Annotated in this window: 67 protein-coding genes and 1 pseudogene (2 of these 68 only partly in view); 41 read left to right on the top strand and 27 right to left on the bottom strand. The window is 55.1% G+C overall.

Features of this window, described 5'->3' with window-relative positions; genetic code table 11:
• The 11 genes from fucP to RUDLU_RS0125305 all read left to right on the top strand — a co-directional run.
• Positions 1 to 252: the end of an L-fucose:H+ symporter permease gene (fucP, locus tag RUDLU_RS0125355; protein ID WP_044129701.1), read on the top strand. The gene continues 1,017 nt to the left of window position 1, outside the view; only the last 252 of its 1,269 coding nucleotides appear in the window; its start codon lies beyond the left edge, outside the window; its stop codon occupies positions 250 to 252.
• A gap of 3 nt (positions 253 to 255) precedes the next feature.
• Entirely contained in the window at positions 256 to 978 is a 723-nt protein-coding gene (locus RUDLU_RS0125350; RefSeq protein ID WP_019991259.1) for a (Fe-S)-binding protein, read from the top strand.
• A gap of 153 nt (positions 979 to 1,131) precedes the next feature.
• Entirely contained in the window at positions 1,132 to 2,535 is a 1,404-nt protein-coding gene (locus RUDLU_RS0125345; RefSeq protein ID WP_019991258.1) for a lactate utilization protein B, read from the top strand.
• On the top strand, positions 2,528 to 3,118 hold the full coding sequence (locus tag RUDLU_RS0125340; protein WP_027303376.1) for a LutC/YkgG family protein: 591 nt from the start codon (positions 2,528 to 2,530) through the stop codon (positions 3,116 to 3,118). The genes RUDLU_RS0125345 and RUDLU_RS0125340 overlap by 8 nt, the downstream gene beginning before the upstream one ends.
• Positions 3,115 to 4,797 (top strand): UxaA family hydrolase, encoded by a 1,683-nt coding sequence (locus tag RUDLU_RS0125335; RefSeq protein WP_019991256.1) that lies wholly within the window; start codon positions 3,115 to 3,117, stop codon positions 4,795 to 4,797. The genes RUDLU_RS0125340 and RUDLU_RS0125335 overlap by 4 nt, the downstream gene beginning before the upstream one ends.
• A 108-nt stretch (positions 4,798 to 4,905) precedes the next feature.
• Positions 4,906 to 6,264, top strand: coding sequence for an alpha-L-fucosidase (locus RUDLU_RS0125330; protein ID WP_019991255.1), 1,359 nt, complete (start codon positions 4,906 to 4,908; stop codon positions 6,262 to 6,264).
• 38 nt (positions 6,265 to 6,302) lie between these two features.
• The gene (locus RUDLU_RS0125325; RefSeq protein WP_019991254.1) at positions 6,303 to 7,067 is read left to right on the top strand and encodes an SDR family NAD(P)-dependent oxidoreductase; all 765 of its coding nucleotides are present in this window, start codon (positions 6,303 to 6,305) and stop codon (positions 7,065 to 7,067) included.
• Between the two features lie 5 nt (positions 7,068 to 7,072).
• Complete coding sequence (locus tag RUDLU_RS0125320; protein WP_019991253.1) at positions 7,073 to 7,945, top strand: fumarylacetoacetate hydrolase family protein; 873 nt, start codon at positions 7,073 to 7,075, stop codon at positions 7,943 to 7,945.
• A 68-nt stretch (positions 7,946 to 8,013) separates the two neighbouring features.
• Positions 8,014 to 9,015, top strand: coding sequence for a class 1 fructose-bisphosphatase (fbp, locus tag RUDLU_RS0125315; protein WP_019991252.1), 1,002 nt, complete (start codon positions 8,014 to 8,016; stop codon positions 9,013 to 9,015).
• Positions 9,016 to 9,085: 70 nt separating this feature from the next.
• Positions 9,086 to 9,865 carry an L-fucose dehydrogenase gene (locus RUDLU_RS0125310; protein ID WP_019991251.1) on the top strand — a complete coding sequence of 260 codons (780 nt, stop codon included), beginning with the start codon at positions 9,086 to 9,088 and terminating at the stop codon, positions 9,863 to 9,865.
• A 151-nt stretch (positions 9,866 to 10,016) separates the two neighbouring features.
• Positions 10,017 to 13,775, top strand: a complete 3,759-nt coding sequence (locus tag RUDLU_RS0125305; protein WP_044129700.1) for a COG1470 family protein — start codon at positions 10,017 to 10,019, stop codon at positions 13,773 to 13,775.
• 320 nt (positions 13,776 to 14,095) lie between these two features.
• Here RUDLU_RS0125305 and RUDLU_RS0125300 read toward each other — a convergent pair whose 3' ends face one another.
• The 4 genes from RUDLU_RS0125300 to RUDLU_RS0125285 all read right to left on the bottom strand — a co-directional run bounded on the left by RUDLU_RS0125300 (position 14,096) and on the right by RUDLU_RS0125285 (position 17,540).
• On the bottom strand, positions 14,096 to 14,878 hold the full coding sequence (locus tag RUDLU_RS0125300; protein ID WP_019991249.1) for a hypothetical protein: 783 nt from the start codon (positions 14,876 to 14,878) through the stop codon (positions 14,096 to 14,098).
• The gene (locus tag RUDLU_RS0125295) at positions 14,875 to 15,702 is read right to left on the bottom strand and encodes an SDR family NAD(P)-dependent oxidoreductase (protein ID WP_019991248.1); all 828 of its coding nucleotides are present in this window, start codon (positions 15,700 to 15,702) and stop codon (positions 14,875 to 14,877) included. The genes RUDLU_RS0125300 and RUDLU_RS0125295 overlap by 4 nt, the downstream gene beginning before the upstream one ends.
• 94 nt (positions 15,703 to 15,796) lie before the next feature.
• Positions 15,797 to 16,405, bottom strand: coding sequence for a TetR/AcrR family transcriptional regulator (locus tag RUDLU_RS0125290; protein ID WP_019991247.1), 609 nt, complete (start codon positions 16,403 to 16,405; stop codon positions 15,797 to 15,799).
• Between the two features lie 226 nt (positions 16,406 to 16,631).
• Complete coding sequence (locus tag RUDLU_RS0125285) at positions 16,632 to 17,540, bottom strand: ClpXP adapter SpxH family protein (RefSeq protein WP_211220228.1); 909 nt, start codon at positions 17,538 to 17,540, stop codon at positions 16,632 to 16,634.
• Positions 17,541 to 17,778: 238 nt separating this feature from the next.
• Here RUDLU_RS0125285 and RUDLU_RS0125280 point away from each other — a divergent pair, with 238 nt between their 5' ends.
• Positions 17,779 to 18,147, top strand: a complete 369-nt coding sequence (locus RUDLU_RS0125280) for a winged helix-turn-helix transcriptional regulator (RefSeq protein WP_019991245.1) — start codon at positions 17,779 to 17,781, stop codon at positions 18,145 to 18,147.
• 40 nt (positions 18,148 to 18,187) lie between these two features.
• Here the strand turns inward: RUDLU_RS0125280 and RUDLU_RS0125275 are convergent, their stop codons facing one another.
• Positions 18,188 to 22,312 carry a hybrid sensor histidine kinase/response regulator transcription factor gene (locus RUDLU_RS0125275; RefSeq protein ID WP_083940657.1) on the bottom strand — a complete coding sequence of 1,375 codons (4,125 nt, stop codon included), beginning with the start codon at positions 22,310 to 22,312 and terminating at the stop codon, positions 18,188 to 18,190.
• Positions 22,313 to 22,570: 258 nt separating this feature from the next.
• Between RUDLU_RS0125275 and RUDLU_RS0125270 the strand changes: the two genes are divergently transcribed.
• From RUDLU_RS0125270 to RUDLU_RS0125235, 8 genes are all read left to right on the top strand, one after another.
• Complete coding sequence (locus RUDLU_RS0125270; RefSeq protein WP_019991243.1) at positions 22,571 to 24,415, top strand: glycoside hydrolase family 88/105 protein; 1,845 nt, start codon at positions 22,571 to 22,573, stop codon at positions 24,413 to 24,415.
• A gap of 25 nt (positions 24,416 to 24,440) precedes the next feature.
• On the top strand, positions 24,441 to 27,833 hold the full coding sequence (locus RUDLU_RS28280; protein ID WP_169578079.1) for a SusC/RagA family TonB-linked outer membrane protein: 3,393 nt from the start codon (positions 24,441 to 24,443) through the stop codon (positions 27,831 to 27,833).
• 21 nt (positions 27,834 to 27,854) lie between these two features.
• On the top strand, positions 27,855 to 29,723 hold the full coding sequence (locus RUDLU_RS29025) for a RagB/SusD family nutrient uptake outer membrane protein (protein ID WP_019991241.1): 1,869 nt from the start codon (positions 27,855 to 27,857) through the stop codon (positions 29,721 to 29,723).
• A gap of 145 nt (positions 29,724 to 29,868) precedes the next feature.
• Positions 29,869 to 30,837 carry a DUF5017 domain-containing protein gene (locus tag RUDLU_RS0125255; protein WP_019991240.1) on the top strand — a complete coding sequence of 323 codons (969 nt, stop codon included), beginning with the start codon at positions 29,869 to 29,871 and terminating at the stop codon, positions 30,835 to 30,837.
• A gap of 38 nt (positions 30,838 to 30,875) precedes the next feature.
• A complete protein-coding gene (locus tag RUDLU_RS28270; RefSeq protein WP_019991239.1) occupies positions 30,876 to 32,186 on the top strand; it encodes a DUF4861 family protein in 1,311 nt (436 codons plus the stop codon).
• An 85-nt stretch (positions 32,187 to 32,271) separates the two neighbouring features.
• Positions 32,272 to 34,080 carry a hypothetical protein gene (locus RUDLU_RS0125245; RefSeq protein ID WP_019991238.1) on the top strand — a complete coding sequence of 603 codons (1,809 nt, stop codon included), beginning with the start codon at positions 32,272 to 32,274 and terminating at the stop codon, positions 34,078 to 34,080.
• Positions 34,081 to 34,091: 11 nt separating this feature from the next.
• Positions 34,092 to 35,324 carry an SGNH/GDSL hydrolase family protein gene (locus tag RUDLU_RS0125240; protein WP_019991237.1) on the top strand — a complete coding sequence of 411 codons (1,233 nt, stop codon included), beginning with the start codon at positions 34,092 to 34,094 and terminating at the stop codon, positions 35,322 to 35,324.
• Entirely contained in the window at positions 35,321 to 37,927 is a 2,607-nt protein-coding gene (locus tag RUDLU_RS0125235) for a PQQ-dependent sugar dehydrogenase (RefSeq protein ID WP_019991236.1), read from the top strand. The genes RUDLU_RS0125240 and RUDLU_RS0125235 overlap by 4 nt, the downstream gene beginning before the upstream one ends.
• 279 nt (positions 37,928 to 38,206) lie before the next feature.
• Here the strand turns inward: RUDLU_RS0125235 and RUDLU_RS0125230 are convergent, their stop codons facing one another.
• From RUDLU_RS0125230 to RUDLU_RS0125200, 7 genes are all read right to left on the bottom strand, one after another.
• Positions 38,207 to 39,502: an MFS transporter gene (locus RUDLU_RS0125230; protein ID WP_019991235.1), complete on the bottom strand. Its 1,296-nt coding sequence runs from the start codon at positions 39,500 to 39,502 to the stop codon at positions 38,207 to 38,209.
• A 10-nt stretch (positions 39,503 to 39,512) separates the two neighbouring features.
• Positions 39,513 to 41,504 carry a family 20 glycosylhydrolase gene (locus RUDLU_RS0125225; protein WP_019991234.1) on the bottom strand — a complete coding sequence of 664 codons (1,992 nt, stop codon included), beginning with the start codon at positions 41,502 to 41,504 and terminating at the stop codon, positions 39,513 to 39,515.
• Positions 41,501 to 43,033, bottom strand: a complete 1,533-nt coding sequence (locus RUDLU_RS0125220) for a sialate O-acetylesterase (RefSeq protein WP_019991233.1) — start codon at positions 43,031 to 43,033, stop codon at positions 41,501 to 41,503. Before RUDLU_RS0125220 ends, RUDLU_RS0125225 begins: the two co-directional genes overlap by 4 nt.
• An 8-nt stretch (positions 43,034 to 43,041) precedes the next feature.
• Positions 43,042 to 44,199 (bottom strand): Kelch repeat-containing protein, encoded by a 1,158-nt coding sequence (locus RUDLU_RS0125215; protein WP_019991232.1) that lies wholly within the window; start codon positions 44,197 to 44,199, stop codon positions 43,042 to 43,044.
• Positions 44,156 to 45,103: a dihydrodipicolinate synthase family protein gene (locus tag RUDLU_RS0125210; protein ID WP_019991231.1), complete on the bottom strand. Its 948-nt coding sequence runs from the start codon at positions 45,101 to 45,103 to the stop codon at positions 44,156 to 44,158. The genes RUDLU_RS0125215 and RUDLU_RS0125210 overlap by 44 nt, the downstream gene beginning before the upstream one ends.
• A 257-nt stretch (positions 45,104 to 45,360) precedes the next feature.
• Entirely contained in the window at positions 45,361 to 46,881 is a 1,521-nt protein-coding gene (locus RUDLU_RS0125205; RefSeq protein ID WP_044129698.1) for a RagB/SusD family nutrient uptake outer membrane protein, read from the bottom strand.
• A 166-nt stretch (positions 46,882 to 47,047) separates the two neighbouring features.
• Positions 47,048 to 50,317 (bottom strand): SusC/RagA family TonB-linked outer membrane protein, encoded by a 3,270-nt coding sequence (locus RUDLU_RS0125200; protein ID WP_019991229.1) that lies wholly within the window; start codon positions 50,315 to 50,317, stop codon positions 47,048 to 47,050.
• 212 nt (positions 50,318 to 50,529) lie between these two features.
• Here RUDLU_RS0125200 and RUDLU_RS0125195 point away from each other — a divergent pair, with 212 nt between their 5' ends.
• The 4 genes from RUDLU_RS0125195 (at position 50,530) to RUDLU_RS0125180 (ending at position 55,485) form a co-directional block, all read left to right on the top strand.
• Positions 50,530 to 51,234, top strand: coding sequence for a FadR/GntR family transcriptional regulator (locus tag RUDLU_RS0125195; protein WP_019991228.1), 705 nt, complete (start codon positions 50,530 to 50,532; stop codon positions 51,232 to 51,234).
• A gap of 8 nt (positions 51,235 to 51,242) precedes the next feature.
• Entirely contained in the window at positions 51,243 to 52,448 is a 1,206-nt protein-coding gene (locus tag RUDLU_RS28265) for a sialidase family protein (protein WP_019991227.1), read from the top strand.
• Positions 52,449 to 52,452: 4 nt separating this feature from the next.
• Positions 52,453 to 53,649, top strand: a complete 1,197-nt coding sequence (locus RUDLU_RS0125185) for a n-acyl-d-glucosamine 2-epimerase (protein ID WP_019991226.1) — start codon at positions 52,453 to 52,455, stop codon at positions 53,647 to 53,649.
• Between the two features lie 213 nt (positions 53,650 to 53,862).
• Positions 53,863 to 55,485: a hypothetical protein gene (locus tag RUDLU_RS0125180; RefSeq protein ID WP_019991225.1), complete on the top strand. Its 1,623-nt coding sequence runs from the start codon at positions 53,863 to 53,865 to the stop codon at positions 55,483 to 55,485.
• A 452-nt stretch (positions 55,486 to 55,937) separates the two neighbouring features.
• On the opposite strand, the gene RUDLU_RS0125175 is transcribed toward RUDLU_RS0125180, so the two are convergent.
• The 3 genes from RUDLU_RS0125175 to RUDLU_RS0125165 all read right to left on the bottom strand — a co-directional run bounded on the left by RUDLU_RS0125175 (position 55,938) and on the right by RUDLU_RS0125165 (position 60,467).
• Entirely contained in the window at positions 55,938 to 56,852 is a 915-nt protein-coding gene (locus RUDLU_RS0125175; protein WP_019991224.1) for a DUF4249 domain-containing protein, read from the bottom strand.
• Between the two features lie 17 nt (positions 56,853 to 56,869).
• Positions 56,870 to 59,230 (bottom strand): TonB-dependent receptor, encoded by a 2,361-nt coding sequence (locus tag RUDLU_RS0125170; RefSeq protein ID WP_281168791.1) that lies wholly within the window; start codon positions 59,228 to 59,230, stop codon positions 56,870 to 56,872.
• 202 nt (positions 59,231 to 59,432) lie between these two features.
• Positions 59,433 to 60,467 carry a LacI family DNA-binding transcriptional regulator gene (locus RUDLU_RS0125165; RefSeq protein ID WP_019991222.1) on the bottom strand — a complete coding sequence of 345 codons (1,035 nt, stop codon included), beginning with the start codon at positions 60,465 to 60,467 and terminating at the stop codon, positions 59,433 to 59,435.
• 342 nt (positions 60,468 to 60,809) lie between these two features.
• Between RUDLU_RS0125165 and RUDLU_RS28260 the strand changes: the two genes are divergently transcribed.
• The 7 genes from RUDLU_RS28260 to RUDLU_RS0125130 are packed head-to-tail and all read left to right on the top strand — an operon-like array spanning position 60,810 to position 72,824.
• On the top strand, positions 60,810 to 63,239 hold the full coding sequence (locus tag RUDLU_RS28260) for a chondroitinase-B domain-containing protein (RefSeq protein ID WP_019991221.1): 2,430 nt from the start codon (positions 60,810 to 60,812) through the stop codon (positions 63,237 to 63,239).
• Between the two features lie 45 nt (positions 63,240 to 63,284).
• Entirely contained in the window at positions 63,285 to 64,040 is a 756-nt protein-coding gene (locus tag RUDLU_RS0125155) for an SDR family NAD(P)-dependent oxidoreductase (RefSeq protein WP_027303369.1), read from the top strand.
• 41 nt (positions 64,041 to 64,081) lie between these two features.
• On the top strand, positions 64,082 to 66,268 hold the full coding sequence (locus RUDLU_RS0125150) for a heparinase II/III domain-containing protein (RefSeq protein WP_044130876.1): 2,187 nt from the start codon (positions 64,082 to 64,084) through the stop codon (positions 66,266 to 66,268).
• 36 nt (positions 66,269 to 66,304) lie between these two features.
• Positions 66,305 to 69,499, top strand: coding sequence for a SusC/RagA family TonB-linked outer membrane protein (locus RUDLU_RS0125145; RefSeq protein ID WP_019991218.1), 3,195 nt, complete (start codon positions 66,305 to 66,307; stop codon positions 69,497 to 69,499).
• 22 nt (positions 69,500 to 69,521) lie between these two features.
• The gene (locus RUDLU_RS0125140; RefSeq protein WP_019991217.1) at positions 69,522 to 71,066 is read left to right on the top strand and encodes a RagB/SusD family nutrient uptake outer membrane protein; all 1,545 of its coding nucleotides are present in this window, start codon (positions 69,522 to 69,524) and stop codon (positions 71,064 to 71,066) included.
• Between the two features lie 44 nt (positions 71,067 to 71,110).
• A complete protein-coding gene (locus tag RUDLU_RS0125135) occupies positions 71,111 to 71,500 on the top strand; it encodes a cupin domain-containing protein (protein WP_019991216.1) in 390 nt (129 codons plus the stop codon).
• Between the two features lie 10 nt (positions 71,501 to 71,510).
• Positions 71,511 to 72,824 (top strand): MFS transporter, encoded by a 1,314-nt coding sequence (locus RUDLU_RS0125130; protein ID WP_019991215.1) that lies wholly within the window; start codon positions 71,511 to 71,513, stop codon positions 72,822 to 72,824.
• Positions 72,825 to 73,026: 202 nt separating this feature from the next.
• Here RUDLU_RS0125130 and RUDLU_RS0125125 read toward each other — a convergent pair whose 3' ends face one another.
• Positions 73,027 to 79,734: a putative Ig domain-containing protein gene (locus RUDLU_RS0125125; RefSeq protein ID WP_425414145.1), complete on the bottom strand. Its 6,708-nt coding sequence runs from the start codon at positions 79,732 to 79,734 to the stop codon at positions 73,027 to 73,029.
• A 1,692-nt stretch (positions 79,735 to 81,426) separates the two neighbouring features.
• Positions 81,427 to 82,671 (bottom strand): hypothetical protein, encoded by a 1,245-nt coding sequence (locus tag RUDLU_RS0125120; RefSeq protein WP_019991213.1) that lies wholly within the window; start codon positions 82,669 to 82,671, stop codon positions 81,427 to 81,429.
• Between the two features lie 611 nt (positions 82,672 to 83,282).
• Here RUDLU_RS0125120 and RUDLU_RS29020 point away from each other — a divergent pair.
• From RUDLU_RS29020 to RUDLU_RS0125105, 3 genes are all read left to right on the top strand, one after another.
• The gene (locus RUDLU_RS29020; protein ID WP_157580465.1) at positions 83,283 to 83,642 is read left to right on the top strand and encodes a hypothetical protein; all 360 of its coding nucleotides are present in this window, start codon (positions 83,283 to 83,285) and stop codon (positions 83,640 to 83,642) included.
• A 753-nt stretch (positions 83,643 to 84,395) separates the two neighbouring features.
• Positions 84,396 to 85,901 carry a replication initiation protein gene (locus RUDLU_RS0125110; protein ID WP_019991211.1) on the top strand — a complete coding sequence of 502 codons (1,506 nt, stop codon included), beginning with the start codon at positions 84,396 to 84,398 and terminating at the stop codon, positions 85,899 to 85,901.
• A gap of 1,021 nt (positions 85,902 to 86,922) precedes the next feature.
• A complete protein-coding gene (locus RUDLU_RS0125105; protein WP_019991210.1) occupies positions 86,923 to 89,103 on the top strand; it encodes a hypothetical protein in 2,181 nt (726 codons plus the stop codon).
• Between the two features lie 313 nt (positions 89,104 to 89,416).
• On the opposite strand, the gene RUDLU_RS0125100 is transcribed toward RUDLU_RS0125105, so the two are convergent.
• The 9 genes and pseudogenes from RUDLU_RS0125100 to RUDLU_RS0125060 form a co-directional block, all read right to left on the bottom strand.
• Positions 89,417 to 90,187, bottom strand: a complete 771-nt coding sequence (locus RUDLU_RS0125100) for a LytR/AlgR family response regulator transcription factor (protein ID WP_083940653.1) — start codon at positions 90,185 to 90,187, stop codon at positions 89,417 to 89,419.
• Positions 90,159 to 91,208: a sensor histidine kinase gene (locus tag RUDLU_RS29015; RefSeq protein WP_019991208.1), complete on the bottom strand. Its 1,050-nt coding sequence runs from the start codon at positions 91,206 to 91,208 to the stop codon at positions 90,159 to 90,161. Before RUDLU_RS29015 ends, RUDLU_RS0125100 begins: the two co-directional genes overlap by 29 nt.
• 10 nt (positions 91,209 to 91,218) lie before the next feature.
• Positions 91,219 to 91,974 carry a hypothetical protein gene (locus RUDLU_RS0125090; protein ID WP_019991207.1) on the bottom strand — a complete coding sequence of 252 codons (756 nt, stop codon included), beginning with the start codon at positions 91,972 to 91,974 and terminating at the stop codon, positions 91,219 to 91,221.
• A gap of 144 nt (positions 91,975 to 92,118) precedes the next feature.
• Positions 92,119 to 92,367 (bottom strand): annotated as a pseudogene (locus RUDLU_RS29865) (DoxX family protein); the annotation flags it as partial.
• A 90-nt stretch (positions 92,368 to 92,457) separates the two neighbouring features.
• Entirely contained in the window at positions 92,458 to 93,513 is a 1,056-nt protein-coding gene (locus RUDLU_RS0125080; RefSeq protein ID WP_027303364.1) for a sialidase family protein, read from the bottom strand.
• Between the two features lie 287 nt (positions 93,514 to 93,800).
• A complete protein-coding gene (locus tag RUDLU_RS0125075) occupies positions 93,801 to 94,643 on the bottom strand; it encodes a ParB N-terminal domain-containing protein (protein ID WP_019991204.1) in 843 nt (280 codons plus the stop codon).
• A gap of 1 nt (position 94,644) precedes the next feature.
• Complete coding sequence (locus RUDLU_RS0125070) at positions 94,645 to 95,589, bottom strand: ParA family protein (protein ID WP_019991203.1); 945 nt, start codon at positions 95,587 to 95,589, stop codon at positions 94,645 to 94,647.
• A 181-nt stretch (positions 95,590 to 95,770) separates the two neighbouring features.
• Positions 95,771 to 96,529 carry a LytR/AlgR family response regulator transcription factor gene (locus tag RUDLU_RS0125065; protein WP_019991202.1) on the bottom strand — a complete coding sequence of 253 codons (759 nt, stop codon included), beginning with the start codon at positions 96,527 to 96,529 and terminating at the stop codon, positions 95,771 to 95,773.
• Positions 96,526 to 98,496, bottom strand: coding sequence for a sensor histidine kinase (locus RUDLU_RS0125060; RefSeq protein ID WP_245581721.1), 1,971 nt, complete (start codon positions 98,494 to 98,496; stop codon positions 96,526 to 96,528). The genes RUDLU_RS0125065 and RUDLU_RS0125060 overlap by 4 nt, the downstream gene beginning before the upstream one ends.
• Positions 98,497 to 98,802: 306 nt before the next feature.
• Between RUDLU_RS0125060 and RUDLU_RS0125055 the strand changes: the two genes are divergently transcribed.
• Genes RUDLU_RS0125055 through RUDLU_RS29010 form a run of 3 tightly spaced genes read left to right on the top strand, consistent with a single transcriptional unit; the run spans position 98,803 to position 103,624 of the window.
• Entirely contained in the window at positions 98,803 to 100,170 is a 1,368-nt protein-coding gene (locus tag RUDLU_RS0125055; RefSeq protein ID WP_027303362.1) for an OmpA family protein, read from the top strand.
• A 28-nt stretch (positions 100,171 to 100,198) separates the two neighbouring features.
• Positions 100,199 to 100,885: a TapB family protein gene (locus tag RUDLU_RS0125050; RefSeq protein ID WP_019991199.1), complete on the top strand. Its 687-nt coding sequence runs from the start codon at positions 100,199 to 100,201 to the stop codon at positions 100,883 to 100,885.
• Positions 100,886 to 100,888: 3 nt separating this feature from the next.
• Complete coding sequence (locus tag RUDLU_RS29010) at positions 100,889 to 103,624, top strand: M4 family metallopeptidase (protein WP_019991198.1); 2,736 nt, start codon at positions 100,889 to 100,891, stop codon at positions 103,622 to 103,624.
• 28 nt (positions 103,625 to 103,652) lie between these two features.
• Here RUDLU_RS29010 and RUDLU_RS28240 read toward each other — a convergent pair whose 3' ends face one another.
• The gene (locus RUDLU_RS28240; RefSeq protein ID WP_157580453.1) at positions 103,653 to 104,990 is read right to left on the bottom strand and encodes a hypothetical protein; all 1,338 of its coding nucleotides are present in this window, start codon (positions 104,988 to 104,990) and stop codon (positions 103,653 to 103,655) included.
• A gap of 210 nt (positions 104,991 to 105,200) precedes the next feature.
• On the opposite strand from RUDLU_RS28240, the gene RUDLU_RS0125030 reads away from it, so the two are divergent.
• The 4 genes from RUDLU_RS0125030 to RUDLU_RS29860 all read left to right on the top strand — a co-directional run.
• Positions 105,201 to 106,790: a sulfatase family protein gene (locus RUDLU_RS0125030; protein WP_245581720.1), complete on the top strand. Its 1,590-nt coding sequence runs from the start codon at positions 105,201 to 105,203 to the stop codon at positions 106,788 to 106,790.
• Between the two features lie 49 nt (positions 106,791 to 106,839).
• Positions 106,840 to 110,883 carry a hybrid sensor histidine kinase/response regulator transcription factor gene (locus RUDLU_RS0125025; protein ID WP_169578077.1) on the top strand — a complete coding sequence of 1,348 codons (4,044 nt, stop codon included), beginning with the start codon at positions 106,840 to 106,842 and terminating at the stop codon, positions 110,881 to 110,883.
• A gap of 182 nt (positions 110,884 to 111,065) precedes the next feature.
• Positions 111,066 to 114,209: a SusC/RagA family TonB-linked outer membrane protein gene (locus RUDLU_RS0125020; RefSeq protein ID WP_083940650.1), complete on the top strand. Its 3,144-nt coding sequence runs from the start codon at positions 111,066 to 111,068 to the stop codon at positions 114,207 to 114,209.
• A 5-nt stretch (positions 114,210 to 114,214) separates the two neighbouring features.
• On the top strand, positions 114,215 to 115,343 hold the 5' portion of the coding sequence (locus RUDLU_RS29860) for a RagB/SusD family nutrient uptake outer membrane protein (RefSeq protein WP_019991192.1). The gene runs 407 nt beyond the window's last position; the window shows 1,129 of its 1,536 coding nt (coding positions 1-1,129); it begins with the start codon at positions 114,215 to 114,217; the stop codon falls past the right edge of the window.

The raw sequence follows: 115,343 nt of genomic DNA, 5'->3' as shown, positions 1-115,343 counted from the left end.
CCGACCATCTTTGCCCTGAGCATTGCCGGGCTGGGCGAACAAACTAAGCTGGGGTCGTCGCTGCTGATTATGGCCATTGCGGGCGGGGCCCTGTTTCCGCTAATTATGGGGCAGGTTTCTGATCTGACTAATATCCGGCTGGCATATCTCATTCCGGCCGCCTGTTTTCTGGTGGTTTTGTATTTCGGGCTGACCACCTCGGCCAAACACACGGTCGGGGCGGGTGAGTCTCTCCAACCCGTAGCTCACTAAGCCATGCGTGTAGCTTTGTTTGTTCCGTGTTATGTCGATCAGTTTTACCCGCAGGTTGCCATCGCCATGCTTCGGTTGCTCCAACAACTTGGGTGCACAGTCGAGGTTCCGACCGGGCAAACCTGCTGCGGTCAGCCGATGGCCAACGCCGGTTTCAACGACCTGAGCAACCCCTGCTTCGGTCAGTTCAACCGGGCGTTTAGGGGTCAGAAAATCGTGGTCGTGCCGTCGGGCTCGTGTGTGCTGCACCTGAAAGAACACAACCCGGGCTTTGATGGAGAGATTTACGAGCTCTGCGAATTTCTGACCGATGTGCTGGGGGTAACGTCCCTGCCGGGTGGGTCTCCGTCGCAACGGGGTACCGTCCGGGTAGGGCTGCATCAGAGTTGCCACGGGCAACGGGGCCTGCGCCTAGCGGCCATGTCGGAACGTAACGAACCCTCCTTTTCCAAGCCCGAAACCCTGCTGCGCATGGTTGAGGGTGTCGAGCTGGTTCAGCTGAGCCGGGCTGACGAGTGCTGCGGATTCGGGGGTACATTCTGCGTAACCGAAGAGGCCGTGTCTGTAAAGATGGGGAAAGACCGGGTGGCCGACCATACTCGGGCCGGTGCCGACGTCATCACCGGAACCGATATGTCGTGCCTGATGCACCTGGAGGGGATTCTCCGGCGGCAGGGGGCGGCCATTCAGGTCAAACACATTGCCGAAGTGTTGTACGGGCGCTAACCGGCAACGAGTTGATTAACTGTCTATTCTTGAATTTGACACAGTAGGTGAATGAACCATGTAAAATGCATACCGAATAATTGCGTTACCTGCTGACAATCAGCTCTTTCATTTTACATTGTTCATTGTTCATTTAATTCAGTCTGACCCATTATGTCGAACGTTGTCGATCATGCAACCGGGGCCCGGCAGTTTGTGGCCGATGAAGCCCGCACCGACTGGCACGATCAGACCCTCTGGTTTGTCCGCCAGAAACGGGACCGTATTGCCCACAGCCTGCCCGAATGGGAAACCCTGCGGCAATGGGCCTCGCAAATTAAAGATCACGCCCTCTCGAACCTGAGCACCTACCTCGAACAACTCGAAGCCAACGCGCAGGCCAACGGAATTCAGGTGCACTGGGCCGCCAACGCCGACGAGCACAACCGAATTGTGGAGCAGATTGTGCGGCAATCGGCCAAGCCGGGCGGGGTGCGGGTGGTCAAAAGCAAGTCGATGCTTACGGAAGAGTGTCACCTCAACGACTACCTCATTCGGAATGGGATTCTGGTGGTCGATACAGACCTAGGCGAGCGGATAGTGCAGCTTCGGCAAGAGGCCCCGAGTCACATTGTGTTGCCCGCTATTCACCTGAAAAAGACGGATGTGAGTCAGACATTTGCCAGGCACCTCGGCACCGACCCGGCCAACTCCGACCCGCAATACCTGACCGAAGCCGCCCGCCAACACCTGCGCGAGGAGTTTCTGGAAGCGACCGTAGCCATTACCGGCGTCAACTTCGCCGTGGCCGAAACCGGTGCGCTGGTAGTGTGTACCAACGAAGGCAACGCCGATCTGGGCGTACACCTCGCCGACGTCCACATTGCGTGCATGGGTATCGAGAAGGTGATTCCGCGGCAAGATCACCTCGGCGTGTTTCTGCGGTTGCTGGCCCGGTCGGCAACGGGGCAACCCATTACCACCTATTCGAGCCATTTTGTACGGCCCCGGCGGCTACCCAATGGCAAACGGCAGGCTATGCATTTGATTCTGGTCGACAATGGGCGGAGCACCCAACTCGGCCGGCCCGATTTCCGAAACTCGCTCAAGTGTATTCGGTGCGGGGCCTGTTTCAACACCTGCCCCGTGTACCGGCGCAGTGGCGGGCATAGCTACCACAATGCGGTGGCCGGGCCAATCGGGTCGATTCTGGCCCCAAACCTCGACATGAAAAAGAACGCCGATCTGCCCTTTGCCTCCACGCTCTGCGGCAGTTGTGCCAACGTGTGCCCGGTCAAGATCGACATCGACAAGCAGCTTTGGCTATGGCGGCAGGAACTCACCCGGCAGGGCATGGCCCCGGTTTCCAAAACGCTCGCCATGCGCCTGATGAGCACCGTGCTCAGCTCACCCGCTTTATACAGGTGGTCGGGAAAAATTGGCCGCCGGTTAATGCGCTGGTTCCCGGCCCTTGTCAACAACCGGCTTAACCCGTGGTACCGGGGCCGGGAAATGCCGCAGCCACCCCAGCAAAGTTTTGGAGAATGGTATCATCAACAGTCGAAAACGCATGAATAGCCGAGAACGTATATTGTCTACCGTTAGGAAAAGTGAGCCAAATCCGGTTGCCCTACCGCTGGTAACGCCCCCCGACCCGGTGGGCCCACTTGTCGAGACCTTTTGCCAGAGTGTCGAACGGATTGGTGGGCAGGTGATTCGGGTAAATGACCCTACCCGGATTGCCGCTTATGTGCGCGAAACCTTCGTACCGGACGTGGATTGGGTGAGCGCCGTAGATGGGCTGCCGGGTACCCTGAAGCTTGACGAAACCCTCGAACGGGGCCACACCCTGGCCGGGGTGGAGCTGGCTATTTGCGAAGGGCATCTGGGCGTGGCTGAAAACGGGGCCATTTGGGTCACCGACGACTCACTGCCGCACCGCGCCCTGCCGTTTTTGTGCCAATACCTCGGTCTGTTCATTGCCGAGTCGGCGCTGGTGGCGACTATGCACGATGCCTACCGACTGCTCGACGGGCGTTCGTTTGATTACGGCGTGTTTATCGCTGGCCCCTCCAAAACCGCCGACATTGAGCAGTCGCTGGTAATTGGCGCGCATGGCCCCCGCAGCTTAACTGTTTTTCTTCTTGCCGATTTGCTATGACACACCTTGCCGCCGACGTGCGCACCTACCTGCACATTCACCCGACCGACACGGTTCTGGTGGCCCTTCAGGATCTCCCCGCCGGATACCGGATTATTCATCAGGGCGAGGTCCTGGTATTGCCTTACCCTGTTTCGGCCAAACATAAACTGACGACCGTACCCCTCTCCGTGGGCGACCCGGTGCAGATGTATGGCGTACGTGTTGGCCGTGCCACACAACCGGTGGCCCTCGGCGAACCCCTCACGACCTTCAATCTCAAACATGAGGCCGACCCGTACAGCCTGAACAGGCGGCAACACTACGAGTGGCAACCGCCCGAGGTTTCGGCATTTTCATCGCTCACGTTCGATGGATATCACCGGGCCGATGGGTCGGTAGGTACACGCAACTACTGGCTGGTGGTCCCGCTGGTGTTCTGCGAAAATCGTAACATCCGCATTATGCAGGAGGCTTTTGAGCAGGAACTGGGCTACGGACAACCCCAAACGTATCGGCAGCAGGTTCGCAAGCTGGTTGATCGGTACCGGCAAACGGGCCATTACGAATCGGTAACGGCCGGGTCGATTGACCAAACGGTCGAAACCCTCGGGACCGATACCGCCGGGCGGCTTTTTCCAAATCTGGACGGCATCCGGTTTCTGACCCACGACATGGGTTGCGGGGGCACTAACACCGACGCCGACCGCCTGTGCGCTTTGCTGGCCGGGTATCTGGTTCACCCCAACGTGGCCGGGGCAACGGTGCTGAGTCTGGGCTGCCAGAAATCGCAGATCGACACGCTCTGGAGCGAAATTCGAAAGCGGCAACCGGCCTACGACCGGCCTGTGCTATACTTCGATCAGCAAACCTACGGCACCGAAGCCGCCCTGCTCGCCGACGCCATCGACCAAACCTTTGCCGGGCTCGTCGAAACTAACCGAAACGAGCGTCGGCCGGCCCCGCTTCACAAGCTGAGCGTGGGTCTTAAATGCGGAGGCTCCGACGGCTTTTCGGGCATTTCGGCCAACCCGGCTCTCGGTCACGCGTCTGACCTCCTTGTGCAGTTGGGAGCCACGACCTTGCTGGCCGAGTTTCCCGAACTCTGCGGAGTCGAACAGGAGCTGATCGACCGGTGCGAGCGCGAAGCCGATGCCGCCCGGTTTGTCGAGCTGATGGAAAACTACGCCCGCCGGGCGGCTGCGGTGGGGGCACATTTCGACATGAACCCCTCGGTTGGAAATATCAAAGACGGCCTCATCACCGACGCTATCAAATCGGCCGGAGCCGCCCGCAAAGCTGGTCATGCGCCTGTGGCCGGGGTGCTCGACTACACCGAACAGCCCGCCCGGCCGGGCCTGCACCTGCTTTGCACGCCCGGCAACGATGTGCTGGCCACTACGGGCATGGCGGCATCGGGGGCCACGCTGATTGTGTTTACCACCGGGCTCGGTACACCTACCGGCAACCCCGTAGCCCCGACCGTCAAAGTCTCGACCAATACGCGACTCGCCCACCGGATGCCCGACATTATCGACTTCGACGCGGGGGCAGTGGTCAACGGTACCGAGACCATCGCCCAAAACGGGGAACAGATGCTCAAACACCTGATTGAGGTGGCCTCAGGGCGAGTGCTTACCAAAGCCGAACAGCTCGGCCAAACCGATTTTATCCCGTGGCAACAGGATGTGAACCTGTAGGGAGTTTACAGTTTTTGGTTTGTCGTTTTTTGCCGAAACAACCCTTACCCCAAACCACTGACTAACAACATTTTATACCAAAGAAAGCCATCCATTTTTCAGGTAGACATGAAAAAACTTTTTTTACTTCTGCTAATCGGCCTGAGCCTAACTTCGGCTCAGGCGCAACAAACAGCCAATAAACCCGAGCGTGAGCAGTGGTTTATGGACCTCGGTTTCGGCATGTTTATTCACTGGAGCCTCGATTCGCAGGTGGGGGCCGTGATTAGCCATTCGATGGCCGGGGCTTCCGAAGATTATCTGAATCGCTTCACAACAGAGCTTCCCGCGACATTCAACCCGAAAAAGTTTGACCCCGAAGAGTGGGCGACCCTCGCCCGGCTCGCGGGCATGAAATACGTGGTGTTCACGGCCAAACACCATGCAGGTTTCTGCATGTGGCCCACCAAAACGACGCCCTTTAGTGTGGGTAGTAGCTCGTCGGCGGACCGCCCCTTCAAGCGCGACATCGTTCGCGAAGTGCTCGACGCCTTCCGCAAACAGGGGATTGCCGTGGGCCTGTACTTCTCTCCCGAGGATTTTAATTATCTGTACGAACATAAAATTCCCATCGGGCGGTTGCAGCACCCGCAGCATTTTCCGGCCAACAACCCTGGTCTGATGGCCCTCGACAAAGCCCAGTTGAAAGAGCTGCTGACCAACTACGGCCCAATCGACATTCTGTTTTTCGACGGACCGGCCGAGGGCCTGAAAGAGTACGCCTGGCAGTTGCAACCCAACGTGGTCGTAACGCGGGGGCAAATGAACACGCCTGAGCAGAAAATACCCGACAAGCCGCTGCCCGGCCCCTGGGAGTCGTGCTACACCATGGGCACCGACTGGCAGTACAAACCCACCAACGACCCGCACAAAACCGGCACCGAGATTATCAATATGCTCATCGAAACCCGGGCCAAGGGCGGCAACCTGCTGCTAAACGTAGGCCCCAAGCCCAACGGCGAAATCCAGATTGAGCAGGAGGCCCTCTTGCGGGAAGTAGCCTTGTGGAACCTCGTCAACGGCGAGAGCATCCACGGCGTGCGGTCGTGGGACGTTACCCGCGAGGGGCCGATCTGGTTTGTGAAAAGCACCCGCGAAAATGCGGTCTACGCTTTCGTGCCGGGCGGTACAGAATGGAAGTACGGCGACCGGAAAGAGTTTGTGTTCAAAACCCTCGAAGGCTCTGCCCAAACCAAAGTGAGCGTGGTAGGATACGACAGTAAGCTGGTCGAGTACCGCGAAGGTTTTGATGCGTCGATCAACTGGCAGGCCACACCCCTGGGCTTGGTCATCAGCGCCGTAAACGGGCACCGACTGTACACCAACAACAAATGGCCGAACCCCGTGGTGCTTAAAATCACCAACGCCCGGTATAAACCCCTTGAACTGGCTGGCGAGAAACGAAGCAAGCTGGACGGAGCGCACTGAGGAGAATGACTGAATGAGTGATTGGACGCTGACAGAAGATGTTTAAACTAACCGATAAAAGTGCCGTGATTACGGGCGGAGGCAGCGGAATTGGGGCGGCTATTTCGCGCTTGTTTGCGCAACAGGGAGCCACCGTTCACCTGCTCGACTTTGACACCGACACGGCCAACCAAACCGCCGATGCGATCCGGGCCGAGGGCGGAAACGCCTTCGTACATGCCTGCGATGTGGCCAACGCCCGGCAGGTACACCATACGATCGGCAAAATTCGCCGGATCGACGTGCTGGTCAATAACGCCGGCATTGCCCACGTCGGGAAACTGCACCAAACGACCGAGGCCGACTTCGACCGGGTGGTGTCGGTCAACGTGAAAGGCGTGTACAACTGCCTGTCGGCGGTGGTGCAGCTCATGCAGGCGCAGGGGGGCGGGGTTATCCTCAACCTGTCGTCCATTGCCGCCCTGGTGGGAATTCCTGACCGGTTTGCCTACTCCATGAGCAAGGGGGCTGTGCAGGCCATGACCCTCTCGGTAGCCCGCGATTACCTGGCCGATCACATCCGCTGCAACTGCATCAGCCCGGCGCGGGTACACACACCTTTTGTCGATGGGTTCCTGGCCCGAAACTACCCCGGCCGCGAACCCGAAATGTTTGAGAAATTGGCCCAAAGTCAGCCGATTGGCCGCATGGGCAAACCCGACGAAGTAGCCGCCCTGGCCCTGTACCTGTGCTCCGACGAAGCCGCCTTTATCACCGGCTGCGATTACCCCATCGACGGCGGATTTGTCCGTCTAAACAACTAAGCATTATGAAACTGCTACGTTTTGGCCCCGCCGGGAACGAGAAACCCGGCCTGGAACTGGGCGGAAAATTTTACGACGCATCGGCCCTGGTGCGCGACTACGACGAGGCTTTCTTTGCCGAAGATGGCCTGGTCCGGTTGCGCAATCACATCAACAGCATTCCGCAACAGCTTGAAAATCTGCTGCCCCGCATCCCTGAGGGCGCACGGCTGGGGGCACCGGTGGCGCGACCCTCCAAAATTGTGTGCATCGGGCTGAACTACGAAGACCACGCCCGCGAAACCGGCGCGGCCATCCCAACCGAGCCGGTCATTTTTCTGAAAGCCAGCACGGCCCTCGTTGGCCCAAATGACGACATCGAGATCCCGCGCGGCTCCACCAAAACTGACTGGGAAGTCGAACTGGCGGTGGTGATCGGTCGGCGGGCGCGGTACGTGACTGAGGCCAACGCCATGCAGTATGTGGCGGGGTATTGCCTGCACAACGACGTGTCGGAGCGGGCGTTTCAGCTGGAGCGCGGGGGCACCTGGGACAAGGGTAAAGGCTGCGACACGTTTGCGCCGATGGGCCCTTACCTGGTCACGCCCGACGAAATTGACGACGTGAACAACCTCCGGCTGTGGCTCACCGTGAACGGCCAAACCCGGCAGGATGGCAACACCCGCACCCTCATTTTTGGCATCCCGCACCTGATTGCGTATGTGAGTCAGTTCATGACCCTCCTGCCCGGCGACATTATCTCGACCGGCACCCCGCCGGGTGTTGGCTTGGGCATGAATCCGCCCACCTACCTCCAACCCGGCGATGTGGTGGAGCTGGGCATTGATGGGCTGGGCAGGGCACGGCAGACCGTACGGGCCTTTACCGAAGAAGATTAGTTCAAAATAGGTTAGTTGGATAGCCTTCGTCGGCTTGAGCGGAGGCTATCTTTTTTCACGACACACGTATGCGCACAGACGAACATCCGCTTGCCCTACCCGTTGGCATTACGCTCGACCGGTTTATCATGCAAAATCAGGCCGCGTTTCCGCACGCGTCGGGCGAGCTTTCGCAACTTCTGCGCGACATTGCGCTGGCGGCCAAAGTGGTGAACCGCGAAATAAACCGGGCGGGTCTGATCGACATTACGGGGGCTTTCGGCACCGCCAACGTGCAGGGCGAGAGCCAGCAAAAACTCGATGTGGTGGCCGATATCCGGTTTATCCGCGCCCTGACCAACGGGGGCGAAGTTGCCGCCATTGTGTCGGAAGAGCGCGACGCCATCATTCAGACCGGTAACCGACAGGCGCATTACGTGGTCGCCATCGACCCGCTCGACGGTTCTTCGAACATCGACGTAAACGTGTCCATCGGCACTATTTTCTCTATTTACCGGCGGGTCTCGCCCACAGGCACCGAGCCCACCGAAGCCGACTTTTTGCAGGGTGGCCGACGGCAGGTAGCTGCCGGGTATGTGTTGTACGGCTCCTCGACCATGCTGGTGTATGCCACCGGGCATGGCGTCAACGGATTCACGTACGACCAATCGCTCGGCGAGTTTTTTCTGTCGCACGCCCTCATGCAGATTCCACAGCAGGGCCGCATTTACTCGTGCAACGAAGGCAACCGGCGGCTGTTTCCGGCCGGTGTGCAGCAATACCTCGACTATTGCCACGAGCAGCAGTACGCGGGTCGGTACATTGGCTCACTCGTGGGCGATTTCCATCGAAACCTGCTCAAGGGCGGCATTTACCTGTACCCACCCACTACTGTTTTACCCGTGGGCAAACTGCGGCTTTTGTACGAGTGCTACCCCCTCGCCTACCTCATGGAACAGGCCGGTGGGCAAGCCATCGACGGAGCCCTTGATATTCTGGATATTCCGCCACAATCCATTCATCAGCGCAGCCCGCTTTACCTCGGCTCCACGGCGATGATTGATGGGCTACTCTCATTTTTCGTTCAATAAAAAAGGTTGGAGCAACCGAAAGCCACATGCGATTGCGTGCTGGCTTTCTTTTTTTCTAACCAAATCAGACATGGATTTACAACTTACCGACAAGGTTATTCTCGTAACAGGCGGAGCCAAAGGCATTGGCGAAGGCATCTGCCGGGTGCTCGCGGCCGAAGGAGCCATTCCGGTTATCATCGGTCGTAACGAGGCCGACAACCGGGCCGCCGTCGCTACACTCGAAGCCGCCGGTGGCCGAGCTTTCGCCATTCAGGCCGAACTCACCCAACCCGACCACTGCGCCCGGGCTGTGCAGGAAGCCGTTGCCGCCTTTGGGCGAATTGACGGACTGGTGAACAATGCTGGCGTGAACGATGGCGTAGGTCTCGAACACGGGAGCTACACCGCCTTTATCGACTCGCTGCACAAAAACTTAGTACATTATTACCTGATGGCGCAACACGCCCTCCCCTACCTCAAGGCAAGCGGGGGGAGCATTGTGAACATTGGCTCCAAAACAGCCGAGACGGGTCAGGGCAATACCTCGGCTTATGCCGCGGCCAATGGCGGACGCAACGCGCTCACCCGCGAGTGGGCCGTGGAACTACTGCCGTACCGCATTCGGGTGAACGCCCTGATTGTGGCCGAATGTTTCACGCCCCTGTACGCCCATTGGATAGAGACGTTCCCCGATCCGGCGGCCAAACTCGCGGCCATCACCGCTAAAATTCCGCTCGAAAATCGGATGACTACCGCCGACGAAATTGGGCAGATGGTCGCGTTTCTGCTGTCGGCCAAATCGAGCCACACAACCGGGCAGCTGTTCCACGTCGACGGGGGGTACGTTCATCTCGACCGGGCCATCTGAAACCGGCGGCCCAAACGCGTTTTTTCACATAAAACCCCGCCAGAAGCCAACAATGAGACATAGAGAACAGGAATTGACCAACTGAGACAAGCCCAAAAGGAGCCGTACAACTTGCTTTGTACAGAATCTCACGTGCATCAATCTGTCTTCTATGCTCCCACGCTTACTCCTTTTCTTCTCATTGTTTTGGCTGGCGGGGTTACCCCTCCGGGCCCAAACCAATCTGGTTACTGACCCCGGTTTTGAGGGCATCACGGCTGGCACCAGCAGCTACACCACCAACCTGAGCGGCACTGTTTCGGGGACAGCGGTACAGGGACGGTGGCAGCTCACGTTCGTGACCGGAACGTGCAGTACCACTACCCTCTGTTCGGGTCCCACAACGGGTTGCTCAAGCGGTAGCTCGGTCATTACCACCACCGACCGCAACTCAGGCAACCAGTCGCTGTACATGCGCATCACGAAGCACACCAACCGTAACGACATCAAGCTGTATCAGGTATTGTCGCAACCGGTGGCGGCTGGCAGTTACGAGGTGAGCTTTTTCATGAAGTCGGACGGCGTATCGCTCGTGACGCTAAACGTGTTTAAATCAACGGCTGCGGCCACCGCCAACGGGGGCGAAACGTCGGGGACGGTCACCGGCACGGCCTCCTCGTTTTCGTCGACCACCGGCTGGCGGAAGTACCGGGCCGTAGTCGACCTGTCGGGCTGGACCGAGGCCGAGCGCACAGGTATGCGGATATCGGTGCGGCCCAATACCGGCACCGGCACTACCGGAGCCTCATTGCCGCAGGGTCCCTGCCCCAAGCAGTTCTGGTTCGATGATTTTTCCATGCGCCCGGCCTCAACGGTGGGAACCCTGGAGGATTTACGTCTGACAGCCATTCAGGTGGCCCGCGAACGGCAGGAGTTAGCCGCCAACGCGGGCTTCACCGACGAAGCCAACGCCCTGCAGGCCGACATCAATACCCTGACAGCCACCACCGTACCGTTGGTACCCGATAAAGGAATTGGTTTTTTCCCCGCGCCAATCCACACGTCAGCCGCCACGAACCCGTTTATTCAGGCCATGAACAGTTGGGCCGGTACGTACCTGGGGCAGGCGTTCCCGCCATCGCAATCCGGCTTACCCCCGCTCACAACCACCAAATCCACCTCTGCTTCGATGGTGTTTCCGGGTGGGCGCGGGCTCGCCCCTATCATTCGGGAGACCGGTGCCACCGCCGAAAGCCTGTACTGGCTGCTGGTATCTCCCCTGAGTGAGTACCGGTACAACCCCGATCTGTTTTACCGTTTCCTGCATATTCTGTATGCCTCAGCCGACGACTACAATACGCACGGCGCCAGCGGTGAAATCGACGAAGTGCCCGGAGCCACCACAAGCGGCCTGAACGACTGGTTTGCGTCGCCTACGTTTGCGTACAGCTGGCGCATGGCCGACTATTCCTTTGCCGACTATATCCCCACCACCTTTAAAAACCGTATGCGCAATGCCTCCGACATCATGGGCGGCATTTATTTCACCATTGCCCAAACGGGGCTGGCCGGTGGCACCTACGTGAACCGCGACGTGTCGTATGCCGAAGTGCTGGCCCAGACCGGTTTGCACCGAAACCGCACCGACTGGACCAACTTTGCCCGGACCATCGTGACTTCGCTCAACACCCAGTGCATCTACCCGGACGGAGCATACAGCTACATTCGCGAACAAAACGAAGTGGCCAATTACCACGGCGGCACCACCACCTCGCTGGCCAAGATCCATGCCGTGCTCGACGTACCCGAGGCCCTGACGGCTATCTCAAAAACGGCCAACTATGAGCTAATCAGCGTCGAACCAACTGAGGTGCCCGAGTTTTTTACGGCCCCATCGTGGAAAACACAATGGAACGGCCAATCGGGCTTTTCGGGGGAGCCGCTCGTTTTTGTGACGGGCAACCCCTACCTGAAAGGCCAACTCGACCAGTTCAGGGCATTGTTTGGTACGGGCTACAACTCGGTATTCCGCAAGCAGCTTCCGAGCCCTCTCAACGTATCCTTTTACCGGAACGACATCACCGCAAAACCCCTACCCGATAACTACGTCGTGTACGACCGTAATATTCAGGGACCACGCGCCCGCTACGGCCGTTTCTCGTACGCGATTTCGGGCCGCGATGTGGATGCGAGTGAAGTCGTCGGGACAACCTCGCCCGGTGGCTTACCCGGTATGCAAACGTTTGTGGGCGCGATGACGACCCAGGCAGGCCGCCAGACGGTCAACGGCGTAAACCGCGACGAACTGAATGCGGCTCTGATGGCGGTACATTCAAAGGTTCACGTTCGGACCTCAGCTAACCAGGAATGGCGCGACTGGGTGTACACATCCACCCGCATCAAGCCCAAGACAACCGTGACGAAAACAGCTACGGCTTTCTCGGCGTCGGGCGGGCTGCAACGGCAAAACGTGGGGCCCACCACCTTCGATAGCGACTGGGGTACGTTTCAGCAGTGGATTACCCTACCCGACCGGATAATCGGCGTGGTCGAAACGTTTCCGAAGAATGGCAACCCGGCCCAGGCCCTTGAGATTGACGGGCGGGTGCGGTTTACCTACGGGCGGGGCGAACTGCAAAATCCCAAAAGCATTACGGTGCTGGAAGCGAACAAACGGTATGCGTACGGCAACCTGCAAACCATTGTCCACGACCACGATTTCACCCAAATCAGCACCGGAACGGCCGGTATCCTGCGCGATGATTTCCCGACGGCCGAAGAGATCATTTTCCGATATAACCTCTCCGACGGCACGAACCTGTACACGTACGCCGGCGACACGCGCAAGTATTTCGTGATTGAAATTCGGCAGAACGGAGCCGTGGGCGATGCCACGGTCAGCCGGGTTTCGAATGGCGATCTGAAAGGACTGATAGTGCAGCTCAACGGGCAGTCGTACCGGGCATTCCGTAACCTCGGCAACGCCCAGATCACCCTCGATGTGAGCACCTCGCTTACGGCCGGCACCATCCACAAGCTGTACTACTCACGCACCGACAATGAGCCCCAAACCCCGCAGACATTCACGGCCGTACCGGGCGCACCGGCCAATCTGGTTCTGCCCGCCAACGAACAGGTTTTTCTGGTTTCGGGAGGGCGAGGTGAGCCCCTGAGTGACGGATTCGCCAATTTCAACACCCTGCTCAATGCTATGGATGCTCCGCCGGGCGCGCAGTTGCTGGCTTCCAACAACGGGGTACTACCCTGCAACAACCCCTTGCTGACGCTCGCGGTGAGTACCAGTGCCGCTACGGGTCCACTCACCTACAACTTTTCGGGACCGGGCATTGTGAGCACATCGGGCAGTTCGGCGACAGTCAACGCTGTCGGCGTGTACTCGGTGACCGTAACCAACACGAGCAACGGCCTCAGCAGCACGGCGAGCCTGAATATCAATCTGGCAGGTAATACGGCCTTTGAGAGCCCGCCCACCCCATCGTCGACCACAGCGCGGGCGGGTAGTGCGCTGAACGTAAGCTATGCTACCGACCCCACCGGGTGCCCGTTTGATCTCGTGACCCCTTTCACGGTCGAGCTAACGGGGGCGCAATCGGCCACGGTAGCCAGCCTGACAAGCAATACCACGGGTCTGCGGTTTGCGGTACCGGCCGGTTTGCCGCCCGGCACATATGCGGTGCGGGTTCGGTACGGGTCTGACGTTTTGAGCCAACCGTTTACCCTGACCGTAACGGCAGCGGAGGTGTTTCGAATTGTGGCAACCAAAACCCAGATCTGCGAAGGGCAAACCGTACGACTTACCGCCTTGGGGTGTACCGGCACTGTACGTTGGAGCACCGGTCAGGAAGGGCCATTTATCGACGTATCTCCAGCCAGTACAACGACTATCACCGCGGCTTGTCAGGAGAATTGACAGATCGTATTGGCGTAAGTGTTTAGGTTCTTAGGTTTAGGGTAGGTAATGCAAACAGGCTGTGAACGAGGTTTTCACAGCCTGTTTTGTTAACGTGAATTATGCATAATGGCTGACGCTTGGGCCTTCGACAGGCTCAGGCTGACTATAAACTTGAGAGCCGCCAGTCAGCCTGAGCCTGTCGAAGGCCCAAGCGTCAGCAATCATTTGTTAAACAGCTGGTTGTAATACAATTATCGATAATTCACGTTTGGTTAGAAAGAGGAGGGGGCCCTGACCCGTGCTCCGGGGCGACATGAGCCCCTTGAGTCCAGTCCCTATTAGCCCAGAGACGCCCACAGATGGGCCAGCGGTTTGCCCATCAACGCCTGAACCAAAACGCCCACCGTCACAAGTGCATACAGCAACGCTATAAGTATCACCTGCCACAGGTCTTTGAGCAGGTAGTGAGCCAGTAACGGGATTATCTGAAGAGCGTGCATCCCCAGAAAGTGGGCAATCCGCAAATCGCCATGATTTCGGCTCCAGTTTAGCACCGGAAGGCCCGCCCCGCCATCGGCCCCGCCCACCGAATGGGCCATGCGACTACCCATCATCAAACCCTGCAACGAAAACAGTACAAACCACACCAGCCCAAACCGGATGGCCCACAAATAACCCGGTGACAAGGGCGTAAGTCCTTCGCCAAAGAAGCGCGTCGTCAGATACGCTGTCCAGATTGAGACCCCAATGGCCGCAAGGGCCATTCCGACCCACATGTAGGCGTAAAACGGGGTTGACGTATTAAAATGCGAGGCCTGCCCCCGACTCGCCTGCACGGTGATGTACACCAGTTCCAGACTTAACAAAACGGTTACGCTCCACGAAAACCAGGTGAGCGAATGCGTCTGCGGCAGGTATGCGCTATACCAACCCACCGTCCAGGAAAAGATGGCCACCGACAGGTAAAACTTAACCGGTTTGTACCAGACGTTTGCCCCGTATACTTCCGTTCGGCTGAAGGCCGTCAGCACTAAGCAAACGACAGCCCCGGCGAGGCACAACCACCCAAACCCCCAAAGAAGCTCATTACGAACCCGCAATGTTTCCAGAAAATACCTCATAGCCCGACCGTTGCAACGCGTTGATGTTGGGTCATGCCTCCCATAACCTGCTCCATGATGCGCACTTTGATCGAACGCGGCACCAACTGCAGACTGTACACCAGCAATTTGGTCAGCCACCCCGGCAACACCGTCGTCTGCCGACCCAGGGCCTTCAGAATTGGTACGCCCACCTGTTCGGGCTCCAGAGCCATGTCCATCCGCATATTGGCACGGCTCCCAAACCCACTCCGAACCGGGCCCGGCGCTGCGGCCAACACATCGACCCCGGCCGGTTTCAGTTCGCGGCTGAGCCCTTCCGCCAGGGTTTGCACATACGCTTTGGTAGCCGCATAATGAGCCGCAAAGGGTACCCCCTGAAAAGCCACCATGGATGATAACAGAATGAGCCCACCCCTACCCTGTCCGGCAAACCGACGCCCAAACTCATGGGTCAACCGCAACAAGGCTTCGCAATTCACGCGCAACATGTCAACTTCGTCCTCCAGGTCGGCGTCGACCAGTTGCCCCGACGTACCGAAGCCCGCTGACGCCACCAGCAGCCCCACTCCGAGCGACTCCGTGGCTTTGACGAGCGCGGCTACACCAGCCGGCCCGGCCAGATCGGCCAGCACAAGCCGAACCTCGGTTTGATAGGTTTGCTGCAGTTCGCTGGCAACCTCAGCCAGCACTGCTTCGCGCCGGGCCACCAGCACCAGCCCAAAACCCGCACTCGCCAGCTGTTTGGCCAGCTCCCGACCGATACCCGACGAGGCTCCGGTTACCACTGCCCACGAACCGTACCGGTTTCGCAGACGCTTTTTTTCGTTTTCTGATAGTGTCATTTCTACGGTTTATTTCAGGAATATGACAAGATTACAGACTACTATTTGAACTGCGATTTAAATTTGAACATTGTTCATTAATTGGGCAAAAAATTTAGAGCTTGTCCAGTAGCCGTAAGAATTCGGCCAATCCTTCGCCAACGGGGTTGCTTAATTCGGTGACCGACGCCCGCTTCATGATGGACAGTGAGCAAATACCATGCACTGCACCCCAGATCAAATACGCCAGCGCGACGGGTTGATGTCCGCCGAAATGCCCGGCATCCACGCATGCCTGAACCATGTTCCGCAAAAAATTGAACGTGCTCTGCCCTTCATGCCATTTGCCATCAGGAGCACACTCGACGTGATCGATGGGGTCGGCAACGCTAAACATAAGCTGGTACATATGGGGATTCTCGACAGCAAACTGCACATACACATGCCCGGAGGCCTTCAGCCGCTCCATCGGATCCGCCACATACGTCAGAATCTGAAACCGGCTTCGTAGGTCCGAGAACCCCTGCGTATGTAGGGCATGCAGAATTGCACTCTTGTCTTTGAAATAGACATAGACTGTCCCTACACTGTACTCGGCCGCGTCGGCAATGTTACGGATGGTTACGTTATCCACTCCTTTTTCGGCAAACAGCCGCATGGCTGCAGCCAAAATGTGGTTGCGTAATTCTTCCTTTTCTTTTGCTTTGCGTTCGGCGACTCCCATGTTCTATCATTACGTTGCAAAGCTAAACTTAAATTTTGAACATTGTTCAAAATTTAAGAGAAAAGTTATCTGCATCTGAGTTGCCCGGTTTATCAATCCATAAAAAACCGGAAGGCTCAACGGACTAAATTACATCCGCTGAGCCTTCCGGCCCGGATACAACACACCTTCAACCCGTACACGAACAACTGAACCTTTACCAAAGCATCGGTCATGATAGGTCGGCTTACTTTTTGGTCCAGATCGAGCCGTTTTTGGTGGTCAGTTTTTCCAGATACCCCTGCGCGGTCAGTTCGTCCAGTTGTGCTTCGGCTGTAGCTCTCGGTGTACCCGATAGTTCGCCGTACTCTTTGGCCGTCAGTGAACGATAAACCGAAAAGAGCGATTGCGGGTCTTTACCGTATTCCTTTTTGGTGGCGTTTCCGTGCAGTTTCAACACGGCCACCTCATAAAACGAGTAAGGTTTGGTTCCATATACCACCTCGCCATTGCCCTGGTTATTGGCAAAAAACAGCGTCGGGAAGCCCCGAACCCCCATCGACCTGGCCAGTTTCAGGTCGTCTTCGAAGGCAGTTTTGGCCTTACCATCGACATCGGCTTTAAGCTGATCAACATTCAACCCCACCTTGCGGGCGGCAAGAGCCATGTTTTCCCATTTTGCGATGTTCTTTTTCTTCAGGAAAACCAGTTCCCGAAGCTCGCGCAAAAACAGCACCGCCTTTGCTTTGTCCTGCATCTGAGCCGCTTTGAACGCAATGGAAGGCGGATACGATGACGCGAGCGGGTCTTCAAGCCAAACATCACCATCAATAGGCATATCGTAGTGCACGCTCACTTCATCCCAGTGATGGGCCACGTCGGAGGGCTTGCTGATACCCCCGCTATTGTAGCTCCAGTCGGGCAGTAAGCCGCCCATCCGGTATTCGATTTCGACACTGTTGCCGTATTCGAGTTTCAACTTTCGCAGTTGTGGTTCAATGCCCCAGCACGATGAGCAGATGGGGTCGGTGAAGTAAAGTACCTTTATGGGTTTATCGGCGGTTTGTACCGAAACGGTGGTGCCGGTGGTGCTATCTGGGATGGCGCAGATGCCCTCGGCCGGGTCGCACAAGAGTGGATTTTTAAGTTCTTCCATTTTTCTCGTTGTCTGAGCTCCGCAGCCTACGCTGCCAAGCATGGTCAGGATGGTTAATACAAATTTGTAAATCATGGTCGGTTGCCGATCCAGTGCCGTTTGGCGGGTGAATGACAGAACAAAACTACCGAGCTAATGCTGTACATTTGCTATGCGTTTCCTTTTAGAAAGTAGTTTCCTCGAAGAAACTACATTTACCCATTTATCAGATAATCAACTGATTAACCAACAACAGACTATGAAAAAGAAGGCACAGGTAAACGACACGCCCGTATGTCAGGTTCGGATGCAGGCCATTGGCGATGCGATGAGCGTACTGTCGGGCAAATGGAAATTTCAGATCTTGGGTACGCTCATTGAGGGCAACAAGCTCGGTTTTATGGATTTGCTCCGGGAGGTTCGGGGGATCGGCACCAAAATGCTCTCAAAAGAGCTCCAGGACTTGGAAATGAATCAGTTAGTCAGCCGAACGGTAATGAACACCAAGCCCATCACGGTGGAATACAGCATCACCGAGCACGGCAAAACGCTGGCCCCGCTTATTCTGGAACTGGCCAGTTGGGGTATCGCCTACCGGAAATCGGTGTATAGTCAGCGCGAGGAATAAGCCGGCCTTTGCCCGAAGCCGTCACCTCGTTTAGGCAGGGTTAGGGTGACAGCTGCCCGGCAAGTTTATCGCTCAGATATTCGCTGGGAGCTTTGCCAAACTGGTTACGAAACGCCTTGCTGAAGGCCGACGCACTTTTGAAGCCAACTTCAAAGGCTATCTGGGAAATATTCAGCCGACGTTCGAGCAGGAGCTGCTCCGCGTGCTTGAGCCGGAGGTAGTAAATAAATTCGACCGGGGTTTGATCAGTGAGGGCTTTCAGTTTTCGAAATAGGTTGCTCCGGCTCATGTTTACCCCTTCGCCGAGTTGCTCCACGCTAAACTCGTCGTTGCTCAGGTTGGCCGTCACAATGTCCATCACCTTTTGCAGGAAAGCCTCATCGAGCGGGTTCCGGGCGATGTCTTTAGGGAGAACAGCCCCACCCGCCCGAAACTTTTCGAACAGCCGTTGCCGCGACTCCAGCAAACTCTGCACCCGCACCCGCAGCAGTTCGGGATGAAACGGCTTGGGTACGTAGTCGTCGGCCCCGGTACCGATGCCCTCGATCTGATGCGCAATGGCCGAGCGAGCCGTCAGCAAAATAAGCGGAATATGGCAGGTGTTCAGGTCAGTTTTGAGCGTGCGGCAAAGGGTGATCCCGTCCATTTCGGGCATCATTACGTCACTGATAATCAGATCAGGTTCTCCCTTCCCAATCGCCCGCAGAGCCTCAACCCCGTTGGCAGCCCTGACAATTCGGTAACTATGGGCAAAAAGCCCTTCGAGATAGTCAAGGATATCATCATGGTCGTCGGCAATGAGCAACACCGGCCGGTCGTCGCGCAGCGGCAAAACCGGGCGGGTGGGTAAAGCCGGGGTAAGCGGCTCAGGCGCAACCTCCCGCACTACCGGCGGAGCCGCGGTTGTAAGCGGGGCAAGTGGCGCGGGCAAGGTGATTGTAAAACAGGTCCGCCGACCGGGCTCACTCTCTACCCCGATCTGACCTCCATGCAGTTCTACCAGACTTTTGGTGAGCGAAAGCCCTACGCCAACACCATACTTGTTGGTTTCGGACTGAAAAAATCGCTCAAACAGGTGCTGCCGCTCATCGGGCGTGATGCCCTTGCCCGAGTCCTCCACCTCGATCACCACCTGCTGCAGGCCGGGATTAACCGTCAGCTTCAACTGCACGTACCCGCCCGATGGCGTAAACTTGATGGCGTTGTTCAGGAGGTTGTTTAGAATTTTTTCGAGCTTATCGGGATCGCCCGTAAACCGCAGGGAAGGCGTTGAGGCCGTAAATCGGTAATCAAGGCCATTTTTTACCGTCAGTGGTTCGAAACTGTCGAATACTTCGCGGGCGAAAGCCACTAGATCCAGCTCCTCCGGTTTAAGCTTGAGTTTACCCTGTTCGAGTTTCTGAAACGTCATCAGTTCGTCGAGCAGATGGAGCAGTTTCTGGCAGTTGCGCTGAATCAGCTGCACGGTCGCGCGGGTTTTCCGGTCGAGATTCGGGTTAGTCAGTAAATCTTCAACGGGGCTGGTAATGAGCGTGAGGGGGGTTCTGAATTCGTGCGAGATGTCGGTAAAAAACTCCAGCTTGAGTCCGTTGAGCTTCTGCATCTGCTCTTTCTCGCGCTGCTCAAACAGCAACTGTTGCCGCTGACGGGCCACCAGCAGCAGATACCGCCCAACCGCGTACAGCGCCCCCGCCAGCAACAGGACATACAACGTGTAGGCCCACCAGGTTTTCCAGGGGGGCGGCAACATCTCAACCGTCAGCACGGTGGGTGCGCTCACCCAATGCCCCACATTGTTGGCCGCCCGAACCTCAAACCGGTACGTACCGGGGTCGAGGTTGGTGTAGGTAGCCGACCGGTTGCCCGCATCGGTGAGCGTCCAGTTTCGGTCGAAGCCTACAAGCCGATAGCCGTAGCGATTCCGGGCGGGGTTCACAAAATGAAGCGCCGTAAAACCCACCGTAAACACATTGTTGCGGTAATTCAGTTGGAGGGTTGGCAAGTCAGAAAGGGTACGGGGCAGCAGAACATCGTCGTTGAGCGTTTGCCCGATGCTCACTTCGCGGTTAAACAGTTTGAGGTTGTCGATCACCACGCGTGGGGGCGAATCGTCGGTCGGAATCCGGGCGGGGTCGAACAGCACAAACCCATCGGCAGTGCCAAACACCAACCGCCCGTCGGGAAAGCGGTAGTGGCAGTTATGGCTGAAAATAAGGGTGGGCAGGTACACCCGCACCGACGCATTGGCCGGTTCGAAACGCACCAGTCCTTTGAGTGTGCTCATCCACAAATGCCCCTGCCGATCGGGTAAAATACCGTTGACTGAGGGATCGGGCAGGCCGTCTTTTTCGGTGTACTGCGCCACCATTATCGGCCCCGGCGTAGAGGTTCCCCTATTTCGGTGCGCTGGCCCAAGCGTCAGTTTGTTCAGCCCCGACTCGGTACCGACCCAAATCGTGCCTTTGGGTTGTTCGACAATGGCGTAGACCGTGGAGCCCAGCAACCCCTGCCCCGCCGACGTTGCCGACAGGTGGGTAACCTGCCCCGTATTGGGATCCAGATAAAACAGGCCCGCGTTTTCAAAACCGATCCAGATACCGCCCCGGTGATCTTCAAAAATAGCCCGCACCAGTTCGGCATTGGCCGCTCGGATGGGCACGTTGGTACGGCTACCATCGGGCCCGATGCGGAGCAGACCCTGCCGGGTGCCAATCCAGACCCGCCCGCGCGAATCGGTCAGCATGGCAAACACGGTAGTGCCGGGCAGCACGTCGATCACGGCCGAAGGTCGCGCGGCATCGAGCCGAAACACCCCATTGAGCGTGCCCACGTACAGGCGTTGCGCGCTGTCGATGGCCACCGAGCGGTGGTAATTCTGAAAACCGGCATCGGTACCCAGCCGATAATACGCCGACGAGCGGTCGGCGGGTTGGTAAGCATACAGGCCCGATTTACTCGTGCCGAGCCAGATGGTGCCCCGGCGGTCGGCGGTGATACTACGGATCTGATCTTTAGACTGTTGATTGGCAAAGGTGAAATACCGAAAAGGCATCTGACCCAGATCGAGCTTGTTCAGCCCCATCTCGGTGCCGCACCAAAGCACCTGCGTTCGGTCGAGCAGAAGCCGGTATACCCGGTCGTGGCTGAGGCTTTGCTCCACCACGGGGTTGTGTTGTACCAGTTGCAAACGGGCGTCGGGGTGCCCCAGCCGGTCAATATAGGCCACGCCCCGGTTGGTACCCAGCCACACGCCCCCCGCGGGCGTCGGGCAAATATCGTAAATCTCGGTGCGGTCGAGGGAGGCCGTGCTGCCTGCAAACCGGTTCACCGATTCAAAGCCCACGTAGCGGTTCTGTTTGGCATCGAACCGGAGCCGGAGCAAACCCTCAGCTCCCGTGCCTAAGTACAGTTGGCGGTTCAGTTCAATCACCGACCAGAACCGCTCCCCGTAGGGACCGGGTCGGGCTTCGACCGGAAAGTGCTGCCCGGTCTGCGTCCGCACATCGAACCGCACCGGCCCGGCATTGGTCGCCACCCAGAGGTAGGGGCCATCGGAGCGGATAATTCGGGCGATGTACTCGTTGAGCGGGTATTGCCGGTACTGCCGAAACGTCTGCCGGGCCGGGTCGTAGGCGCACAACCCACCCGCTGTGCCAATCCACAACACCCCCTGCCGATCAAAACAAAGCGAGGTAATCAGGTTGTTGACCAATGAATTTGCCTTGCCGGGCTGCTGCCGGAAGCTGGTAAACTGCTCGCGTTGCCGGTCGAAAAAACTCAGTCCTTCTTTGGTGCCAAACCACAGATTCCCGCTGCTGTCTTCGCAGATGGCATTGATCCAGTTACCCACCAGCCCGTTCGGTCCCGGCTGCCGGTAGAATTTCCGAAATGAGTACCCATCGTATCGGGCGAGCCCGTTCATTGTACCCACCCAGAGGTAACCCTGCCGATCCTGATGGAACGCCCGGATGCGGTCGTCGGGCAGACCCTGTCGGCTACGGAAATGCTCAAATAACAAGTCGGAGATAATGACCGGCCGGTTTTCGGTTTGCAGGACTGGCCCGGCATGGGACAGATATGCGCCCACAAGACCGGCGAGGAGGCAAGCCCATCGGGCCAGAAACGATAAGCAAGGTATAGTTCGGTTGGGATAGAAGTCCATCATGGAAATAGGAGACAGTCACGGTCTTGTCTGCATTGTAACCCCCGTTTGTCGTTCAATTTGACAGGGGCTTTTCCGATTTCTCAAACATTGCAACACTCGAAACAGCATTTGCAACATTCAGACAAGCCCCGCGAGCCGCCAGAAATAAACTTTGTGCAAAATAATACCGCCAAGGTTCTATTTCACCCATACCCCATTGTTTTAGGCTGTTTCTCCTCCTGTCTGCCCCAGACAGGCTCGACTTTCCAGATCATACGCATGAAAACGATTTCTTTGTTTCTCGTTGCCCTGCTCGGCTGGGGCGGCCACGTAGCGGCTCAGCCGGGCGCGACCGAAACCCCGCTGGCGGTGGTGAAGCGCATCGGCGACAAACTCATCCGCGACACCCCCTTCCGGTATCAGCTGGTGCCCCGGCCCGTGGGTCAGACTTTCAACGGCCTGCACGTAGTCGACTTCGGGCGTAGCCTGACTCTCGGTAAACCCGCCGTTGCCTACGCCTACACCCACCTCACCAGCCCTCAGGCTCAGACCCTGACCATGCAGGTAGAGCATAACGATGGCTGCAAGATCTGGCTCAACGGTCAGGTAGTTTACGAAAAAGAAGGCGACCACAGCATCAAACTGGAGCACGAAGAGCGGAGCATTGAACTCCCCAATCAGTTGCAGCTGACGCTGAAAGAAGGCGCCAACCAACTGCTCATTAAATCGGAAACGCGCGGCAACGAATGGCGGGTGTACCTGCAACCGCCGAGCCAGAAAGGGGCGATTCTGGCCCAGAAAATAACCTACCCGGCCATTGGGCTGGCCAACGTGCCCGACGTAGACCCCCGTGTGGCCAAAATGACCAATTGGCTTATCATGGGGCCGTTTGCCAACCCGACCACGGCCAACGCCCGCACGGGCCTGCGCACGGCGTACGGGCCCGAAAAAGAGATTCGGTTTGGGCGAATGTATGTTGGTCTCGACAGCCCCGTAACCTGGACTATTCCGAAAGTTGATGTGTTGGGCGACCTGATCGACTCGAAGGAATGGGGCACCAACTACCACTGGAACTACCATAACGGGGGTGTTGCCTGGGCCATGCAGCACTTAGCCGAACTATCGGGCCAGAAACAATACGACGAATACGCCAGCCGGTTTTGCGATTTCCAGCTCGAAAGTATCCCGTTTGTGAGTCATCAGGTAGGCGCTCTCAACGCCGTAACTTCGGCCAACTACCATCTGGTAAACACGCCCCTGCTCGATTTCACGCTCGCGCCCTCTATCCCGTTTGTGTACCGGCTACGGCAACAACCAACTTTTGCCCGACGCTCGGAGTACGTACAGTTTATCGACAAAATGCTCCACTACGCTCAGAACGAACAGCTTCGGTTGCCGGGCTCGGGCATTTACACCCGCACTACACCGGAGAAATACACCACCTGGGTCGACGATATGTTTATGGGCATCCCGTTTCTGGTGCAGGCCTCACGCTACGTGACCGACCCGGCGCAGAAAAAAGCCTTTCTGGACGATGCCGCGAGTCAGGTGATGGGCTTCAACGAACAGGTGTGGGACGCCGACGCCAACCTCTACATGCACGCCCGCTACTCAAACCGTCCGGCCAAACTCCCGCACTGGTCGCGGGCCAACGGCTGGGCCGTGTGGGCCATGAGTGAGGTACTCATGAACCTCCCCGCCGACCACCCCCGGTACAAACCCATACTGAATCATTTCCGCAAACACATGGAATCGCTGGCTCGCCTGCAGGACAAGAGCGGATTCTGGCTCAACGTGCTCGACCGGCCCGACTCACCCAGGGAGGTGTCTGGAACGGCCATTTTCGCGATGGGCATGGCACGCGGGATTCAGCACGGCTGGCTCGACGCCAAACGATTTAAACCGGCGGTCATGAACGCCTGGGATGCCCTCAAAACCCAGATCGACCCCGACGGCACGGTGCACAACATCTGTATGGGTACCATGTGCTCCGAAGATGTGAACTACTACCTCACGCGCCCCTTCTACGACAACGACACCCACGGCCTGTTTGCGGTGTTGTTTGCCGGTATCGAAATCGAAAAAATGCTCAATAACCAACCCCCGACCCAATCGGGCCGCTGATTCAACCCGCTTCACTCGTATGTTTATGACACCAACTTTACGCCCCCGAACTACTGGCCGGGCCGCTCAACGCACAGGCCCGCACCCATTGCTGCCGGGCCGATCGGTACTGATGGCTCTGCTACTGACCCTGCTGACCTTGCCATTTGCCACGGCCCAACAAACCCGGATTACCGTAACCGGCACGGTAGCCGACGCCAAAGGGGGTACCCTGCCGGGCGTGAACATTCTGGTGCAGGGCACCAACACCGGCACCACCACCGATGCCGACGGCCGGTTTTCGATCCAGGTGCCCTCTGAGCGCAGCATCTTCCTGTTCAGCTCGATTGGATTTCTGAAAAAGGCCGTGACCGTGGGCAACCAGAAAAAACTGACCGTTACCCTTGCCGAAGACAACAACAGCCTGGAAGAGGTGGTCGTGGTGGGGTACGGCGAAGTGCGGAAAAAAGACGTGACTGGCTCTGTGGGCAAGGCCAACGTGGAAGAGATGCAACGGGCTTCGGTTCCCTCGTACGATCAGGCACTGGCGGGTCGCATTGCCGGGGTCGTGGTTACTTCCGGCGACGGTCAGCCCGGCTCGGCCGCCAACATTGTGGTGCGGGGCAGCTCGGTCAGTCAGGACTCGTCGCCCCTGTTTGTGATCGACGGGTTTCCGATCGAGAACATGGACATCAACGCCATCAATCCCAACGACATTGAATCGCTCGAAGTGCTGAAAGATGCGTCGTCTATTGCCATTTACGGTGCCCGCGGGGCAAACGGCGTTATTCTGATCACCACGAAGCGGGGCAAACCCGGCCCGGTGCGGGTTACCTACAACGTGTCGGGCGGGGTTCAGCGCGACGTGCGCCGGGTTAAAATGATGAGCCCGTACGAGTTTGTACGGCTACAGCTCGAACTCGACAGCATCACGAGCACCCCGGCCGCGCCCTTCAACCGGTTCCGGGCCATTTACCTCGGCCAAAACGACCCCAACAACACCCTCGAATCGTACCGCAATGTGGCCGGCACCGACTGGCAGGATCAGGTGCTGCGGCAGGGGTCGCAGATGACCCACTCGCTCAACATCAGCGGGGGCAACGCCGACACCCGGTTTGCCGTGTCGGGTTCGCTTTTCGACCAGAAAGGGATTGTGATCAACACGGGTCTACGCCGGTACGACGGCCGTTTCAGCCTCGATCAGCACATCCGGAGCCGCCTGAAAGTCGGGCTCGCGGGTAGTTACGCCAACACCTCAACCTACGGCACGGTACCCTCAGGGGCCAACGGGGGCGGGGTGGTGCAGGGCATGTGGCAGTACCGCCCGGTATCGGGGCTGGGCAATCAGGACCTGGCTGCGGCTCTGATCGACAGCATCGCCTTTCAGGACTTTTCGAGCGGCAACAGCACGGCCTCGCTCGGCGACAACCTGATTAACCCGTTGGTACAGGCACAAAACGAGTACCGGAAAAACATTAACAACACGGCTACCATCAACGCGTATCTGGAGTACTCGTTTCTGGATCATTTCAAACTGCGTATTTCGGGCGGCCTGAACACCACCACCCTGCGGCAGGAGACGTTTTACAACTCACAAACCATTCAGGGTAACCTATTCCGCAATGCGGCCGGGGCCATTGCCAATCCCAACGGCATCAACGGCGGGTACACCAACGTGATCAACGGCAACTGGCTCAACGAGAACATCCTGAGCTACCGAAACCGGTTCGGCAAAGACCACAGCCTCGACGCCCTCGTGGGGTTCACGTACCAGTACGCCCGCACGGCCTCGCACGGGTTCCGGGTCATCAACATCCCGCCCGCCACCGAGTACCTCGGCATTATCAGCCTCAACACGGGTACGGCTACAGGACCGGCTACGTCGGGCTCGCACTGGCAGATGTTCTCGTTTCTGGCTCGCGCCAACTACACCTTCCGCGACCGCTACCTGTTTACGTTCTCGGCCCGGTCGGATGGGTCGTCGAAGTTCACGCCCGGTAAGCAGTGGGGCTATTTCCCGTCGGGGGCGTTTGCGTGGCGGTTTGGGGCAGAACCCTTCATGAAGAAATTCAGCTATATTCTGAGCGACGGCAAGTTGCGGCTCAGCTACGGGGCTGTGGGCAACAACAAAGTGGGCGATTTTAGTTACCTCTCGCAGTACGGAGCCCTGAACACGGGCCACGGCTACCCGTTTAACAATAATTACAGCCTTGGCGTAGTGCCCTTTTTCTACGGCAACGACAACCTGACCTGGGAAACCACCAATGAGTTTGACCTCGGTTTGAACCTGTCGTTCCTGAACAACCGCATCGAACTTGAAGCCGACTACTACAACCGCCGGACCCGCAACTTTTTGCTGGGTGTACCACTTCCGTTTCTGGCAGGTTACAGCAATGGAACGAACTCACAGTTTCAGAACACGGGGAACCTCCGCAACTCGGGCTTCGAGTTTACGTTGCAAACCACCAACGTGCAGCGCAAAAACTTTAGCTGGACGAGCAATTTCAACATCAGCTTCAACCGGAGCAAGATCCTGAACTTTTACGACGGCCTCGACGCCCGACTCACGGCCTGGGGGTTGCCCGGTGGCGCGTCGGCATGGATAGCCCGCGCCGGAGCCCCCATTTCGCAGTTCTACGGCTACAAGTGGGGCGGGGTGTATCAGTTTGACGATTTCGACCGGCTGGCCAACGGGGCTTACGTGTTGCGCAACGGCGTACCCACCTACTCGGCCAACGTGCAGCCCGGCGACCCAAAGTACGTAGACATCAACGGCGATGGCGTAGTGGATGCCAACGATCAGACTACCCTCGGCACTCCGCTACCCATCCACACCGGTGGTTTGTCGAACAACTTTACCTACAAAGGGCTCACCCTGAGCGTATTTACCCAGTGGAGCTACGGCAACAAGGTGCTCAATGCCAACCGAATCGCGTTTGAATCGACGGGCGGGTATTTCCTCAACGGTAATCAGTTTGCCACCTACGCCGACCGCTGGACCCCCTCGAACCCAACGAACGATATTCCACGGGCGCGCTACAACCTCAAGGGCGACGCCGGATCGCCCAACCCCCGGCCTTCATCGCGGGTGATCGAAGACGCATCGTTTTTGCGTATTAAAACCGTGCAGCTGAGCTACGGCCTGCCCGCTGTTTGGGCCAAAAAAATCAGCGCCAACAGCATCCGGGTGTTTGGGTCGGCGCAGAACCTGTTCACGTTTACCCGCTACTCGGGCATTGACCCCGAAGTATCGACGTACCGTTCACCGAACCCGGCCAACAGCCCGATTGGGGGTACGGGTGTCAACGCTACGGCAACCGGCACGGGCTACACGTTTATTCAACCCAGCTCAGGCTATTCGGTGCTGGCGGGTGGCTACGATTTCACGCCCTACCCCCGCGCCATCACAATCACAGCCGGTGCTACCGTCACGTTCTAACCGTCCATTCAGCGCAATTCCATGAAAAAATCATACATCACCCTTTTGTTAGGTTCGGTGCTGGCGCTGACCACCTCGTGTCAGGAAGACGTCAGTCTGGAACCCATCTTCTTTCGGCCCACCACCTTTACCTCCGAAGCCCAGCTTTCGGGGCAACTGGCGGGCGTGTACAACGTGCTTTCGCAGGATCAGCTTTATGGGCAGGGCCTTTGGGGGTATCTGGTGGCCGGAGCCGACGAGAGTTTTCGGAACGGGGTCACCAACGGCACCATCCTGACCGAGCTGTACAACATTGGCAGCAACGAGGCCAACATTGCCAATTTCTGGCGTAACCTGTACATCGGGGCCGAACGGGCCAGCGTACTGCTCGACGTGGTGGATATTCCAAAAATGGACGAAACGGCCCGGAACAACATCAAGGGGCAGGCTATGTTTCTGCGGGCGTTTTACTACTACCTGCTGGTGACTCACTTCGGCGATGTGCCGCTGAAAACCCAGCTGACCACGGACATGGGCACCAATTTCAACCTGCCCCGAACCCCGGCTAAAGACGTGTATCAGTTTATCATCGACGAGATGACGAAGGCCGAGCCACTGGTGCAGACCATTCAGCAGACCGGCACGCCTACCATCGTGACCCGGTCGGCGGTGCAGGCCATGCTGGTGCGGGTATGCATGAGCATGGCGGGCAACCCCGTCAACGATGGGGCCAAGTACCGCCTGGCTCTGGAGTGGGCGCAGAAACTGATTGCCAGCAACGCGCACAGCCTCAACGCAACACCGCTGCCGCAGGCCCCCAACACCCCGGCTTATGCCCGGCTGTTTATCAACAACATGCAGAACAACGCTAACGACCCCAACATAACAGAGGGAATCTGGGACGCGGCTTTTCTGTCGAAATCGAACCAGACGGGGGCCTTTGCCGCTACGGGCTTCCCCGTGACGCAGCAGCTGGGTGCGCTCATGGGCGTAACCAGCCCCAACGCCAGCGCCAACGCGCCCGTGGGCTTTTCGTCGGGTACGTACCGGGCGCACAACCGCCTGTTCCGGCTCTTCGCCCCCGGCGACCAACGGCGCGACTGGGCCATTGCCCCGTTTATTTACCGCGACAACACCACCAACCGGTTCGATATTCTGCGGGTGAACCTGACGGGCGGGGGTGGCACCGGCGCTACCGCGCTGGCGCTCACCTCGCCCACGGGGGCCATCAGCTCCATCGTGGTCGAAAATCCGGGGCAGGGCTATACATCGGCCCCCACGGTGAGTTTTTCGGCCACGGCCGGGACGGGTGCAGCCGCTACGGCCGTAGTAGAGGGTGGCCGGGTTACGGCTGTCAACGTAACGGCTGCTGGCAGTGCCTACCCTACCGCGTACGACCGGCCCGTGGGCAAATGGCGTCGGGAATACGAGTTAAACGTGCCGCAGGTCCGCTTACAGAACAACACCTCGTGCAACTTCCCAATCATCCGCTACGCCGACGTACTCCTGATGGCCGCTGAAGCCGATTTGCGCATTAATGGATCACCAAGTGCACAAGCCGTGGAGTACTACAATCAGGTGCGTCGGCGGGCTTTCGGACAAAACCCGCGTACCCCGTCTCCCACGGTCGATGTGGCCACGTTTTCAGTGCAGGACATCATGGACGAGCGGTCGCGGGAGTTGTGTTTTGAGGGTGTCCGCCGGGCCGACCTCCTGCGCTGGGGCATGTTGCAACAGGCCATGCAACGGATTCAGGCCGACGTAGCCGCCAACGCACCCTCAACGCTCCAGACGGCCGCTACGGTAGCCGCCAACAACCTGGTGCAGAATTTCCCACGCCACGCCCTGCTGCCGATTCCGGCCACCGAAATCGACCGGGCCCCGGCCATTACACAAAACCCCGGCTGGTAAAGGGGTTTCTGGTTTATCGTTTTTGGTTTTTGGTTCAGGCGAGTGCAGAACATAGCCTTTCATGGAACAGAAAGTTTATGTCCTCTAAACCGAACTGGGAAACACCAAAAACGATAAACCAAAAACCAAAAACTAAACATCCATCATGAAAGCAATTCGATATTCAATAGGCTTCGTGGCCCTGATGGCCAGTTGCCAACTCGTACAGGTTGAGGCTCCGGATGCCTTCTCCGTCTCGACCGAAAAAACAACGTTCCGCGTGGGCGAGCCCGTCCGGTTTAGCTTTACGGGTGGCAACATCGATCAGGTCGTTTTCTTTTCCGGCGAAATTGGCCGTCGGTACGAACAGCGCACCCGTACGAGCGGCACAGGCGAAAACCGGCTTGTGTTTCAAAGCTCCATGCAGCAGGGCGTGTTGCCCGGTCAGGATTCGCTGCGGTTGCTCGTTTCGACTAATCTGGCTGGGTATGATGCCGCAAGTGTAACGGCCGCCCGCTGGACCGACATCACGAGCCGCAACACCCGCTGGCCCACCACGCTGGCCACCACCTTTACCACCTCCGACTCGTTGAATCTGAACGACTTTGCCACGGCCGAAAAGGTGAACATTGCCTTCCGGTTTATTGGCAAACGGAATGCCGCAGCGGCTCAGCGTCGGTGGCAAATTCAGAACGCGGTGCTGATTAACCGGCTACCCGATGGCACGGTCACGAACCTCTTCAACACCTTTGCCAACACAGGTTGGGTGCAGGTGAGCCAGAAAAACAACGCCGTGGCCTGGAACGTCGGAACGGCCGGCATCTCGGCAGCCAACAGCCTGTCGAATACCAGCGGCATCCTGATCCGGACGGCTTATCCCATCTCGCTCGACCCCGGCACCGCTACCGGCGTTGAGGATAACGACGACTGGCTCATCACGTCGGCGGTGAATCTGAAAACGGTGCGCCCCGACGTGGGCCTGACGGTGAAAAACACGGGGGCCAACATGCCGCCTGCTTACCTGTACACCTTCACCCGGCCGGGCACCTACACGGTTACGTTCATCGGTATGAACCGCGACGTTGAAACCGCCAAAGAGGTAGTACGCCAATTGCAACTGACGATTACCCCGTAGAGACCGGTCCGCCGGAGCGGCAACATCCCATTACACGCATGTATCTTTCTCTCCTACTTTTCGCTCTGCTTCTCACCGGCGGGGTGGTTTCTGAACCAACTCCGCCGGGCAAAAAACTCGGTACGCTTCATGTCAGCAACGCGTCGGGGGTAGCGTTGACCCAGAAACCGGTGCGGGTGGGTCGCAAGGCACTTGGAATGAGTCCAAACGTCCGGCTGTATCCGGTGCTGATTGACGAAGCCGGGAAGACAATGCCAGCTCAGTTGGAGGATACCGATGCCGACGGCCAATGGGATGAACTGTTCTGGGTGATGGACGTACCGGCCAAAGCAAGCCGTTCGCTGGTGGTACATACCGTTGATACGTTACCTGTTTATCCGAACAGGGTACGGGTGCGGTTTGGCAAGCGTAGCAGTGCCTACACCCCTGTGCGACCGTTGACCGAAGATACCTTTTATGCCCATGAATTGCCCATTCGGCAGGGCTACCAACCGTACCAAACCGATGGTCCGACCTGGGAAAACGATAAGGTGGGGTTCCGGCACTATTTCGATGGGCGCAACGCCAAAGATTTGTTTGGCAAACGAACCCCGGCCCTATCGCCCGATAGCGTAGGGCTGACCCCCACCGGCGCCGTAATCGACAATTACCACGTGCTGCGCGATTGGGGCCGCGATGTACTGCCGGTTGGCAACGCCGAAGGGCTTTCGCTTGGCCTTGGGGGCGTAGGTTTGCAGATTGGCAACGGGCTGTACCGCATGGGCGTAATGGCCACCGATTCGGTGCATACCGTTGAAAGCAGTCGGCTTCGGGTGCTGGCGTCGGGACCAGTCAGGGCCGCGCTTGAACTCGACCATCGCCACTGTAAACCCCGCCCCGACCGCGACTACCGGCTGGTGGAGCAACCGACTATCTGGCCGGGTATGTACGCCTACCAAAACACGGTACAGCTACATAACCTGCAAGGCGACGAAACCCTACTGATTGGGCTACCCCGCGTGGCGACTCAGAAGCCCGTTGAGGTACTCAAAGCCGACGGTTGGGTGGCCCTGTTCACGCACGACAAACAATCGTACAACCGCGAATACTGGCTCGGGCTGGCGATTGTGGTTCCTGAGGCCCTGTTTGACGGTGTGGGCGAGGCCCCAACCAAAGGCCCCGTTGCCCTGAGTTACTACGCCAAAATGAACGGGCAGACCGGAAAGCCCCTCACCTACTACGCCCTGGGCGGCTGGGAATTGTCGGATCCCGGTTTCCGCGACCCGGCCTACTTTCGCGACTACCTGCGTCAATTTATTCAACAGCTTTCGCAACCGGTTGCTGTTAAAATGACTTCGATCACGAAATAAAAAACAGCTGCTTCAGTACTGTGTATTAGGTAAACAGCCGCAACGAATCACTTATCCAACCAGGCAGCCGAATTGCAATAAACGCATGAAACTCTTTTTCAATCGGGCTATATCCGGTCTACTACACCTTTTCTTACTCTCCTGTATCTGCACAGAGGTATCAGCGCAATCCACCCACGCCATTCAGCTGAACCCGATCCGGCTGAGTGCGCCCCAACAGCAAACTCTGCTCAAACTGCTCGACGGGATTCATAAACGATACGACGACAAGGCCCGGATGCTTTCGACAACCGTGGACGGCTACCAGTACCACCGCGACGCGACCTCCGGCACGCTGCACGAGATTCGGGGGTCGATGGTGTATGCGCTGGCCCTGCTCAACACAGGCGACGCCCAATTTCGCGACCGGGCGCACGGTATCATTGCCCAATGCGTGGGCTTGCAGGATACCCTGACCGGCTCACCGACGCGGGGCATCTGGGGGTATTATCTCGAAGAGCCTTTGCAAACCAAGAAATCGCCCCCGGATTTTAACATGGCCGATTTCAATGCCGTGACCCTGCTCGACGTCTGGATGAGCCACGGCCCAGCCCTCCCCCCTGCCCTGCAACAGGCCGTGCGCCGGTCGCTGGTGCTGGCGGCCGGAGCCATTCAGAAACGGAACATGGGGCCGCATTACACCAACATTGCCGTGATGGGGAGCTACGTGACCTACCTGGTTGGGCACCTGTTCGACCTGCCTACGCTGCAAACCTACGGGCGCGATAAGATCGAAACCCTGTACCAATACACCCTGCAAAAAGGGGGCTTCACGGAATACAACAGCCCCACCTATACGATTACGGCCCTCGAAGACCTGAACCGGATGCAACTGCACATTGTAGAGCCGGGCGCCCGCCAACGGATCGACTCACTGTACACGCTGGCCTGGTCGATGCTTGCCCGCCATTACCATGCCCCATCGGGCCAATGGAGCGGGCCACACAGCCGGGCGTACCGGTCGCTGGTATTGCCGGGTTTTTATAATCTGTTGCACGAGGCTTCGGAGGGCAAACTGTTTACTGAAAACCCCAAAGCCCTCGATTGGGGCAATTACGGCCGGTTGCGGCATCGGCTCCCCCCTCATCTGCTCGCGTATTTCACCAAACCCACCTACCCGCGCACCGAACGCGACGTGTTTGAGCCCGACGCGCCCCCGATTGTGGGAACGAGTTACCTCACCGACCGGTTTGCCCTATCCACAAGCAACCGCTCGTCGATGTGGAATCAGCGTCGGCCGCTGTTGGCCTATTGGGGAACGCCCGACAAGCCCCGGTATCTGCAACTGCGGTTTCTGCACGACGAGTATGATTTCAGCTCGGCCAGTTTTTACAGTGAACAGCGCGACGACAAGGTGCTGGCCGCCATCAACCTGAGCAAAGGAGCCGGCGACAAACACATTCATATCGATTTATTGAAAGACGGCACCTTTGAAGCCCGCGATCTGCGGTTACGGTTCGAACTGGGTAATGTTCAATTACCCGACTCGCTGCGTCTACCCAATGGCCCAAACCAACCCATTCGATTGACGCTTGAAGGGTTACCGCTAAATCTGAATCTGTTTGAGGCTACTCTGGATACGCGACCGGGCCGTTGGGAAAAAGGCGGTAACGGTACCACCGCCTGGCTCGATTACGTTATCTACAGCGGCCCAGCGACCCGTTTCGACCTGAATAATCTGCAAAAAGCCATTTGGGGACTGACCCTTTCCGTCGGGACACCCACGCCCGACCACAAAGCCATGCAACCGCAAATTCAGCCTGATGCAGCCGTTTTGAAAGCCAGCTGGCAGGGCATGAGCCTTTCCGTTCCCAAACAAATACTACCCCAGCCCAAGCACGTAGGCTGGTATTAATACACCCTTTTATGCTCCGACTCGCTTTTCTTTTCCTCCTATTCTCCATTCCGGCCACGGCTCAGGATAGTGTTCGTTCGGCCACCGAGGCCAATTATCGGGGGGGCCTACCCTACTTTTTCGCCAAAATCCAGAGCGGTCAACCAGTTCGGGTGGCGTATCTCGGCGGTAGCATCACCCGCGCCGATGGCGGCTGGCGCGACCAAACGTTTCGGTGGCTGGGGCAGCAGTACCCAACGGCCCGTTTCGAGCCAATTATGGCAGCCATTGGTGGTACCGGCTCCGATTTTGGAGCCTACCGAGTGGGGTCGCATGTGCTGGCGTACAAGCCCGATTTGGTGTTTGTGGAGTTTGCGGTGAACGATCAGGGCCGACCATCGACGACCGTAAAAGCATCCATGGAAGGCATTGTCCGGCAGATTCGGAGGGCGAATCCCGAAACCGACATATGTTTTGTGTACACGTTCTCCAAACCACAGCTGGACCACTACGGACGGGGGCAGTTTCCGGTATCGGCCTCGGCTATGGAAGCCGTTGCCGACTATTACAACCTGCCTTCGGTAGCCATGTGCCTGCCTGTCGTGCGGCATGTGCTCAACGGCCAGATGATTATGCAGGGCAAGCCGAAAGACTACCCCGACAAACCCGTTTTTTCGGAAGATGGCGTGCATCCGCTGAACGAAACCGGGCAGCGGGTTTATGCCGAGACAGTCCAGAAACACCTGCTCAGTCTGGCTTCGGTGGGTAAACCGGGCCGTCGGCGGCTACCCAAACCGCTCGTGGCTGACAATCTGGAGAAGGCTACACTTATACTGGCCGATGCCGTGGACCGAAAAGGGAACTGGCAGGCCGTGGACTCGGTAACGACGGGCAAGGCGTACGCGCAGTTTCTGCCCCGGGTGTATGCCACGACCGATACGGCCGCATCCATTCGGTTTCAGGCGAGCGGCACGAGCTTCGGCATTGTGGATGTGGTGGGGCCGGGCGCTGGGCAAATCATGGTAAAAATTGATAATGATCCGCCCCGGTATCTGGATCGGTTCGATGCCTATTGCACCTATTACCGGATGTTTTACAGCCTCATTTCAGGATTGAAACCGGGCCTGCATCAGGTCGAGATTCGTCTGTCACCGGCTCGGCTGGATAAAGTGGCCATCCTGAAAAAAAGAAACCAAACAATGAGCAACCCGAAAGTATATGAGCCCCACGCGTTTTATTTAGGGGGTATACTGGTTCAACAATGAGAACGTTTTTCCTGCTCTTGAGTTTGTTTGCCGCGCAGGCTTTTACCCTGCCCGTAGATACGCCCCGACCCGACGATTCCCGCTTTACCAAGGTCGTTCTCGACAACGACCTCAACGAGCCCATGGAACTCGCCATCGACAACCAGGGCATCCTGTACTACATCGAACGAATTGGCACCCTCAACCAATTGGACCCCCGCACCGGCCAGAAAAAACAGATTGCCAAACTGGCCGTTCGGGCTACCGGAGAGGATGGCCTGCTCGGGCTCGCCCTCGACCCCGGCTTTGCCACCAATCGATGGCTTTACCTGTACTACGGTGACCCCACGCCCCGCAACGGTGAATACGCCAACGTACTCGCCCGCTTCGAGCTGACCCCCACCGGCCTCGCCAACCGCATTGAGATGCTTCGCGTGCCCCTGCTGCACGAGGGCGTGAGTCACTCGGCCGGCTCGCTCGCGTTCGATAGAGACGGCAATCTTTTTCTTTCCACCGGCGACAATACCAACCCGTTTGAGTCCGACGGGTTTGGACCCTTCGACGACCGGCCCGGTCGGCTGCGCTTCGACGCCCTCAAATCGTCGGGCAATACCAACGACCTTCGCGGCAAGATTCTCCGCATCCGACCTCAGCCCGATGGTTCGTACACCATTCCGACCGGCAACCTGTTTGCGCCGGGCACCCCACAGACCCGCCCCGAAATCTACGTCATGGGCTGCCGTAACCCCTTCCGCATCTCGGTGGATGCCCACACGGGTTTCCTGTACTGGGGCGAAGTAGGCCCCGACGCGGGTAACGACAGCCTCCGGCGCGGCCCACGGGGTCACGATGAGATCAACCAGGCCCGGAAGCCCGGCAACTTCGGCTGGCCCCTGTTTGTAGGCAACAACAAGCCTTATCACGAGTACAACTTTGAGACCAAACAAGCGGGTGCCCCCTTCGACCCGGCCCGGCCCGTAAACCGTTCCCGTAACAACACCGGCCTCACCGAGCTGCCCCCCGCCCAATCGGCCTTTATCTGGTACCCGTATGCCGAGTCGGCCGAATTTCCGGCCTTGGGCACGGGTGGGCGCAACGCCATGGCCGGCCCTGTTTTCCATGCACAGGACTATCCGGCCTCAGCCCGGCGGTTTCCGGCTTACTTCGACGGTAAACTGTTTTTCTACGACTGGATGCGCGGCTGGATTTTTACGGCTGCCCTCCACCCCAACGGCGACCTGAACCGTATCGAGCGTTTTTTGCCTCAGATGCCCTTCAACCACCCGGTCGACATGGCTTTTAGCCCAACTGGTGAGCTTTACGTGCTTGAATACGGCAGCTACTGGCGGGCTAAAAATACCGACGCGGCTCTGGTACGCATCGAGTTCAATGAGGGGAATCGCACGCCCATTGCTCGCATTGGGGCCGACAAAACCGTAGGCGCTGCCCCCCTGCGTGTCCAGTTCTCGGCCCGCGAATCCTTCGATCACGATTCCGGCGACTCCCTTCGCTACGAATGGTTCTTCGGAGGTAAAACCGTGCAGAGCCGCCAGCCCAACCCGGCGTTTACATTCACTAAACCAGGCACCTACCTCTGCCGGGTGCGTGTCACCGACCGGCAGGGCTTACAGGCTGAGGCCCAACTGCCCGTGCGGGTAGGCAACGAACCGCCCGTTGTGCAGGTGCAGTGGAAAGGCAACCGCTCATTTTTTGCCCCGAACTCTCAGGTCGACTACGCTGTGAATATTGTAGACCGGGAAGACCGACCCACCGACCCCAAACGGGCAACGGTGGCGCTCTACCACCTGCCTGAAGGCGAAGATGTGGCCGGACTGATGGCTACCGGCCAACGCACCCCCAAAGGCAAAACCCTGATCGAGCAGAGCGATTGCCGGTCCTGTCACGCGCTCAATCAACAGTCGGTGGGCCCCAGCTGGCAGGCGATTGCCCGGCGCTACGAAGCCAACCCGACCGACACGAAGCTGGTAGCGTCGCTTTCAAACAAGATCATACAAGGGGGAGGGGGTGTCTGGACTAAAGACCACATGATGTCGGCGCACCCTCAGTTGCTGGGCGAGGATGCCGCCGAGATGGTTCGCTACATTCTATCCTTGAACGAGCCCAGCCCCAATTTACCGGCCAAAGGGCGCGTGAGCCTGACGCAGCCCGGCGGTAACTACGTGGTGCTGGCCCGATATGTGGACCGGGGTGGCCTGACCGGGCAGGATCTGCTGCGGCTCTACCCAACCCGTTTCAACGCGGCCGATGCCCAGCGGCTCGACCGGGTAGCCCGACGCAATGGCAACGGAGCCCCCTCGTCGATGAATTACAACGAGAAGGGGTCGTGGATCGCGTTCGACAAGATCGACCTGACGGGGCTCAAGTCGCTCAAGGCGGGCCTGAGTTCACCGGGGCTCACGGGGACCCTCGAAGTCCGTGCCGACCGGCCCGATGGTCCCTTGCTGGGGCAGCTGGCGGTGGTGCCGGGCAACAATCAACAGATCAGCACGGAGCTGACACCGATGTCGGGGCCACACGATCTGTATCTGGTGTACCGGGAGACAGCAGGCGGCATTAACATCTGGAAGCGCCTGGAGCTGCGCTGGCTGGAGGTGGGACTGTGAGGATGGAGGGGGTGAATACCTCCCCCTCTGCGAATCATACGTGTGAATTAGAACTTTGACTTCTAATTTAACGTGAATTATGGATAACGCAGGTTGTAACTTCTTGATTTAAAATTAGTTGATGACGCAAAGACCTTCGACAGGCTCAGGCTGACGGGCAACTCACAAATTTGAGGTCAGCCCGGGCCGCGTCCGGCTGAGCCTGTCTAAGGCCTTTGCGTCAGCCATTATCAATAACTCACGTTAATTCACAAGAAACCTCCCGGATCCACCTCCCTCCTACTCCACCGGTGCAGCATCTGAAACCGTCCCCTCCACCAATTCGGCTTGCGCTGGCCTTAAAAGGGTGATCTGGGCCAGCATGGCCACCAGAACCACCGCCGAGAGGGCCGCAAAGTCGCGGCCGAGGTGGCCCCCGTCGGTGGCACTACCAAGCCAGTTGGTTACGGCGGCACCGGCAAACACCCCCGTCATGTTCATGATGCCGTAGGCAGTGGCCCGGCGCTGAACCGGTACAAACTGGCACAGAATGGGCATATTGTTCGCGTCGAACAGGCCGAAACCGATGCCGAAACAAACTGCTGCGGCCAGCATATGCACGAGCGAGCTACCAAAGCCCAGCAACAGCAAGGCCGGAATGGTGAGCGACAAGCCCGTGGCGCTGACCCAGATACGGCCCCGCACGTGAGATTGCACCAGCCGGTCGGAGAGGGTGCCGCCGAGCAGAACCCCCACCAGCGACGAAGCCGCAATGGTAATGGTAGCCAGTGGCCCAGCCTGTGCCATGTCGATGTTCAGATTGGTAGCCAGCAGGGTCGGGAGCCAGTTTTTGGTAGCCCACCCCGGCAGACTCGGAATAGCGTACACGAGCAACAGCACCCAGAAAGCCCGGTTCGTGAAGAGTAGCCTCAGACTCTCCCCAACCGTCTGCGGTTTTTTTGGGGCAAGTACTTGTTGAGGTTCGGCCGGTTGACGGGCTTCTTTCAGAAAAAAAGCCAATACCCCAGCATACACGATACCCACGCCCCCGAAAGCCGCAAACGTAGTTGGCCACGAGTACGAACTTGCGAGCGTAGCCCCAAACCCACCAAGGGCCTGCCCCATGTAGAGGCCGGTCATGTGGATGCCCACCGCCAGCGATCGGGTGCGCGACGTATGAAAGTCAGCAATGAGCGAAAGGCCGGCTGGGATGTACAGGGCTTCGCTCACGCCCATCACCGCCCGTAGCACATACAACTGCCCGAACGTAGTAGCATTACCCATGAGCAAAGTCACACCCGACCAAACCGCCAAACTACCCACAATGAGCCACTTCCGGCTCAGTCGGTCGGCAACCAGCCCCGCTACCGGGCTCATCAGGCCGTAAATCCAGAGAAATATCGCCATCAGCCGGCCAAAGTTGGTGGCCGATTCCAGCTCAGCAATATCCCGCAACATCGCCGGGCGCATGGTGGCCAGCATCTGCCGGTCCAAATAGTTGAGCAGGGCCACCACCCAGAGCAACCCCACCACAACCCAGGGGTAATAACCGGCTTTGGGCTGAGTAGCGGTTTCGGGCGTATCAAGTGACTTCATAAATAGGCGGTTAAGGCGTTTTTAGCGATCGATCAGGGGAGAAAATCAGGTCGTCGGCAGTTTCCCAGTGCGCTCCCTCCCGACGCACAAACACGGCCGTAAACAGCCACTTCACCAACCGGTATTCGGGCGTACTAAACGACCCGACGGGTAGTTTCAGAAGCACCCGGTTCCAGCCGGGTTTGAGCGAAACGGTAATTGGCTCGCGGGCTTCGTAAGGCTCATTTTGGTAGGGCTGTTCCAGACTGCCGGGCCGCAAACCCGCCTGCTGCCAGATGGGCGGAGGTACTCGTTCGCCGTTGAGCCAAATAGCACTACCCTTGTGATCCCAGGCTCCGGCGGGTGGGGCCGCGTCTTTCTCCGAGCGGCCATAATTATGGAAATCGACCCACAGCCCAACGGTCTGCGCTTTGGGCGAATACACCTCGGTAAAGGCATAGGCCGTGTGGTTCGGTTTGGGGTCGGGCAGGTAAGACCGCACCACCGGCTGCCCCCAGGTGTGCCGCAGATAGACCGTGGCCCCGGTTGCCAACACGCCCGGAAAATGAAGGTTACCTTCTTCTGGCGGAAACGACGCATTGAGGTTGCCGCCGTTTGGGAAAGGCCCCAGAATCCGCCAATGAAGCCCACTCTGCCGAACATACGGAAACACCTTTTGGCCAAAATGCAACCGTTTGTGGGTCAATAGCCGGTCTTCAAATTCGGCAAAAGCGACCGGGTCGGTAAGCACCACGCCCGTTTCGGTTTCGGGCCTACCGCCCCCGCGCCAGATTCGCTCGGCGAAGGTGAGCAGGATCGGGTAAAGCCCGTTCAACCGTTCGAGTTGGGCCGTAGAGGCCGGTCGGCGGTCGTTCCAGATACAAGCAATAGCCCCCAAATGGCGGGGAGTAGCCTCGGGCACATCGCAGAAGTCGCGTTGAAACAGGCTAATCAGGTCGGCCTGAGTGGCGTAATGATTCAAGTACAGATCGCGGGAGTCGATGACGCGCATGCCCGGCAACGGTTTTCGGGCGCTCATCCAGAGTTGACGAATAGCCGTGCTGTCCATCGTGCCACCCGGATACCAGCCAATCACCGCTTTGCCGCATTCGCGCACCACGGCCATCATGGTCGGCACAAACATCGAATCGCGAAAGGCCACCTCGTCGGTACCGATATGCAGATAGGGCGAGTCAAACAAAGCGCACACCTCCCGGATAAGGCTTTTCGCCCACTTTTTACCCGGCTCCGACTGCATATCGACGCCCGTTGCCCGCCGAAAAGCCGCGCTATGTCCGGGCATGTCGAGTTCGGGAATAATCTGAATGTGCCGGTCGCGGGCAAACCGCAACAGTTCGCGCACCTCGGCTTTGGTGTAAAAACCGCCGGGGTCGCGTTGCATATTGACGGCCTCGGTGAGGGCGGGTAAACTGTCGCTTGCCAATCGCCAGGCAATATCCTCGGTCAGGTGCCAGTGGAAAGTGTTCAGCTTGTAGCGCGACATTTGCTGAAGATGCGCCCGTAGCGTATCGAGCGTGATAAAACTCCGGCCGGTATCGTGCATGAGCCCTCGCACCGGAAACGCCGGGTAGTCGATAATCTGACAACCCGCGAGCGAGGGGTTCGGGCCGGGCTGCACCAACTGTTGCAGGGTTCGGTAGGCCCAAAACAGGCCCCGCTCGGTGGCAGCCGTGAGCTGCGCGCCTTTTGCCGAAACGGTAATCGAATAGCCCTCCGGTTTATCCCGAAAGGCACCCGATGGCTCCAGTTTAAAAACGACCTGAGCACCGCCTTCTGAACGAGTAAACGTAGACGTTGCGCCGTGCTGCCGCAGAAACGCAACCACCGAATCGGCCACAACACGCGCCTGAGCGTCGGGGGCTTGCACGCGGATTAGGCGTTGCAACCGGAAGGTTTCGTTTGTCCAGATAACCTGACGCGGGGCCGGAATGAGAGCCGGTGGTTTGGCCCAGGCGGCTACCCCAACCAACAGCCAGAGTACCGGGATTAATTTTATGTTCAAGGTAGCGGAAGTTTGAAGGTGGAAAGTGGGAGCCGCTCGCTATTCACTATGTTGGCCGTGGTGTAGGGCTGCCATCCGTAGTACAGAAATTGCCCGTTGCCCCGGCCGGTCAGATGCACGGTTTTTCCCCGAAGTTGGGCGGACAGCTCGGTATGGGGGCCGGTGGCATCGCCGAGGGCAAACCCGCGCACCTCCTGACCGTCAGCGGTTTGGAGCCCCTCCCCCGCATTGGCAAGATGAAGCTCCCAGCCACCCGCCCGCCGACGAACCCGAACGGGCACCGGCGCGGCCAGCAACGGCTTTTTGTACGTCTGAATCAACATGGCGCGGGCCAATCGGTCGCCCACCGATTTTTTATCGGTCGGGTGAACATCCGTCGGGTGGCCCACATCGCTCGTAACGGCCATACCCACGTTAGGCATGGTTCCGGCAAGCCGTCGTTGCCCATCCCGAAACAGGGGCCAATAGTCTGACTTGTACCCTTTCTCGGTACTGATTGACGAAAGCTGACAAAAGTAAAACGGGAGTTCGGGCCGGTTCCACGCGCGTCGCCACTGGTTAATCAGCGCCGGAAAAAGGGCTTCGTGCTGCTGTGCCCGTTGCTCACTCAAGGCATTGCTTTCGCCCTGATACCACATAATCCCTTTGACCGGCAACCGACTCAGCGGCAGCACCCCAGCCTCGTACAGTAACCCCGGCTCATAGGGGTGATGGATACCGTACGGCCCGCGCGGCAACGGATACCCCGCCCGGAGCAGGGAGTCCAGATTTTCGTGGCCCCGTTGAATGCACCAGGGTTCAAGGGTTTTGTTTGCGAACCAGTCACCCGTAAACAGGCTCTGCAACAGGGCGTCTGCCACGGCCCCTTCGGCCCGCATCCAGGCTTCTGCGGGCGACCCTCCGACGGCCATGTGAATCAGCCCGACCGGAACGCCCACCGACTCCTGAACGGCCCGACCCGCGTAGTAACACACGGCCGAAAACCGCCGAACCGAAGCCGAATCGGCCACCTGCCATTGTCCCGGCCTGAAATACCGGGCCGGTTCGAGATACGGGGCTTCGTGCGCTTTGAACGGTTCATTGTACCGAAACGCACCGGGTATGCGGTCATAAAGCCGCAACAGGGGATTGGGAGCCTCGCGTAACGTTTGGGCTGCATGCCGCTCAGCCAAAACCGGAAACGCCATATTCGACTGACCCGCGCAGACCCACACATCGCCCACCAGCAGATCATCCAGTTCGAGCCGGGCCGAATCGGTTTGTACCAGCAGTTTGAGGGGAGCCGCAGAAGCCCGGCGGGCAGGTAACGTCACCGACCAGGTCGAATCGGGCAAAACGGTAGTCTGCACTTCGTTATCGGCCAACCGGACCCGCACCCTTTGAGCGGGTGTCCCACTCCCCCAGACGTGTACGGGCTGATCGCGCTGAATCACCATGCCCGATTGCCAGAACTCGGCCAACCGAATCTGAGCGTGCGTGGCAGGCATGAGCCCGCAAACGAGCAAAATGAGCGAAAACAGTTTCTTCATGCCATCTATCAGCCCTCTTTTCGGAAGGAAATAAACCGAGACGTCGGCGTTCGAACACCCGGCGATACTTCGCCACTTGGCAACACAAAACCGCCCGAAACTGCGACGGGCGTAGTGGTAACAGGCACCGCAAACGGCAGGTCTTGCCAACGTGTCCACCGTCGGGTTTTTGGGCCATATGCCCAAATCGTTTTCGAAAAACCGGGATGGTCGCGTTGCAGGACGTTTCGGCGGAGGGTCAAACTATCGCGGACAAGGCCAGGTGCCGATTGGGCTATCTGATTGTTCACCCGTTCGATTTGGCTCAGCCGCTCGCCCGTATCGCCCCCGATCACCAGCACCAACCCATCGGAACCAGCAACGGCCGAATGGGCCGACAGGGGTGTTGGCAGGTCGGGCAGTCGCTCCCAACGGTTTAGGCCCGGTGCGTAGGCGTAGGCATCGGCCAAAACCTGCGTTTGGCCGTTAACGGTATAGCGACCTCCGGCCACGAACAGTCGACCTTTGGCCGCCACCAGAACGGTGTAGGCCCGTGCCGGACCGGGCAAATCGGCCAGGGGTTTCCAGCCGGTTTCGGGCCGCAGCAGATTCAGGACATACAAAGCCCGTTCGGCCCCACGCTCCGACTCCCCGCCAAACACGTACAACTGATTGCCCAGACAAGCAGCCGATTCATTAGCCAATGGCCGGGGCAACGCGGGCAGGGTGTCGACCAGTAGTTTGCGGTTCTGGGCGTCCCAGCGGTAGGCTACTACCTCGGCATAGCGCCGTTCGGCATCGTTGCCTCCGAGCGTGATGAACCGGTCGCGCCAGGTTACCGAGGCTCCGTAGCCGAGCGCGTGGCCCAGTTCGCCCACGACCTGCCATTGTCCAGAATTGGCGTTCAACGGCAAAGCGTAAATGGTTCGGTGCCAAACCTTTTGCCCGCCTTCCCAGGGGTAACCATCCGGGAAATTGGCCCCGCCCCCCAGCAGCAACATGCCACCACTCAGGCCCGCAAACCCACCCGCCACCCCCGGATTGGGTTTACCCGAAACGGGAGGAAGATCGGGCAGGGTGGTCAAATTCAGGCGGGGTTGCGACAGCGCCAAAGCAGGTAGCAGCAGGGCCAAAAGGCCCGCCTTACCGGCTAACCGCGCCCTCCATAAGAGCCGAACGCGAAGCATAGCGGTTGAATTGAATACGTTCGAGATCCTCTAAAAACTCGGTGTAGCGCTCGGCCGACATGTTCTGCACCGGTTGCCGAAACGCCCCGCAGTCCAGACCCACGGCCCGCATGTACGCTTTGCCAGTGGCAATGCCGCCGTATTTGCCCAGCAGCCGGACAATCGCAATGGACTGATCCTGCATGGCCCGCGCCCGGTCCAGATCGCCCGCGTCGAACGCCCGGATCAGCTCGTGGTAAACCGGGGCAGCGTAGTTGAACGTGCTACCCACAGCCCCACGGGCGCCCATGGCCATAGCGGCCAGAAAAATTTCGTCCCAACCCCACAGCAGATCGTACTTCCGGTCGGCAAACAGCAGACACTGCCGGTACTCCATCAGGTCGTTGTGGGTGTATTTGATGCCCCGGAAATTGGGCAGTCGCCCGTCGATGGCTTCCAGAAACGCCAGCATCGACACCGAAACGCCCGTGAGCGCCGGAATATGGTAAAAATACACGCCAACCTCAGGTGCTGCCTCGCCCACGGCGACGCAGAAATCGGCCAGCACGGCCGCGCTTGTGGGTTTGAAATAAAACGGAGCCAACACGGCCACAGCGTCGTATTGGTACTCGGCGGCCAGTTTGGCGAGCTCGCAGCTTTCGGCCAGCGAGGTGCCGCCCACGAGCATGATTTTTTGCAGCGCCGGGGCGTCGACCTGCCCCCAGGCCCGCAGAAGCTCCGTTTTTTCGGCAAAGGAGAGCGAAACCCCCTCCCCTGTCGACCCGCCGATAAAGGCTCCTTTCACCCCGTTCTGCACCAGAAATTGGGCATAAGCCGGAATCAGGTTCAGATTAAGTGACCCGTCGGGGTGCATGGGGGTAAACGGAGCCGCGACGAGCCCTTCAATTTTATGGATTTGTGACATATCGAATGTGGTAAAGGGTGCCCCCGTTCAACTGCCGGGGACACTTCTAATCCCAACCTATGATTTTTTTAGGGAAATGGTGAATGGTTTGGTGAAAAGGTCCGGGTAATCTAAACCCCTGTCAGTGGTCGTAGACCCTGACAGGGGTTTAGATTACCCTCCCACTGTCAGGGTCTAAGGTGCCTGCGATTTGGTTAGCAACACCAGCACGATGGACCACTGTCAGGGTCTACGACCACTGACAGGGTCCGGGTTGCTTAATACCCCGGTGTTTGGGTCAGCTTGGGGTCGGCGTTGAGCATACCGACCGAGATGGGCAACACCAGTTTATGGGCCTGATTCTGCGGCAGATACTGCGGATTGACGGCCCGGAACACGTAGGCGTCGCCCGCCCGACGGAGAGCAAACCACCGCTTACCTTCACCAATAAATTCACGCAGGTTTTCGTCCAAAATAGCCTCCATGTTTGCTTGCTGACTTCCGTTGGTAAAGGCCGGGGCCGCAGCACCGTACGCCCGCGTCCGAACGGCCATAATGTCGGCCGAGGGGTCGTTGCCCAGCTTGGTATTGGCTTCAGCCAGCATCAGCAGCACGTCGGCGTAGCGGTAAATGGGGAAATCGTTATCGTACAATTGCACACCGGCATCTACCCGACCAATAAACTTGGTCAGCATCACTCCGGCCACCGGGTTTCCGGCAGTGGTCCGGTGCATGGTGCGGAACGTAGCCCGCGGCCGACGGTCGGCGGTATTGGCCGTGAGCCGGGTAATCATGGCTTGCGACAAACCCACCCGACTGGCCCCGGCCACGAGCGGAAACGCCGTACTCACCGGTACGGCCGGGCCCGGTTGCGGATCAAACACGAGCGTACCCGCCTGGGTGGTATTCACCAGAAAACTGCCGTAGGCCGACTGGGTAGCCTCGTTCTTCTCGAAGCTCAGGGCGAAAATGATTTCGCGGTTGTTCACCTCTTTGGTCGCGTCGAAAATGTCGGCATAGGTGGCCTGTAACCCCAGCGCCGGGATGGCTTTTACCTCTTCTAAAGCCGCTTTGGCCACAGCAAAATCGGCCGAGCCCCCGCCCATGAGCGTCCCCGACCACAGAAAAACGTCGCCTTTGAGCGTCAGCGTAGCGGCCCGGTTCCAGTACACCCGCTTGGTGGTAAAGGTGTTGCTGCCACCAAACAGGGTCAGCGATTGTTCGAGGTCGCTCTTGATGAGCTTCATCACGTCTTCGGCTTTGGCCCGCTCCCGATACAGGTCGGTGAGGTTATCGACTGATGAAACCGGTTCGGTTGTGATGGGCACCCCACCCCAGGTGCGGAGCAGCGTGAAGTACACGAACGCCCGGAGCCCGTGCATTTCGGCCAGGGCCGACTTGCGCTGAGCCTCGGTCAGTGGGGCCTGCGGAAACAGTTTGATGACCGTGTTGATCCGGTCGATGAGGTTGTAAAACCCGCCCCAGTTGGCCGCCGGTACGTTGGTCGCGCTGATGTTATGCGACCAGTACTGCTTCAGGCCCGTGTCTTCCGATTCGGTAAAGAGGCCGTCGGCCCACAGGTCTGAGCGCATCTCGCCGAGGTTGACGAGCGTGCCGTGGTAGTTTCGGAGCGAAGCATACACGCCCGTGTAAAGGGTCGTGGCTGCGTTGGGGTCCGACAGGGCCAATTGCTGGTTCAGCGACGTTTGCGGCACCACTTCTTCCAGCTGATTTTGGCAGGAGAACAAGCTCGAAGAAAAACATAACCCGGTAATTATAAATAGATTACGAAGTTTCATAATGTCTTGGTTTAGCTACCTCACCCCTGCCCCTCTCCTTCACAAGGAGAGGGGTGGAGTCAACGACCATCCGGTATTATAGGTACACCCTAATTGGTCAGGGAAGGGCTGGTAAGTTACCCCTCTCCTTGCGAAGGAGAGGGGCAGGGGTGAGGTAGATTAGTAGTTAAAGAGACAACGTAGCACCCATGGTCACGACGCGCGGCAGCGGGAACCGGCCGACATCGTTGCCGCCCGTTTCGGGGAATGTTCCGTTGTAGCGGGTGAAATACGCCAGATTCGAGCCGGTCAGGAACACACGCAAGCTCTTCACTCGATCACGGGTGAGCCGGGTCATCAGGGCAGGTGCCATATCGTAGCTGAGAGTCAGCTCGCGCATAGCCAGGTAGTTGCCTTTCTGCCAGAAGTTGGCCGGTGCCGTCGTGCCGCCCCCGGCGTCGAGGAAGTAGTTACGGCCGTAGTTGGCCCAGTAGTAGCGGGGCAAGGTACCGTTTGGCGTATCGGGCGACCAGGTTTGGGTAACATCCACCGGACCGTTTTGCGAGCCCTGCACCTGCGACATACCGCGCAGATACATCTGATTGACAATGACAAAACCGAGCGAGTAATCGAACTGCCCGAACAGGGTGAACCCTTTCCACTGCACCGTTGACGAGAACCCGCCCTGAATGGTCGGTGTGGTGCGGCCCACAAACACAAAGTCGCGGTAGTCGAGGGTATCGTTGCGGTCAATGTCGCGCCAGCGGGCATCGCCCAGCAACTTAATCCGTTTGTTGGTGTAGGGCAGATACGTGTTCACCAAGTTAGCGCGGGCGTCAATTTCAGCCTGCGTGGTATAGATACCGTCGTAAGCCGGTGCCCACACCTCGTCGAGTCCGATGCGCTTGCCCTCCTGCAAACCAGCGACCCAGGCCAGCTTGCCCGTTGCGGGATCGAACGCCTGAATAGCACTTTGGCGGTTCCGTTCCAGCCCGTTGTTCGGGAGTTTTACGGCGTAGTTTTTCACATGGAAGAGGTTGGCCCCTACCGTCCACGACAAGCCACCGGCCTGTTCGGGCTTCAGGATATTCGCCCGTACTTCCAGCTCGATACCCCGGTTCTGCAACTGCCCGTTGTTGGTCAGGTAGGCACTGTAGCCCGTCCACGACGGAATGGGCAGGGTGCTCAGCTTGTCGTACACATTTCGGATAAAATAGTCGGTCAGGATGGTCACCCGGTTGTTCAACAAGCCAAGGTCCAGACCAAAGTTGAGCGTGTTGGCCCGCTCCCAGCGCAGGTTGGTGTTGGCGATGCTGCCCGCGGCAAAGCCCGGCTGCCCGTTATAAATACCCACGCTGCCGTACTGCGGAATGGTGGCATAATCGCCCAGGGGGGTGATGCTGCCGTTTTCGCCCCAGCTGATGCGGGGTTTCACAGTCGATACGTACCGGTTCAGGCCCGACTTGGCGAAGAAATCTTCGAAGTGCAGGTTCCAGCCGAGCGACAGACCGGGGAAGAAACCGTACCGGTTGTTGGTCAGTTTGGAAGTACCGTCGTAGCGGGCGTTGAGGGTCAGCAGGTAGCGGTTGTCGTAGTTGTAATTGACCCGACCGATGCCCGACGCCAGCCGTTGCCAGCCCGAGAAGGCTGAAAACGGAATCCCGACGGCATTGGTTGAAGCCGACAGCCAGGGAATAAAATCGGTAGCGGCTAAGCTCGCCGATGCGCCATATTCGTACTGCCGGAATTCGTAGAATTCAGCCCCGCCCAGCACCGACACAGTGTGTTTATCCAGTGTTTTATCATACTGCAAAAACCCGTTGTACTGGTACTGACTCGTGCGCACATTGCTGAACGACGCATTGCGGCTGTTGATGAGTGCCCCGCCCGTACCGGAAATGTAGGCTTTCGTGAAGCTGTCGTTGCCGGTGTAGCGATAAAAGCCCGACGCCGACCCAAGCAGTTTCAGGCCCGGCAAAATCCGGTATTCCAGATTAAGGCCCCCGCTGTAGCGTTGCTCGGCGGTGTTGTTGATGAATTTGTCGCGCAGGTAAAGCGGGTTGCCCAAGGTGCTACCGTCCACGCCGGGCAGAATCGCGCCCGTGAGGTCGTGGGTGAAGCGGGCCGTTGGGGCAATGCCCGTAAAGCGTTGCACTACTCCGCCAGCCAGACCACCGCCCGCATCGGCCGTCAGATACGAGGGCGTCGATTGGGTGCTGTAACCCGCCAGGTTGAGCGATACCGTCAGGTTTTTACCGACGTTGAGCCCCCCGTTGAAGTTCATATTCAGGCGTTTGAAACCCGACCCGATGAGCATCCCCACGTCCGACAGGCTCCCGACACCCAGGGCAAAATTGCCCATGTCGTTACCGCCCGAAACGTTCAGGTAGTGTTCGTTCAGGTTGCTTTGCTGCAAAATCATGTCTTCCAGCTCCCGCTGACTCACCGAGCGGTAAATCAGACTATCCATCTGCGCCGGGTTGAACGGGTTTTTGTCCACCAGCAGCTTGTAGAGCGGATTGCTCAGCAGACCCCGGTTGGCGTTGGTCACCTGTTGGGTCGAGTAGCGCCCGTCGGGGGCCGTCCAGCCCGAGTTGGTACCCCAGCCCCAGGCCCCGGCCAATTGGTTGCGGGCGTTGTTCATCTCGGCCGTGTTGTTGTCGGCACGAGCGGCTTCGAAGCGAGCCCCCAAACCGCGCCGGTTCCAGCGGATGTAATCCTCCGCGCTCATGTATTCGAGCGGGTTGCGCCGGATGTAGTTCGTGGCACGTTTGTAGCTATACGTTACCTGCGTGCGGCCTTTCTTGCCTTTGCGGGTCGAAACCAGCACCACGCCGTTGGAAGCCCGCGCCCCATAGATGGCCGTTGAGGCAGCATCTTTGAGCAAATCCATCGACTCCACGTCTTCCATGTTGATACCAAACAACGACGGGACAATCACCCCATCGACCACAAACAAGGGCGAACCCGCCCCGTTGAAGTCGGTGCCCCCCCGAAACGAGATAGCGGGCGTTGAGCCGGGTTGCCCAGTCGTTTGCTGAACCCGCAAGCCCGGAACCGCACCCTGCAACGCCGTAGCCACGTTGGTACGGGGTACAGACTTAAACACGGCCGGGTCGACGGTAGCAACCGAGCCCGTGAGTGTCCGGCGGCTTTGCTGCCCGTACCCGACTACTACCACTTCGTCGAGGCTCTTGCTGCTTTCGGCCATCAGAACAGTGAGCGTGGTTTGATTGCCCACGGCCACCTCCTGCGTGGTCATGCCGATCATCGAAAACACCAGCACGTCGGTTGGACCGGCACTGATGGTAAAGCGGCCTTCGGCACCAGTTACGGTACCCCGCGCGGTGCCTTTTACCGTCACGTTGACACCCGGCAGCGGCTCCGACAGGCGGGCATCTTTCACGAGCCCCTCCACTTGCCGAACCTGAGCCCCTGCCAGGAAACTTCCCAACAAGGCTATAATAAGTATGACATAACGCCCCAAGTGCGCTCGTCTGGTAAAGATTGTGTCCATAAACATTCGTGCCAATTGATTATGTATTACCTGACAAAGGTATTATGTATGATTTAATACTTCCAAGTAGTTCTAAAAATTTTATTTTTGGATGTTGTTTTTGAATTTTACGCATTCAACCTACTTTTGCCACGAATCAAGTAATACATAATATGGATTACGCAACAATGAATGACGACCTGCGGCTGGGCGAACAGACCTCGCTGGTGGATAAAGCAGAGACCGACCTGCTCGACTTTTTTCAGGATAAGCAGTACAAAACCGGCGATGTGATTCCGAAAGAGGTTGAGTTAGCCACCCAGCTGGGCGTGAGCCGGACGGTCGTGCGGGAGGCCCTGCAACGGCTGCGGATGCGGGGCATGGTCGATACCAAAAAGAAGCGGGGTACCGTAATTACCAACCCCGACCTGCTGTCGTTACTCGAAAAAACGATGTACCCCGGTATTCTGGACGACGAAACCCTGCGCGATATTTTCGAGCTACGCATGGTACTCGAAATCGGCATGGGCGACCTGCTGTTTGAGCGCATCACCCAGCGCGACATCGACGAGCTGTATGCCATTGTGGCCAACGAGCCCACCAATACCGAAGAAACCCTGTTCAACGCCGAGCAGGAGATTCTGTTCCACGGCAAGCTGTACGAGATTACGGGTAACCGAACCCTCAAGCGGTTTCAGCAGATGCTCCTACCCGCCTTCGAGTACGTGCAAAAGAGCGGGCTCCTTAAAAAACAGGTGCAGCACAAAAAGTTTGTTTCGCACCGGGGGCTCGTGGATGTGCTGCAACACGGCACGGCCGAAACCTTCCGCAACGCCATGCGCAATCACTTCGAAAATCATTTCCAACGCCTGTTCTGATCTTTGCTATGCTGCGTCCCCTGCTGTTCTCCTCACTCCTACTAATTAACTGCCGCCCTCCGCAACCGGCTGCGGTGGGTCAAACAATCCTCCCGGTTTCAACGGTTTCGGCCCTTCCCGACGAAGTGGCTGTTTTTCGCAATGGCGACGAAGGCTACGGTTGTTACCGGATTCCGGCCGTTGTGAAAGCCCCCGATGGCGCTCTGCTGGCCTTTGCCGAAGGCCGTCGCAACGATTGTGGCGACTTTGGCGATGTGGACATTGTCTTGCGCATCAGCCGAGACAACGGCAAAACCTGGGGTCCGCAATCCCTCGTGGCCGACTTTGGCACCGCACAGGCCGGCAACCCCGCCCCCGTGTTCGACCTAACCGACCCGCGCTACCCGGCCGGTCGGCTGTTTCTGGTGTACAACACGGGCGTGGCGTCGGAGTCGGACGTGCGGAATGGGAAAGCGATTCGGGAGGTCTGGTACAAAACGAGCACCGACGGTGGTAAAACCTGGTCGGAGCCGGTAAACATCACCACACAGGTAAACCGCCCGAACAAACCGGCCGTAAACCCGGCTTATGCGTTTGCCGAAGACTGGCGTTCATATGCCAACACGCCCGGCCATGCGCTGCAACTGGCCAAAGGTCGCTATCGGGGCCGCCTGTTTGTGGCCGCCAACCACTCGGCCGGGGCACCACAAAGCGCCTTCCGAGATTACCGGGCTCATGCGTTTTACTCCGACGACCACGGCCAAACCTGGAAACTCTCGCCCGATGTCGACTACGCGGGTGGCAACGAGAGTACGGCCGCTGAAATATCGGACGGTGGCGTGCTGATGAATATTCGGAACCAATCGGGCGATGTGAAGAGTCGGCTCATGGCCTGGTCGCCCACGGCGGGCGCGGCCTGGAACCCGGTGGTGGTTTCGAATGACCTGCCCGACCCCGTTTGTCAGGGTTCGATGGTTAATTACCAAACCGCCGAGGGCCGTTCGGTACTGCTCTTTAGCAATGCCAACAGCCAAACCAAGCGCGAGAAACTAACCGTGCGCTACAGCACCGACGACGGCAAAAGCTGGTCGCGGGGCCGGGAGGTGTACAGTGGCTCGGCGGCTTACTCGGATTTAGTCGTACAGGCCGACGGGCAGATTGGGGTTTTATACGAACGCGATAACTACACCCTCATCACCTACGCCCATTTTCCCTATAACTGGCTGTCGCAGTAATTCCATGACAACCGATCTTTCTTCGTACGCCCCACTCTACCGCGATGTGCTGCTGAACGATGTGCTACCGTTCTGGCAAACCCACTCCATCGACCGGGCGCATGGCGGATTTTTTACCTGCCTCAACCGGGATGGCAGCGTGTTCGACACCGACAAGTTTATCTGGTTACAAGCCCGGCAGGTCTGGACCTTTGCCATGTTGTACAACCGGCTCCCCCACTTCCCGGCCGACCAACGCGAAAGCTGGCTGGCCACCGCACAGCACGGAGCCGATTTTCTCCAGCGATTTGGCCAGGCGAAAAGCAACGGGCCCATGGAGGCTCCCTGGTACTTTTCACTGACGCAGGATGGCCGCCCGCTCGTGCAACCGTACAATATTTTCTCAGATTGCTTCGCCACTATGGCGTTCGGTCAACTTTCGCTTGCTACCGGCAACGACCAACAGGCCCAGCTCGCCGAGCGCACCTTCCGGCAGATTCTGGCCCGGCGCGACAACCCCAAAGGCCAATGGAGCAAGGCCGTCGATGGCACGCGCCCGCTGAAGAACTTTGCCCTGCCCATGATTCTGTGCAATCTGGCCCTCGAAATTGAGCACCTGCTCGACCAATCGCTGGTGGAGCAAACCATTGACGAGTGCATCCACGAGGTGATGGACGTCTTCTACGACCCAACGCTGGGCCTGATTCGTGAAAACGTTTCGCCCGACGGGCAGGTGTCCGACTCGTTTGAGGGGCGGTTGCTCAACCCCGGCCACGCCATTGAGGCCATGTGGTTTATCATGGACCTGGCCCATCGGCGCAACGACCGGGGCCTGATGGAGCGGGCCGTCAAAATCACCCTCGACACCCTCCAATACGCCTGGGATACCGAATTCGGTGGGATTCTGTATTTCATGGACGCGAAGGGCTACCCTCCCCAGCAGCTCGAATGGGATCAGAAACTCTGGTGGGTGCACGTCGAAACACTTATCAGCCTCCTCAAAGGCTATCGGCTAACGGGCAATACCGACTGTCTGACGTGGTTTGAGCGGGTACACGATTACACCTGGGCCCACTTCCCCGACCCGGAGCACGGCGAATGGTTTGGTTACCTGAACCGGCGGGGCGAGGTGTTACTGCCCCTCAAAGGCGGCAAATGGAAAGGATGCTACCACATTCCCCGCGCGCTATTCCAGTGCTGGCAGCTGCTGGAGGAAAAGTAAGGGGGAGAGTAACTCATGTTAAAGTAGGCAAATAGATTATGAGGGAAAGGGCTTTGCCATTTGGTGGAGCCCTTTTTTGTTTGATTGCCCCACAAAAGCAATCCTGAAAAAGCAACTATCAGGATTATTTGGTCTCAACTCGACCTGGGTTGTTTGCGCATTTGTCCGGCTTTGCGACTAACCGGCAAATCACCTTTAAACCACCCTACGTCCATGTCGACACAAGCCTTTTTTACCGAAAATGCCCATCTGGTCGAAGCCATCAACCTGCGGGCCGACCTGCTCAAAGTTTCGCCCGAAAAACTGTATCCCTGGTGGCGCCGACCGTGTCGGGTAAAGCTTCTGTTGCTCACCGACGGCACCCTCGACTTCGGGTTGGGCGACTTTGGTCTCTCCACGTTTGTTTCCATTCTGGCCAATGACGGCCGTGCGTACGTCGATTTTCAGATTACGATTGCCCACCGGGGAAGCAATGTGGGCAACCCCAACGTAACCGTTCACCGGAGCATTCCTAACTTCCGCTTCACCGACGGAAACCATTTTACCGACACGATGTACGATCAGGTCTGGCTATTCGGCATTGATTCCTCGGTACAGGGGCTTTCCGACGCTGAATTGGTCATCCTGAGCGCGTTTATGAACAAAGGCGGAGGGGTGTTTGCCACCGGCGACCACGGTGAGCTGGGCCGGGCCTTATGCGGGTCGGTACCCCGGGTCCGAAAAATGCGGCTTTGGACCAACGCAGCCGGCAACGTGGGTATGCAGGACCCCAACCGAAACGATACCAACCGCATTGGCCACGATGCGGGGTCACAGTTCGACGATCAGTCGGACGATATTCCGCAGGAAATTCAGCCCCGGTTGTACTCCAGCGCATTGGGTGGTTTTCTGCGTGAAACTTACCCCCACCCTATCCTGTGCAGTCCGCTGGGGCGCATCCGGGTACTGCCCGACCACCCGCACGAAGGCCAATGCGTTGAGCCAACTGACCTGAGCGGCAATTACGAGAAAGACGGCACTCCAGAGTTTCCGATGGGCATAGGGCCCGAAATCATCGCCTACTCTACCGTCCTTGCCGGTAGTACGGCCAGCACCAAGCAGGCTACCCAAGCCCAAACGTTCGGAGCTATATGTGCTTACGATGGCCACCGGGCTAACATCGGCCGGGTGGTAACCGACTCAACCTGGCACCATTATGTAAACGTGAACCTCATTGGTGAAGCCTCCGAACCGGACACCAACGTCAAAGGGCGCGGCTTTCTGGCTTCGGCCACCGGGCAGCAACATTTAGCGCAAATCAAGCACTACTACATCAACACAGCCGTTTGGCTTTCACGCCCCGGCAATCACAGCTGCTTTCGGTCGCGGCTGATCTGGCAATTGTTGTTTGAGCACCGGGTGATGGAAGCAACCATGGACAACCCCGCTCTGCGGTTCGAGCGAATCAGCCCGTCGCTGCTGTACAGCATTGGTACACACGCAACCGATGTACTGGGGAATAAAGCGAGTCAGTGCCGCCGGTTGCAACTCTTGATTGATATTATTCAGCCCATTTTGCCCGACCTCATTCCGCATATTGACCCGTGGCAGAACACACGCAAGCAGGAAGCCAATCCCCCCATTCCGTTTTTCGACGTCAACCCGTTACTGGCCATGGCCATGGGCGGTGGGTTAGTGAGCCTTCGAGACAAATTTGTAAACGACAATCTGGGCGATCCGAACCGGATTGAAGCCAAAGAGATTTTGGCCCAGTTTGAGGAAGGCGCCAAACGAGGTCTCCAGCTGGGTCTCAAAGAGCTAAACACCGAGATTCGAAAGTTCAGCGCACTTCGTTAATGTGATAAATACCATTCCTGGCCGTTTGCTATGAGCCGGCAATCCTTGCGACAACGTTTTGTCGAGTCGTTATAGAGACGCTTAAAAGCGGAGTTGCTTGAAGTCGGAGTGTTTCTATGTGTAGAGGGACTTTATTCGTAAAGTGTGTCAGGTTACACTTTGCTAACTTGACACACTTTACGGCCTAATGCTCCCTGTCAAATTACCGGCATCATAAATGTTTCGTTTGAATCCGGTCTGGCTTGAGCCTAATCGGCTAACTCTTTTTATCATGCTATATTCATCCAAAAGTTCAACGCTGTGTTCATTATTCCCCATAAGTAGAGTTTTATACATGGGTTTTTCTGCTAGTTACTTTTAGTTCCTTTTTATATTTTGCTCTTTAGAATTAATTACTCGACTAGCTGCGGCTTTCGCTTTTATACCAAAAAGCATTACGTCTCTTTCGTACGCTACTCTATTCGAATCGTGACGGTATCGCTACTGTAAGACAAAATGATGCCGTATCCACCTTTCACATTGGAGTAGCGTACCTGGGGCGGCTGAAAAGCCTGAAGAAACCCTTCATTTGCATTGAATGTACGGTTATACTCAAAGTACCCCCGATTCGCGCGGATTAAGCTTACGCGTAACTGATCCAATTTGCCTCTCAATCCCCCCGGTTGCACGGGACCTTCTAATTCTACCCCTACCCGGACGGTTGTTGGCTGGCCGCTAAAGCAGACGTCCGATAGATTATATTCATTTAATTGACCTGCGCTGCGGAACCCGCAGCCATCCCCATATTCATCCGGCCGATCAAGACCAAACGAATTGATCGCCACAAAAAAGCCCCTACTGTAACCAGACAACCTAACGGCATAGTAGTCCGTCGTGGCTGGGCTATCGGTAAATCGACAATCCAGTTTGCGGGCAGTCACTCCCGCGTTTACTTGAGCCTCTATGGGTTCGGCAAACGCATACTGCCCAATCTTAATTCGCTCGGGCACCTGCTCGGGAAGACTGTAACTATCAGGCATACCGCTACTGGATACCGTGAAATAATACGAGCGGCCAGGTTGGGGGGTAAAGTTGGAAGGCGACACGTATCGGCCATTGGCCAGGTGGGACAGTTCTTCAACGAGTAAACTGTCCTCGTATAACTGCACCCTGGCGTTGGTGACCCACCGTCCGTAGTTGTAACGACCCGTCGGGGGGTAGGTTCGGCTCACCCGTAGCGACACTACGCTATCTGGCGACAACACCCCATACAGAACCAGTTTATCCCCATCATAGGGCAGATCGAACCCTAACTCCTTCGTACACCCGGAAAGGATGCCGAATACAATCGGAGCCAGCGCGCTTAGTACAAGGATCAGCGACTTCATCAGTTCAATTCGAGGGATTAACTTGCATAGGGAAGAACCGGGAAAACCGCTTTCCGGACCACTTTATAATCAAAACCCGTAGCTTTCCCATCAGCACCCCAAACGAGTTTTCTACTAAAATCGAGATAAAACGGGTTGGATCGGTTGTACGCATTGTATAAGCCAAAGGACCAGTGAGCGTTGCGCATTCGTCGACGCGTTTTATGCCCAATCGTTACCCCTACATCCAGACGATGGTACGCGGGCATGCGAAAGTTGTTGCGATCTCCGTAGACAAACAACGGATACGCCGTTGCCTCCTGACCCAGGTTTTCCTGCATCGCAATGGGCACTGTGGTGGGCTGCCCCGATTGATAAACCCAGGTTGCCGAAGCCCGAATACGGTCATTGAACTGGTATTGGCCCGTTGCCGAAAAAACGTGCCGCCGGTCATACGTAGCATCGTACCAGCGGTTTTGATCAATGGTTGCAAAACGACGCCGGTGGTGGGCCAGCGTGTAGCCCGTCCATCCCGTCAGTCGCCCCTGCGTTTTTAGAACCATCACTTCAATACCACGGCTATCTCCCTCTCCATTGCGCTCAACCGTATTTTCCCACCGGCGATTGAAGTTGCTTAAAAAATTAGATCCCGTTTGATAGTCAATCAGGCCGGTTGAGCGTTTGTGATAGGCCTCCAGGGTGACGCTAAGGGAACGGTTGGCGGGTAAGTACGTCAAGCCAACAGCCATCTGGTCAGAGGCCTGTGGTGGAGTTTCACCCGTAGCAGGCACCCATACGTCATTGGGCAGTCCAATACTGTTGCTCGAAAGCAAATGCACAAATTGGTGCATTTTGGAGTAAGCAAACTTAACCGATAACCGCTCACCCGCAGCCACATTTAACGTCAGACGTGGTTCCATATACGAGTACGTTTGACGATCAACCCGGTAGCTCACGGCCCGGACACCCACGTTCGCCCGGAGCCAGCGGGTCAACGATACATCATCTTCGAGGAAACCGGCTACCTCCGAAGCAGCTACGGCCTGGTTAATTCGGTTCAACGTATCAGGATTGATTTCATAGGTCGTCACTAACCGGGTCGGCTGAAAGCGGTGGCGGATCGCTTCAACGCCAGCCTGCACGTTGTGGCCAGGTAATGGGTTCCACTCCAGAACCGTTTTTGCCGTTACATCCCGAATGGATGAAGTAACCGCTATCTGCTGGGTGGTGATCCAATCCTTACCCGGTTTGCTACGGTCCCGGGTACTTAGGGTATACTGGTACCGGGAAAAGGTAAGCGTTGATCGTAGAAAAAGACGTTTTAACAGAGAGCGGGTGTAGCGAATGGAGGTGGTCGTGTTACCCCAGTTCAGGTTAAAAGCTGATCGGTTTGTTTTTGACCCTTCCTGGGCAACCCACGCATCATGGCCGTTATAAAGGCTAACGAAAAGTCGACTGCCGTCCCGAAATTGGTGATTGGCTTTGGCGTTCACATCATAAAGCCAGTAGTTTACGTACTGACCGTTCGGCGAGCTTCGAGCAGCAAGCAGGGTCGGGAGCAGGAAGAGGGTGAAATATGAACTACGGGCCGACACAAAGTAAGAAGAACGGCCCTTCAACGCGTTGGATAGCGGTCCCTCCAACAACAGACGGGAGCTGACCAACCCAATACTCGCATCCCCCCGGTGTCGTTGATTATTCCCCTCCTTCATACTCAGGTCAATGATTGACGACAAACGTCCACCGAAGTGAGCCGGAAAACCCGCCTTGTACAAATCGACTTTACGAATAGCGTCGGGATTAAAGGTGGAAACAAAGCCAAACAGATGGGACACATTATAGACCGTGGCATCGTCGAGGATTATTAAATTCTGATCCGGGCTACCTCCCCTGACCTGCAACCCCGTGGTGCCTTCGCTACCCACCGTCACACCCGGTGTCAATGCCAACGCCTTTATCAGGTCGGTTTCACCCAGCAAGGCTGGCACTGCTTTCAACTGGCTAATAGGTATTGCAACCAGGCCAATGGGGTGGTCGTTTGCCGTGTTTGCCCCCGTTGCGGACACGGAGACGGGCGCTATTTCGTGGGTAGCAGGCCATAATCGAATCTGCATTATGGTGTCTGAAGTTGCTGAAACATCAACCTCGAGCGGCTCGTATCCCACATAAGAGAATCGAAGACGAGTTGGTTGGGAGAGCGGCAGGGAGAAATACCCGTACGGGTTGGTCGTAACTCCTGTCTGTTTCTGGGTGTCGAACACGGTTGCGCTCATGAGCGCTTCGCCGGATGTTCGATCGGTTACGTAACCCCTTATGGTTACTCGCTGCGCCAGAGATACATGCGCTAGTAACGGCAACAAGATAACCCAAATACGATACGTCTTCAATAAAAAATACACATCGAGTAATGAGAATGGTTTGGTACTAAACGACTACTGAACCATTCTCATTATCATAAAAAGATGTATACTGATCAATACTATTGAGTGGCACATGTTTGCTCTATATCTTCATCACATTGGCCACTAGCCTTGATTGTTCGTAGAAATATTAAGGTGCCTAAGCATGCTCCCCTCCTTAAAATCATTTTTCCTGTCTGACTTACCCTTTGCGAACGGAAGACTCCCGAATAACCAACTCTGGCTTAACAACAATCGTCTGCGGGGGTAACGAAGTGTCACTGTTTATTTGCTGAATCAGCAACTTAGTAGCCATTCGACCCATCTCATAGGCAGGTTGGGCAACACTGGATACTGACGGTGTCAGTAGGCTAACCACCGGCTCATCGTTAAACCCAACCAATGCCACCTCCTCGGGCACCCGTACTCCGCGGGTGCGCAAAGCCAGTAATGCACCTACCACCAACCGGTCGCTTACGGCGAAAATGGCATCCGGGCGATAATCGTCGAGGAGTTGCAGCGTAGCTCGGTAAGCAAACTCTCGGTCAAATTCACTGTACACGATGAGGTTTTCGTCGACGGGCAGATTATATCGTTGTAGTGTAGTAACGTAGCCATCTCGACGTTGCTGTCCGATGGACAAATTGGCTGGTCCGGCCAGATACGCAATGCGTCGGCAACCCTGTTCGATCAAATGCGTAACTGCCTGAACCGCCCCGGCCTGATTATCCAATACGACTTTGTTCGCATGGAGGTCTCCCCCTACCCGATCAAAGAAAACGACCGGAACGTTTCGCTGAATAAGCCGACGAAAATGATCGACGTTGAGGGTATCGCTCGATAAGGAGACGATCAACCCATCAACGCGACCGTTCATTAACCGCTGCGTATTGATGATTTCACGACCGTATGACTCGTTCGACTGCGAGGTCATAACGGTATATCCAGCCTCCAGTGCCATCTCATCGATACCGCGAATGGCGGTAGCAAAAAAGTAATCCAGATTCGGTACAATGACGCCTATGCTGTGGGTTTGCCGGGTAACTAAACTGAGCGCTACCTGATTTGGGTGATACTCCAGTTTCTTCGCCAATTCAAGCACCGCTTTTCGTGTTTCTGGATTGACATCAGGCTTGTCGCGCAGCACCCGCGATACCGTTGTAATTGAAATATTCAACGCCCGGGCTATGTCCTTTATCGTTGCGGGCTTACCCAGTTCATTTTTTGAATGCTCCATAATCAATGAATTTAATTATGCCTGCAAATAGTACAATTTCACGTTGAGGCAGAGAATTCATCCCGGGCCCGAAAAACTGGGCGCCCTCGTCTGAACTCCGATATTGGCACCTGATAAACAATAGCACAAGGTTAAATATAAATTTTTTGATAAAGAAAAGGTATTACCGGCAACGCTACCGGTAACGTTGCCGGTAACGTTATTTCAGCAGACAAGGCCTATTTTTTTGGTAAAAAAGCAAAATTTTATTGTGCTATTAATAGCATTTCATTTCTAACTTAAGCTAATCTTACCGACGAATCGTCTGGAAAAGAATACTAAAAATTTGCACTTATTCTAGTTATGCGCCAGTTCCTAAACTACGTACTTTTACTCGTTGCTTCGCTCCTGCTAACGGATGGATACAGTCGTGAGTTACCCGTTCGCACCCCTACCGAATTTGGCGAAGCCGTAGAAAAACTGCAACCTGGCGATACACTGATTATGCGCAATGGCGTATGGGCTGATGCCTTGCTGGTGTTTAAAGGAACCGGCACGGCGAGCCGACCCATTGTGCTGCGGGCCGAAAAGGCGGGCGGTGTCACGCTCGAAGGGAAATCACGGCTACGCTTGGCCGGTCAATACCTCCTTGTGACAGGGTTGTATTTCCGCAACGGATACACCCCAGGCAGTGGAGTTATTGAGTTTCGGGAAGATAGCAAACACCTCGCTTTCAACTGCCGGGTAACTGAGTGCGTCATCGACGGATTTAACAATCCAGACCGCATGAAAGAAGACATCTGGGTTCAGCTGTATGGACAACATAACCGGTTTGATCATAACTACGTAGCAGGTAAGAAAAACGGGGGTGTAACCCTGGCTGTAAACCTCAACGATGCCCAAAACCAGAATAACGAACATCGAATCGACCACAACTACTTTGGCCCTCGCCCCCGACTGGGGTCCAACGGGGGCGAAACCATCCGGGTGGGTGTGTCGACCTTTTCGCTGACCTCTTCACGGACGCTGATCGAGGAAAATTACTTTTACCACTGCAACGGCGAAGTCGAGATTATTTCGATTAAGTCGTGCGACAACCACATCCGGCGCAATCTTTTTGTCGAATGCGAAGGAGGGCTGGTGCTACGTCACGGTAACCGCAACCTTATCGAAGGCAATGTATTTCTGGGAAACGGAAAGCCACATACCGGCGGGGTGCGGGTTATTAATGCGGGCCACAAAATCTGGAACAACTACTTTGCTGATCTCAATGGCGAAGACTTCCGGTCGGCACTCACGATCATGAACGCCGTGCCCAATTCGCCCATTAACCGGTATCATCAGGTTCGCGACGTGCTGATCGCACACAATACGTTTGTCAACTGCAAAAGCATTGAACTGGCCGCCGGTAAAGACCTTGAACGTACCGCCCGCCCTGAAAATGTACAGGTGATCGGTAATGTATTTTACAGCCCAAAAACGGATTCGCTCTTTCACGTCTACGACGATATCAGCGGCATTTCATTTCGCGACAACGTGGTTCAACTGGGCACGAAGCCCTACCTACCGGGCCTGACAGCCGCCACCATGAGCCTCATGAAAACGTCCGACGGGCTCCTCGTACCACTCCCAAAGGCTACCCTACCGCCCGATTTTCCGACTGTACCCGGCTCTATGGATATCACCGGCAGCCCGCGTAAAAATGGTAATCTGGCCGGGGCGGTGCTATCGGCGGCAGTACGTCAGTTTAAACGGCCGGTGGTTGAAGCCGAGGCAGGACCGGGCTGGTTCCGTCCGATGCCCACTGACAACCCCAAAACGGGTAACATCTGGCCGGTACGGTCCAATGAACCGGATGCTCTCTCCAGAATTTGTAAACAACTGAAGCCGCACGATGTGGTCGAGCTGGTGGATACTGGTACTTACCCAGTCTCGAAAGCCATACCCATAAACATGCCCCTCACGTTTCGGGCCAAAGCAGGGCTACCCACGCGCCCAACTGTGGCGTTTGCGGGTGAGGATGGCAACTTTGCGTTTTTCACCATCGAAAACGGTGGAGCCCTGCGGCTCGATGGCCTGGCCTTCGTGGGTACGTCGGCATCAAACGTAGCCGACTGTATCATTCGGACTAGCGCAAACCCCATGATTGAGCATTACAAACTGATTGTCAATAATTGCCTTTTCACCGACTTGACTGAGGGCCGAAGATCCGCTTTTCGGGCCACCAAAAGTACCTATGCCGACACGGTGCTGTTCAGCAATTGTGTGTTCAGCAATATTACAGGCGATGTGCTGAGCCTGGCCGCCGAAAAAGAAGACAAGGGCATTTACAACGCCGAGTACGTCATTTTGCAAAACTGTCTTTTTCGGAACATTCTAACAGGCGCCCTCGACCTCTACCGCGGGGGGAATGACGAAAGTACGCTGGGACCGTTTCTGACCGTTGACCGCTGTACATTCGACAACGTGGGTAATGTAGAGCTTGGCCATGTGTTGAGCATGAAAGGGGCGCAGTGGACCGACATCCGAAACTGTCTGTTTCACAACAGCGGGCGGGCGGGCCGCAGCCTTTTGTACGAAGACTACGGCTGGACTACCAACCGACTCACAAATTGTAATTTCTATCAGGCTGGGCGTATCGAATCCTTTTACCCGGTTCGGCAAACCGGCATCACTAAACTACCCACCGAGTTTATCAATCCGGCAGCCTTCGACTACCGACTCAAGCCTGCTACCCCTTTAGCAAGGCAGGCAACCAAAGGGCGGTTCCTGGGATTTTCGGCAACCCCCTAACCCGCCGTTCTCAACTTTTAGACACTTGTTAATTTTTCAGCAATCATGCACAACCTCTCCAACAAAGTAGCATTAGTAACCGGTGGTGGCCGCGACATTGGCCAACAAGTTTCAATGGCATTAGCTGCTGCTGGCGCGAACGTCTGTTTCAACTATTTCAACGCCGAAACTGAGAGCGAAGCTACCGAGCGCCTTATTCGGGAAGCGGGTGGTCAGGCTATCGGTGTTCAGGGCGATATGACCAAAGCCGCCGACGTTCAGCGCGTGGTACAAACCTGCGTGGATACCTACGGCGGTCAAATTGACATTTTGGTCAACGTAGTTGGTGGACTGGTGGGCCGCAAAACAATGGACGAAATGGACGAAGCGTTTTGGGATTTCGTCATCAATGTAAACCTTAAGTCGACTTTCCTGGTCACCAAACACGTGCTTCCGCACATGCCATCGGGCGGGGCAATTGTCAACTTCGCGTCGCAGGCCGGGCGCGATGGGGGCGGACCGGGCGCCATTGCCTATGCTACCGCCAAAGGAGCCATTTTGACCATGACGCGGGGCCTTGCCAAAGAACTCGGTCCAAGAGGTATTCGGGTCAACGCGGTGTCGCCGGGTATGATTGCGACAACATTTCATGACACCTTCACCAAACCGGAAGTCCGCGAGCGGGTGGCTGGTATGACACCCCTACGCCGGGAGGGACAGGCCGCCGAAGTGGCAGCCCTCGTGCAATATTTAGCCTCCGATTCAGCCTCGTTTATCACTGGCGCATCGGTGGAAATCAACGGCGGCACGTATTTCATCTAACGCAAGTTCAACGGGTTATGCGCGTTTTACTGGCTACTTCTATGGCTAATCGGATTGCTTTACTGCTGTTGTTTGCTGGCACGGCCTTCGCCAGACCTAAACATCCTACCCTATTGCTAAAACCCGCGGATATTCAGGTGGTTAAGGAAGCAATGGGCAAATACCCCCTACTCGACCGCTCGTACAAGGCTGTGCAAAAAACTGCCGACGACGCCATGGCTCGCCCTATTGAGGTGCCTATTCCGAAAGACCTTGCCGGGGGCTACAGTCACGAACAGCACAAGCAAAACTACACGGCCATGCAGGCGGCCGGACAGTGTTTCACTATCAGTCAGGACCTAAAGTACGCCCGGTTTGTGCGAGATATGCTTTTGCAGTACAGCACCTTGATCCCGACGTTGAAAAACCACCCCAAATCACGGGGTGCATCGCCCGGCCGACTGTTCCATCAGGCGCTGAACGACTGTAACTGGCTCGTGTACACTACGCAGGCCTACGACGCCGTGTACGAAACACTCACCCCCACGGAACGAGCTACTATTGAGACGGGCGTTTTCCGACCGCTCTGCCAATTCCTGACCGTGGACCTGAAACCCTGGTTTAATCTCCGGCATAATCATGGGCTTTGGGCGGTTACGGCTGTTGGCTTGTGTGGGTATGTGCTAAACGACCGCGAATTGGTGCAACAGGCTTTATTGGGTACCGAAAAAGACGGTAACGGCGGCTATCTGGCGCAGCTCAAAGCCTTATTCTCACCCGATGGCTACTACGTAGAAGGCCCCTACTATGCTCGGTATGCCACATTACCGTTGTTTCTGTTTGCACAGGCTATCGAAAACAACCAACCCGAACAACGTATATACCAATACGGTAGCCAACTTTTGAAGAAGGTTTTGTACACAACCCTTCAGCAAACCGATGCCAGTGGTCGTTTTTACCCATTCAATGATGCCCTGAAAGAGAAAGACTGGACCTCCTCTGAACTGGTTACGGCTCTGTCATTCACTTTTGGGCAATACGGCCCCGACCCTTCACTGGTTTCGGTGGCAAAAGAGCAAGGCCGGGTGCTGCTCAATCGGGGCGGGGTTCAGGTAGCTCAGTTGGCGGCCATGTATGCCGGTAAAGAGCCCCCGTTTGAACGCAAGAGCCTCGTGCTAACTGATGGGCCCGAAGGTAAATCAGGCGGCCTGACGCTGCTGCGCGGTGGGCCCGAAAAGGAACAAACCAGTGTCGTGTTTAAATACACGTCGCACGGTATGTCGCACGGGCATTTCGACAAGCTGAATCTGATGCTCTATACAGCAGAACGCGAAATTCTGACCGATTACGGGGCCGTGCGTTTTCTTAATGTTCCTCCAAAAGATGGGGGCCGCTATCTGCCCGAAAACGATAGCTTCGGCATACAGACCATTGCGCACAACACGGTGGTGATTGACCAACAATCGCACTTTGGCGGAAGTGAAAAGGTAGCCGAACAAAACCCAGGTGAAGCATACTTTTCTGATCTGACCAACCCGGCCATTCAGATTGTGAGCGCCAAATCCAAAACGGCCTACCCGGGCGTTACCCTACATCGGACCCTGGCTATGATCCCCGATGGCAACCGGGCCAATCCGCTGGTTTTCGATGTATTTCGGGTTGTATCAGATAGCTTACATCAGGTTGATTTGCCGTTTTATTACGCGGGTCAGCTCATGTCGACCAGCTTCAAATACGAACCCGCTTTGACCAGCCGTGTCCCGCTTGGTCGTCAGCATGGCTACCAGCATATCTGGACCGAAGCCAGAGCCAGTCCGGCAGCCGGTACGGCTACCTTTACCTGGCTCAATACCAACCGGTTCTATTCTGTCTCAACCGCAACCGATGCGAATACGACCATTCTGCTTACCCGTGTTGGCGCCAACGACCCCAACTTCAATTTACGCCCCGAAACGGCCATGATACTCCGTCAGAACTGGCGAACGGGTGTATTTGCATCGGTAATCGAGACCCACGGCCAATACGATGCCCGCGCCGAAACCACTTCGGGCGCAGAATCACAGGTGAAACAGATCACAGTATTGGCAAATACCCCAGAAGCCACCGTGGTCTCCATCGAACTTCGAAACAAAACCCGCTACCGGCTGGCTATTGCCAACGCCGACAGCCAACCCAACCAGCCGCATCAACTGACCGTAAACGGCCAATTGATTCAATGGCAGGGCTACTACCAGCTTGTAAGCCAGTAAACGTGTTCACAAACATCTACTTGATTCACCAATTCTATGAAACGTTTTCTACCCAAATACCTGTTGCCGGGCCTGTTGGTCTGGCTGATGGCCCTCAGTAGCCTGGCGCAAACAGGGCAAACCTTATCAGGGCAGATCACCGACGAAAAGGGAGTAGCACTGCCCGGTGTAAGTGTAGCCGTGAAAGGCAGCACACGAGGTACCACAACCGATGCCAACGGGACGTACAACCTGAGCGGCCTGAGCCCTAAATCGACGGTTGTATTCAGTTACATTGGTTACGAAACGCAGGAAATTGTGGTCGGCAACCGCAGTAGCTATAACCTGACGTTTCGGCAAGACAATAAATCGCTCGATGAAGTGGTCGTGGTGGGGTACGGTACCCAAAAGAAAAGCGACATCACAGGGGCGGTGGTTACCTATAAAAACGAGAATCTGGATGAGGCCCCCGTGGCCCGAGTCGATCAGGCTCTCCAGGGCAAAATAGCCGGGGTGCAAATCCAAAACACCTCGTCAGATGCGGGCGCTGACCCCAAGATCAGAATCCGGGGTATCAGCTCTGTCAATGCCGGAGCCAATCCCCTCGTGGTGGTCGATGGCCACCCTGTAGCCGATGGCCTATCGTTTGTCAATCCGGCCGATGTGGAGTCAATTGATGTGTTGAAGGATGCTGCATCGGCGGCTATCTACGGTTCGCGCGGAGCCAGTGGGGTTATTCTCATTACCACAAAGGCTGGCAAACCCGAAAAAACAAAGTACAATCTCAAATATATGCAGGGGGTAAAATCGGCCTACAGCCGATACGATATCCTGAGTACCACTGATTTTGTGAAACGATTGTTTGACGAAGCGGCTATCCGGGCCACCGACCCTGCCATTTCGCCGGCCAACAATACCATTATTGCCGCCGACCGAGCCGCCTATATCCTCGAAAACGAAATTATTGGTGAAGTAACCGACTGGCAAAGTCAGGCTCTCCGAACGGCCAATGTTCGGACCCTGCAACTTAATGTTTCGGGCGGTACCAGAGATACGCGCTACTACGTTTCGGGTGGCTACCAGAACGATCAGGGCATCATGTACCAGAGCGAATATGAGCGACTGAATCTACAAACAAAGCTGAATGTCAACCTGAGCAAGAAGATTAAGCTCAATCTGAACCTCAGCCCATCGTTTATTAAACGACAGCGGCCCGGCCTCGAATTCAATGACTTTGCCCGCTGGCGCACCTTTCACCCGGTGTATTTGAATGAAAAAACGGCCGAGTTTGTCCGGCAAAATCCACTCTTTGCCGATGTTCAGGCCGGTGACTATGCTCAGGCTCGCTATTTTGCGAACCGACCGTACTCCGGTCTGATGCCCGACGGGACCACCTGGACGAGTGGAACCACCGCCGTAGACCCATTTGCTACCAGCAACCAGCAACCCAAGTCTACGCTGGAAGCGCGAAACTTCAGCACCAACGAGTACCGGATTCTTACATCGGGCGATCTGACAATCAATCTGTTACCCGGTCTCGATTTCAAATCGCTCGCCAGTGCCTATGTCAACGTAGCCAATGGACTTGATTTCACAAAACGAAATGCCTCGCGGGCCGGCGACGTAAACCGGGGGGTGTATAACAACAACCTCTTTGTTGATCTTCTGAACGAAAACACCCTCAACTTTACCCGCCAAATCGGCGATCACACAGTTGGGGCACTTCTGGGCTTCACGGCTCAACGGACCACGATTTCGCAAGCCCGAACCACGGGGCTCGACTACCCAAGTGACGAGATCACAACGCTCAACACGGCCCTGTCGATTGACCGGGAAAATACCTTCACCACCCGTAACCAAATTGGCTTGCTGTCATATTTGGGCCGGGTCAATTACGGCTACAAAAGCAAATATTTGCTGGCTGCGAGTTTCCGCGCCGATGGTAGCTCTTACTTCGCGCCGGGCAACAAATGGGGTTACTTTCCGTCGGCCTCGGTGGGTTGGGTAGCCTCAGAGGAACGTTTCCTGAAAAACGTAGACTGGCTCACAAACCTCAAATTACGAGGCAGTTACGGGGTTACGGGCAATAACCGAATTGTTGATTTTGCGTTCGTCGATTTGCTGTTTAACGCCAACTACCCCCTCGGGGCCGGAACCGGTACCGTTACATCGGGGCAGGTGCCTTCCCGCGACATCCTTTCCAACCCAAACATCACCTGGGAGCGCACGTTTCAGTACAACGGTGGCCTGGACCTTGCGCTATTCCGAAATATTCTGTCGGTATCGGTTGATGTTTATCAGTCAAAAACCGATCAACTATTGCTGCGGCAGGCCGCCATGGCATTTACCGGCGTACCCCAGACGTGGAATAACATCGGGAGTTTGCGAAACCGGGGCATTGAGTTGGAGGTATCGACCAACAACATCCGTAACAAAACAATCGAGTGGAAAACATCGGCCAACGTTTCGCGTAATACAAACAAAATTCTGGAGCTGGGCTCTGAATCTCAGCTGCTAAATCAGGGAGAGCGCACCGAACTCTACCTCAACCGGGTCGGTGGCCCCTTGATTCAATTTCTGGGGTACAAAACCGACGGAGTCTGGATTTCACAAACCCAGATTGCCGAGTCGAAACTGACTAGTACCCTGTCAAACGTATTTGTGCCGGGTGGTCTCAAACTGGTTGATCTGAACAACGACGGTAAGCTCGACATCAACGACCGAACCGTAATCGGCGACCCTTATCCTGATTTCATCTGGGGCCTTACCAACTCGTTTAAAGTGAAGGGCTTTGATCTGAGCTTTGTGTGGCAGGGCTCGCAGGGCGGTCAGCTGATTAACGGCGACCCCAATTACAACGAGATCAAACGAACCAACGCCAATTTCAATACAACCAGTAAGTGGTTGAGCCCACTCAACCCGGGCGATGGTAAAACACCCTATTACACAGCTGGTTTCAACTGGATGCTGACCGATTACGTAGTCGAAGATGCCTCGTATCAATCCCTGCGGGAAGTAATTGTGGGTTACACCCTACCGAAGCCATTTCTGAAGAAAATCCGCCTGAACTCGGTTCGTCTCTACGCCAATGCCCAGAACCTCCTGTTTCTGACAGCCAAAGGATACCGGGGCCTGAATCCGGAAGCTGGGTTTACATCCGGGGTTTACAACACGCCCCTTATCGACGGGTATCAGCGCGGAAGTTACCCCATGAATAAGTCGTTTCGCTTCGGTATTGATGTGAGTTTCTAACCGCCAAAATCCGCCAATAACCATGAAATACATACAGTTTTTCGTCGTGCTTGTCTGCCTGGTGTTGTGCAGCTGCCAGGAAACAATCGATCTGTACCCACAATCTAACCTGAACACCGGAACGTATTACCGAACCGTTGATGAGGTACGTGTGGGGCTCACAGGCTGCTACAATGGTATGCAGGCCCCCCTCCAGACGGAGTGGCAACTCACCGAGCTTCGTTCGGACAATTCAAAACAGGGTGTACCCGCCAGTACCAGTTCCAACAACCGGGATCTGAGCGATCTGGATATGTTTTTACCCGCAACAATCCACTCCGCCATTTATAGCTACTGGCTAACTACGTACAACAACATTCGGAACGCCAATATCATTTTACAACGGCTGGGCGTGGTTTATGACCCATCAGCAGGGGCAATTTCGTTGCAAAATATTGACATCAAGATTTCGGATACCGATCGCAAACAGCTGGCGGGCGAAGCACTATTCATCCGAAGCTACCATTATTTCAATTTGGTCCGGCTATACGGAGGGGTCTTTCTGTTGCATACGCCTGTTTCGGCTGCGGAAGCGCGAGCCATTAATCGGTCGAGTGTAGCCGATGTATATAAACTAATCGAAGCCGATCTGAAAACAGCCACGACGTACCTGAACCCGGCCAAATTCGCGCAGATTACGGGCTCCAGTATCGGTAGAGCCAATCAGTGGGCCGCCAAAGCTCTACTGGGTAAGGTGTACCTGACTCTGAACCGAAAGGCCGAAGCCGCTATCCTATTGCAGGATGTAGTAACAAACAGTGGTTTCTCGTTGCTACCCGCTTACGCCAATGTATTCTCGGTTACCAACGAGATGAATGCCGAGATCCTTTTTACGGTGCGCTACAAAGCGGGTGGATTGGGGCTTGGCTCAGGTTTTGGTAATAGTTTTGCGGCCCTGAACAGTGGCTCGGCCATCATCAACGGTTCCGGACAGGGTCTCAACTACCCCACTACCGAGCTCAACACCCTTTTTACCACTCGCGACAATCGACGACCCGTCAACATTGCCACATTTGGAACCGGTACAGCAGCCAGACTGTACGTTCCCAAATACCTGAGTCCCGTTGTGCTGTCGAACGACGGCGAAAGCGACTGGCCCATTATTCGCTTCGCCGATGTTCAATTGATGCTGGCCGAGGCTCAGGGATTCAGACCCGAAAGTATAGGCCTTATCAATCAGGTCAGAGCCAGAGCCGGCCTACCTGCCCTGGCCGCAACCGTCAACTCTGTTGCTACCTTCGAGCAGGCGTTGGCCGAAGAACGGCGGCTTGAACTTGCCTTTGAAAACCATCGGTACTTTGATCTGATGCGGTACAACACAACGCTCACAACCATCAAGGCGGTTGATGTCTTAAGAAATCATTTTGCGGCCGAATATGCCTCACACTATGCGCAGTACCCGGTACCGATTCTGACGCTCCCCGAACTGCAGGCCAATGTTACCGAGCAGAAGTTATTGCTGCCTATACCACAGCGCGAAATTGACACCAACCCTTCGCTCAATATCACACAAAATGCCGGCTACTAATCACCGGGGCCAACAACTAGTCAGGATTCAAACCATTTTCACCGATGCAATACAATAGTGATGTTTTTGTTAAAGATACCGACCTGACCTGGGAGCAGGTTAGTTCGAGTGTCCGTCGAAAAATTATGGCCTACGATAACCAGATTATGCTGGTAAAAGCTGAGTTTGCGCAAGGCGGAGTTGGCCCGATTCATGACCACTTTCACAGTCAGGTTACCTATGTCGAGAGCGGGGTTTTCGAAGTCTCCATTGGCAGTGAGAAGAAAATTCTTACAACAGGCGACGCGTTTTATATTCCTCCTCACGTACCCCACGGTGCTGTGGCGTTGGAGGGCGGGGTGCTGGTGGATGTATTCAGCCCGATACGCGAAGATTTTATGACAACTGCACACTCGGCCACCGAACCTGCCAACGCGGACTCTTCCACTCAATAAACTCAACGCCATGAAAACCGCCCCCTCTACCCCACCCGATCTGCCGATGCAATCTGCCCACCCGTCTGGAACAGTATCGGGTTTACGCTGGTGGATTATTGGTTTGATTGCCATCGCCACCATCATCAACTACATCGACCGAAACGCGCTGGCAGTCATGTGGCCCGGCATTTCGTCTGACCTCGGACTCGACAAAGAGGCTTACGCGTTAGTAGTATCATTTTTTATGGTCGCTTACGGTATCAGTCAAACCATTTCGGGGCGCCTGTTCGACCGGGTCGGTACTCGCCTTGGCTTTGTCCTGTCCATCACACTCTGGTCAGTGGCCGCGGGCCTGCATGCATTAGCGCGGGGGCTGGGGTCGTTCATGCTGGTCAGAGCCTTATTGGGACTGGGCGAGGCCGGTAACTGGCCGGGGGCTGTCAAATCAAATGCCGAATGGTTTCCCGTACGGGAGCGGGCCTTTGCTCAGGGGTTATTCAACGCGGGGGCTTCGCTGGGGGCCGTCATTTCAGCACCACTCATCGCCTATTTCTATGAACAATTGGGGTGGCAGGGTACGTTTCTGCTCATCTGTATGCTGGGGCTGCTGTGGGTCATTCCATGGTGGTTTATCAATAAAGCAACACCCGACAAACACCCGTGGTTGAGCGAAGCCGAACGCCAGCACATTCTGGACGGGCAAACCGCCGTAGTTGAAACCACCGAGAAAGCCTTATCGGTACAGGACTTGTTGAGTTACCGGCAAGCGTGGGGGGTCATTCTGGCCCGACTATTTCTGGACCCAATCTGGTGGTTGTTTGTGAGTTGGCTTCCGATCTACTTGCACGATCAGTTTAAATTCGACATTAAGCAGATCGGTGCTTTTGCCTGGTTCCCCTACGTGGGTGCCGCTCTCGGTAGCCTGACGGGCGGGTGGCTGGCAGGCTATCTGATCCGCCGAGGGGTTGATGTTCTCAACGCCCGCAAAATATGTATCGGTTTGGGGGCGGCCCTCATGCTACCCGGACTGGTTGCCAGTGCGTTTACAACTACGCCAGAGGGTGCTATGCTGACCATTTTTGTAGCTCTGATGGGTTTTCAGGTGGCCATCGGCAATATTCAGACCCTTCCGGGCGACTTATTTTCGGGCAAATCAGTCGGCACACTGGCCGGCATAAGCGGCACGGGTGCGGTGCTGGGTGTGCTGGTGACCACCTGGCTCGTACCAACGTTGACGCAAACAAGCTACACCCCATTTTTCGTCCTGGCCGCCCTACTTGTTCCGCTTGGCTTTCTGTCGATTGTAGTCCTGATCCGCCCCAATCCCGGCAGTAACACCTGACTTTCACACCGCTATTTCAACACATGGTTTTGTCAGTTTTGACTTGAGCCTTCGAAATGGAAACAGTTTACAATAGAAAGGCTGCATAAAGAGCCAAGTTTAGTGTTTTAATCACAACTTGGCTCTTTATGCAGCCTTTCTCTCTTTTCAAATGCGCTGTAAAACGGGGAGCACCCTGGAACGCCGTTTACTCCCCACTAAATTACTGGCGCACCACCTTTACCGTTTTGGTGCGGGTGGGCGTTGCTACCTGCAACAGGTACGTGCCCGCATTGTCGCCCAACTGAACCCGCTGCCGCAGGGGTTGTGAAGTTGGAGCCACCGACACACTACTCACCGCCCGGCCTTGTGCCGAGATCACCCGTACTTGCAGAGCCTCGCCGGCAGAGTTGGCCACCTGCACCTCCACCCAACTTTCGGGAGTGGGGTTACCCAGCACTACCACCTCCAGTTCGGATGCCGTCTCCGTGGCCACCCGCGCGGGGCGGCTACAGAAAGCCCCGAAGTCGAACACAAACGGCGTGCCCTCTACCCCATTCTGCCGAACCCGGAGGGTGACCGGCTTGGGATCGGCCCGCAGACCAGCCTCAATCATGGCGTTTACGTTGGTAGTCCAGCCCGTGATGCCGATGGCGAAGTACTCCACCGCCGAGCCGTTGCCGCCCGTTGACCCGAACACAATCGCCCCGGTCTGGCAGTTGTAGCTCACCACGGTGGCCGCCAATGGCCCGCCCACGGGTGGGGTGCCACCTACCGGACTGACCGTCAACACAAAGCTCGTGCTGTTGCTCAAACCACCGGGGTCGGTGGCCGTCAGCGTCACCGTGCTCACCCCCGAGGTTGATGGCGTACCCGAAAGGGTGCTGCCGTTCAGGGCCAGTCCGGCGGGCAGGCCCGAGGCTGACAAGGTCAGGGCCGCGGGTGTTTGCGCATCGGTGAACACACTGCTCACGTTGAGGCTGTAGCCCACGCCCACCGTGGCCGATTGTGGCCCGACTGCGTTAGCGACGCTAGGGGCCGTGTTGGTGGGCGGTTGGGGGTTGCCCGCGCAGAAGGCCCCGAAGTCGAACACGAACGACTGCCCAGCTACGCCGGTTTGCCGTACCTGCACCGTCACCGGTTTGGGGTCGGCTCTGAGTCCGGCCTCGATCATCTGGTTGGAGTTGGTCGTCCAGCCGGTGATGCCGATAGCCAGATACTCGACTGCCGAGCCGTTGCCGCCCGTTGCCCCGAAGACAATCGCTCCGGTTTGGCAGTTGTAGCTCACCACCGTCGCGGCCAATGGCCCGCCCACGGGGGGTACTACCGTGGTGCTACCCGCCGAGCTGACGGTGAGCTGGAAGCTCGTGCTGTTGCTCAAACCACCGGGATCGGAGGCCGTCAGCGTCACCGTGCTCACCCCCGAGGTTGATGGCGTACCCGTGATCGTGCTGCCATTCAGGGCCAGCCCGGCGGGCAGGCCCGGAGCGGACAAGGTCAGAGCCGCGGGCGTTTGCGCATCGGTGAACACGTTGCCCACGTTGAGGCTGTAGCCCACGCCCACCGTGGCCGATTGTGGCCCAACGGCATTGACGACCGATGGTGGGGTGTTGGTGGGCGGTGGCGTGCCGGCACAAACAGCCAGCGCATTCCAGCGGTACATCACCGTGATGTTACCCTGCGTGGCCAGCAAGGTGAAGGGTTCCACATTGGGTTTGCCATCGCGGATGTCCTGGGCCACCTGGGCATCGACCATAGCCGAGCAGGAGGTGGTGGGGCCGGTGATGCCGATGGCCGCGTAGGTAATGGGTGTGCCGTTACCCCCGCTCGTGCGGAACTGAATCTGGCCCGTAGCGCAATTGTAAATCGGCTCCAAAAGGGTGAGCGGTCCGCCGATGGTGCCGGGTTGTGAACCACAGACGCCAGCGGGTGGCGGTGTAACACTGGCCGACACCACAAGCGTGATTTGGGCGGTGGCCGAACAGCCGTTGGGCGCGGTACCGGTAACCGAATAAACGGTGGAACCGGTGGCTGATGTGGGCGGATTGATGCTTGCCCCAGTTGCGCCCGTACTCCAGCGGAAGCTCGTGGCTCCGGTGGCGGTGAGGGTGACGGCTTGACCCTGCACGACGGCTGTGCCGGGGTTAGCGGTGATGCTCAGGTTAGGCAGTTCCTGACTCGCCTGGACAGTGACGGTAGCCAATGCCGAACATCCTCCAGCGGCTGTGACAATCACCGAATAAGTGCCCGCTGCCGACACGGTGGCGGTGTTACTCGCCCCGGTCTGGTTGAGGCCCGGTCCGCTGAAGGCGTAGCTGGCTCCCGCTGGTGACGCGGTGAGGGTCACGGTGGGGTTGTTGCAGGTAATGGTGCTCGAAGCCACGAGGGTGGCATTGACCGCATTGGTGGCACTCTCGACGGTTGTCGTGGCTGAAGCTGTGCACCCATTCGCACTCGTGAGGGTCACCGAGTAGAGTCCCCCGGCCGAAACGGTGGCCGTGTTGGCGGGTCCGGTCTGGTTGAGGCCGGGTCCGCCAAATCGATAAGTGCCTTGTCCGGCGGGTGATGCCGTCAGGGTGACGGTCGGGTTGGCGCAGCTCACCGTGCCCGAAGCAGCTAGTGAGACGGTGGGTGGAGTGGTGTCGCCGGTGATGTTCACACCCGTCGTGGCGGTACAGCCGTTGGCCCCCGTTACGGTCACGGAGTAGGTGCCGGCTGCATTGACCGTGCGGGTTGCACTCGTGGAATTGTCCTCCCAGCGGTAGGTACCTCCACCGGTCGCGGTGAGTGTCGCGGTGGGGTTGGTGCAGGTGAGCGTTGTTGTGCTCGGGCTAATGCCAGCCGTGGGGGGCGTGGTGTTCCCCGATACAGTGACAGTGGCCAGTGCCGAGCAACCACCTGCCGCAGTAATCACCACCGAATAGGTGCCCGCTGCCGACACGGTGGCCGTATTGACCGCCCCGGTCTGACTTAGACCCGGTCCACTGAATTGGTAATTGGCCCCTGCGGGTGCTGCCGTGAGTGTGACAGTCGGATTGCTACAGGTGAGGGTGCCCGAAGCCACGAGGGTGGCATTGACCGCATTGGTGGCGCTCTCAACGATGGTGGTGGCCGAAGCTGTGCAACCGTTGGCATCGGTCACCAGTACAGAATAGGTGCCTGCTGCCGAAACGGTAGCCATGTTCCCGCTACCAGACTGGTTCAGACCCTGCCCACTGAACGCGTAGTTGCTTCCCCCCGTTGCGGTAAGCACAACCGAGGTTTGGGCGCAGGTAAGCGTGCCACTGCTACTGAGTGTCACAACCGGCAGCGCATTCACCGTTACTGATGTGGTGGCATTGTGTCTGCCATTGCCCTCAACCGTCAGGGTAAAGGCTTGCACACCGGAGCCCGATGTCAGCCAGGATTGGCTAAACGTCAGGTTTGATGAGCTACCCGAAGTCGTGCTGCTACCGTTGGTTAGTGTGTAGGAGTAATTACCCGTTATATTCCCAATGGTAGCGGTGAAGGTAGTCAGCGCATTGGTACAAACTATAGCTGGACTGGCGCTAAACCCAACAATGGTTGGCAGAGGCAAGTAGTCGATTGTAAACCGGTTCGAGGCCACGTTGCCGTTATTAGCCGCATCCTGCGCCACGCTGGCCGCTACACTGACCGATACGAGGCCGGGCGACGCGGGCACCAGCGTGGCCGTGTAGCGGCTGCCCGAACCACTGAACCCAATCAGCCCCCCGTTTCCAACCGTTACGTCCCCCACGTCAAACCCGTTGACCGACTCCGAAAAGGTGAAGGTCACAGAGAGGGCGCTCGAATTGGTTGGGCTGGTCGATGAGCTTGTTATAGTGACGGTTGGTGCAGCCGTATCAACCGTAAAGGTATTCGTGTTGCTGTCTACGCTTTCGTTTCCGGCTAAATCTGTCGCACGGACCCTTACGGTATGGGAACCGGGTGCGAGCGGGGTCGTGGGCGTGAAGGTCCAGGTACCGCTGGCATCGGCCGTGGTGGTGCCGATAGGTGAACCATCGACCCGAACCGTAACGGTGCTCTGGGCTTCGGCCGTACCCGTGTAGGTGGGTGTCGTGTCGCTCAGGATGGCGCCGTTAGCAGGTGTTGTTACGACCGGTGCCGGGGGCGGGGTCGTGTCGACGGTAAACGAATTGGTGTTACTATTGGCACTCAGGATCCCATCACGAAAAACACTGGCGTAGACGGTATGAGGTCCATCGGCTAAGGGCGACGAGGACGCGATTGACCAGTTGCCGCTTGCATTGGCGGTAGCTTGCCCGATAATAATGTCATCCACCCGGACAGTGACAACATCGCCCGGCGAGGCTGTACCGGTGTAGGTGGGCCGGTTCTGATTGGTTACGCTACCATTGGCGGGTGTCAGCACAACGGGAGCCTGTGGGGCGGCCGAGGTGGTAAAGGTTTGGAGATTCCCGTAGCTCGTGCCGGCAATGTTTATGGCATAGGCACGGACAGAATAGGTGGTGGCGGGTGTCAGGCCGGTGACCAGCTGAGCATAAGAGCCCACCCCGGCCGCCATCATCACTTTGGTGTTACTCGTGGTCGGTACGCCGGTTCCGACCACGTAAACGACCCCCGACTCGGTGATGGTAGCCCCCCCATCGGCAGAAACGGTGCCGCCCAGTGATGCGCTCGTGCCGGTAATGATTGCCGGAGCCGCCGTGGTAACGGTTGCCGTGGTGCTGACCTGAAACGTGTATGCGGGACCAGTGCCGACACAGCCGTTGGCATCCTGGGCCCGGGCGGTAATCGAGAACGAACCGGCCTGGGTGGGTGTTCCGGTCAAATTTCCCGAAGTGGTCAGGGCGAGGCCGTTGGGCAGGGTGCCACTTGCCAGACTGAAACTGTAGCCGCCCTGTCCGCCTGCCGCGATAAAGTTCTGGCTGAACGGCACGTTGATGAGGGCTGTCGTCGTAACCGGATTCGTAAGGGTGAGCGTGGCGGTGGTACTGGTGATGGTGGCGTTTGCGGTTGCCGTGCAGCCGTTAGCGCCGGTGACGGTCACCGAGAACGTCCCGGCCATATTGACGGTGCGAGTTGCACTGGTCGTGTTGTTGTCCCAGCGGTAGGTGCCTCCACCGGTTACGGTTAAAATGATGCTTGGTACTGTGCAGGTGATTTCAGTCGCGGGCGCTGAGATATTAGCGGTGGGCGGTGTGGTGTTTTGGGTAATCACCTGGGTATCCACGGCTGTACAGCCGTTGGCCGAGGTGACGGTGACCGAATAAGTGCTGGCTGCGTTGACGGTGCGGGTCGCGCTGGTGGTGTTATTGTCCCAGCGGTAGGTGCCTCCGCCTGAGGCAGTAAGGGTGATCGTGGGCACGGTACAGCTAATCTCGGTAGCCGAGGCTGAGATGTTAGCCGTGGGTGGTGTGGTATTGCTGGTGATTACCTGGGTATCCACCGCTGTACAACCATTGGCACTCGTAACCGTGACCGAATANGTGCTGGCTGCGTTGACGGTGCGGGTCGCGCTGGTGGTGTTATTGTCCCAGCGGTAGGTGCCTCCGCCCGAGGCAGTGAGGGTGATGGTGGGCACGGTACAGCTAATCTCGGTAGCCGAGGCTGAGATATTAGCCGTAGGTGGTGTAGTATTGCTGGTGATGACTTGCGTATCCACCGCCGTACACCCGTTGGCCGAGGTGACCGTCACCGAGAATGTCCCGGCAGCGTTGACGGTGCGAGTTGCGCTGGTGGTGTTATTGTCCCAGCGGTAGGTGCCTCCGCCTGAGGCAGTAAGGGTGATCGTGGGCACGGTACAGCTAATCTCGGTAGCCGAGGCTGAGATGTTAGCCGTGGGTGGTGTGGTATTGCTGGTGATTACCTGGGTATCCACCGCTGTACAACCATTGGCACTCGTAACCGTGACCGAATAGGTGCTGGCTGCGTTGACGGTGCGGGTCGCGCTGGTGGTGTTATTGTCCCAGCGGTAGGTGCCTCCGCCCGAGGCAGTGAGGGTGATGGTGGGCACGGTACAGCTAATCTCGGTAGCCGAGGCTGAGATATTAGCCGTAGGTGGTGTAGTATTGCTGGTGATGACTTGCGTATCCACCGCCGTACACCCGTTGGCCGAGGTGACCGTCACCGAGAATGTCCCGGCAGCGTTGACGGTGCGAGTTGCGCTGGTGGTGTTATTGTCCCAGCGGTAGGTGCCCCCGCCTGAGGCAGTGAGGGTGATGGTGGGGGTGGTGCAGGTCAGGGTAGTGCTGGCCGGTACCTGAATCGAGGCTAAAGGCAGGGGATTAACGGTCAGGGTAGTAGTAGCGACCGTCGTACCGTTCCCGCTCACAATGAGCGAGAACGTTTGTGTACCGCTCCCCCCTGCCGTCCAGGATTGGCTGAAGGCAGTGGTGTTGGCGTTGCCGGTGACGGTAGCCGCGCCGTTGGTGAGCGTGAATGCATAAGGCGGGCTCACGTTGCCCACCGTGGCGGTAAAGGTAGTGATTTGCTCCGCGCAGACAGGGGTTGTCACAGGTGAAAATCCCGCGATTGTTGGCGACAAGTTGGGGGTATCCTGCTCATATCGGTCAATGGTGCCATCTGCTCGGCCTACGAGCAAATCAAGCAGTCCATCACCATCAATATCGGTTACGCAGGGTTTGGCATTGCTACCTGCGCTAATACTATTGAAATTGTTGGTAATCTGGTTAACATTGGTTGAATTAACTGCGCTTTGTTCGAACCGGTAGATTGTACCGTTCCCTACCCCTATTAATACATCAATTCGCCCATTGCCATCCAGATCAACGCAAAAAGGGGCGGTGTTATTGGTTAGGACAAGGTAGTCTGAGTTTACGCGAGAAAAATCGGGACTGTTGACGGCATCCTGGTTAAAGTAGCCCACAATCCCATCGCCTTTACCCGTCAGGAACTCCAGTCTGCCTTCACCACTGAAATCTGTCATACCAACCACGGCATAACTGGTGGTTCCCACTCCCCCAAAGGACGTTGTTACCAACGTAAGCTGTGATGCGTTTACGGCAGTCTGCTCATATTCATGAACCAGGCCATCAGACCGTCCCAGGAGCACACTAAACCTCCCATCGCCATCTGCATCTACAACGCTCACAGTCACGCGAACGCCCATATCGATAGTGCCATTGCCGTCACTCAAACTACCCAGATTCGTGAAGGTAGTTGCATTAACCGCAGTCTGTTCATACCGACTCACAGTACCATCACCACGCCCGATCAGTAAATCCAGAAGACCATCCCGGTCGAAATCAACTACAGTTGGGGCAGCATCAGTACCTACATTAATATTGGCGAAGTTGTTGGTAATCAAATCATACGACAGGGTGGAACTGGCTCGTGTCACCGTAAAAGACGAGGGCGTCAGGACGTTACCACTTGCGTTTGTTACGTTAATGAGCTGCGTAGAGGCCACTCGGGGTACTGTCACAGTCAACTGTGTGTTCGAGTTTATCGTGAATGGGGCCGAAATCTCGCCAAACCGTACGCTCGTCGTACCGTTGAAATTATTTCCATTAATCGTAAGTGTAGAATTGATTGGGCCACTCGTTGGCAAAAACGAACTGATGGTTGGCACCTGGGCTAATCCCGCATACGACGTCAATAGCAAGATAAGTAGATTAAATCCCCCCCCTAAAACCATCTGGCAAAATGGGCAACCATACCGGTCAGGTGCGTCATCTACATTAAGCGTTGTTACTTTAAGAAACGGTGTACGCAGACTTAGCCGCTGATACAACAGCCCAAGCCATCGGAGCACAGAAATGAAATAAAGAGGCTTACTACCTAATAAGTAGATACCCGGCAGAGAAAAGTAGAAAAGCTCCATAAACAAGATTAAAGAGGTTGGACAATGAACTAAGAATTTGTCATGAACTTTTCAGCGTATTGATTCGCATCGTATTGAACCATACTCGCCGAGTTCACTGGTAAAAAAATGTCGCTGATGAAAAATTGCCCACGCCAGACTACAGGCCACAATTTACCGGCGTTTCCAGGTGTTGAATGATAAGATTCATAGTCATGTGGTTTAGAATTTGAGGTAGCCAAAGTCCGTACAGTCCCTGTCCGATCCCAAACAAGTAGTAACCGTTTGACAGCTGTTGAGAGTAGGCTGGTTGGCACCCGCAAGTACGATTCTGAACCACCAGAATGCTAACACTCTCGTTACATTGATTAACACGTATGTTACATTTTCAAGAAAAAAGCCTTAAAGAGCTGCAAGCAGGCTTGTTTTGAATAAAAATGTGGCCTGGAGGTGTCCGGGCTACATGCACTGATTTTAGTGTCGAGCCCGTGTTGAAACGCGAACCAATCGGTATAAACGTTACCAGGGCTACAGGTGATTGTATGCGATCAGGATTCAGAAAACCCCACCGTGTTATTCATCGCATCAGTATTACAGTTGACACCGCACCCCGCAAATTGGCGTACCAATTCACTTACATTTGCCCATCTTCCCAGTCCTGAAATATCCCTCTAAAACCGCAACAGGCATCTCCCCTGGTTATCGATGCCAAAGCCTGTGAGGCTTTCGAATTCATCGACACCCAGAGAAGATGCCTGTCTATTCTGTGCTATACAGTAACCCCGGGCCTGAACCCAGGGCAAATTGCCCACGCCCCTATTTGAACCCAAACAGTACCGGAAATAAAAACACAACCACGGCACTCCAAATGCTGTAAACTGGCAGGAACAGAGCGATTGACCGGCTTACTAGCGAGAGGTCAGCCCTACGGGTGAGCGCACCAAACAAACGGAAAGCCACAATAATCAGATGGGTAAGCATCAGCAGGTTGGCACCCAACACGGCTGCCCGGTTTGGTGTAATCCCCCACTCGGAGATCCGAAACAGCACGGCCGATAGAACCACTCCATTCACCAAAATGGTAACGGCAGAGAGCAGGAAAAGAATAAGAACTTGTGTGGCATTTTTAGTACCGGTATGGCTACCTGTCACCGAAAAGAAAATGAGCGCCATTACCCCTACCAGCAAAGCATTGAACAGCAACAGGAACTCGCGGTCGTGGTATGGATCCTTCCCCGAAAACAGTGTAGCGACCAGATAAACCACCAGCATGACCAACACAACCGGGCTAAACAGATTCGCAATCAGGGGCGATACCTTATTGACAATGGTGGGCTGCGTTTGGGTAAAAAAGGTAGCCACCAGAGGCAGTGCCGATGCACCAAATACCACTACGTAACCGAAGTACACGTCTTCAATGTTTATACCAATTAGCCTGAACAGATTAATCGTGATGGCTGTCACCAATACGCCCGATATCACCAGCAGGGCTGTCATAACAGCCAGATTTCCGTTGTAGTGTAAAAATCCGAGTCGGCTCTTCCAATCCTTTAGCCGCCCCCCTCCAAACGTAAACCCAAGTACTGACCACAGCCAGAACGGCAGGTGAATACAGGCCAAAATAAGCGTATCACTAGACTTATTTTGGGGCAGGTAGTTGATGTACATCAGGGAGAGCAGGAAAACACCCGCCACAATGGCTATCGCCTTCGCAGAGACTTTATTTTTCCAGGCGAAATAGGCTGTTAGGGCCGGAAACACAATGAACCCAATGTTACGACTGTAAAAGAACTCCTCGTCAATCGAAAACAATTGCGGAAACTTGGCAATCAGACCGGCTAGTAAAGAAGCTACAATCACAAATAGGCGCTCGTTGGGTGTGCCCCATACCGCATTCGGCCCTTCAAAGTTCAGGCGTTGGTACCAACCTTCGGCCAACGGATTGCTGGCAAGCTGCGGATACAGTTCGTTAAACGCGGCTTTAAACGAGGGTCGATTGTCGCGGTATAGTTTTTCTAATTGCCGCGGGTTGTTCTGATTCAAAATGATTTCGTCGCGCATGGCAGAATGGGTAAAAGTTTTGTACTACAGTTAGTTCAGGTTTATGGGGCACTTACTTTCTTTCTTGACAGATTCAGATCTCCGATCATACAGCTGCTGATTCACAGGAGATAGTGATAAAGCGCAAATAAAAGTACTTTGTGCTGCAAAGTTAAAAATCGTTTTGACAATTCCATGACCAGATAAAAAAAATCAAGTGGCTTACCGTAGCTACCGAGGTTTGGCGTTACCCGATAAAGTGGGTAACGTGATATACCTCCCTCCTACCCGATCGCATGAATCACGGGGGTAAGTCGGTTGTTTTTGGCCTACCCCCTTCCGATAGGACAGCCTGTCCTATCGGAAGTTATGAACCCTGTAAATACGCCTACACTACTTGCATTTAAATTTGACATGGAAGAAACGGGCTAGTTTTAACAGGTGTATTTAGCTTAACTACACTTTTCCTTATATCGTGTTTGGGCCAATCCAAAGGGGTATAATACTGGCTAAACTTTCATTACAAGCCCATTTTTACTTATTTTACAGATACAGCATACTTTGGATACCGGCATCGGAACCGCAACTAACTCGGCCGATTACAATTCTAAAAGTTACTTCATATACCTGCTATGCGAACTCAATTCAGTACAAAACCTGGTTTTCCTGCACCGCCTTTGTATCAGGATATCCTCGAATTTATCGACGCTATGGGTATTAAACAGGTGAAAGCGATGGAGGCCTTCGGAGTGAGTCGCTCGCATTGGTTTAAACTGAAGCGGGAGCACATGTACGGCCTCACTATCGAGAACATCAATAGATTCGCAACAACGTACAATCTCCCGCCCGAAAAAGTCTTTGCACTTTGTCAGATGACCTACATGCGCCGACTTTCCGATACCACAGCTCCTTCTGTTGCCGACACGGGTTTAGGTACAACGCCCTCAGCTACTCCCATTATTATCGATGCTGATTTCCCGCCTATCATTTGAAGACCGCTTTGGGTAACCCATCCTATTCCATGTTTCATCCCCAAAGTGATGCTAATGGAAAAGGAGAAAAACCATTGGGGGGGCCGCGCAACGGGGGGAAAGGAAAAGAGGAAAAGCTTTTCCTCTTTTTTTTAAACATCAATCACACACACACGATCCATTTTTAGTGTGTGTTTTTTATTAAGTTTTTTAGAAACGTTTGTAGATAAGCTTTTTAATAAAGCTTTTTAGCCCCCTGGCAACTTACTGATAATCAGATTTTTACAAGCGTATTATGTAAGTCTATTGGTACGAGAATGTAAGTCTATTGGTACGAGAATGTAAGTCCATTGGGACGTAATGTAAGTCTATTGGTACGAGAATGTAAGTCCATTGGTACGAGAATGTAAGTCCATTGGGACACAATGTAAGTCCATTGGTAAATGGGGAATAAGGTCTGAATAATAGTATAAAGGGAAGGAGGTAGTAGACATGATCGGATTTAAGATGTAAAACTGACTTAATAAAGTATAGATCTGCTAATTATTAGTATGAAATAAATAACTTAATGGTGTTTTATAGATACTATAAGTGGCAATGTAAGTCCACTGGTACAACTGTCATTTTTGATCTAGTTACACTCAATTACTTTAAATAAGAATTTTTAGGAGCTTTTTTGCACTTTACCTAACAAAACAGAACATAATGTAAGAAATTTCACTATTCTTACATTAATATTTGCGTCGCACCTGTGTGTCCATAGCTGTTTTAGATATGAGCGAGACCCCCGACAACCGTAAAGAGATAGAGGCTCTTCAGCAAAACCCGGATTATATCATTATGAATAATCCGTTGGCGAGCCCCAAATTCGTTCGGAACATCTCAAAGTCAGAGCAAAAGACAATCACTGAAATTTATACGCCTAAAGTGTTTTATGAGATTGTATCGCAGCTCAAGCCGGAACATTTGCTCGGGGTAGCCAATAATCAAAACATTACGATTGACATTGTCATCAAGGATTTTCTTAAGGAAATAGGGGCGGAGAAAACGCGCAATTATCAGCATCTGATCACGTCCATTGAGACCCTGCAAACAACTATTCTGAAATGGCGTGATGAAAAGGGAGAACATCGAAGCCCTATTGTTGCCTTCTCGACGCATGACCGTAATAGCAGCACGATTCAGGTGCAGGTGCATGAGAAATTGGTAAAGGTTATTCTGGACGTTAAAGAGAAAGGGAACTTTGGTTTCTTTAAGCGTAATGTGCATAAGTTGCAGAATGCGCAGGCACTTAAACTGTACCCATTTTTCAAAGCCTGGTCCAATTACGGTCGGTACGAAACAACCCTAATCCGTTTCAAAGAAAACTTTGGCTATAATACTTCGGGGTATCAGCGATTTGCGGCTCTTGAAAAGTACGTGCTCATGCCGGCACTCGACGAGATCAACAATAAGACTGATATTCAACTTTCCTATCAGAAAACCGGGCAAAATCTGGATGGGGCTAAGCCACGAGTTACCGGGTTGATCTTCTTTATCAAGTCGAAGGTAAAAGGGAAAGGTAAGGCGCCTGCGTTGCCGGGTGCACCGCTTATTCAGGAACTGGAGATTGATACCGAATACGAAGTAGTTGAGGATAAATCAGCCAAGTCTGACCGTACCGGGATTGAGTTGACGTCAGCCGAGTTTACGCAGCTTTTTGAGTTGTTCAAGAAAATAACCATAGACGACCGGCCCGATGCTATTGCCAGTAAGTTGCTGATTGACGGGTACGTGGCTGCTTATGGGAAACAAGCGGTGATTGATACGTTTCATGGGGTGATCGACACGAAAGCTCGTGTGCGGAGTGTGGCATTTTTTACGCCCGAAGTATTTGGGCGCTATGCCGGTTACGAAAGCCGTAAGGAAGAGAAACGGCAGCGTGAACTGGAGCAACTAAATAGTAAAAAGCAGCAGCAGCAGGATAAAGAACGGATGCAGGAAATTCTGACTTACTTCGAGAGTCGGGAGTACCAGTACTTTTTGCAGGTTTACGAACAAATCTCTGACGAACAACGGAATCCGCTATTAAAGCAACTTTGGGAAACGCACGAAGGCAACGAGGTATTCTTTAGTACGGATGGTGAGCCTACCGAAGTTGCGAAGTATGAAATCGGTAGTTATTGGGTCAACAATTTCACGGCTTACAACCGACGTATGACTTTGCAACGTATTGCCGAGCGGGATTACAATACCCGAATTGAATTTGATGATAAGAACAATCCGTACTTTGTGAAATAAAGTCTAGTGGTCTGTGTGCCCACGAGAGAGTGAATGCTCAATGAATCACTGTCCTGAATAGAGAGCCCCTTCACGCGTTTTTGAGCCGGAATTTAGCGAATGCCTGCGCAAAACAACAGACTCTAATTGTAAGTCGATTGGGATGGTCAATCGAGGAGATATGCCATAAAGTACTCGTATTAACCCCAAAAGGTATTTATTAAATACTTTTTGGGGTTTTTAATCAAGAGCAATTATTCTGAAACTACACCTGATATACATGATAGTATTGTGGCTTTTCTGGAGTAAGCTTTGGTAGAGTAACCCTATACAAAGCTTGAAATGTGGCGCATAAAAAGCCACATGATGAGATAACTTTAAGGGAATTGAAAAGTCGTCTGTATGCAATCGGTTCTCGATAGGACAGCTTGTCCTATCGGATTTTTTAACGGATGGATTGCCTCACTATTTTTTGTTTTGGATCGATAGGACAGACTGTCCTATCGATCCAAAAACACCAAACCAATAAGTGAATTAGTATGAATACAGACTAGGGTTGCATACGTGCTCTTCTATCGTCTGTCTGAAGGTAATGGAAAAATATTCCTACATGACCTCTTTCAGTAACGTATTAAGCCAAGTCGCTTTTGAGTAAATGAGTGTGGAATCGCCGGAATAGCGACGGAAGTTGAAACAAAGATCAACTGGCTATTGATTGAGTCGATTGGATTGCAAAAACTTACTGTATATGAATGTATCTGGCTTGCAAATAGCGCTATTTATACTTTGGGCTGTGGGTTTGGCTAAGGCCCAACCTTTGACCGGGCGTCCTCAATTTAGCGGTATCTTCCCGCATCTGGCATACTATAATAATGAGGGCGAATGCGGAACTGGGGCGGTAGTACCATGGGCTAATCGGCTCTGGGTAATTACCTATGGCCCCCATTTACCCTTTGGTTCCTCAGATAAACTCTATGAAATCACCCCTGATCTAAACCTGACCATTCGGCCGGAAAGCACAGGGGGGACGCCCGCCAACAGGATGATTCATCGGGAGAGTAATCAGTTATTTATCGGACCCTACGCGATTGATGCCAATCGGCATGTTCGCGTCATTCCCTATAGCGAAGCGCCCGGTCGCTATACCGGGCTGGCGCGGGATTTGACCGATCCCGGGCACCATTTGTTGCTGGCGACTATGGAGGAGGGTTTCTATCGCGTGAATACCCAAAGCCTGAAAACAACGCTGCTTTACCCCGATGGGAATGTAAAGCAGCCCAAAGCCGACGATGTGGCCAACCACCACCGGGGGGCCTTACTGCCCGGAGCCCACGGCAAAGGGGTTTATTCGGGGCAGGGCGTGATGGTCTATTCTAATAACGGTGAACCGGGTCCATTGGCACTCAAACAGTTTGATATCGAAGCCGGAGTGCTGGCCGAATGGAACGGTAAAGACTGGACAGTAGTCCGCCGAAACCAGTTTGTGGAGGTGACAGGACCGGGCGGCATTTACGGAAATGCCAATCCCGAAACAGATCCAATCTGGGCTACTGGATGGGACCACAAATCGGTACTACTGGGGGTTCGGGGGAATGGTAAATGGTCGTTTTTCCGGCTTCCAAAAGGGAGCCATGCCTACGACGGAGCCCACGGCTGGAATACCGAATGGCCCCGCATCCGGGACATTAGTGAGGCCGGAAAGCCTGATTTCCTAATGACGATGCATGGGCTGTTCTGGCGGTTTCCGGGCGGCTTTTCGGTGTCAAATACGCGGGGGATTCGACCCCGATCGGCCTACCTTAAAGTCATAGGTGATTTCACCCGTTGGAACGACCAACTGGTTTTCGGATGCGATGATTCGGCCCAGAAGGAGTTTCTGAACAGGCGTAAAGAAAAGGGAGGTATTGAAGGGCCGGGGCAGTCGAACTCAAATCTGTGGTTTACGCCCCTGACTTTGCCGGATCAACTCGGGCCCAGCACGGCAGAAGGCGCTGTTTGGTTGAATGAGGCCGTTGCGGCCAACACACCCTCTGAACCGTTTCTGTTTGCAGGTTGGAAAAAACGTTCAGCCTGGGTGCAAAACCATAGTGAACAAGCCATAACCCTCACATTTGAGATTGATCCAAAGGGTACAGGCAATTGGACTCGTCTCCAAACCACTTCGCTGGCTGGAGGGCAGGTTAGTCGACTGGGGTTTGCGGCCAATGCACCGGGGGAGTGGATTCGGGTTCGGGCTGACAAAGCGGCCCGGCTGACAATACAGTTTACCTACGCCACCCAAGATAATCGGTCTCTGAATGCCCACCCCATGTTTTCAGGATTGAGCCCGGTAAGGGCGTCTGCAACAACCGGTGGACTTCTGTATGGATTGGGCAACAACCGGCGGGCCCTCGGCCTGCTGGCCCAGGAAAGTGCGGGTGGTCAGCTGAGAACAATCGGTTACTACGAGCTGGATGGTAGTATGAACCTGAAAAGAAAGCAGGACGATACGACACAGGCTTTCATCCAGTCTAAATTTGCAATCCCCAAAGAGGTCGTATCCGTTGAAGCTGCATCGGTTTTGATTGTCGACGAGAAAGGTCGGCGCTGGCGTTTTCCGTTGGGTGACGACCGATTCACATCCCTGACCCATGAAGGTCAACTACGCATTTGCCGGGAAGTAGCTACAGAGCGGGATCTGTTTAATTGTCATGGGACGTTCTATGAACTTCCGGCCGAAAATGCGGATGGTTACGCCAAGGTCAAGCCTGTTGCTTCGCACGGGCTACGAATTAATGACTATGCATCGTATCGAGGGCTGCTTGTGATGACGGGTATTGATTTGGTTTCGGCAGCGGGCAAGGAGCACATTATCCTCTCCGACGATGGAAAGGCCGCGGTTTGGGCGGGTGCCATCGACGATCTGTGGAAACTGGGTAAGCCTACAGGCCGGGGTGGACCCTGGTACAACACGCTTACAGAAGCTAATATGCCCTCAGACCCTTATCTGATCGGTTATTACGACAAACGAACGCTCAACATATCGCACAAAGCAACCACCCCGATCAGGTTCACTATCGAAGCTGACCCTGTAGGTACTGGACAGTGGATGGCCTATAAAACCATTACGGTCGAACCGGGAAAAAGGGTTACTCACCAGTTTCCGGCTGAGTTTGAAGCCCGTTGGATTCGTTTTAAAGCTGACAAAGCTTGCACGGCGACCACCCTGCTGGAGTATCGATGATTAACGTGTATCCTGTCTCAAAAGTGATGGGAGTCTGGGCATAGTTTTCAGGTGTGATAGAGTAGAGGTCTCAAGGATTTCATCTACACACCAAAAGAGGAATGTGCGCTTGGCGGGATGTATTTGAAACGTTTAGCTGATTTTATGATACTTATATAAAATTAGGTAAGTATTTATACTGCAAATGTTTTTGAAGGATATTTGTTAGTTTTTGTTGATTAGGCGAAATATTGTTTTGTGTTGGAGGGTTGGGTTAATGCTCGTGATCTCACAAATGTAATTGTACTGGTACGCTTCACCTAATGCGAGGATGCTACGTCAGTAGCCATTTTTTGAAATTGGCAGTTTGGCTTTGGCTGGTGATAAGGCAGTCGGGAGAGTGAGTGAAATACAACGCGAGGGTATTTTTGGTGTAGTAGTCAATCTTTCTGATGAATCGCTTCTGGACAATCTCGCTCCGGTTAATGCGGAAAAACTCGGCCGGGTCCAGCTTGGTTTGAAAGTTACTTAGCGAGTCGTCGGTGATCAGGTGCGTTCGGCCTGCTTCGTCAATGGCTTTGAGCACTGGACCATCGGCTTTAACATAGACAATTGTCGCAGTTTCGAGCAAATAAATGCCGTCGCTCCTTTTGACCGGGAATCGAGTCGCGTAGCTAACGGACGGACTCTTACCAAACCAGGTTTCCAGACGCTGTAATAGACTACGTTGCTTGTCCTCAAAATTCCGTCGAAGCGTCTCATACTGCCCGACGGCTTTTGCAAACTGTTCGTAGTCAAACGGTTTGAGGAGGTAGCCAATGCCACTGTGCCCAAATGCATCGAGCCAGAACTCTTGGTAAGCTGTAGTGAAGACAACCGGGCAGGGCGGGGCAATAACCCTGAAAGCTTCAAACACGTTGCCATCGAGCAGTTCAATATCTGAGAAAATCAGGTCGGGTGTGGGGCCTGTCTGGAGATAGGTGGTCACGTTGGCCACGGTGGTGAGTTCGGCCAACACCTCCATGGGAGTGGGGTACTGCTGGATGAACTGAAGCAATTTTTTACGGGCCGGTTTCTCATCTTCGATCAGCACTACGTTCATCATCGGCAACGGTTAAAAGCGGCAAGATAACTCGGAAATAGGTCTCTGTTTGCTCAATCTTGATTGTGCGGTTCGAAAGAATGGCGTATTGTTTTTGCAGGTTTTGCAGGCCAATACCCCCACTTTCAGACTTACGGGGCCTACGTTGATTTTCGACAGTTACGGAGTCCGGTGTGCAGCAAATCGTAATCAGCAGCGGTGTTTCGGGCGTGCCTACATTGTGTTTTACGGCATTTTCTACCAGATTCTGCACCGAGAAACAGGGAACATAGCGGTCGGTGAGACCGGGCACGGGAGGGAGTATTAGCTGGTAGCCGTTATCGAACCGTTCATTAATCAGAAACAGGTAGTGCTGGGCAATCGTCAACTCGTCGGCCAACCGCACCAGATCGCCGGTTTGGTGTTGCAGCGTGTACCGATACAGGTCCGATAATTTATGCAGAAAGCGGTCGGCCCGGTGGCTATCTTCACCAATCAGCTGCGAGAGAACGTTCAGATTGTTGAACAGGAAATGCGGATCGAGCTGTTTTTTGAGCGATTGGTACTGGTGCTGAATAGCTATTTTTTCCGCTGCCAACGCCCGTTGCTGCAGCGCATGGTTATCCTGCACATACCGCCATAGTAAATAAGCGTTTCCAACCAGGCTAAAAAGAAGCAGATCGTCGAGCGTGGAAAACAGCAGGGTGTATGTATTGAAGTTGCGAGCCATGTTGCCAAATGCCAGCGCAACTACCAGAGAAAGGCTTTTTTTTACGGACAGAAAAAGCAATAGGCTGCCCGCCCATAATCTGGCATAGTAGGTACCAATGCGGTTATAGGCGGGCTGGTAGGGGCCAACGAAGCCCCTTGCCCAGCGAATGCATTGAATAATAAGCAAGCCCTGCAGAAAGATCCACCACGGTGCATCAACCTTGAAGCTGAACGACTCCCACGAACCGCCCTGCACAGCATAGCTAAGCGCCATCACATAGCTGAAGATCATTAACAGCAGTAGACCTTTCCAGTTGGCTTGAACTTTGCGCATTGTCAACCGATTATTTTTGTTTTGGCCATGAATCAACGACGTTGCCTTTGTCATCGAAGAATTCGAGTTTAGCCTGATTTTGTTTGTCTACGTAAAGCATGGCGCGGGGCATTCCTGCTTTATCGAACAGATAGAGGCCGTTGTTAGCATCGCCGGTACGACCCAGATAGATACGGGGTACGCTAAACATGCCCTGCTGGCGCATACTGGCTTCCATCGCCTTGCGTTTGGCGGGGTCTTTCTCGGCCATAAGCTGATCAACATGGTAGCTGAAGCCCCGCTGAGTGAGCGTATCATTAGGGTAATCGTTGAAGGCCAGCCCGTGCTGGGTGTAGCGTTTACCTTTCACCATCTGATCGGTGCTGAGCATCTGCATGACCTGATCGCCATCGTAGCGGTCAAAGGTGAGCGACATGCCGCCCGCATGCCCGTCCGCGTTTTTCTTTCCGTCAAAGATAAAGCCGCCCGCTTCAATACCCTCGTCGTTAAAAAAGAGCATCCCCGGTCGTTTGGTCCGTGTTTTATTGGTGGGTCGGTTGTTGATCCGTTCGTCGCCGGTGGGGAACCGATCTTTGTTAGTCAGAATCATTTTCACCGTCCCGTCTTTCTCAACGATGTTGATACGCTCGGCTTCAATCACCTCAAAGCGCTGAACCTGTATGTGCCGGTAAGCGGAGAAGAGGGTAAGGGCGAAGAGAAGGCTCGATATCAGGACGTATCGTTTGAGCCAGCGGACTTCCTGTTTAAGTTGGGTTGTGTGCTGCATGTGCGTTTGTGTTTTTTGACAAAACTGTAGCGACACGCCCTGCCCATCAACCTAAAGGTGATAACCTAAGGAAAAAAAACGATGAATCAGGAAAAGCTATTATTTCCGCTGTCTTTGTAGGTACTCATAGCACAGTCAGAGACACTAACCTTTAGCGGAAGCCACCAGCAAAAAGCAAACAATAAGCAAGACATTGTATTCGATCCCTCCCTGTTGATGCCCTACTACAAGCCAACCATTGGGTAGGTGCACCAACAGGTTGCCCGTAATCAGGACGATAATGAATCCGGCACTAAGCCACTTACGGGCGTACCCGAGTACCAGCAGCAAGCCGCCGACCAGATCGTTGAGTGTAACGCCCCATGCGAGTACGGGCCCGATAAAAAAGCCTTTGGTGTTGAGAAAATCGCCAAATGCACCGACTTAGGTGTGGTACAGCCGGGCGGCCGCTTTAAGCTAATCAGTTTAGTTATGCATGTTTACCTATAAGCTTATTTTTCTGGCATTAATCTGCCCATTAGTTTCCCAGACACAAAAGGCCACATTTTTAGCAACGGCTATACTTGGTAACTGTCCCGTCCCGATTTTTACTGGAAGTTGATTATTCACTTTAACCCATATTGTGTTTTGCTCGTCCCACCCAATCACCTGGTGGGATAGGCCAGTAGCCATGATAACATTTCGCCCGGTTCCAACGGCTACCTCCTGCTCCTGTGGCTTACACAGGTAGAGTGTGTTCTCACGTCGCCACACGGTGACCGGCTGCCCGAAATTATCGAGCGCAACGGTTCCTCCATCCATGGGGCAGGCATTTAATTTCCATGTGCCCTGTCCAAGTTTTTGAGGTGGGCTGAAGGTCTTGCCGGCATCCGTCGACTGAGTTATATAGAGGTCGCGAGAGCCATCGAGCCAGTTACGGAACTGAATGTAAACCTGCTTCTGACGCGCAGCGATGGATACTTTGCAGCACTCACAGATAGTACCGCTTGGCGACTGGTAAATCAGCTTATTTTCTGACCAGGTAAGTCCACCATCGTGAGAAGTAGCCCCGACCAGTTTGTTACGCTTATCGGTACGAAGGTCTAGCCAGGTGGCATATACGGTGTTACCTGAAGTGCCTGCAATAGCGTGAAAACCCTCTTTGGCTACGTCGGCTACATCATTGATTTTAAACGCTGTCGACCAATTCTTCGTGTTTCGTTTGAGTGAGAAGGCAAATAGGTTTCCGGTACGGTTGACGGCAGTGATAACTATAGATTTATCCGTTGTGGTTATCTGGGGCCCACGTTTGGCTCCAGCAACCAGTTCAGGTAACACCCCCACCACGACGGGTTCACTTAACGATGAATGTTCGCTTTTTGCGGTGGCATAAAAGATGGTATCATGTCGGCCAAACACGGCATGAAATGTACCTCTGTCATCGGCCACGACCATAGGTATATGGCCAGCTGCTACTTGCTGAACCGGCGATTGGTTGAACGAGGCCCCTTGATGGGCTGTATAGAAAACCAACGAAAGTAAATAAAACGTTAATCGCATAACGGATAAGAAGTATCAGCTATCTAAAACGACTACAGTAGACTACCAGGACCCAAAAAAGATAAGAAGCCAACTAACGGTTTCCTTAGTTTAGTAAAACGTCTTTTAGCTTTCTTCATACTCGTGCGCAACGCTTAAATGGTTAATACACAAGATGGTAGGTATTTGTGCTTCCACCGCCAAACCGGAGAATAACTGTGTTCAACCGTCAATATCACCAGCGTCGAAAAAGAAAGCGCATGCTTCAGCCATAGGGCTAAAGCATGCGCTTTCTTTTTCGACGCTAGCTACTTCGTTCCCAGCAATCCTAACAACTCGTTGGCTTTCTGAATCAGTTTGATACAGCTTTGCGTATCCAGGCTTTTCTCGGTTAATTTTCTGATCTGCCCTTCAAGTGTCTCTATGCGCCTGGCCGATTTATCTGTAGTTGGCGCAGTTGAACGTGTATTAGCATCCGATGTTTGTTCAGCCTTGCCAGATTGAGTGGCCAGCTTTTGTGCCGCAGTTTTTGAAAGTTTGCCCGCCAGGACATCCCGTTTCAGGTCGGGGTCGAGCTGTTCGAGGGTCGAAGCAAACTCGCCATCGCGCCGGATGGTACGGCTGCTGACACCGTACTCCGATGCCAGCACTTCGGCAATGTTGACCGCCGGAGCATCGGCACGCAGGTTGCTCCCCCGGCGTGTCTTTTGCTGATTGTACCGCATGCCGCGCAGATACGAGGCTTGCTCGGCCGTAAGGTTACGCCGACCCAACTGATAGTCGATCATGTAATCTTTGACCTCGACCAGCGAATCAAAATGAACCAGATTGATGCGAAAGTCACGCCCATGCTTTCGCACGATCTGATGCCGATTGTGCCCGTCGACCAGTACAAAAGCAGGACTTTCACTCGTTCCTAAGCCGGCTTTAGCCTGGGTTGTTTCCCAGATGGTGAGCGGGTCTTTTACTCCATGTTTCAGAATATTCTGTTCCAGCTGCGCCAGTTCATCATCGGTCAGCGGGGGAATCAGATTGCGCAACTCGTCGAGAACAACCAGCTGGCTTTTGATATTTTCTTCGGCCGATAGGAGGGAGGGGCGTACATCCACCGTTTTCTCCTTCATCAGGCTCATAAAATCTTTCTTTGCCATCTTACAGGGTCATGATTTCGGTGGCCAGTTGATTATACTGCTGCCAGGACGTGGACTTGGGTGAGTACGTGAAAAGGTCCTCTTTTGCTACCTGCGATTGCTTGATAACTGTTGACACTTCAACCACGGTATCGTAAATATTGAAGTTACGGTACGAGTCCCGGATGTGTGTCATCATGCTTTTGTGTACACTCTGGTTTTTATACACCATCGTAAACACAATGCCCTTAACGGTCAGGTTGGGGTTGATGTACGTACGGACTTCGGCAATGCGGTTAAATAAACTCTCCACGCCATGATACGCCGAAGCCTCTGGCTGAATCGGCACCACGCAGTAATTGGAGGCCACCAGGGAGCACGTTGTGCAGATACCCAGGCTGGGCGGGCAGTCGATCAGGATGTAATCAAAATACGAGCGGGCCTCTTCCAGCTTTACGGTCAACCGCCGGTCGGCGCCAATAGCGTTGGCCAGTTCTGACTCTTTGTACGCCATGCGGATGTCCGAAGGCGCGAGGTATAAGTTCTCCGTAATTTCGACTAAGGGTAGGGGAGAGGGGCCCAGCAACGCATCAATAACCTGCTCGTCGGGCTCGTGTACCCCATAACACTGCGACAGGTTCCCCTGCGAATCCATATCAACCAATAAAACCCGGTTGCCAAGTAGACTAAGTGCTTTGCCTACATTTATAGTTGTGGTGGTTTTACCCACTCCCCCCTTGTGGTTGACAATTGAAATAACGGTGGCTTTGTCAAACAGACTGTCCGTATAGCCGTACTGTCGCAGTACTTCGTCGAGCGCCGAAAGGTGCTTGGCCGGAACATCTTTCTGATTGGTGAGAGCTTTATGGAGGGTTTTGGCGGGTATGCCGGCTTCTTTCTCAATCTGCGAGAGGTTGATAGCTGGTTTAGCCCGTAAGAAGCGAATCAGGTGTTCATGGGTCAGCATATTGGTCAGGATAAAAATTTATCTTTCGTAAAAGTATAAAGAACTTTTTTTATCCAAAACACAAAGAACAAAAAGTATACCTTTAAGCCAGAATAGAGGGATAGATGGGGGCGATTTAGCCACTGTACAGGGCCCTTTGCGCTCAAAATACTATGTCTGGTAACATATATTGGGTGGGTTATTACAGACGATCGATACTGGTAAGTTGTTCGAGCAGAAGGTCGCGTTTTTGTTTGGTCACAGGCACCTGGGCATCGTCGGACATAAGCAGGTAGCCGCCTTCCTGACGCACAATTTTTCGGACAAAGGCGGGATTAACCAGGTGGGAGTGGTGCACCCGGACGAACCCGCTGGGCTCGAGTGCCAAACTCACTTCCTTGAGTGTTCGGCAAATAAGCCAGGTAGCCCCGTTTTGCATATAAAAATGGGTGTAGCTCGCATCGGCCGCGCACCGAACAATGTCGGCTACCTCTACAATCTCATGCCCATCATGCGTGGGCAGTGCAATTCGTGTACGGGTCGTGGAAGAGTTGTTTTGTATATATTCTTGAAAAAGAGCGTATTGGCTCGGTTGTAACATTCTTAATTTCCGTTGTTGCCACTGGGTAATGGCTTCACGAAGCTCGGTTTCCTGAATGGGCTTGAGAAGATAGTTGAGGGCACTAAACCGAAATGCCCGAATTGCGTACTGATCGTATGCTGTGGTAAAAATGACATCGAAGTGAAATTGCCCAACCTGTTCAAGCAGATCGAAACCATTCATGCGAGGCATCTCAATGTCCAGAAAAAGAACATCGAAAGCAGTATGCCGAATATATTCAAGGGCAGCTTCGGGTTGATTGAACCGGGCAACCACCTGCACATCCATGTTCAATTTGCTGAGTTTCATTTCGAGCAGTTCTGTAGCCCGTTTCTCATCGTCAATTAAAATGGCTTTCATGGGGTATGTCGGTATAAAGTAGATGGATGCGATACGGTCGAGCGGGGTTGTAACGTGATACGGACAAGTGTGCCGGACTGCCCATCGGCCAGTAAATCGATCAGTTGAACGTTGAGCTGACTTGGATAATTACGATTGAACAGGTCAATGCGCTGTTGGGTGATGCTCATGCCAAGCGAGGTACGTCGGGTGGAGGAACGGCCCTGGAGCAGGCCCGCTTCGGCCCGCCCAATGCCGTTGTCTTCAATTTCAAATTGTATTCGCTCGTCCGCGTCGAGTAGTACCCGTACCCAAAGCCGCTTATCGGGCCGGTGGCTGTGTTGAAGGCCATGCCAGATGGCGTTTTCGACGAAGGGCTGTAGCAAAAGGGGCGGAATAACAACATCCTCGGGGTCGATTGCGGCATCCACCTCAAGGGTGTACCGGAAGTTTTCATCAAAGCGGCTACTTTCCAGCTCCAGGTATAAATTCAGGCCGGTGAGGTCTTCCGAAAGCCGGACGGTTTCTTCGTTGGAATGATTCAGAATAAGTCGCAATAGCCGCGAGAAACTTGACAGATACCGGGTGGCATTGATCTCGTCGCCTTTCAGCACAAAATACTCGATCGTGTTGAGGCTGTTGAACAAGAAATGGGGGTTCATCTGGCTCCGGAGCGCCAACATTTCTACTTCAGCCAATCGTTTTTCGTAAGCGGTTCGTTGCTCAATCTCCTCGACATATGCCTGCTGACTCGCCTGCCGCTCCCGGTCGACCAACCGAATGCGATGCGCCAGCGCGAGCGCAAACACAATGATTTCGAGCAGCACGCCCAGGGGTAGCATGAGCAGATTATCCACGAAGCCCGGCAATGAGGTATTTTTCAAGATCAGTTCACTCGCCCGGAGCGATGCCAGAATACCAATGCCCGTAAGTATTGCATTGCCCAGCACCACATAGCGGGTTAACACGGAGGGTACGTACCGCAATAGCCAGACCAGCACAACCACATGGATGGTTACGAATACGAACCGGCAAGCCCAATAGTTGAGTAAGTACAGACCGCCATCGTTGGTAAGCATCAGTACCGTCCCGGATAACAGGCTGTACCCTACGGCAAAGCGCCCCCAGTTGACTAGCCGCCGGGCGGTGCTGGGGTGGCTGATTCGTAAGTTCAATAGTTCGACCAGAAATAGGGTATAAGCTCCCCAGCCGGCCCACAGGATCAGTTCGAGAGCGTGAAACCGAAACAACGGAAAGTTGGCCAGCAACTGCCCCACGGGGGTATAGGTACGGGTTTTCAGCAACGAATACACACAGCCTGCCAACACATACAGCGCATAATACCCGTACAGCGCTTGCCGGTATTGGGCGTATATCAGCACCACAAACAAAAGAAAAAACAGTAGTCCTCCCTGCACCCACGATCGGTACTGGAGTTCGGGCAGGTTGCGCCCATATTGCTGCATCAGTCGTTGTGCATGAAACAGCTCGGTCTCGAACCGCAGCTTTACCGACGGCCGCGGACTGTCGGAGTGCGTAATAGCCGGTAACAAGCCGGGTCGGTTGGCAACCCGAATGAGCATAAGGACCGTCTGCCCCGCCTGCGTACGCACCGGGATGAACTGATCGTCGCTGAGGTACGCCCACCGAGCGCGAGGCACCATTGAACCGCACTGCAGAGAATCGATCAAATGACCGTCGGGTTGAAGCAGGTAGAGGGTAACCGTCTGATTAATGCCTGTGTAGATATAGGACGTGCGAGCGGTATCCGAATCGTTTCTGAGCCATTGCTGCAGCCAGTAAGCCTGTTGGGCTGAGGTTTGGATGTCAGTTCGTATCTGGGTGTACGTGGCTTGACGGTAGACGGATGCCCAGGTGGCCCGCCGATTGGTGATGCTTAAGCGGGCCTGGTGATGGAGGTACGTGTGTCCCTGTACCAGTTCACTCAGCAACAAGGTATCCGATTTGGGTAGAAGCGGATGGGCCACGGCTGATCTGGGTAGCAGTAAAAGAAGAAGGAGTAGCCAACGTAGCATAACCACAATATCGATGCCTTTATGCACAATACTACAAAAAATGGGTTCCCAGCCGACGGTTTACCCCATCGGCATTGGGTTTGGGTAAACCGTTGGGCTGTTTGAGTGTACAGCCGTTGCAAGGGACCTCCCGGCGTATCTGTTTACTCAAACTGACATAGTGCACACTCAAACCGCAATATGGTTAACTGGTGAGTCTACTTACTTTTTGGAGCATTCATATTTGTGCAGCCTCAGTAACGCATAAATCAGCGCATTATGAACCAGATCGGAATAGTCGGGCTCTCCCTTTTGTGTACGTTTAGCCTGTCGGTAGCGCGGGCGCAGGTCCGTGTCAACGACCCCAAACAAACCGTTGAACGTGGAGTAGAAGGGCGCGTCAACGGGCGCATTGATGGGGGTATAAACCGGGGGCTCGATAAAGTGGAGGAGGGCATTGGTAACATCTTCAAAAAGAAAGAGAAAAGGCCTGCAACACCCCCAAAGCCGGCCAATGATACTAACGACTCGGCGGGTGCCCCCAGCCAAGACCGCACGGGTTCGCAGCGCCCGGAGACCGCGCCAGTCTCAGGTCGGGGTTTGGGTACAGCTCAAACTCAGGCCGATGAACCCCGAAGTCTGAAAGCCTACAGTAAGTTCGACTTTGTGCCGGGCGAAAAGGTACTGTACTTTGATGATTTCGAGCGGGTATCGATTGGCGACTTTCCCGAAAACTTTAACAGTAACACCAGCGGTGAGGTGATGACCCTCGACGGGCAGACAGGCAAATGGCTGGGAATAACCAAAAATGGCACCATTATTCCGGAAAATATCAAGTCAATCCCGGATAATACCACCGTCGAGTTTGATGTGGCAGTGCTCGGCGAAACAGGGTGCAGTAACGACGGGTTTGGGCTGAAATTCTACACCGACAAAGCAACGGCAATGGACTATCATTTTGGGGCCGGCGCTTATGTGACCATTCATTCGGGAGGCTGCCCCAATGTGAAAATCATTGTGACAAAACCCGACGATTATAGTACAATGTTGCTTGAAAATACACTGGATATTCGCAATTGGGATTCAGAGAAGGTGGCTGTGGCACGGTTATCACTTTGGCGGCAAAAAGGAAGGCTCCGGGTATATGTCAACGAAGAAAAAGTGGCCGACATCCCCCGCTTCTTTGTCGACCAGAAACCGTATATGCTCGCGTTATTCCATAATTTCTACGGCGAAAATACCTTGCTCGTCCGAAATCTGAAGATAGCCGTAGGTGCCCCCGATACCCGGTCCAAACTCATCACCGAAGGGAAATTCAGCACAACGGGCATACTCTTCGATGTGAATTCAGACAAGATCCGGCCAGAGTCGTATGGGGTGCTGAAAGATATCGGCACGGTGCTGAAAGAAAACCCCGGTGTGCGGGTCAAAATCGTAGGTCATACCGACTCCGACGGTGATGATGCCGGTAATGTGGCGCTTTCAAAAAGGCGGGCCGCATCGGTGAAAGCCGCGCTAACGATTGAGTTTGGGATTGAGGCCGCCCGCCTGTATACCGATGGTAAAGGGGAAAGCCAACCGGTAGGCCCGAACACCACGCCCGAAGGCAAAGCCAACAACCGGCGGGTCGAGTTCCTTAAACTATAACCCTGTAGACTTTCGCACGATTCAGCCCATGAAAAAGATACATGCATTGCTCATTTTGTTGTTACTGACCACAGCCGTTCGAGCTCAGGAATGTACCGGGTATTTTGCCTTCCAGAAAGGGCTTAAACTCGAACTAACCAGTTTTGATAAAAAGGATAAGCCAGCGGCTATTCTGAAATACCAGATAGTTGACTATAAGCCAGTTAACGGAGGTGTGTCGCTTGTTTTTGCCAATGAAACCTACGATCCTTCGGGGAAATTACTCGCCAAAGGTGAGTCGTTTGGTAAGTGCGTTAGTGGTAACTATTTCACCGATGTCCGAAATATCAGCTCCGACATGATTCCGAAGGCAGCTAACCTACGCATGGATGTTACCGGCGATCAGTTGGCGTACCCTGCCAACCTGAATGTGGGCGATAAACTCAAAGACGCCAGCGTAACCGTAAAATCGAGCCTGGAAAGCGGTATGACTTTGATGACGCTCACGGCCAATATAGTGGATCGGCAGGTAGTAGGTATGGAAACCATCGATACACCAGCGGGTAAGTTTGACTGCGTCAAGATAACCTACACGCTCAACATGCGCCTGATGGGGAATCGAACCCTGAAAGGAACTGAATACCTGGCCAGAGGGATCGGTGTAGTGAAGTCGGAGCAGGTGAACGAGAAAGGGCAGAAACAGTCGTCGTTGGTATTGACAAAGTTGGAAAAATAGTTTTTGTACGCCGAAGCGATGATGTACACGCTCATTTTGCAGGCGCTGTTGTGTGTAGTGTGCCTTGGGGCCGTACAGGGACAGCAGCTAACCCCAGCGCAGAAAGCCGAAGTTGAAGAATCGACCCGACTGTTTCAGGCTGAGATCGGGAAAGCACTCGACCCGGATAACATTGCCCGGCTGTTCGACGAACAAATTGCCGAAGCCCGAAAAAATGGCGCTTCCCCCGCCCAAATTCGGGAACTACAACAGGCTAAAGCAGACGCCGTACGGCAACTTCGGGCCCAACTGCAACAACCGAAAAAAAAGGGTAATGCAAATGAGGAACTAACAGCAGACAATTCGGCTGACGATTCTGTACTGACCTCGTTGAGTATTAGGCCAATGCGCCCTGATTCGGGCAAGGTAGCCGTACTGTATGACCCTACGCCCGGCCGATATTCAGCCGTTCCGATAGCGTTTCGGGTATATGCGCAGCGCAAACTGACCCCGGATGAGTTTGTGGCCTTTATGCAGAAAAAATTCAGCGTGACGCTCCGCGAAACCGGACGATACGGCACGGGCAAAACCCAAACCCGACGCTACGAGCAACTGCACAATGGATACGTTGTCCGGCTGGGGCAGTACAGTGTTTCATTGGATACCAACGGTCATGTCATTCGTGCCAATGGCGACCTATTTGACCCGAAAACAGCCACTCCGAATCCTAAAGCGCCGGGCTCGCTGCTCATGGCACTCCGGCAGGTTACCCAACTGCCTGAGCTAACTCTCCGTACTCCGGCAACTTCTAACCTCAAATCGGCGCTGCCCTATGCAGAGCCGTTGCCCCTGATGTGGGTTCATCCTGATCTCGTACCGGGTCGTCAGTCTCCAATTCTGTGTCAGCCATTTACCGTCAAGACCTCGACCAGCAGCCGACGCTATTACCTGAATGCACAGACCGGGACATTGGTAGCACAGGAAAACCTCCGGCGAACTTGTCGGTATAGCAACGAACCTGTCTCATACAAGGCAACTGTGCAAACATTTCACCACAGCAAACGAGTGGTGGGCGTCACGCGGGGCAAAAATGGCCGTCATCCGGGTATTTTTCTGGTGGATAGCACCGAGTCGCCCACCGTTCTGATTACCAGTAGGGACGCCCAACCGGTTTTTTCGCACGACACCACTTTGCAGGAAGCGGCCCTGCGCAACCGGGGCGATTTTGATGCCCTGTTCGGCTTCCGGCAGGCTGCCCGATACTTCAAAGGCCTGGGAATGAACAGTTACGATAATCAGGGCACGCCCATTATGGCCGAGTCGTGTACAGAAGCCAATGCCTACTGGCAATCGGATGAAGGTAAGTTTTACTTTGGCATGGTGAAGGGCAAGCCCTTTGCCAATTTGCACACCGTGGGGCATGAGTTTACCCATGCTGTGACCGAGCACGCGGCCGGGCTTGTTTTCCAGGGAGAATCGGGCGCTCTCGATGAATCGCTGGCCGATATGTTTGGGGTCTGCATTGAACATCAGGCGATTGGTGGCAACTGGCTCGTGGATGAAGAGATTACGACGGGTGGGTTTCGGGATATGGCCAACCCACCCGCCAAGGGGCACCCCGATACCTATCTTGAACAGCCCTGGAAACCAACCAATGTGCCTCAGGACGACGGTAACGTGCATTCCAATTCAGGCGTCGGCAACAAATGGTTCTATTTGCTCATCAAAGGTGGGAAAGGGCAAAATGCCCTGAAACACTCATACGATGTATTTCCGACAATGGCTTACAATACGGTAGCGCGGGTTCTGATGGCGGCACTTCCCCGCCTTGGGCCCCGTTCGGGTTATGAAGACTTATGCCGCGAAACCATCGAGGCTGCGGGGCAACTTTACGGCGAGTGTAGCCCAACAACCGAAGCCGTAAAACGGGCATGGTATGCTGTTGGTGTGCTCGAAGACCCGCCGGCTGCCTGCAAGCCCGGCTGGACAATGGACATGGTGGTTGGTAAACAGGCTAACCGAACCGTGCTAAACCTGTATTTTAAGGGGGATAGCTCGGTGGCGGTGTACCGAGGCCCTGAAGCCTGGACGAAGCTGTTTACCCGCCGGAGTAGCCCCATCACAACCGCCGTAATTAAGGATGAAGATGGTATCCGAACCCAGACCTTCCCCAAAGACTGGTTGGGTTTTATGGGGCAACAACTCGAAGAAACTATACCTAGGCAGGAGGCCGCTATGCAGGAGGCACTTGTAAAAGCGCGTGCCGAACTGAACGACCCCAGTACCCCCGCCGACCGACGTGCTGAATTACGGAAAACCCTTCCCATGGTTGAAAAACAGTTGAAGGCGGGCCAACAGACGCGGGAAGAAATGCAACGGCAACAGGCCGAATTACGACAGGTGGGTCAACCACAATCGGAGATGGCGTTTTGGGGCAGTCGGCAGGCTCGGCGCGATTTCGACAAAAAACATATTAAGGCAACTGATATGTATCAGGGTAAATACCTCAGCCGTAAATATGTGCTGGATGGTGATGCCAGTGGTATGTACTGGTGGACTACGCCACAAATCCCGCTGCGCTTGTCCGATTTGTCGCTCATGATGCCAATGGCCCCCACACCACAGATGCGATCGGGCGTAGACCATTGGCTACGTGGTTTTCCGATTCAGGTTCACGAGATGTTTCAAATCCAGAATATTCGGGAGAGCGCTCCGGCCAACTTCGATGCCCTGTTTTCGGCCGCTCCGGTGTTTCGGTGAGCTGAAAGGGCAGCCGGTTCGCGTGAAGTTACTCTTTACCAGCAACCAACGTACCTCCCCGCTCCAGATGCTCCAGTCGCTTCCGTAGTTCTCGGTTCTCGCGTTCGAGTTCCTCAAGCCGCAGCAACACCTCATCTATTTTGGATATTCTGGCCAATACAGTTTCGCCGGTTGCGTCCACCGTCAGCACCTGATCAGTCAGGCCATTTTGGTACGATGGGTTAGTAAGATGACTAAACTTAAGCGTTCCATTGCCCCGAATATTGATGATCCCTCTGACATCAAGCGGAAACTGCGGATAGGTAGTCCCAATACCAACCTTCGTATTCTGGATCGTGTCGCCCAGTACAATGGCATTGCTGACCGATACTTTGGCGTTGGCACCGATGGCGGCTGCATTGGTTAGGTTGGCCAGCTGCACATCGGCTTGGTAGCCCAGCAAGGTATTAAGCTGACCAGACGTGTTCGCGTAGCCCGACCGATACCCCAGAAACAGGTTGCCCGTGGCGTTGGTGAAAAGGCCAGCCTGTGTGCCCAGCATCGTATTCTGCGAACCAGTCTGATTATAGACGCCAGCTTTGGAGCCGATTAGTACGTTGTCAGAAGAGTTACTCCTGTAACCGGCACTGTCGCCAATCATGATATTGAACGACCCTCCGCTGTTGGAAAAGCCCGCCGTATAGCCGCTTATGTAATTGTGGGACCCTGAAGTATTGGAGTAACCAGCCTGGTAGCCACTAAAATAGTTGTTATTCCCCGTCGTATTGCCAGCCCCAGCCTGGAATCCACTGGCGTGATTATTTTTCCCGGATGTATTGAGAAAACCCGCCAGATATCCAACAAAATGGTTATTGTTCCCCGTTGTATTATAAAAGCCCGCCTGATAGCCTTCAAAAAAATTACTGTTCCCCGTTGTATTGTAAAAGCCAGCCTGATAGCCAATAAAGTGATTGAACGTTGCTGAACTGTTATAACCAGCCATATAACCTAAAAATAGATTGCGCTGTCCGGAAACATTGCTCCGACCGGCTCCGCGACCAATCATGATGTTATAGCTCCCCGTTATAGTACTCGAACCGGCCTCATAGCCAATCATCGTGTTTTCTGAAGCTGTTGTCACGAACCGGCCCGCGTCTACACCCACAAACACATTCCATTTGCCCGTTGTAAGGGGATAACCGGCATAGTAACCAACAGCTGTATTCTTTTCGCCTGTGAGATAACCAGAGCCACCCGCACCCGGCCCTACCAGGGTATTATATGTACCTGGACCTAACGTAGTAGTTGAGTTGGCAACATAATTACCTTGACCATATACCGTGACACTCATCCCGAATGCCAGAAGAATTATAAAAAGTTTAATCATGCTAATCTGGGGTTTAGTGGTAATGTTAAGAATGGCCATTTAAGCTATATACCAATGTATTATGAAAATCATTTCTTTTAGTGAGTGGACCAGTGGTTTCATCAGATTTTGAACGTCCCATACCCCCTTTTGACCGAAAAGACCCCTGCAAACGACTCCGTGGCTGGTAACTTGCTTTTCGTAATACGTCTGATCCAAACCTGTTTATTCATGCCGCTTTATTACCCCAAATCACTGTCATTTCGCTGGGGGCTTGTTTCCCTTATAGCGTTGCTATCCGTCAATTCCTGCCTGATGCCCACCGGAAATATGCGGCAAACGGACGAGCAAAACACCGCACGAAACCCGAACATCGTCATCTTCTATGTCGACGATCTGGGCTATGGTGACGTTGGGTACAACGGGGCAATCGGGGTAAAAACGCCGGAGGTAGACCGGCTGGCAAAGGAGGGCATCGTGTTTACCGATGCCCATACGACCTCGGCCACCTGTACGCCCTCGCGCTATTCCGTACTGACCGGCCAACACGCCTTCCGCAACAACGCGGCTATTTTGCAGGGCGATGCACCGCTGCTCATTCAGCCGGGTAGCTACACCCTGCCGGGTATGTTGCAAAAGGCTGGTTACCGAACGGGCGTAGTCGGTAAATGGCATCTGGGTTTGGGCAATGGCTCCATCGACTGGAACGGGGATATAAAGCCCGGTCCGCGCGAAATCGGCTTCGATTACAGTTTTCTGCTGCCCGCCACCGGCGACCGGGTCCCGACGGTGTACGTCGAAAACCACCGGGTGGTCAATGCCGATAAGAATGACCCCATTGTGGTCAATTATGAGAAGAAACTCGACGGGTATGCCAACGGCCTCGACAGCCCCAACCTGCTCCGGCAGGGAGCCGACAAACAGCATAGCAATTCGATCATCAACGGCATCAGCCGCATTGGCTACATGAAAGGCGGCAAATCGGCCCTCTGGGTCGATGAGGAGTTTCCCGATGTGCTGACCGACAAGGCCAAACGGTTTATCCGGGCCGAAAAAGACAAGCCGTTCTTCCTGTTCTTTTCCTTCCACGACATTCACGTGCCGCGTTTGCCCAATCCACGTTTCAAGGGGAAAAGCAGCATGGGACCACGGGGTGATGCCATTGCGCAGATGGACTGGATGACGGGCGAGGTAATGGCCGAACTGAAAAAGTTGGGGTTAGCCGAGAATACCCTCGTTATTTTCACGAGCGACAATGGGCCGGTTATCAGCGATGGGTACGACGATCAGGCGATGGAACTGCTGGGTGCTCACAAACCGGGCGGGCCGATGCGGGGAGGTAAATACAGCGCTTACGAGGCCGGCACCCGCGTGCCCACCGTTCTCTGGTGGCCTGGAAAAGTGAAGCCCGGCACCAGCAAGGCCCTGATCAGTCAGGTAGATTTGTATGCTTCGTTTGCGGCTTTGGTCGGGCAACCGCTGGCCGACAATGAGGCTATCGACAGCCAAAACTTGCTCACGACCCTTCTGGACCACACCAAACCCGGCCGAACCTGGCTGCTGGAAGAATCGTACACGACCTCGCTGCGGAAAGGCGACTGGAAGTACATTGAGCCATTCCCCAAAGAAAAACGTCTGCCCGATTTTATGGCCAATAAAGGCGTTGAAGGCGGTTTTCAGCATACCCCGCAACTGTATAACCTCTCGACGGACATCGGGGAGAAGCGCAACCTGAGCGGGGAGAATGGGGCGATGGTGGCCAGTATGCAGGCCGAGATTGAAGCGATTCGGAAGAAGACGAAGCGGAGCCCTGTTCCGTAAGGGCCTGAACAAACTTGGTTATGTCTCGTTTTTTGTTCAAATTATCTCAATGAGGCTCGTAATCTACTTTTGCTTCCTGTGTGCCCTGGGCGTTTGCGTTTCAGCAACGGCATGGAGTCAGCATGTCGGTGCAGGTAGGTCTGACGAATTTGTAATCGATTACCTCGACGTGCGCAAAGGGCTGCTCAGCAACTTTGTGACCCGGACCATCAGCGACGATAATAACCTCAAATACTTTGCCACCGAGGGGGGCGTGTCGCGGTACGATGGCTACGGCTTCAAAAGCTACCGGCCCGGCGGGGAGTATCCGCAGTTGGTGAACGAGAACATTGAAACGCTCTTTAAAGACAAAGACAACAGCATCTGGATTGGCACCAAGAGCGGGGGGCTTTCGGTGCTGGACGTGAAAATCAATCGAATCCGGAATTATAACGACATTCTGAAAACCCGCGATCAGCGCTACCTGCGCGTCATTTCGCTCAATCAGGATGCCAAGGGGAATATTTGGGTAGGCACGTGGAACAAGGGCGTATTTGTGCTGGATGCCAACGCCCGGAAGCTGCTGGCTCATCACCCAGCAACCGAGCCGGTTTACAAAATCATCCGCGACGAGCACCATAATATCTGGTACATCAGCGGCCGAATGTTGCACAAGTACGACCCCTCGGAAAACCGCCTGTTCGACTTCCCCACCCAGTACATCATGTACGATCTGGTGCAGGACAACGTCCGCAACAAGCTGTGGATGGTGGGCAACACGGGGCCGAAAGTCCACCTGCAAAGCTTTCGGTTCGATACGCAGCGGGTGCAGGAGGAGCCCATTAATCTGGAAGCTACGTTCATGAAAAGCATTGCCGTCGATGGGAAAGGCCGGGTTTGGCTCGGCAGTTGGGGCGATGGCCTGTTTATCAGCGATGTGAAGGTGACCCGCTTCCAGAAAATCAACACCAATCCGCAGGGCAGCATGTTCAACAACGTCAATTACTCCATGATTCTGGATATTGACATTGACCCCAACGGCATTGCCTGGTTGAGCACCGCTCACGGGGGTGTTCTGATTCTGTACCCCAACAAAGGGTTCAACTTCATGGCCGACACCCGGCAGGGAGGCCAGATTGACCACAACACCATCGCTATTTTCAAAACCCGTCGGGGTGAATTACTCATCGGCAGCCTGACCGAGGGTCTGTACCGCAAACCTGCAGACGGCCCAATGGAGAAAATCAGCCCTATTGCCGACACCCGGATCAATACCATTTACGAAAAGGACAACACCCTGTTTGTGGGTACCAACCGGGGGCTGTATATCATCAAAGACGGCAATTTTGCCAATGCCTACCAGGCATTTGCCAACGATAAAATCACGGCTGTGCATTTGGATAGTCAGGGAATTCTCTGGATAGGCTCGCAGCAGCGGGGCCTGAAAATGACCCGCTTTGCCGACGACCCGAAACTGGAAAAGTGCCAGATCTACGCCGAAGAGCAGAAGGGGCGGTTTGCGCTCGAAAACAACCGGATCAATCAGATCAAAGAAGACAGTCAGGGGAATATCTGGCTGGCGACCTACTCGGGTCTGAACCTGCTCGACCGGACTACCGGTGCGTTTATCCCACATCATCAGTTGTTATCGGCCGCGTTGCCCAGCGTCATCATCAATGCCCTGTATATCAAGGGCTCGACTCTCTATCTGGCTACGCCCCTTGGGTTCGCCGACCTGTCGCTGACGAATAAAAAGCTAAACCTAAACGCACTCTACACGGCCCGAAACGGCCTGACCAACGATTTTGTCTGCGCCATTGAAGAAGATAATACCGGGCAGTTCTGGCTCAGTACGACCACGTCAATTACGCGCTTTGACCCCAAAAATAAGCGCTTTGTCAACTACGACCGCGAAGACGGAGTGATGATAAACTCCTTTCATATTGGGTCGTCGTTCAAAGGCGCGGACGGTGAGCTGTACTTTGGGGGTGCCAATGGCATCATCCAGTTCAGACCCGACCAGATAGGCCGGACTTTTTCCGTACCGAAGGTGGTCTGGACGAAGCTGATGGTCAATAATCAGGCGATTGACGTGGGCGAAGATGTAAACGGGGAGGTAATTCTGACCCGGAGCATTCAGTACACCGACGAGATTAGCCTGAGCTATCGGCAGAACCACCTCTCGCTCAATTTTGCGGCCAACGATTTCTTCGGGGCAGATAATGTAACGTATGCCTATCAGTTGCGCGGATTTGGGGATGGGTGGGTAAACATAGGCGGCAAAAATGAAATCAACTTCACGGGTCTGGGGGCGGGTACCTACGAGCTGCTGGTAAAAGCCAGCCGCAATAATCAGGATTGGAGCCCGGCCAAAAAGCTCCGAATTGTGGTGGGCGTGCCGCCCTGGCTGAGTTGGTACGCCTTCGTATTTTATGTCTGCCTGGCGGTAGGTGCGCTGCTGTTGGTTCGGCATATATCGGTGCGGCAGGCCCGGCTCAAGGCCGACTTGCGCATTGTGCAGATCGAAAAAGAAAAAGAGCACGCCCTCAACGAGGCCAAGATCAACTTCTTTACCAATATTTCGCACGAGTTTCGGACGCCCCTAACCCTGATTATGAGTCCGGTAGCCGAGATCTTGGACGACCTGACGCTTAACAGCAAACTGCGCGAAAAGATGGTGCTGGTCGAGTCGAACGCCAAGCGGATGCTCAACTTGATTAACCAGCTGCTCGATTTCCGCAAGTCGGAGCATGGGTTACTGAAACTGAAGCGGGTGTACAGTGATTTTGTCCCGTTCGCTAAAGAGGTGTTCCTGAGCTTTCAGTCCATCGCCCGGAAGAAAAACATCCGATACACCTTTCAGTCCGAACTCGATGAGGCCCCGTTGGACTTTGACCGCGATCAGATGGAGATTGTCCTCTGTAATCTGCTGTCGAATGCCTTCAAGTACACGCCCCATAACGGGGCCATTCAGCTCAGGATTTACCCAAAAGGGGATTGGCTCGCGGTTGATGTGGAAGACGACGGCATTGGTCTTTCGGAGGAAAGCATACGCAACCTGTTCAACCGGTTCTATCAGGTTCAGAATGCCCAAACGGCCAAAATGGTGGGCAGCGGCCTCGGGTTGGCGTTCTCCAAAAACATCGTCGACCTGCACGAGGGCGAGATTACCGTTCGCAGTGAACTGGGTAAAGGTACCTGTTTTACCGTATTGTTGCAAGCCGACCCTGTAGATGGTGCCCCCGCCGATGGGCCGCTTGCTGAACTGGCCGAAGCAGGTGCCGAGGGACCGGTCTGGCCGGAAAATAATTCGCTGGACATCAGTAAGCAGCGTAAAAAAGAAACGGTGCTGGTGGTGGACGATAACGAAGATATTCGGGCGTACCTGCAATCGTTGCTGAAAGAGGACTTTACCATTCTGGAAGCCCAGAACGGCCTCGAAGCGCTCACGATTACCAACCGCGAACTGCCCGACCTGATTATCTGCGATGTGATGATGCCCTTGATGGATGGAATTACGTTCTGTCAGGAAATCAAACAGCAGATTGCTACCTCGCATATCCCGGTGATTCTGCTCACGGCCCGCTCGTCGGTGGTGTACGAAGTGAATGGTTTGCAGACCGGTGCCGACGACTACATCACGAAGCCGTTCAACCCGATCATCGTCAAAACCAGGATTCACACCATCCTCGAAAACCGTAAAAAGTTACAGGAACATTACCTGAACAAGGTGCGGTTTGAGCCCGATACGCAGCAGGTAAACGAGGTCGATCTCGACGCCCTGTTTATCGACAAAGCCATCAAGCTGGTGAACGACAACATGCAAAATGAGGATTTTGGGATCGAGGACATGGTGGAGCATCTGTTTATGAGCCAGTCGACGCTGTACCGCAAAATCAAATCGCTGACAGGCCTTTCACTGACCGGCTTTATCCGTTCGGTGAAGCTCAAAAATGCGGCCCAGATGATTTTGCAGGATAACATGAAGCTCAGTCAGGTAGCGTACGAAGTGGGCTTCAACGATTACAAGCATTTCCGCAAATCCTTTCAGCAGCAGTTCGGTTGCTTACCCTCCGACTACCGGGCTAAAATTCTGGAAGGGGTGAAAGAGTAAAAATTTATAGGGTAACAGACAGCTAATTGTAACCCAGAACCGCTCACTGTAGCGGTTTTTTTTATGTTGAACGATTAGACCTTCTGATTGCATGGATTAGCCCCCCCGGGCCGACTTTGTCTTGTGACATTTGGATAAAATTTATCACTAAGACAGGTCAACAAATTTTCAATCCCTGCACTATGAAGTCAAATTGTACTTTAGTTCAACGAGGGTGGAACCTGGGGCGATGGTCGGCAAGAGCGCTGCTACTGCTGATCGGAATCGCGTTGTTCGCAACACCCGTAGCCCTCGCTCAGTCGTCGCTACGCATCACCGGCTCGGTGGTGTCTGCGGCCGATGGCCAGAGCATCCCCGGCGCATCGGTCACCGTGAAGGGGACTACCACAGGCACGGTTACCGGTGCCGATGGGAGCTTTTCGCTCACGGTGCCCTCCCGGGAATCGGTATTGCAGATCAGCAATATTGGCTTCACGGCCCTCGAAGTGCCCATCGGTAATCAGACCCAGCTGAAGGTAAGCCTACAGGAAGACGTAGCCATGCTCGGCGAAGTGGTGGTAGTTGGTTACGGCGAACAGAAAAAAATCAACCTGACCGGGGCCGTCGAAACCATCCGCTTCGACGGGGCCGTAAACCTGCCGGTTACCAATACCTCGCAGATGATGTACGGTCGTTTTTCGGGGGTGCAGCTCACGCAGTCGAGCGGCTTGCCCGGTGCCGATGGGTCTTCGATCAACATTCGGGGAATTGGCACCTTCGGTAACAGTAATCCGCTGGTCGTTATCGACAATATTCAGTACAACGGCCTGACCGAATTCAACAACCTGGCTCCGTCTGACATCGAGAGTATTTCGGTGCTCAAAGATGCTTCCGCGTCGGCTATTTACGGGGCACGGGGAGCCAACGGGGTCATTGTGGTCACCACCAAAAAGGGGAAGAAAGGCAAACTAACCGTCGACTACAACGGCTACACGGGTATTCAGCGGGTCACGGTGGTGCCGGAGTACCTCGATGCCAATAATTACGCCCTGCTACGCAACGAGCGCGACCGCAACGCCAACGGTGCCAACGCCCCGCTGCGGTATTCGGCCGCCGATCTGGAGGCCATCCGAACCGGCTCCCAGCCCGATCAGTTCGCCAATACCAACTGGGCCCGCGAAACCCTGCGCGACGCGCCTATCCAGAATCATTACCTGTCGTTTTCGGGTGGTAGCGACAACCTCACGTACCGGGTGTCGCTCGGGTACCTCAACCAGGATGCGATTGTGCGCGGCAAATTCAAGTCGGACCGCTACACGCTGGGCCTGAATCTCACGGCTAAGGCTAATCAATGGCTTACCCTGACGAACGTGACCAACGCCTACTGGTCGAAATTCCGGGGGCCGTCGGGTGGTGCCGATGCCATCACCGGCGAAACGGGTATCATCAATCAGTTTCAGCGGTCGTCACCAACCATCCCGGCTTACTATGCCAACGGTGCATTTGGTATTGTGGATGGCTCCTATCAGAAAGTCAACTTCTCGTTTCCGTCTACCAATCCGCTGATGACCGGCTTGCAGGGCGATAACAAGCAGGACAACATCAATATCAGCGAGCGTGTGGGGCTTTCGGCCAATATTCTGCGGGGACTCACCTTCGAGACGAGCGGTAGCCTGGTGATGAACGTTCAGAACATCTCCAACTTCAACCCGACGCTCACCACCCGCGATTGGGCCGGGCAGATTGTGAACCAAAGCCTGCTCAACTCCCTAACCAATACCTTCAACTTCAATTACCGCCTGCTGAACGAGAACATTCTGCGTTACTCAACCAGCTGGAAGCAGGCGCACAACCTGCAACTGATGGCGGGTCATTCGGTGATTTACGACAAGGACGATGGCTTTGCCGGTTCATTGCAGGGCTTCCCGTCCGACAATATTCAGGAGTTCAACGGCGGAGGGGTTACCAATCCGTCGGTGAGCGGGGCCGCGTCGGAGGTTTCCTGGCAGTCGTTTTTCGGACGGGTCAACTACAACTACATGGAGAAGTACCTGCTGGAGCTGAACCTGCGTCGCGACGGCTCGTCGAAATTCGGTCCATCCAGGCGCTACGGTACTTTCCCGTCGATGTCGGTGGGCTGGAACATTGCCCGCGAACCGTTCATGCAGTCGCTTAACTGGGTTTCAAACTTTAAACTCCGGTCGAGCTGGGGGGTAAGCGGCAACGACCGGATCGGCAACTACATCTACGAGCAAACCTACAACACCGGCCTCGACTATGTACTTGGCGACGCGGTGGTGGGAGCTGTTGCCCTGACGAGTCTGGCCAACCCGAACATCACCTGGGAAACGATCCGGCAGCTTAACGTCGGCCTTGATCTCGAACTGTTCCAGAACCGGCTGTACTTCTCGGCCGACTATTTCCGCCGGAACAGTACCGACATTCTGTACACCAACTTCCCGGTGCCTAACTCCCTGGGGGTTACCTCGCTGGCCGCCCAAAACGCAGCCGGTATGCTCAACCGGGGTCTTGAACTAACGGCTAACTATACGAACAACTTCGGTGGGCTGAAACTGGATCTGGGTGCCAACGTCACCCGCATGGCTGATAACCGGGTCACGAGCCTTGGGCCGGGTGGCGAAGAAACCATCAGCGGCAACAGCATTATCCGTATCGGGCAGCCCTTCAACGCCTATTATGGCTACCGGGTGCTGGGCGTTTTTCAGACTAAAGAAGAGGCAGCTGGTGCCCCCGTGCAATTTGGTAGCCCCCTCACGGCTCCGGGCGATCTGCGCTACGCCGATGTGTCGGGTGCCAACGGAACCCCCGACGGTAAAATTGACGCCTTCGACCGGGTCGTCATTGGCAATCCGTTCCCCCGCCTGATCTACAATTTCAACGCCAACATGACCTACCGGGGCTTTGATTTTACCATCCTGTTTCAGGGCCTGGACCGGGTAGATCGGGTGCTGAACGGCAATGGTCAACTCCCCATGGCCGACGACCGTAACAACGCCCTGTCGTACTGGCTTGGCCGCTGGACCCCCGAGAACCCATCGACGACCTTACCCCGTCTGGGCGGTGTCAACAACACAGTTCTGTCGTCTTTCTACATCCAGGATGCCTCGTTCCTGCGGCTGAAAAACCTCGAACTGGGCTACACACTGCCCGTACAACTGAGCAGCAAAGTGGGCATCCGCAAGCTGCGCGTGTATGCGAGCGGGCAAAACGTCCTGACGTTTACCAAACTCAAAAACTTTGATCCCGAGCGGACTTCCGGCGGCAATACCGACCGCCTGACCCCCCTGTACAAGATTTATAGCCTTGGCTTAAACCTCAAATTCTAAGCGCCATGAAAAAGATTTTATGTTTACTGCTGACGCTGCTGCTGTTCGGTTGCAAGGAGGAATTTCTGGATCGGGGCTCCCTGACGCAGCTGGCCGAGGGTAACTTCTGGCAAACCGAAAAAGACGCCCAACTGGGCCTCAACGGGGTGTACGAAGTGCTGCAGGCCCGGGTACTGTACAGTGGCAATCTGAACGGTTCGGCGGGTATTCCGCAGCACGACAGCTTTGCCGACAATACCTTCAACAACTATAAGTTTGAAGGCCCCGGCAATTTTGTGGAGGCCCGGGTCGATCCGGCAACCAGTTTTTTCAATGAGTTCTGGACGGCCAACTACCGGGGTATTGCCCGCGCCAACAACGCCATTGCCAACATTGAGCGCATACCGAAGGCGGCCATCAGCGACGCCAACCGGACCGTTTTGCTGGGGCAGGCGCGTTTTCTGCGAGGCCTGTTTTACATGAACCTGGCTATTCATTTTGAGGATGTCCCCCTGATTTTGGCCGTTCAATCGTTGCAGGAAGCCTACGTGCCCAAGAATACCAACAAGGAGGTGTCGGACCAGATTATTGCCGATCTGAAGTTTGCGGGCGAATCGCTGCCGGCCACCTACCCGGCCAATCAGTACGGTTACGCCACCAAAGGAGCGGCCCTGTCGTTGCTGGCCCGGTTCCAGCTTTACCTGAAAAACTACCAGGAAGTGGTGGCCCTGACGGCTCAGGTGCTCACTCTCGGCTATAGCCTGAACAGCAGCTACGAGCAGCTGTTTACCGAGGCCGGCGAAAAGTCGAAAGAGATTGTGTTTGCCGTGCGCTTTTTGCAGGATCAGTCCGACAACGGCGAGACGTTTTCGGCCACGTTTACCGGCATTCCGAAAGTAAATGTGCAGCCCATGCGTAACCTGGTTAATGACTACTACGCGACTGACGGTCTGCCCATTACCCGCTCACCCCTGTACCGGGCAGCTACACCAAAACTCAACCGCGACCCGCGTTTGGCCGCTTCGGTGTACTTCCGGGACGACATTTTCCTGACCGACCTGAACCGACCTTTTACCGGAAATACGGCCACTACGTTCGGCTTGAAAAAGTACATCCGCAACAGCCCTTCGCCGAGCGGAATCGGGGTAGGGTCGC

This window comes from Rudanella lutea DSM 19387 (assembly GCF_000383955.1).
Lineage (GTDB): Bacteria > Bacteroidota > Bacteroidia > Cytophagales > Spirosomataceae > Rudanella > Rudanella lutea.
The sequence above is the reverse complement of the archived record's forward strand: the minus strand, read 5'-3'. Positions and strand labels throughout refer to the sequence as shown.

Bases quoted from the DNA above. Each gene is read 5' to 3' on its own strand.
- RUDLU_RS0125350 (WP_019991259.1), top strand. From the start codon at position 256: ATGCGTGTAGCTTTGTTTGTTCCGTGTTATGTCGATCAGTTTTACCCG.
- RUDLU_RS0125345 (WP_019991258.1), top strand. From the start codon at position 1,132: ATGTCGAACGTTGTCGATCATGCAACCGGGGCCCGGCAGTTTGTGGCC.
- RUDLU_RS0125340 (WP_027303376.1), top strand. From the start codon at position 2,528: ATGAATAGCCGAGAACGTATATTGTCTACCGTTAGGAAAAGTGAGCCA.
- RUDLU_RS0125335 (WP_019991256.1), top strand. From the start codon at position 3,115: ATGACACACCTTGCCGCCGACGTGCGCACCTACCTGCACATTCACCCG.
- RUDLU_RS0125330 (WP_019991255.1), top strand. From the start codon at position 4,906: ATGAAAAAACTTTTTTTACTTCTGCTAATCGGCCTGAGCCTAACTTCG.
- RUDLU_RS0125325 (WP_019991254.1), top strand. From the start codon at position 6,303: ATGTTTAAACTAACCGATAAAAGTGCCGTGATTACGGGCGGAGGCAGC.
- RUDLU_RS0125320 (WP_019991253.1), top strand. From the start codon at position 7,073: ATGAAACTGCTACGTTTTGGCCCCGCCGGGAACGAGAAACCCGGCCTG.
- fbp (WP_019991252.1), top strand. From the start codon at position 8,014: ATGCGCACAGACGAACATCCGCTTGCCCTACCCGTTGGCATTACGCTC.
- RUDLU_RS0125310 (WP_019991251.1), top strand. From the start codon at position 9,086: ATGGATTTACAACTTACCGACAAGGTTATTCTCGTAACAGGCGGAGCC.
- RUDLU_RS0125305 (WP_044129700.1), top strand. From the start codon at position 10,017: ATGCTCCCACGCTTACTCCTTTTCTTCTCATTGTTTTGGCTGGCGGGG.
- RUDLU_RS0125300 (WP_019991249.1), bottom strand. From the start codon at position 14,878: ATGAGGTATTTTCTGGAAACATTGCGGGTTCGTAATGAGCTTCTTTGG.
- RUDLU_RS0125295 (WP_019991248.1), bottom strand. From the start codon at position 15,702: ATGACACTATCAGAAAACGAAAAAAAGCGTCTGCGAAACCGGTACGGT.
- RUDLU_RS0125290 (WP_019991247.1), bottom strand. From the start codon at position 16,405: ATGGGAGTCGCCGAACGCAAAGCAAAAGAAAAGGAAGAATTACGCAAC.
- RUDLU_RS0125285 (WP_211220228.1), bottom strand. From the start codon at position 17,540: ATGGAAGAACTTAAAAATCCACTCTTGTGCGACCCGGCCGAGGGCATC.
- RUDLU_RS0125280 (WP_019991245.1), top strand. From the start codon at position 17,779: ATGAAAAAGAAGGCACAGGTAAACGACACGCCCGTATGTCAGGTTCGG.
- RUDLU_RS0125275 (WP_083940657.1), bottom strand. From the start codon at position 22,312: ATGATGGACTTCTATCCCAACCGAACTATACCTTGCTTATCGTTTCTG.
- RUDLU_RS0125270 (WP_019991243.1), top strand. From the start codon at position 22,571: ATGAAAACGATTTCTTTGTTTCTCGTTGCCCTGCTCGGCTGGGGCGGC.
- RUDLU_RS28280 (WP_169578079.1), top strand. From the start codon at position 24,441: ATGACACCAACTTTACGCCCCCGAACTACTGGCCGGGCCGCTCAACGC.
- RUDLU_RS29025 (WP_019991241.1), top strand. From the start codon at position 27,855: ATGAAAAAATCATACATCACCCTTTTGTTAGGTTCGGTGCTGGCGCTG.
- RUDLU_RS0125255 (WP_019991240.1), top strand. From the start codon at position 29,869: ATGAAAGCAATTCGATATTCAATAGGCTTCGTGGCCCTGATGGCCAGT.
- RUDLU_RS28270 (WP_019991239.1), top strand. From the start codon at position 30,876: ATGTATCTTTCTCTCCTACTTTTCGCTCTGCTTCTCACCGGCGGGGTG.
- RUDLU_RS0125245 (WP_019991238.1), top strand. From the start codon at position 32,272: ATGAAACTCTTTTTCAATCGGGCTATATCCGGTCTACTACACCTTTTC.
- RUDLU_RS0125240 (WP_019991237.1), top strand. From the start codon at position 34,092: ATGCTCCGACTCGCTTTTCTTTTCCTCCTATTCTCCATTCCGGCCACG.
- RUDLU_RS0125235 (WP_019991236.1), top strand. From the start codon at position 35,321: ATGAGAACGTTTTTCCTGCTCTTGAGTTTGTTTGCCGCGCAGGCTTTT.
- RUDLU_RS0125230 (WP_019991235.1), bottom strand. From the start codon at position 39,502: ATGAAGTCACTTGATACGCCCGAAACCGCTACTCAGCCCAAAGCCGGT.
- RUDLU_RS0125220 (WP_019991233.1), bottom strand. From the start codon at position 43,033: ATGAAGAAACTGTTTTCGCTCATTTTGCTCGTTTGCGGGCTCATGCCT.
- RUDLU_RS0125215 (WP_019991232.1), bottom strand. From the start codon at position 44,199: ATGCTTCGCGTTCGGCTCTTATGGAGGGCGCGGTTAGCCGGTAAGGCG.
- RUDLU_RS0125210 (WP_019991231.1), bottom strand. From the start codon at position 45,103: ATGTCACAAATCCATAAAATTGAAGGGCTCGTCGCGGCTCCGTTTACC.
- RUDLU_RS0125205 (WP_044129698.1), bottom strand. From the start codon at position 46,881: ATGAAACTTCGTAATCTATTTATAATTACCGGGTTATGTTTTTCTTCG.
- RUDLU_RS0125195 (WP_019991228.1), top strand. From the start codon at position 50,530: ATGGATTACGCAACAATGAATGACGACCTGCGGCTGGGCGAACAGACC.
- RUDLU_RS28265 (WP_019991227.1), top strand. From the start codon at position 51,243: ATGCTGCGTCCCCTGCTGTTCTCCTCACTCCTACTAATTAACTGCCGC.
- RUDLU_RS0125185 (WP_019991226.1), top strand. From the start codon at position 52,453: ATGACAACCGATCTTTCTTCGTACGCCCCACTCTACCGCGATGTGCTG.
- RUDLU_RS0125180 (WP_019991225.1), top strand. From the start codon at position 53,863: ATGTCGACACAAGCCTTTTTTACCGAAAATGCCCATCTGGTCGAAGCC.
- RUDLU_RS0125175 (WP_019991224.1), bottom strand. From the start codon at position 56,852: ATGAAGTCGCTGATCCTTGTACTAAGCGCGCTGGCTCCGATTGTATTC.
- RUDLU_RS0125165 (WP_019991222.1), bottom strand. From the start codon at position 60,467: ATGGAGCATTCAAAAAATGAACTGGGTAAGCCCGCAACGATAAAGGAC.
- RUDLU_RS28260 (WP_019991221.1), top strand. From the start codon at position 60,810: ATGCGCCAGTTCCTAAACTACGTACTTTTACTCGTTGCTTCGCTCCTG.
- RUDLU_RS0125155 (WP_027303369.1), top strand. From the start codon at position 63,285: ATGCACAACCTCTCCAACAAAGTAGCATTAGTAACCGGTGGTGGCCGC.
- RUDLU_RS0125150 (WP_044130876.1), top strand. From the start codon at position 64,082: ATGGCTAATCGGATTGCTTTACTGCTGTTGTTTGCTGGCACGGCCTTC.
- RUDLU_RS0125145 (WP_019991218.1), top strand. From the start codon at position 66,305: ATGAAACGTTTTCTACCCAAATACCTGTTGCCGGGCCTGTTGGTCTGG.
- RUDLU_RS0125140 (WP_019991217.1), top strand. From the start codon at position 69,522: ATGAAATACATACAGTTTTTCGTCGTGCTTGTCTGCCTGGTGTTGTGC.
- RUDLU_RS0125135 (WP_019991216.1), top strand. From the start codon at position 71,111: ATGCAATACAATAGTGATGTTTTTGTTAAAGATACCGACCTGACCTGG.
- RUDLU_RS0125130 (WP_019991215.1), top strand. From the start codon at position 71,511: ATGAAAACCGCCCCCTCTACCCCACCCGATCTGCCGATGCAATCTGCC.
- RUDLU_RS0125120 (WP_019991213.1), bottom strand. From the start codon at position 82,671: ATGCGCGACGAAATCATTTTGAATCAGAACAACCCGCGGCAATTAGAA.
- RUDLU_RS29020 (WP_157580465.1), top strand. From the start codon at position 83,283: ATGCGAACTCAATTCAGTACAAAACCTGGTTTTCCTGCACCGCCTTTG.
- RUDLU_RS0125110 (WP_019991211.1), top strand. From the start codon at position 84,396: ATGAGCGAGACCCCCGACAACCGTAAAGAGATAGAGGCTCTTCAGCAA.
- RUDLU_RS0125105 (WP_019991210.1), top strand. From the start codon at position 86,923: ATGATTCATCGGGAGAGTAATCAGTTATTTATCGGACCCTACGCGATT.
- RUDLU_RS0125100 (WP_083940653.1), bottom strand. From the start codon at position 90,187: ATGATGAACGTAGTGCTGATCGAAGATGAGAAACCGGCCCGTAAAAAA.
- RUDLU_RS29015 (WP_019991208.1), bottom strand. From the start codon at position 91,208: ATGCGCAAAGTTCAAGCCAACTGGAAAGGTCTACTGCTGTTAATGATC.
- RUDLU_RS0125090 (WP_019991207.1), bottom strand. From the start codon at position 91,974: ATGCAGCACACAACCCAACTTAAACAGGAAGTCCGCTGGCTCAAACGA.
- RUDLU_RS0125080 (WP_027303364.1), bottom strand. From the start codon at position 93,513: ATGCGATTAACGTTTTATTTACTTTCGTTGGTTTTCTATACAGCCCAT.
- RUDLU_RS0125075 (WP_019991204.1), bottom strand. From the start codon at position 94,643: ATGGCAAAGAAAGATTTTATGAGCCTGATGAAGGAGAAAACGGTGGAT.
- RUDLU_RS0125070 (WP_019991203.1), bottom strand. From the start codon at position 95,589: ATGCTGACCCATGAACACCTGATTCGCTTCTTACGGGCTAAACCAGCT.
- RUDLU_RS0125065 (WP_019991202.1), bottom strand. From the start codon at position 96,529: ATGAAAGCCATTTTAATTGACGATGAGAAACGGGCTACAGAACTGCTC.
- RUDLU_RS0125055 (WP_027303362.1), top strand. From the start codon at position 98,803: ATGAACCAGATCGGAATAGTCGGGCTCTCCCTTTTGTGTACGTTTAGC.
- RUDLU_RS0125050 (WP_019991199.1), top strand. From the start codon at position 100,199: ATGAAAAAGATACATGCATTGCTCATTTTGTTGTTACTGACCACAGCC.
- RUDLU_RS28240 (WP_157580453.1), bottom strand. From the start codon at position 104,990: ATGATTAAACTTTTTATAATTCTTCTGGCATTCGGGATGAGTGTCACG.
- RUDLU_RS0125030 (WP_245581720.1), top strand. From the start codon at position 105,201: ATGCCGCTTTATTACCCCAAATCACTGTCATTTCGCTGGGGGCTTGTT.
- RUDLU_RS0125025 (WP_169578077.1), top strand. From the start codon at position 106,840: ATGAGGCTCGTAATCTACTTTTGCTTCCTGTGTGCCCTGGGCGTTTGC.
- RUDLU_RS0125020 (WP_083940650.1), top strand. From the start codon at position 111,066: ATGAAGTCAAATTGTACTTTAGTTCAACGAGGGTGGAACCTGGGGCGA.